At 71.9% G+C, this 105,830-nt stretch carries 91 protein-coding genes (1 of these 91 running past the window's edge); 27 read left to right on the forward strand and 64 right to left on the reverse strand.

What is annotated here, in order from left to right; genetic code table 11:
- Positions 1–369: the 3' portion of an ATP-binding protein gene (locus tag DQ392_RS06205; RefSeq protein WP_114014453.1), read on the forward strand. It extends 39 nt beyond the left edge of the window; only the last 369 of its 408 coding nucleotides appear in the window; its start codon lies off the left edge, out of view; it ends in the stop codon at positions 367–369.
- A gap of 266 nt (positions 370–635) precedes the next feature.
- Here the strand turns inward: DQ392_RS06205 and dapC are convergent, their stop codons facing one another.
- Both dapC and fdxA read right to left on the reverse strand, forming a co-directional pair.
- Positions 636–1,733 carry a succinyldiaminopimelate transaminase gene (gene dapC / locus DQ392_RS06210; RefSeq protein ID WP_114014454.1) on the reverse strand — a complete coding sequence of 366 codons (1,098 nt, stop codon included), beginning with the start codon at positions 1,731–1,733 and terminating at the stop codon, positions 636–638.
- A gap of 169 nt (positions 1,734–1,902) precedes the next feature.
- Entirely contained in the window at positions 1,903–2,229 is a 327-nt protein-coding gene (fdxA, locus tag DQ392_RS06215; RefSeq protein WP_016469573.1) for a ferredoxin, read from the reverse strand.
- Positions 2,230–2,380: 151 nt separating this feature from the next.
- Between fdxA and DQ392_RS06220 the strand changes: the two genes are divergently transcribed.
- On the forward strand, positions 2,381–3,388 hold the full coding sequence (locus DQ392_RS06220) for a GNAT family N-acetyltransferase (protein ID WP_114014455.1): 1,008 nt from the start codon (positions 2,381–2,383) through the stop codon (positions 3,386–3,388).
- 1 nt (position 3,389) lies between these two features.
- The gene (locus DQ392_RS06225) at positions 3,390–4,292 is read left to right on the forward strand and encodes a transglutaminase-like and tetratricopeptide repeat-containing protein (protein WP_114014456.1); all 903 of its coding nucleotides are present in this window, start codon (positions 3,390–3,392) and stop codon (positions 4,290–4,292) included.
- An 82-nt stretch (positions 4,293–4,374) separates the two neighbouring features.
- On the opposite strand, the gene DQ392_RS06230 is transcribed toward DQ392_RS06225, so the two are convergent.
- The 8 genes from DQ392_RS06230 to DQ392_RS06265 all read right to left on the reverse strand — a co-directional run bounded on the left by DQ392_RS06230 (position 4,375) and on the right by DQ392_RS06265 (position 12,539).
- Entirely contained in the window at positions 4,375–4,986 is a 612-nt protein-coding gene (locus tag DQ392_RS06230; RefSeq protein WP_181856296.1) for a response regulator transcription factor, read from the reverse strand.
- Positions 4,986–6,179 (reverse strand): sensor histidine kinase, encoded by a 1,194-nt coding sequence (locus DQ392_RS06235; RefSeq protein ID WP_245981213.1) that lies wholly within the window; start codon positions 6,177–6,179, stop codon positions 4,986–4,988. Before DQ392_RS06235 ends, DQ392_RS06230 begins: the two co-directional genes overlap by 1 nt.
- Positions 6,180–6,281: 102 nt before the next feature.
- Positions 6,282–7,019 carry an ABC transporter permease gene (locus DQ392_RS06240; protein WP_114014457.1) on the reverse strand — a complete coding sequence of 246 codons (738 nt, stop codon included), beginning with the start codon at positions 7,017–7,019 and terminating at the stop codon, positions 6,282–6,284.
- Positions 7,016–8,014, reverse strand: a complete 999-nt coding sequence (locus DQ392_RS06245; RefSeq protein WP_114014458.1) for an ABC transporter ATP-binding protein — start codon at positions 8,012–8,014, stop codon at positions 7,016–7,018. The genes DQ392_RS06240 and DQ392_RS06245 overlap by 4 nt, the downstream gene beginning before the upstream one ends.
- Before the next feature lie 193 nt (positions 8,015–8,207).
- Positions 8,208–10,724, reverse strand: coding sequence for a hypothetical protein (locus DQ392_RS06250; protein ID WP_114014459.1), 2,517 nt, complete (start codon positions 10,722–10,724; stop codon positions 8,208–8,210).
- Between the two features lie 128 nt (positions 10,725–10,852).
- On the reverse strand, positions 10,853–11,263 hold the full coding sequence (locus tag DQ392_RS06255; RefSeq protein ID WP_114014460.1) for a DUF6113 family protein: 411 nt from the start codon (positions 11,261–11,263) through the stop codon (positions 10,853–10,855).
- A complete protein-coding gene (mshB, locus tag DQ392_RS06260; RefSeq protein WP_114014461.1) occupies positions 11,260–12,228 on the reverse strand; it encodes an N-acetyl-1-D-myo-inositol-2-amino-2-deoxy-alpha-D-glucopyranoside deacetylase in 969 nt (322 codons plus the stop codon). Before mshB ends, DQ392_RS06255 begins: the two co-directional genes overlap by 4 nt.
- 116 nt (positions 12,229–12,344) lie before the next feature.
- Positions 12,345–12,539 (reverse strand): DUF2304 family protein, encoded by a 195-nt coding sequence (locus DQ392_RS06265; protein WP_114014462.1) that lies wholly within the window; start codon positions 12,537–12,539, stop codon positions 12,345–12,347.
- A gap of 297 nt (positions 12,540–12,836) precedes the next feature.
- On the opposite strand from DQ392_RS06265, the gene DQ392_RS06270 reads away from it, so the two are divergent.
- On the forward strand, positions 12,837–15,020 hold the full coding sequence (locus DQ392_RS06270; RefSeq protein ID WP_114014463.1) for a S9 family peptidase: 2,184 nt from the start codon (positions 12,837–12,839) through the stop codon (positions 15,018–15,020).
- A 64-nt stretch (positions 15,021–15,084) separates the two neighbouring features.
- On the opposite strand, the gene DQ392_RS06275 is transcribed toward DQ392_RS06270, so the two are convergent.
- The 5 genes from DQ392_RS06275 to DQ392_RS06295 form a co-directional block, all read right to left on the reverse strand.
- Positions 15,085–16,257 carry an ABC transporter ATP-binding protein gene (locus tag DQ392_RS06275; RefSeq protein ID WP_114014464.1) on the reverse strand — a complete coding sequence of 391 codons (1,173 nt, stop codon included), beginning with the start codon at positions 16,255–16,257 and terminating at the stop codon, positions 15,085–15,087.
- A 25-nt stretch (positions 16,258–16,282) separates the two neighbouring features.
- Positions 16,283–17,353 (reverse strand): ABC transporter ATP-binding protein, encoded by a 1,071-nt coding sequence (locus DQ392_RS06280; protein ID WP_114014465.1) that lies wholly within the window; start codon positions 17,351–17,353, stop codon positions 16,283–16,285.
- A 13-nt stretch (positions 17,354–17,366) separates the two neighbouring features.
- The gene (locus tag DQ392_RS06285) at positions 17,367–18,344 is read right to left on the reverse strand and encodes an ABC transporter permease (protein WP_114014466.1); all 978 of its coding nucleotides are present in this window, start codon (positions 18,342–18,344) and stop codon (positions 17,367–17,369) included.
- Between the two features lie 120 nt (positions 18,345–18,464).
- Entirely contained in the window at positions 18,465–20,261 is a 1,797-nt protein-coding gene (locus DQ392_RS06290; RefSeq protein ID WP_114014467.1) for an ABC transporter substrate-binding protein, read from the reverse strand.
- 95 nt (positions 20,262–20,356) lie between these two features.
- Positions 20,357–21,394, reverse strand: coding sequence for an ABC transporter permease (locus DQ392_RS06295; protein WP_114014468.1), 1,038 nt, complete (start codon positions 21,392–21,394; stop codon positions 20,357–20,359).
- A 497-nt stretch (positions 21,395–21,891) separates the two neighbouring features.
- On the opposite strand from DQ392_RS06295, the gene DQ392_RS06300 reads away from it, so the two are divergent.
- Positions 21,892–22,905 carry a hypothetical protein gene (locus DQ392_RS06300; RefSeq protein WP_114014469.1) on the forward strand — a complete coding sequence of 338 codons (1,014 nt, stop codon included), beginning with the start codon at positions 21,892–21,894 and terminating at the stop codon, positions 22,903–22,905.
- Positions 22,906–22,914: 9 nt separating this feature from the next.
- Here the strand turns inward: DQ392_RS06300 and DQ392_RS06305 are convergent, their stop codons facing one another.
- The 12 genes from DQ392_RS06305 to DQ392_RS06360 all read right to left on the reverse strand — a co-directional run bounded on the left by DQ392_RS06305 (position 22,915) and on the right by DQ392_RS06360 (position 39,614).
- Positions 22,915–24,054 (reverse strand): ABC transporter ATP-binding protein, encoded by a 1,140-nt coding sequence (locus DQ392_RS06305; RefSeq protein WP_114014470.1) that lies wholly within the window; start codon positions 24,052–24,054, stop codon positions 22,915–22,917.
- Positions 24,044–25,024, reverse strand: a complete 981-nt coding sequence (locus DQ392_RS06310) for an ABC transporter ATP-binding protein (RefSeq protein WP_114014471.1) — start codon at positions 25,022–25,024, stop codon at positions 24,044–24,046. The genes DQ392_RS06305 and DQ392_RS06310 overlap by 11 nt, the downstream gene beginning before the upstream one ends.
- Before the next feature lie 4 nt (positions 25,025–25,028).
- On the reverse strand, positions 25,029–26,000 hold the full coding sequence (locus DQ392_RS06315) for an ABC transporter permease (protein WP_114014472.1): 972 nt from the start codon (positions 25,998–26,000) through the stop codon (positions 25,029–25,031).
- 60 nt (positions 26,001–26,060) lie between these two features.
- A complete protein-coding gene (locus DQ392_RS06320) occupies positions 26,061–26,984 on the reverse strand; it encodes an ABC transporter permease (protein WP_114014473.1) in 924 nt (307 codons plus the stop codon).
- Between the two features lie 6 nt (positions 26,985–26,990).
- On the reverse strand, positions 26,991–28,640 hold the full coding sequence (locus DQ392_RS06325) for a peptide ABC transporter substrate-binding protein (RefSeq protein ID WP_114014474.1): 1,650 nt from the start codon (positions 28,638–28,640) through the stop codon (positions 26,991–26,993).
- A gap of 151 nt (positions 28,641–28,791) precedes the next feature.
- Complete coding sequence (locus tag DQ392_RS06330) at positions 28,792–29,856, reverse strand: ABC transporter ATP-binding protein (protein WP_114014475.1); 1,065 nt, start codon at positions 29,854–29,856, stop codon at positions 28,792–28,794.
- Entirely contained in the window at positions 29,849–30,880 is a 1,032-nt protein-coding gene (locus tag DQ392_RS06335; protein WP_114014476.1) for an ABC transporter ATP-binding protein, read from the reverse strand. Before DQ392_RS06335 ends, DQ392_RS06330 begins: the two co-directional genes overlap by 8 nt.
- Positions 30,843–31,787, reverse strand: coding sequence for an ABC transporter permease (locus DQ392_RS06340; RefSeq protein ID WP_181856297.1), 945 nt, complete (start codon positions 31,785–31,787; stop codon positions 30,843–30,845). The genes DQ392_RS06335 and DQ392_RS06340 overlap by 38 nt, the downstream gene beginning before the upstream one ends.
- Entirely contained in the window at positions 31,780–32,709 is a 930-nt protein-coding gene (locus DQ392_RS06345) for an ABC transporter permease (protein WP_114014477.1), read from the reverse strand. The genes DQ392_RS06340 and DQ392_RS06345 overlap by 8 nt, the downstream gene beginning before the upstream one ends.
- Positions 32,710–32,795: 86 nt before the next feature.
- Positions 32,796–34,406, reverse strand: coding sequence for a peptide ABC transporter substrate-binding protein (locus DQ392_RS06350; RefSeq protein ID WP_114014478.1), 1,611 nt, complete (start codon positions 34,404–34,406; stop codon positions 32,796–32,798).
- Positions 34,407–34,787: 381 nt separating this feature from the next.
- On the reverse strand, positions 34,788–36,659 hold the full coding sequence (gene typA, locus DQ392_RS06355) for a translational GTPase TypA (protein WP_114014479.1): 1,872 nt from the start codon (positions 36,657–36,659) through the stop codon (positions 34,788–34,790).
- A 693-nt stretch (positions 36,660–37,352) separates the two neighbouring features.
- Entirely contained in the window at positions 37,353–39,614 is a 2,262-nt protein-coding gene (locus DQ392_RS06360; protein WP_245981214.1) for an ABC transporter family substrate-binding protein, read from the reverse strand.
- Positions 39,615–40,203: 589 nt separating this feature from the next.
- On the opposite strand from DQ392_RS06360, the gene DQ392_RS06365 reads away from it, so the two are divergent.
- The 4 genes from DQ392_RS06365 to DQ392_RS06380 all read left to right on the forward strand — a co-directional run bounded on the left by DQ392_RS06365 (position 40,204) and on the right by DQ392_RS06380 (position 44,225).
- Positions 40,204–40,491, forward strand: a complete 288-nt coding sequence (locus tag DQ392_RS06365) for a hypothetical protein (protein WP_114014481.1) — start codon at positions 40,204–40,206, stop codon at positions 40,489–40,491.
- Positions 40,492–40,564: 73 nt separating this feature from the next.
- Positions 40,565–41,416 carry a hypothetical protein gene (locus tag DQ392_RS06370; RefSeq protein WP_425470489.1) on the forward strand — a complete coding sequence of 284 codons (852 nt, stop codon included), beginning with the start codon at positions 40,565–40,567 and terminating at the stop codon, positions 41,414–41,416.
- Positions 41,417–41,442: 26 nt separating this feature from the next.
- A complete protein-coding gene (locus DQ392_RS06375) occupies positions 41,443–43,440 on the forward strand; it encodes a fumarate reductase/succinate dehydrogenase flavoprotein subunit (protein ID WP_114014483.1) in 1,998 nt (665 codons plus the stop codon).
- The gene (locus DQ392_RS06380) at positions 43,437–44,225 is read left to right on the forward strand and encodes a succinate dehydrogenase/fumarate reductase iron-sulfur subunit (protein ID WP_114014484.1); all 789 of its coding nucleotides are present in this window, start codon (positions 43,437–43,439) and stop codon (positions 44,223–44,225) included. The genes DQ392_RS06375 and DQ392_RS06380 overlap by 4 nt, the downstream gene beginning before the upstream one ends.
- A 124-nt stretch (positions 44,226–44,349) precedes the next feature.
- Here the strand turns inward: DQ392_RS06380 and DQ392_RS06385 are convergent, their stop codons facing one another.
- From DQ392_RS06385 to DQ392_RS06410, 6 genes are all read right to left on the reverse strand, one after another.
- Positions 44,350–46,332: an ATP-binding SpoIIE family protein phosphatase gene (locus tag DQ392_RS06385; RefSeq protein WP_114014485.1), complete on the reverse strand. Its 1,983-nt coding sequence runs from the start codon at positions 46,330–46,332 to the stop codon at positions 44,350–44,352.
- A gap of 282 nt (positions 46,333–46,614) precedes the next feature.
- Entirely contained in the window at positions 46,615–49,206 is a 2,592-nt protein-coding gene (locus DQ392_RS06390; RefSeq protein ID WP_245981215.1) for a SpoIIE family protein phosphatase, read from the reverse strand.
- A 114-nt stretch (positions 49,207–49,320) separates the two neighbouring features.
- A complete protein-coding gene (locus DQ392_RS06395; protein ID WP_181856298.1) occupies positions 49,321–49,524 on the reverse strand; it encodes a DUF2188 domain-containing protein in 204 nt (67 codons plus the stop codon).
- 193 nt (positions 49,525–49,717) lie between these two features.
- A complete protein-coding gene (locus DQ392_RS06400) occupies positions 49,718–50,470 on the reverse strand; it encodes a GntR family transcriptional regulator (RefSeq protein ID WP_114014488.1) in 753 nt (250 codons plus the stop codon).
- Between the two features lie 257 nt (positions 50,471–50,727).
- Positions 50,728–51,420 (reverse strand): ArsR/SmtB family transcription factor, encoded by a 693-nt coding sequence (locus DQ392_RS06405; RefSeq protein ID WP_114014489.1) that lies wholly within the window; start codon positions 51,418–51,420, stop codon positions 50,728–50,730.
- Positions 51,421–51,434: 14 nt separating this feature from the next.
- The gene (locus DQ392_RS06410; RefSeq protein WP_245981216.1) at positions 51,435–52,757 is read right to left on the reverse strand and encodes an MFS transporter; all 1,323 of its coding nucleotides are present in this window, start codon (positions 52,755–52,757) and stop codon (positions 51,435–51,437) included.
- A 144-nt stretch (positions 52,758–52,901) separates the two neighbouring features.
- On the opposite strand from DQ392_RS06410, the gene DQ392_RS06415 reads away from it, so the two are divergent.
- Entirely contained in the window at positions 52,902–53,363 is a 462-nt protein-coding gene (locus tag DQ392_RS06415) for a VOC family protein (protein ID WP_114014560.1), read from the forward strand.
- A gap of 188 nt (positions 53,364–53,551) precedes the next feature.
- On the forward strand, positions 53,552–54,307 hold the full coding sequence (locus tag DQ392_RS06420; RefSeq protein WP_114014490.1) for a dienelactone hydrolase family protein: 756 nt from the start codon (positions 53,552–53,554) through the stop codon (positions 54,305–54,307).
- A 63-nt stretch (positions 54,308–54,370) separates the two neighbouring features.
- Here the strand turns inward: DQ392_RS06420 and DQ392_RS06425 are convergent, their stop codons facing one another.
- The 11 genes from DQ392_RS06425 to ychF all read right to left on the reverse strand — a co-directional run bounded on the left by DQ392_RS06425 (position 54,371) and on the right by ychF (position 67,599).
- The gene (locus DQ392_RS06425; protein WP_114014491.1) at positions 54,371–57,670 is read right to left on the reverse strand and encodes a lantibiotic dehydratase; all 3,300 of its coding nucleotides are present in this window, start codon (positions 57,668–57,670) and stop codon (positions 54,371–54,373) included.
- Entirely contained in the window at positions 57,667–59,139 is a 1,473-nt protein-coding gene (locus DQ392_RS06430; RefSeq protein ID WP_181856299.1) for a lanthionine synthetase C family protein, read from the reverse strand. The genes DQ392_RS06425 and DQ392_RS06430 overlap by 4 nt, the downstream gene beginning before the upstream one ends.
- A 241-nt stretch (positions 59,140–59,380) precedes the next feature.
- Positions 59,381–59,533 carry a hypothetical protein gene (locus DQ392_RS34305; protein ID WP_181856300.1) on the reverse strand — a complete coding sequence of 51 codons (153 nt, stop codon included), beginning with the start codon at positions 59,531–59,533 and terminating at the stop codon, positions 59,381–59,383.
- A gap of 168 nt (positions 59,534–59,701) precedes the next feature.
- On the reverse strand, positions 59,702–61,657 hold the full coding sequence (locus DQ392_RS06435; protein WP_114014561.1) for an ATP-binding cassette domain-containing protein: 1,956 nt from the start codon (positions 61,655–61,657) through the stop codon (positions 59,702–59,704).
- 392 nt (positions 61,658–62,049) lie between these two features.
- Complete coding sequence (locus tag DQ392_RS06440; protein ID WP_114014493.1) at positions 62,050–62,364, reverse strand: hypothetical protein; 315 nt, start codon at positions 62,362–62,364, stop codon at positions 62,050–62,052.
- A gap of 400 nt (positions 62,365–62,764) precedes the next feature.
- Entirely contained in the window at positions 62,765–63,430 is a 666-nt protein-coding gene (locus DQ392_RS06445) for a maltokinase N-terminal cap-like domain-containing protein (RefSeq protein WP_114014494.1), read from the reverse strand.
- 215 nt (positions 63,431–63,645) lie between these two features.
- Complete coding sequence (locus tag DQ392_RS06450) at positions 63,646–63,864, reverse strand: hypothetical protein (RefSeq protein WP_114014495.1); 219 nt, start codon at positions 63,862–63,864, stop codon at positions 63,646–63,648.
- 244 nt (positions 63,865–64,108) lie between these two features.
- Complete coding sequence (locus DQ392_RS06455) at positions 64,109–65,260, reverse strand: acyltransferase family protein (protein ID WP_181856301.1); 1,152 nt, start codon at positions 65,258–65,260, stop codon at positions 64,109–64,111.
- Complete coding sequence (locus tag DQ392_RS06460) at positions 65,257–65,898, reverse strand: TetR/AcrR family transcriptional regulator (protein WP_114014497.1); 642 nt, start codon at positions 65,896–65,898, stop codon at positions 65,257–65,259. Before DQ392_RS06460 ends, DQ392_RS06455 begins: the two co-directional genes overlap by 4 nt.
- A 424-nt stretch (positions 65,899–66,322) precedes the next feature.
- Positions 66,323–66,472 (reverse strand): hypothetical protein, encoded by a 150-nt coding sequence (locus DQ392_RS34310; RefSeq protein WP_181856302.1) that lies wholly within the window; start codon positions 66,470–66,472, stop codon positions 66,323–66,325.
- A 38-nt stretch (positions 66,473–66,510) separates the two neighbouring features.
- Complete coding sequence (gene ychF, locus DQ392_RS06470; protein ID WP_114014499.1) at positions 66,511–67,599, reverse strand: redox-regulated ATPase YchF; 1,089 nt, start codon at positions 67,597–67,599, stop codon at positions 66,511–66,513.
- 228 nt (positions 67,600–67,827) lie between these two features.
- On the opposite strand from ychF, the gene DQ392_RS06475 reads away from it, so the two are divergent.
- Positions 67,828–68,577, forward strand: coding sequence for a DUF6542 domain-containing protein (locus tag DQ392_RS06475; protein WP_114014500.1), 750 nt, complete (start codon positions 67,828–67,830; stop codon positions 68,575–68,577).
- Positions 68,578–68,716: 139 nt separating this feature from the next.
- Here DQ392_RS06475 and DQ392_RS06480 read toward each other — a convergent pair whose 3' ends face one another.
- On the reverse strand, positions 68,717–69,754 hold the full coding sequence (locus DQ392_RS06480) for a 4-hydroxy-3-methylbut-2-enyl diphosphate reductase (protein WP_114014501.1): 1,038 nt from the start codon (positions 69,752–69,754) through the stop codon (positions 68,717–68,719).
- Between the two features lie 156 nt (positions 69,755–69,910).
- Between DQ392_RS06480 and DQ392_RS06485 the strand changes: the two genes are divergently transcribed.
- From DQ392_RS06485 to DQ392_RS06500, 4 genes are all read left to right on the forward strand, one after another.
- A complete protein-coding gene (locus tag DQ392_RS06485) occupies positions 69,911–71,401 on the forward strand; it encodes an APC family permease (RefSeq protein WP_114014562.1) in 1,491 nt (496 codons plus the stop codon).
- 97 nt (positions 71,402–71,498) lie between these two features.
- Positions 71,499–72,713 carry an exodeoxyribonuclease VII large subunit gene (gene xseA, locus DQ392_RS06490; RefSeq protein ID WP_114014502.1) on the forward strand — a complete coding sequence of 405 codons (1,215 nt, stop codon included), beginning with the start codon at positions 71,499–71,501 and terminating at the stop codon, positions 72,711–72,713.
- A 9-nt stretch (positions 72,714–72,722) separates the two neighbouring features.
- Positions 72,723–73,055 carry an exodeoxyribonuclease VII small subunit gene (locus DQ392_RS06495; protein WP_114014503.1) on the forward strand — a complete coding sequence of 111 codons (333 nt, stop codon included), beginning with the start codon at positions 72,723–72,725 and terminating at the stop codon, positions 73,053–73,055.
- Positions 73,056–73,157: 102 nt separating this feature from the next.
- Positions 73,158–73,751: a malonic semialdehyde reductase gene (locus tag DQ392_RS06500; protein ID WP_114014504.1), complete on the forward strand. Its 594-nt coding sequence runs from the start codon at positions 73,158–73,160 to the stop codon at positions 73,749–73,751.
- A 199-nt stretch (positions 73,752–73,950) separates the two neighbouring features.
- On the opposite strand, the gene DQ392_RS06505 is transcribed toward DQ392_RS06500, so the two are convergent.
- A complete protein-coding gene (locus tag DQ392_RS06505) occupies positions 73,951–74,517 on the reverse strand; it encodes a DUF4245 domain-containing protein (protein ID WP_281272956.1) in 567 nt (188 codons plus the stop codon).
- A 188-nt stretch (positions 74,518–74,705) separates the two neighbouring features.
- On the opposite strand from DQ392_RS06505, the gene glpX reads away from it, so the two are divergent.
- Positions 74,706–75,740: a class II fructose-bisphosphatase gene (glpX, locus tag DQ392_RS06510; protein ID WP_114014506.1), complete on the forward strand. Its 1,035-nt coding sequence runs from the start codon at positions 74,706–74,708 to the stop codon at positions 75,738–75,740.
- 598 nt (positions 75,741–76,338) lie between these two features.
- On the opposite strand, the gene DQ392_RS06515 is transcribed toward glpX, so the two are convergent.
- Both DQ392_RS06515 and DQ392_RS06520 read right to left on the reverse strand, forming a co-directional pair.
- Positions 76,339–76,710 (reverse strand): WhiB family transcriptional regulator, encoded by a 372-nt coding sequence (locus tag DQ392_RS06515; protein ID WP_114014507.1) that lies wholly within the window; start codon positions 76,708–76,710, stop codon positions 76,339–76,341.
- A 232-nt stretch (positions 76,711–76,942) separates the two neighbouring features.
- Complete coding sequence (locus DQ392_RS06520; protein ID WP_114014508.1) at positions 76,943–77,722, reverse strand: DUF1707 SHOCT-like domain-containing protein; 780 nt, start codon at positions 77,720–77,722, stop codon at positions 76,943–76,945.
- 161 nt (positions 77,723–77,883) lie between these two features.
- On the opposite strand from DQ392_RS06520, the gene DQ392_RS06525 reads away from it, so the two are divergent.
- From DQ392_RS06525 to DQ392_RS06545, 5 genes are all read left to right on the forward strand, one after another.
- Positions 77,884–79,584, forward strand: coding sequence for a fumarate hydratase (locus tag DQ392_RS06525; RefSeq protein WP_114014509.1), 1,701 nt, complete (start codon positions 77,884–77,886; stop codon positions 79,582–79,584).
- Between the two features lie 252 nt (positions 79,585–79,836).
- Positions 79,837–81,258 carry a class II fumarate hydratase gene (locus DQ392_RS06530; protein ID WP_114014510.1) on the forward strand — a complete coding sequence of 474 codons (1,422 nt, stop codon included), beginning with the start codon at positions 79,837–79,839 and terminating at the stop codon, positions 81,256–81,258.
- Positions 81,259–81,376: 118 nt separating this feature from the next.
- The gene (gene fomD / locus DQ392_RS06535) at positions 81,377–82,054 is read left to right on the forward strand and encodes a cytidylyl-2-hydroxypropylphosphonate hydrolase (protein WP_114014511.1); all 678 of its coding nucleotides are present in this window, start codon (positions 81,377–81,379) and stop codon (positions 82,052–82,054) included.
- 118 nt (positions 82,055–82,172) lie between these two features.
- Positions 82,173–82,883: a class I SAM-dependent methyltransferase gene (locus DQ392_RS06540; RefSeq protein ID WP_245981217.1), complete on the forward strand. Its 711-nt coding sequence runs from the start codon at positions 82,173–82,175 to the stop codon at positions 82,881–82,883.
- A 73-nt stretch (positions 82,884–82,956) separates the two neighbouring features.
- Positions 82,957–85,140 carry an ATP-binding SpoIIE family protein phosphatase gene (locus DQ392_RS06545; protein WP_114014513.1) on the forward strand — a complete coding sequence of 728 codons (2,184 nt, stop codon included), beginning with the start codon at positions 82,957–82,959 and terminating at the stop codon, positions 85,138–85,140.
- A 207-nt stretch (positions 85,141–85,347) separates the two neighbouring features.
- Here the strand turns inward: DQ392_RS06545 and DQ392_RS06550 are convergent, their stop codons facing one another.
- Together DQ392_RS06550 and DQ392_RS06555 are read right to left on the reverse strand one after the other, a co-directional pair.
- Positions 85,348–85,881, reverse strand: coding sequence for an alkyl hydroperoxide reductase (locus tag DQ392_RS06550; RefSeq protein ID WP_114014514.1), 534 nt, complete (start codon positions 85,879–85,881; stop codon positions 85,348–85,350).
- A gap of 6 nt (positions 85,882–85,887) precedes the next feature.
- A complete protein-coding gene (locus tag DQ392_RS06555) occupies positions 85,888–86,442 on the reverse strand; it encodes a peroxiredoxin (protein WP_114014563.1) in 555 nt (184 codons plus the stop codon).
- 176 nt (positions 86,443–86,618) lie between these two features.
- Here DQ392_RS06555 and DQ392_RS06560 point away from each other — a divergent pair, with 176 nt between their 5' ends.
- Positions 86,619–87,611, forward strand: a complete 993-nt coding sequence (locus DQ392_RS06560; RefSeq protein ID WP_425470491.1) for a LysR substrate-binding domain-containing protein — start codon at positions 86,619–86,621, stop codon at positions 87,609–87,611.
- Between the two features lie 143 nt (positions 87,612–87,754).
- Here DQ392_RS06560 and DQ392_RS36140 read toward each other — a convergent pair whose 3' ends face one another.
- Positions 87,755–88,075 (reverse strand): type II toxin-antitoxin system antitoxin, encoded by a 321-nt coding sequence (locus DQ392_RS36140; protein WP_114014515.1) that lies wholly within the window; start codon positions 88,073–88,075, stop codon positions 87,755–87,757.
- A complete protein-coding gene (locus DQ392_RS06570; protein WP_114014516.1) occupies positions 88,072–89,007 on the reverse strand; it encodes an SPFH domain-containing protein in 936 nt (311 codons plus the stop codon). Before DQ392_RS06570 ends, DQ392_RS36140 begins: the two co-directional genes overlap by 4 nt.
- Positions 89,008–89,344: 337 nt before the next feature.
- On the opposite strand from DQ392_RS06570, the gene DQ392_RS06575 reads away from it, so the two are divergent.
- Positions 89,345–91,195 (forward strand): alpha/beta hydrolase, encoded by a 1,851-nt coding sequence (locus tag DQ392_RS06575; RefSeq protein ID WP_114014517.1) that lies wholly within the window; start codon positions 89,345–89,347, stop codon positions 91,193–91,195.
- A 34-nt stretch (positions 91,196–91,229) separates the two neighbouring features.
- On the opposite strand, the gene DQ392_RS06580 is transcribed toward DQ392_RS06575, so the two are convergent.
- The 4 genes from DQ392_RS06580 to DQ392_RS06595 all read right to left on the reverse strand — a co-directional run bounded on the left by DQ392_RS06580 (position 91,230) and on the right by DQ392_RS06595 (position 96,746).
- Positions 91,230–92,648, reverse strand: a complete 1,419-nt coding sequence (locus DQ392_RS06580) for an AI-2E family transporter (protein WP_181856303.1) — start codon at positions 92,646–92,648, stop codon at positions 91,230–91,232.
- 239 nt (positions 92,649–92,887) lie between these two features.
- The gene (locus tag DQ392_RS06585) at positions 92,888–93,628 is read right to left on the reverse strand and encodes an aggregation-promoting factor C-terminal-like domain-containing protein (protein ID WP_181856304.1); all 741 of its coding nucleotides are present in this window, start codon (positions 93,626–93,628) and stop codon (positions 92,888–92,890) included.
- Positions 93,629–94,180: 552 nt separating this feature from the next.
- On the reverse strand, positions 94,181–95,521 hold the full coding sequence (gene phoH2 / locus DQ392_RS06590; protein ID WP_114014519.1) for an RNA 5'-3' helicase PhoH2: 1,341 nt from the start codon (positions 95,519–95,521) through the stop codon (positions 94,181–94,183).
- Between the two features lie 463 nt (positions 95,522–95,984).
- Positions 95,985–96,746, reverse strand: coding sequence for an isoprenyl transferase (locus DQ392_RS06595; protein WP_114014520.1), 762 nt, complete (start codon positions 96,744–96,746; stop codon positions 95,985–95,987).
- A 106-nt stretch (positions 96,747–96,852) separates the two neighbouring features.
- Here DQ392_RS06595 and mgrA point away from each other — a divergent pair, with 106 nt between their 5' ends.
- Entirely contained in the window at positions 96,853–97,953 is a 1,101-nt protein-coding gene (mgrA, locus tag DQ392_RS06600) for an L-glyceraldehyde 3-phosphate reductase (protein ID WP_114014521.1), read from the forward strand.
- A 218-nt stretch (positions 97,954–98,171) separates the two neighbouring features.
- Here the strand turns inward: mgrA and DQ392_RS06605 are convergent, their stop codons facing one another.
- Positions 98,172–98,924, reverse strand: a complete 753-nt coding sequence (locus DQ392_RS06605) for a prepilin peptidase (protein ID WP_425470492.1) — start codon at positions 98,922–98,924, stop codon at positions 98,172–98,174.
- Positions 98,925–99,183: 259 nt separating this feature from the next.
- Between DQ392_RS06605 and DQ392_RS06610 the strand changes: the two genes are divergently transcribed.
- The gene (locus tag DQ392_RS06610) at positions 99,184–99,405 is read left to right on the forward strand and encodes a hypothetical protein (RefSeq protein ID WP_114014523.1); all 222 of its coding nucleotides are present in this window, start codon (positions 99,184–99,186) and stop codon (positions 99,403–99,405) included.
- Positions 99,406–99,520: 115 nt separating this feature from the next.
- Positions 99,521–100,489 carry a hypothetical protein gene (locus tag DQ392_RS06615; RefSeq protein WP_114014524.1) on the forward strand — a complete coding sequence of 323 codons (969 nt, stop codon included), beginning with the start codon at positions 99,521–99,523 and terminating at the stop codon, positions 100,487–100,489.
- On the opposite strand, the gene DQ392_RS06620 is transcribed toward DQ392_RS06615, so the two are convergent.
- From DQ392_RS06620 to DQ392_RS06650, 7 genes are all read right to left on the reverse strand, one after another.
- Positions 100,426–101,187: a hypothetical protein gene (locus DQ392_RS06620; protein ID WP_114014525.1), complete on the reverse strand. Its 762-nt coding sequence runs from the start codon at positions 101,185–101,187 to the stop codon at positions 100,426–100,428. The genes DQ392_RS06615 and DQ392_RS06620 overlap by 64 nt on opposite strands.
- Before the next feature lie 114 nt (positions 101,188–101,301).
- Entirely contained in the window at positions 101,302–102,054 is a 753-nt protein-coding gene (locus DQ392_RS06625) for an OmpA family protein (RefSeq protein WP_245981218.1), read from the reverse strand.
- A gap of 2 nt (positions 102,055–102,056) precedes the next feature.
- Positions 102,057–102,650 (reverse strand): hypothetical protein, encoded by a 594-nt coding sequence (locus DQ392_RS06630; RefSeq protein ID WP_114014526.1) that lies wholly within the window; start codon positions 102,648–102,650, stop codon positions 102,057–102,059.
- A 32-nt stretch (positions 102,651–102,682) separates the two neighbouring features.
- The gene (locus DQ392_RS06635; RefSeq protein WP_114014527.1) at positions 102,683–103,222 is read right to left on the reverse strand and encodes a hypothetical protein; all 540 of its coding nucleotides are present in this window, start codon (positions 103,220–103,222) and stop codon (positions 102,683–102,685) included.
- Between the two features lie 50 nt (positions 103,223–103,272).
- On the reverse strand, positions 103,273–103,476 hold the full coding sequence (locus DQ392_RS06640; RefSeq protein ID WP_114014528.1) for a hypothetical protein: 204 nt from the start codon (positions 103,474–103,476) through the stop codon (positions 103,273–103,275).
- A 382-nt stretch (positions 103,477–103,858) separates the two neighbouring features.
- Positions 103,859–104,749, reverse strand: a complete 891-nt coding sequence (locus tag DQ392_RS06645; protein WP_114014529.1) for a DUF5936 domain-containing protein — start codon at positions 104,747–104,749, stop codon at positions 103,859–103,861.
- Between the two features lie 4 nt (positions 104,750–104,753).
- Entirely contained in the window at positions 104,754–105,710 is a 957-nt protein-coding gene (locus tag DQ392_RS06650) for a type II secretion system F family protein (RefSeq protein WP_114014567.1), read from the reverse strand.
- Between the last annotated feature and the right edge of the window lie 120 nt (positions 105,711–105,830).

Consider the following 105,830-nt stretch of genomic DNA (forward strand, 5'->3'; position numbering starts at 1 on the left):
CTGCTGACGGCAGCCGGCGCTGCCACCGTCGTCGGCGCTGCTGGTGCCGCGAGCGCCGTGGAGCTGCCGGCCGCCCCGGTCGGCGGTCTCAGCAACCTGGACGGCGAGGGCGTCGGCAACACGCTGGACAAGACGGCCCGCGACACCACCGAGCTGGCCGGCGAGGCCGGCGGCAGCGCCGTCGAGAAGGCCGTGCCGGCCGCGGGGAAGGCCGTCGGCAGCACCGGCAAGACCGTCGCGCCGGCGGCGCAGTCCCTCGCGGGGAGCACCGCGGGTGAGGCCGGTGACCTGCTCGGCGACACCGCCTCCTCGGCGACGGGCAAGGGCCTGCCCTCCACCGGCAACCTCGGGGGCCTCCCCCTCGGTTGATGCGCGAGGCCGTGCGGACGCGCCCCTCGCCGCGCCGGCTGCTCACCGCTCGGACGAGTGGGTTTCGGCGCCCCCGAAACCCCGCGGGGCTCCTGCCCCCCGCTCCGCGATCCCGCGCCCGCACGCACGACAAGGGCCGCCCGGACATCCATGGCCGGGCGGCCCTTTCGCGTGCTCAGCGCTCGCGCGTGCTCAGCGCTCGCGCGTGCACAGTGGCACGCGTACGCGGCAACGCGCGTGCTCACGCGGTGAGACCGGCGGCCGGCTCAGCCCTTCAGCCTGCTGACCGCCGCGTTCACGCGCTCGTCCGTCGCCGTGAGGGCGACGCGCACATGGCTCTCGCCCGCAGGGCCGTAGAAGTCGCCGGGGGCGACGAGGATGCCCTGGTCCGCGAGGCCGCCCACCGTCTTCCAGCAGGACTCGTCGCGGGTGGCCCACAGGTACAGCGACGCCTCGCTGTGCTCGATGCGGAATCCGGCGGCTTCGAGCGCGCCGCGCAGCGCGGCGCGGCGCGCGCGGTAGCGGTCGCGCTGCGCGGCGACGTGGGTGTCGTCGCCGAGGGCGACGACGGTCGCCGCCTGCACGGGTGCGGGTGTCATCATCCCGCCGTGCTTGCGGATCTGGAGCAGTTCGCCGAGGACGGCGGCGTCGCCGGCGATGAACGCGGCGCGGTATCCGGCGAGGTTGGAGCGCTTGGAGAGGGAGTGGACGGCCACGATGCCCTCATGGCTGCCGCCGCACACGTCGGGGTGGAGGACGGAGACGGGGTCCGCCTCCCAGCCCAGCTCCAGGTAGCACTCGTCGCTGAGGACGAGGACGCCCCTCTCGCGGGCCCAGGCGACGACGGCGCGGAGCTTCTCGGCGGGAAGCACCTGACCCGTGGGGTTGGACGGGGAGTTGAGCCACAGCAGCTTGAGTCCGGCGGGGTCGAGTTCCAGCGGGTCGTCGTAGGCGACGTACTCGGCGCGGGCCAGCCGTGCCCCGACCTCGTAGGTGGGGTAGGCGAGCCGGGGGAAGGCGACCCGGTCGCCGGGGCCGAGGCCGAGCTGGGTGGGCAGCCAGGCCACGAGTTCCTTGGAGCCGACGACGGGCAGGACGTTGCGTTCCGTCATTCCGCGCGCCCCCAGGCGGCGCTCGCACCATCCGGTGAGCGCGTCCCGCAGCTCCCTCGTACCCCACACGGTGGGGTAGCCGGGGGTGTCGGCGGCTTCGGTGAGCGCTTGCCTGATCAGCGGCGGCACCGGGTCGACGGGCGTGCCGACGGACAGATCGACGATGCCGTCGGGGTGCCGGGCGGCGGTGGTCTTGTACGGCTCGAGCCGGTCCCAGGGGAAGGTGGGGAGGCGGTCGGAGACGGAGGGCATGGGGCTCACTTTCTGGGGGGGAACAGCCGCCTGGGGGGAACAGCCGCCTGGAGAGAACAGCCGCAGCAACGCCGCGGTCCCGTACGAGCGGACGCGTGGGACCGACGTACGGGACCGGGGGCCGAGGAGCCGCGGCGGGGCGGCTCGCTCGTCGTTCAGGCGACGTGGCTCACTCGTCGTGTTCCTGCGGCGGGAGCGCGGCGATGAGCGGGTGGTCCTTCTCGATCAGGCCGAGCTTGCTGGCGCCGCCGGGCGAGCCGAGGTCGTCGAAGAACTCGACGTTCGCCTTGTAGTAGTCCTTCCACTCCTCGGGAGTGTCATCCTCGTAGAAGATGGCCTCGACCGGGCAGACAGGCTCGCAGGCACCGCAGTCGACGCACTCGTCCGGATGGATGTACAAGGACCGCTGGCCCTCGTAGATGCAGTCGACGGGGCACTCCTCGATGCAGGCCTTGTCCTTCAGGTCGACGCAAGGCTCCGCGATGACGTACGTCACGCTGTCGTTCCTCCTCTTTAGGGCTGGCGGGCCGGTGCACCGGCTCCGCCGCGGGCGCGCGGGAGCGCTGTTTCGCTTCGGACGGCGGCGATGCCCACACCTAGTATCTCCGTTCCCGGACACAAGACGAACAGGAGGGGCGGATAGAGCTGTGGAATTCACCACTGGCGGACGCCTTGAGGTCCGCATCACCCCTTCCGACGTGGGAGAACGTGTGTCGGTGCGGTCGTTGACGGGCGCCGGCGAGCGCCGCGGGCGGTTCACGGACACCCTCGGTATTCTCACATCGTGGAACGGCGGCGTACTCGGTATCACGCGGCGCGATGGTAAGCACGTGGAGATCCAGGAAGCGTCCATGGTCGCCGGAAAGGTGGTACCCCGCACGCCCGCGCGCCGCCGGGGGATACCGGCGGCCGACGTGGCGGAGGTGGTCGCCGTGGCGGCCCGCGGCTGGCCACCGGCCGAGTCGCGGCGGCTGGGCGGCTGGACGCTCCGTGCCGCCGGCGGCTTCACCGCGCGGGCGAACTCGGTGCTGCCGTCCGCGGATCCCGGGCTGCCGCTGGACGACGCACTGGCCGAGGTCGCCGCCTGGTACGCGGAGCGGGGGCTGCCGGCCCGGATCCAGGTGGCGGCCGAGGAGCACGCGCTGCTGGAGCGGGAGTTGCGCGAGCGCGGCTGGACGGCCGAGCGGCCCGCGGTCGTACGGGTGGGCGCGCTCGCGCCGCTCGCCGACCGGGAGCCCGACACCCGCGTGCTGCTGCACCGCGAGCCGGACGCGCGGTGGATCTCGCTCTACCACCGCGCGGACGGCGGCGGGCTGACGGAAGCGGCGCGCGAGGTGCTGGGGGGCGGCCCTTCCGTGTGGTTCGCGACGGTGCCGGACGACCGGGAGACGAACGGCACACCGGCCGCGATCGGGCGGTGCGTGGTGGACGGCCGCTGGGCGGGGTTCGCGGGCGTCGAGGTCGCCTCCGCGCACCGCCGCCAGGGGCTGGCGCGGGCGGTCATGGCCGAGCTGGCGAGGGCCGCGCTGGCCGAGGGCGCCTCGGCCGCCTACCTCCAGGTGGAGCGGGACAACGCGCCTGCCCGCGCGCTCTACGACACGCTGGGCTTCGCCGACCACCACGCGTACCACTACCTGCGCGCCCCACAGGACTGACATGGCGACCGGAGACGGAACACAGGGGCCGGGCCCGGACGAGGGCGTGCCCGACGTGGTCAGGCAGCGGTTCGCCGAGGCGGCGCGGGAGGAAGGGCCCGATCTGGCGACGCTGTGCCTGCTGGTCGGCGCCGAGGCGGCGCTGCGCCGCGAGGGCGCAGCCCAGGACGCGGCCGCGGCCGAGCGGATCGTGGACCAGGGGCAGGCGGAGCTCGACCGGCTGGCCGGGCTGCTGCCGTACGAGCGCGGCCGCGCCCCCGCGGAGTGGGCGAACGCCCTGCGGCGGCTGCTGGGCGAGGAGCTCGGATTCCGCGGCGCCGCCCCCGACTACCAGCGGCTGGCCTCCTCGCTGCTGCCCGAGGTACTGCGGCGGCGGCGCGGACTGCCGATTCTGCTGTCGGTGGTCTGGACGGAGGTGGCGCGGCGTGCGGGTGCCCCGGTGTACGGGGTGGCGCTGCCGGGGCACTTCGTCGTCGGGTTCGGGGATCCGCGCGGGCACCACGTGCTGGCCGACCCGTTCGCCGGTGGCGGCCGGCTGGGCGAACAGGAGCTGTCCGTGATGGTCGCCGGGGCCACCGGCGGGGCGCCGCTGTCGACCGCCTCCTTCCAGCCCGCGGGGGCGCTGGAGACGGTGCTGCGGGTGCTGAACAACATCCGTGCCTGGGCCGCCCGCCGACCCGAGCAGACGGGCGTGCGGCTGTGGGCGGTCGAACTGTCCCTGCTGCTGCCGCACCATCCGGGCAGACTCCGCTTCGAGCGTGCGCAGTTGCTGGTGGAGCGGGGGGAGTTCGCGCGGGGCGCGGAGGAGATGGAAGGTTACGCCGACGTCGTCGCGGCGATGGAGCCGAACGCGGCGGAGAACATCCGCCGCGCGGCCCGCGCGGCGCGGGCCCGGCTGAACTGACGGTGCGCGGGCGGGCATACGCCGGCGGGCGGACGTCTCCGCACGGCCGGGCGCGCCGGCCCGTGGCCTGCCGCGCGCGCCGCTACAGCCAGCCCCGGTCGCGGGCGATGCGGGCGGCCTCCGTGCGGTTGCGCGCGCCGGTCTTGTGGATGGCCGTGGACAGGTAGTTGCGGACGGTGCCGTGCGTCAGGTGCAGCCTGGCCGCGATCTCGGCGTTGCCCGCGCCCTCGCGTGCCGCGCCGAGCACGTCGCACTCCCGTTCGGTCAGCGGGCTGGCGCCCTGTGCGAGGGCCGCGGCGGCCAGTCCGGGGTCGATGACGCGCTCCCCGGCCAGCACCCGCCTGACGGCGTCGGCGAGTCGGGCCGCGGGCGCGTCCTTGACCAGGAAGGCGTCCGCGCCCGCCTCCATGGCCCTGCGCAGGTATCCCGGCCTGCCGAACGTGGTGAGGATGACGACCTTCAGGTCAGGGTGGTCGAAGCGCAGCCCCTCCAGCGCGTCCAGGCCGCTTCGGCCCGGCATCTCGATGTCGAGCAGGGCGACGTCGGGACGGTGCTCGGCGACCGCGTCCGGCACCTCGTCGCCGCGCCCGACCTCGGCGGCGATCTCGATGTCCGGCTCCAGGCCGAGGAGCGCCGCGAGTGCCTCGCGGACCATGACCTGGTCCTCGGCCAGCAGCAGTCTGATCACGCGCATCAGGGTAGCGAGGGCACCGTGGCCCGCAGTGTGAAGCCCCCGCCGGGCCCCGCTGAGGTCGTCAGGGACCCGTCGACCAGCGCCAGCCGCTCCCGCAGTCCGTTCAGCCCGTTGCCCGCTCCGGCGCCTGAGGGCCCCTTCCCGTCGTCGCTGACGGTCAGGTGCAGCACGGAAGCCTCGCCGGTGCCGAACGCGACCGTGCAGCGCCTGGCGCCGCTGTGCCGTACGACGTTGGTGACGGCCTCGCGCAGCGCCCACGCCAGCGCCCCCTCGGTTTCGGAGGCCAGCGGGCGGGGCGGCGCGCTGTGGGGCAGTGCGGCGGTGATGCCCGCCGTGTCGAGTGCGGTGCGGGCACCGGCCAGTTCGACGGCGAGGGTGGGGCGCCGGTAGCCGCTGACCGCCTCGCGTACGTCGACGAGCGCCTGCCTGCCGACCCGTTCGATGTCGGCGACCTGTTCGGCGGCGCGCTCGGGGTGCGCGGGCAGCATCCGCCCCGCGAGCTCGCTCTTGAGGGTGATGAGGGACAGCGAGTGCCCCAGCAGGTCGTGCAGGTCGCGGGCGAGCCGCAGCCGCTCCTCGCTGGCCGCCAGTTCCGCGACGGCGGCCCGGGCCCGGCGCAGCTCGCGCATCGTGCGCACGGTCTTGCGAGCGGACATCAGCGCGAATCCGCCCAGTACGGCGGGGATCACGAACGAGGTCCACGGCCCCCACCACGGCCGCGTCCCGAAGCCGGTGCCGATCACCGCCATCGCCAGCACGCACGCGCCCACGCTCCAGGCGGCCCACGCCACCGGCAGCACCGCGCCGGAGGCGACCGCGACGTAGACGAACAGGACCAGCCAGTCGTGGCCGACGGTTCCGGACAGTGCGCAGGCGAGCGCGAAGAGGAGCGCCACCAGGGCGCGCACGGCCCGGCTGGGCAGCGGAGAGCTGGTGTGGCGGAAGACGAGCCCCGAGTAGGCGGCGACGAACCCGGCGAGCCCCACGCTCCCCCACACGGTGGCGCCCGTGCCGAGCCGGCCGGACCACAGGTCCGCCAGCGGTCCGCCGAGGAAGACCATCCACGCCAGGATCATGAGCCCCTTGCCGAGCTTCTGGCGCCTGGTGACCGGTGGCTCCGCGACAGCCGCGAACCGGCGTCCGCCCTCGTCGGGCACCGAGCCGCCCTCCTCCCCCACGGTGGCGCCGCTCACGGCTGGGCCCCTGCGGCGGTCTCGGCCATGTCGCGGCTCCTCCTCCGGTGCGGGGGCTACGGGCGGCGCACGCGCGGCCGCCGGTTGTGTGCGGCGTACGGCTCACGCCTTGCGGGTGTCCCTGCGGTAGAGCCAGGCCGCCGCTGAGGCGAAGAGTACGAGATAGCCGGCCAGCAGTCCGACGTCCCCCAGGTGGGGCGCATGGCCTACCTCGACCGCCTGGCCGAGCGCCGTGTAGGCGTGGGTGGGCACCCACGCGCCGATGTCCTGCACCCAGCCGGGGAGGCTGGAGCTGGGCAGCCACAGCCCGCCGAGGAACGCGAGCCCGAAGTAGAAGAGCATGGTCAAAGGCCGCACGGCGTCCCCCGTCGCCAGGTAGCCGATGGCCACGCCCAGCGCGGCGAAGACGAAGCTGCCCGCCCAGGAGCTCAAGCCGACGGCCACCCACTGCCAGGCGTCGAGCCGCACGCCCATCGCGACGGCTCCGGTGAGCAGGACCAGCAGGATGGACGGCAGGCTGACCGTGGCGGCCGAGGCGATCTTCGCCGCCACGTAGCCGCGGCCCGGCAGCGCCGTGAGCCGCAGCTGCCGCACCCACCCGGCCTCCCTCTCCCTGGCGATGCGCTCGCTGTTGCCCATCAGGACCGCGGTCATCGCCCCGAAGGCGGCCATCGCGACCATGTAGTAGAGGCTCAGGTCGATGTCGAGTCCCGGCATCGTGGTGTGGGAGTTGCTGCCGGCGATCAGCACGTAGAGGGCCGGCGGGTAGATCACCGAGAAGAACATGAACTTCTTGTTGCGCAGCGCGCGCGTGATCTCCAGCCGGATGAGGGTCTTCACTTGGCGGCCGCCTTCCGGTGCGGGTGCGGGGAGGAGTGGGTGGTCGCGGGGGCGGGCTCCGCGCCCGGGTGGGGCGCGTCAGCGCGGGCGGTGAGGGCCACGAACGCCTGCTCGAGGCCGAGGGCGGTGACCTCCAGGTCGCGCGGGTAGAGGCCGAGGGCGTAGGCGGCGTGCACGGTGGCGTCCGCGTCGGTCGAACGCAGCCTCACCACGGCACCGGACAGCTCCACTTCGGTGACCCCCGGCAGAGCACGCAGCTGCGCCTCCAGGATGCCGTCGGGCACCGCGTCCAGCGTGAATCCGACCCTGCGCACGCCCGCCATGGCCTTGATCTCGGCCGCGCTGCCGTCGGCGAGCAGCCGCCCCCGGTGCAGCACCAGCACCCGGTCGGCGACCTCGTCGGCCTCCTCCAGGTAGTGGGTGGCGAACAGCACGGTGCGGCCCTGCGCCGCCTGGGCGCGCATCGCGGACCAGAAGGAGCGCCGTGCCGTGACGTCCATGCCGGTGGTGGGCTCGTCCAGGACGAGCAGGTCGCTGTCCCCCGCGGTCGCGAGCGCGAACCGCACCCGCTGCTCCTGGCCGCCGGACAGCTTGCCGACCATCCGCTCGGCGATGCCGGTCAGTCCGGCGTCGGCGAGCACCCGTTCGGTGGGGTGGCCGCGCGGGTGGAGCGCGCAGGCGAGCGCGACGAGTTCGCGGACGCGTACGCCGTCCATCAGCCCGCCTGACTGGAGCATCGCGCCCACCCGTCCGTCGGTGACCGCCTGCCGTGGCGTGGTGCCGAACAGCCGCACCCGGCCGCCCTGGTCGGGGTTGCGCAGCCCGAGGAGCAGGTCGAGGGTGGTGGACTTGCCCGCCCCGTTCGGGCCGAGGAGGGCGACGGTCTGCCCGGGCCGGAGGCTGACGGTCAGCCCGTCGAGGGCGCGGACGCTCCCGTAGGTCTTGCCGGCTGCGGAGAACTCCACGGCGGGTGTGGTGGCCTGCGTCGATGTCATGTTCCCAGCCTCGCGGCGGGGAGGGGGCGGGCGGCAGTGCCGACGGTCGCGTCCTTCGGCTGACAGATGTCACACCCCGCGGATGACACGCGGCCCCCGGCGCACGACCAGGCGCCCCGCCGGTGCGGCGGGGCGCCTGGTCGTGCTCGGGTGCCGCCTCAGCGGCGGCGCGGTGCGGCCTGGGGCGACGGCCTCACTGGGAGACAGACCCCGGCACCTTGGCCACCCGCTGCCCGGGCTGTGGCGGCGCCTTCTCGTTCAGGGCCTTCACCATGGCGGCGGCCGCGTGCTTCGGCGTCATCTTGACCGTGCCGGCGCCTGCCTTTATCACCACGTCGTCGAAGGCCGACCCGTAGGTCGCCGCCAGCTTCTCGGTGTCGATGACCGGCTGGAGCGTTCCGCTGCCGCCGGGGCGCATCGTCAGGAAGGTACCGAGCGTCTTCTGGCTGAAGGGCACCTTCACGTCGCCCGCCTCCAGCCAGACCCAGCCGGACATCGCGGTCCGCCCGAACCCCTTGACCGCCTTGTCCAGATCGGCCTGGGTCACCTTCGGCTCGTGTACCGAACCCGGCAGCTCCACCGGCTCGTTCTTGCCGGTGACGGCCCGCTGCTCGAACGCCTGCTCAAGCGCGTCGGGCGCCTTGGCGATGTCGACGACCTTGTGCGGGGATCCCTTGACCGCGACGGCCTTGCCGCCGGTGAACTTCACCATGCCCTCGGAGGGCGACGCCGCCTCGGCCTTCTCGACGAGGGGCCCCAGCGCCGAACGCACCTTCGCGTCGTCCACCTTCACGGCCGCCTCCGCCTCGCGGGACTGGCCGAACAGGGAGCCGATGACGGAGACCGGGTTGTAGTCGCGGCCCGCGGCGGCGCGCACCGTCGCCTCGTTGTCCAGCGTCACGCCCGCCACGCTCGGCTTGAGCTTCTGGCTGCCGCCGCTCGTCTTGATCGTGAACGGTTTCTTCGTCCGCTCACCGAGCGCGGAGTCCAGCTTGTTGACGGCCTCGTGCTTGCTGAGACCGCCGATCTCCACCCCGAGGACCGTCGTGCCCTTGGGCACGTCCGCGTGGTCCAGGAGCAGCCCCGTGCCGTAGGCCACGCCGAGTACGCCGACGACCGCGACGCCCGCGAGGACCAGCTTCGAACGGCCGCCCTTGCGTGCCGGTTTCGCGGCCTTGGCCGCCTGCGGGGCCGCCGCGCCACCTGTGGGCGCGGGCGAGGGGGACGACGCCCCCTGGCCCGGGGCCGCCGGGCCGCCCGTGCCGCCGTCGGTGCCGACCTGCGGGACGCCGCTGACCATGGTGTCGCTCGAGCGCCGCTCACCGTCGGGACCCGCCGCGGGGCCGGGGCCGCCGGTGCCGGCGTCGTCCGCGCCGCCCGGCGCGAACGTGCCCGGGCCCGTGCCCAGGCCGAGCGTCGAACTGACCGGCGACTCGCCGGCGGGAGCGCCGGGGCTGCCGGGGGACGAGGGCGCGCCAGGGGCCGGGGGGGCGCCGGCGCCGGGAACGGCCGGGATTCCGGCCGGTGGTGTGCCCGAGGGGCCGGAACCGGGGGCGCCGGGACCGGAGTCGGCGCCCTGTCCTGGGGCGCGGTGGGTGCCGGTATCGTCGTGGCCGTGCCCCGCGGTCGTACCCGGGGCCCGCTCACCGAACGGGTCAGGCTTCGAGGTGGCGCCGTCGGGCCGCTCCCCCAGGCCGAAGGCGTCCAGCCCGGAGGCACCGCGCTCCGGGGCGCCGCCCTGACCCGGTCCAAAGGGCCCGTTCGCACCCGGCGGCCGCCCGGCCGCGGGTCCGCTGCCGGCGCCGAAGAACCCGTCCGCGCCGAAGTCCCGGCCGGGTCCTGAGGTCTGTCCGGGCCCCGGGGTCTGGCCCGCCCCGTACGCCTGGCCGGGGTCCGTGTCCGGGGCGGCGAGCGGTCCCGGGCCCGTGCCGGACGGCCCGGGACCCGTCATGTCGCCGGTGACCGGGCCGGTCGTCGGCCCCGCGGGCGCGCCGGAGCCCACCTGCGGGACGCCCTCTGGAGGCGTGTCCGCCGGGCCGGGCAGCCGGTGCGTGCCGGTCGTCTCGGGCGTGGGACCGCCGGGGCCGCCGCCGGAGGCGGACGCGGGCGGCGCACTGCGCGGGGGCTTGCGCGGGGAGAACCAGTCGCTGGTCTGCTGGGTGAAGCTCCCCTCGGGCTCGGCGGCCCCGTCGCCCTGCGCGGAACCGGAGTTCGCACCGGCCGAGGGACGGCCCTCGGCGCCCGCGGGTCCTGTCGCTCCCCCGGACGCGCCCGACCCGCCCGGGGCGGCGGCCGCGCCGCCCGGCGCGGCGGTCCCGGGCGGTGGCGGTCCGGCGGGGCCGGGCGGTGGCGGCGGCGGTCCGCCGCCGGTCGCGCGCTTGCCCGCGCCCAGGTCGGGAGCGGACGCGCCGCCCTTCGTACTGCCCTTGTCGGCGCCGCCGGGCTTGCCGCCCTCGTTCTCGTCGCCGACCGGGGTGCGCATCACCACGGGTGGGATGGGCCGCGACCCGGGGATGTTGATGCGGATGCGGGTGGTGAGCGTCGTCTCGGTCTTCGGCTCGTCCGGCTTCGACCCGGCTGCCGGATCGGTTCCCCGGCCCTCCTGGTCCGCGCCGGAGCCCGAGGTGCCGTACGGCTCCGTCCCCGAGGGGTACGACGAACCGCCGCGCCGCTTGGGCCCGGAGGACGAACTGTCAGTTTCACGACTCAAAGCAGGTACTCCCGGATGGATTCGCCGTCTTCCCGTTGGCCCGAAGGCGGCTCGCCGGCGCGCACCACTGTACTGGGGGCACGCGGCAGGGGCCCCGCGACCACCGAATCGGCCCGCCGGCGCCCCTCTCAGCGGTTCTTGTGCACCGGAACGGGGGGCGCGGGCAGGGCGATGGTGGTACACATCACAGCTGCGAGCATGCCGCCGAACAGGTAGACGTAGCCGGCGAGTCCCGCGGCGAACAGGAAGTCGCCCTCGGACCGTGCGGTCGTCATCAGCAGGACGGCGACCACCCAGCCGGCGCCTGGTGCGGCCGCGCCCGGCTTGGTGCGGCACAGTTTCGCGCCGCCCCAGAAGAGTCCGACGGCGGCGGCCAGCGCGAGCAGCAGGCCGAGGGGGAACCAGGCGCTCTGCACGAGGACTCCGGCGGCGCCGGTCAGCAGGCCGAGTACGGCCAACGCCGCGTACACGGCGAGGCGGGCGTTGCGTCCGCGCGGGTAGGCGCCCTCCGCCTGGGGGGCCGGGGCCGCCGTGCTCACGCGTCCACCCCCGCGAAGAGGTCGTCGAGGCCCGCGGGCGCGGGGTCGCGTTGGGCGCGATCGGCGCGTTGGAAGTACTCGGTGCCGATGAGGGGCTGGCCGAGCCCGTTGGAGAGCGCGAAGAAGGGGCCGCGCGAGGTCTCGCGTACGGAGACCTGGGTCTCGTGGGCCGCCATGGCCGCCGCCTTGTCGGCGAGGTGGGCGCGGGCGTCGATCGTGACGTCGACCTCGTCGGCACTGTCGACCACGCCGGGGACGTCGTCGGGCTGCGCGAGGCCCGTGTCGCCCAGGAAACCGGGGAAGGGGAAGACTTCCCCGTCGGCCGTGGCCGCCCGCAGCCGGGCGAAGCCCTCGTCGAGGACGGGGCGGGGGACGACGTTCCAGTAGACGCGCCGTACCCGGTGCGGCTCGCCGCCGCCGCGGCCGCTCTCGGCGGCGGCGAGCTGGACGGCGCGCATGGCCACGCGGTGGGCCTTGATGTGGTCGGGGTGGCCGTAGCCGCCGTCGGGTCCGTAGGTGACGACCACCTGGGGGCGCACCTCGCGCAGCACAGCGGCGAGCAGGCGGGCGGCCTCGTCGAGGTCGGCCTGCCAGAAGCACCCGGGGCGGTCGTTGGTCGGCGCGCCCATCATGCCGGAGTCCCGGTAGCGCCCCCGGCCGCCGAGGAAGCGGTGGTCGGTGACGCCCAACGCGCGCATGGCGGCGGCGAGTTCGCCGATGCGGTGCGGGCCGAGGGTGTCGTCCTGGTCGGGCGCCAGGTGGGCGAGCCCGTCCGGGATGACCTCGCCCTCCTCACCCAGGGTGCAGGTGACAAGGGTGACGTGCGCGCCCTGAGCCGCGTACTTGGCCATGGTGGCGCCTGTGGTGATCGACTCGTCGTCCGGGTGCGCGTGCACCAGCAGCACACGGCGCCGGGGGGCGGCCGGCGAGCCGGGGGCCGCCCCTGGGGGAAACGCAGCGGTCATGCCCCGAGCCTACGACGGGCACGCCACCGCCCGGCGAAGCGAGGGGGAGGAGGAAGGGGACGGGGGCCGAGGGAGTCGAGACAGGGGTCCGGACGTGGGGCAGGGGCGCGGCGTCCTCAGAATTTGAGCTGGCCGATCATCCCGGCGACGTTGGAGGTCAGGTCGGTGATCGTGGGAGCGACCGAGGAGCTGGCGAGATAGAAGCCCAACAGCATGCAGATCACCGCGTGTCCGGCTTTGAGCCCGGATTTCCTGACGAGCAGGATGACGATGATCGCCAGCAGCACCACCGCCGAAATCGAGAGTGCCACGGCGGCTCACCTCCAAGTACGCACGGTCGGTTCGGGATCTTCTCGGGTCACACGGACACGGCGGCGCGCCTCCGGCACGGAGGAGCCACCGGCTTCATACCCAGCACCCACCATGCGCAACGGATCATAATTATCCGGGCCACCGCACGGCTCGGTGCACGGGTGCAGAGGAGGGGCGCATATTCATATCCAGCCACCCGCCGACGACCTGACCATCGTCCCGGGGGGCCTGCGGACCGGATCACAGCCTGGCGCGGGCGCGGTGCTCTCGGGCGCGTGCGCAGTACGGTCAGCCGCATGGCTACGACTTTCCCGCAGCAGCACGCCCGTACCCACAGATTCACACTTGGTGCCCCGAGGTCCTTCACTGTCGCCCCGGACGGCTCACGAGTTGCCTTCCTTCGCTCCCGCGACGGCTTCGACCTGACCCATCTCCTCTGGGTGCGGGAGGTGGCGAGCGGCGAGGAGCGTATCGCCGCCGATCCCGCGGCTCTCCTGGGCGGGGCGGCGGAGGAGCTCTCGGCCGAGGAGCGGGCCCGGCGCGAGCGGAGCCGGGAGGGCACGGCCGGTGTGGTCGGATATGCCACTGACACCTGCGTGGAGACGGCGGCCTTCGCCCTCTCGGGCCGCCTGTTCACCGCGGACCTGACCACGGGGCAGGCGCGCGAACTTCCCACACCGACCCCGGTCGTCGATCCCCGCCCCTCGCCCGACGGCCGGTACGTCGCCTACGTGACGCGGGGGTCCCTGCGGGTGGTCGCCGCGTCCGGCGGGGACGACAGGGCACTGGCCGAGCCGGAGTCGGAGACGGTCACCTGGGGCCTGGCGGAGTTCGTCGCGGCGGAGGAGATGTCCCGCACCCGCGGCCACTGGTGGTCGCCCGACTCGGACCGGCTGCTGGTCGCGCGCGCCGACGACGCGCCGGTGACCCGCTGGTCCATCGCCGACCCGGCCAACCCGCACGGCGAGCCAGCCCGCGTCGCCTACCCGGCGGCCGGTACGGCGAACGCCGAGGTCACCCTGCATCTGCTGGGGCTCGACGGGACGCGGCGCCAGGTCGGCTGGGACCGCGAGCGCTACCCGTACCTTGCCCGGGTCCACTGGTCCACGGGCGGACCGCCCCTGTTGCTCGTGCACAGCAGGGACCAGCGCCAGGCCGCGTACCTGAGCGTGGACGTCGAGACGGGTGAGACGTCGGTCACACTCACCGAGGAAGATCGAATCTGGCTGGAACTCTTCGGCGGCGTACCGGCGTGGGCGCCGGACGGCGCCCTGGTGCGGATCGTGGACGAGGGCGCCGACGGTGCGGACGGGAAGAGCGCACGGGTGCTCATGGCGGGCGCACGACGGCTCACCGACGCGCGGCTGCACGTACGGGCCGTGCTGGACGTGGGCTCCGAGGACGTCCTGCTGACCGCCTCCGAGGGGGACGGCGGCGATCCCTCCCGCCGCTCGGCACCGGGCGACCTCGGGGTCTACCGGGTACCGCTGGCCGGTGGCGAGGCCGTACGGGTCACCGACCCCGAGGACGACGGCCGGGGCCCCCGGCTGTCCTCCGCCGTGCGGGGCGGCGGGACCCTCGTGCTCTCGACGGCTGGACTCTCGCGGGCCGGAGCGCGGACCGTGCTGCTGCGCCAGGAGGACGGGAAGCGGCTGGGCACCCTCGACTCGCACGCCGAACGGCCCGTGCTGACCACCGCGCCCCACCTGCTGCTCGCCGGCGCACGCCGCATCCCCGCCGCCGTGGTCCTGCCCACCGGCTACCAGGACTCCGACGGGCCGCTGCCCGTGCTGATGGACCCCTACGGCGGTCCGCACGGCCAGCGCGTCGTCGCCGCGCACAACGCGCACCTGACCGCCCAGTGGTTCGCCGACCAGGGCTTCGCCGTGATCACGGCCGACGGGCGCGGCACCCCCGGACACAGCCCCGCCTGGGAGAAGGCCGTCTCGCGCCGGCTCGCCCCGGTCACCCTCGACGACCAGGTCGAGGCCCTGCACGCGCTCGCTGCCGAGTTCCCCCTGGACCTGACACGGGTGGGCATCCGGGGCTGGTCCTACGGCGGTTACCTCGCGGCGCTGGCCGTGCTGCGGCGGCCCGACGTCTTCCACGCCGCCGTCGCCGGCGCCCCGGTGACCGACTGGCGGCTGTACGACACGCACTACACCGAGCGCTACTGCGGCACCCCGCAGGAGAACTCCGAGGTGTACGCGGACTCCTCACTGATCACCGACGAGGGGCTGTCCCACGTGCCGGAGGAGAGCCCCCACAGGCCGATGATGATCATTCACGGGCTCGCCGACGACAACGTGGTCGTGGCGCACGCGCTGCGGCTGTCCTCGGCTCTGCTGGCCGCGGGACGGCAGCACGAGGTGCTGCCGCTGTCCGGGGTGACCCACATGGCGAGCGACGCCACCGTCGCGGAGAACCTGCTCCTGTTGCAGGTCGCCTTCCTGAGGCGGTCGTTGGGCCTGGCGGGCTGAGCCCGTCCGGGGCGCCGCCGCGACAGCCTCCGCGGCGGTGCGCCGGAACCGTGAGTCGAGCGGCTCAGCGCGTCTTCGCCGTTCCGGCCGAGGTCTCACCGGCCCCGCCCTCGTGCTCCCGCAGCGCCTTGTCCAGCACGATGTCCTCCCCGCGGGCCTCGGTCGTCGGCTCCTCGGGGAAGTGGCAGGCCGTCAGGTGGCCCTGCGTGTTCCCGGGGATCTGGACGAGCGGAGGCTCCTCGGTGGCGCACTTGTCCCGGGCCTTCCAGCAGCGGGTGCGGAAGCGGCACCCCGAGGGCGGGTTGATCGGCGAAGGGACGTCGCCCGCCAGGCGGATGCGCTCGCGGGCGCCGCTTGCGGACTGCCCGTCCTCGTGGAGCACGGCCTCGGGGACCGCCGAGAGCAGCGCGTGGGTGTAGGGGTGGCGGGGGCGGTTGTAGATCGCCTCCCGCTCCCCCACCTCGACGATCTTGCCCAGGTACATCACCGCGACCCGCTCCGAGAAGTGGCGCACGATCGCCAGGTCGTGGGCGATGAAGACGAAGGCGATGCCCAGGTCCCGCTGCACCTGCTGGAGCAGGTTGACGACCTGCGCCTGGATGGAGACGTCCAGCGCGGAGACCGGCTCGTCCGCCACGATCAGCTTCGGCTCCAGCGCCAGGGCGCGGGCGACGCCGATGCGCTGGCGCTGGCCGCCGGAGAACTCGTGCGGGAAGCGGTTGTAGTGCTCGGGGTTGAGGCCGACGGTCTCCAGCAGTTCGCGGATCCGCTTCTCGCGCCCGCCGGGCGGGTCGATGCCGTTGACCTCCATCGGGCCGCCGATGATGGAGCCGACCGTGTGCCGCGGGTTGAGCGACGAGTACGGGTCCTGGAAGATCATCTGGATCTCGGAGCGGATCGGCGCCATCTGCTTGCGCGTGGCGTGGGTGATCTCCTGCCCCGCGTAGGTGATCGTGCCGCCGGTGGGCTCCAGCAGCCGGGTCAGCAGACGCCCCGTGGTCGACTTGCCGCAGCCCGACTCGCCGACGAGGCCGAAGCTCTCGCCCGCGTGGACGCCGAGGTCGATACCGGAGACGGCCTGGACCTCGCCCACCTTCCGCTTGAAGGGGAAGCCCCCCATGATCGGAAAGTGTTTGGCCAGGCCCTCCGCCTTCAGCAGCGGCTCGCCCGTGCGGGCGGGGACCGCGTCTCGCGGTGCGCCCGCGCCCGGCTCGGTCAGGGTGAGGTCATCGCTCATTGGTCTGGTGCTCCCTCTGCCTGTCCTAGCCCAGCCTGGGCTTGATCTGCTCGATGAAGAACGTGCGCTTCTGCTCGGCCGTCAGGTGGCAGGCGGAGCCGCGCCCGTGCGGCAGCAGCGGCCGGTCGCCGGTGCAGGACCTGCCGGCGACCTCGTCCTGGTAGCCGCAGCGCGGGTGGAAGGGGCAGCCGGGCGGCGGGGACAGCAGGCTCGGCGGCGTGCCGTGGATGGGCGACAGCTCCTCGTTCACGTCGCCGGTCAGCCGCGGCATCGAGGTCAGCAGGCCCCAGGTGTAGGGGTGCTCGGGGCTGCGCAGCACCTCGCCGACCGTGCCCCGCTCGACGGCGCGGCCGCCGTACATCACCAGGATGTCGTCGGCGACGTTGGCGATGACGCCGAGGTCGTGGGTGATGAAGACGATCGCCGAGCCGAACTCCTGCTGGAGGTCCTTGAGCAGGTCGAGGATCTGTGCCTGGACGGTCACGTCGAGGGCCGTGGTGGGCTCGTCGGCGATCAAGAGGTCCGGGTTGCACACCAGCGCCATCGCGATCATGGCGCGCTGCCGCATACCGCCGGAGAACTGGTGCGGATAGTCGTGGACCCGCGTCTTCGGGTTGGGGATGCCGACCTTGTCGAGCATCTCGACGGCCCGCAGGTGCGCCTCCCGCTTGGAGACCCCCATGTGCTTGCGGTACGGCTCGGCGATCTGCCGCCCGATCGTGTAGTACGGCGACAGCGCGGTCAGCGCGTCCTGGAAGATCATCGCCATCTTGTTGCCGCGCAGCGACTCCAGCGTCTTCTCGCGCGCGCCCGTCAGCTCCTGGCCGTCCAGCAGGATCTTGCCGGAGACGTCGGTCGTGCGCGGGTTGTGCAGGCCCAGGATGGACAGGTTGGTGACCGACTTGCCGGAGCCGGACTCGCCGACGATGCCGAGGGTGCGGCCGCGCTCCACGTCGAAGGAGAGCCCGTCGACGGCCTTGACGGTGCCGTCCTCGGTGTCGAAGTGCACGTACAGGTCGCGCACCGAGAGGAAGGCGCTCGTCTCGTCCGCGTCGCGCGGGGCGGGGACGTCCGCTTCCTTGGTCAGGGAGTTCATGGCGGAGGTTCTCCTAGGACAGCCGCACGCGCGGGTCGATGAACGCGTAGGCGGCGTCCACGATGATGTTGAACAGGATGATGAAGGTCGCCGCGAAGAGCATCACGCCCATCACCATGGGCAGGTCGGTGTTCTGCACCGACTTGACCGCGAGGGTGCCGAGGCCGGGGAGCGAGAACGTCCACTCGGTGATCATCGCGCCGCCGAAGAGGGAGCCGAGGTCGACGCCGAAGATGGTGACGATGGGGATGAGCGAGCCGCGCCAGGCGTAGCGGAAGAAGACGTACCGCCCCGACATGCCCTTGGCCCGCGCCGCTTTGACGTGGTCCTCCTGGAGCTGCTCGATCATCGACGAGCGCGACAGACGGGTGTAGTTCGCGGTGAAGATGATCTGGACGACCAGCCAGGGGATCAGCAGGCCCATGAACCAGCCGGCCGGATCCTCCGTCAGCGGCACGTACTTGGGCTGGTCGAGCAGTTGCAGGTTGTAGACCACCAGCGCCAGGACGAGCGGGCCGATGAAGTAGATCTGCATCGAGGAGAGCACCAGCGACAGCGAGCTGAACGCCTTGTCGACGAGGGTGCCCTTCTTCCAGGCGGCGATCATGCCGGCGCCCAGGCCGATGAACAGGAAGACGGCGGCGCCGCCGACGGTCAGCGAGACGGTGGTCGGGAACCGGTCCAGGATGGTCTGCCAGACGGGGTCCTGGTTGGCGAAGGAGTAGCCGAAGCACGGCGCGGGACACGCGCCCGCGGCGAAGTCGCGGCCGGCGAAGATGCCGACCATGAAGTGCCAGTACTGCACCGGCACGGGTTCGTCGATCCCCATGTTCTTGCGGATGACCGCGAGCGCGTCCGGCGTGCAGTTCTTGCCGCAGGCCAGCATCGCCGGGTCCCGGGGGACGGCGTAGAAGAGGAAGAAGGTGACGGCGCTGATGATCAGCAGGATCACCACGGCGCCGAGCGACCGGCGGATGAGGAATCGCAGCATGACGGAACGCAGCTCTCGTGCGACAGCGGAATCGACGTGCGGAAGGAGGGGCGGGACGGCACCGTGGGGCTCCGCCGCCCGGCCACGAGGGCCGGGCGGCGGAGCCGGCGCCCGGGTGCGTTACTTCTTGACGTACAGCGAGGTGGGCTGGATGTCGTGCAGCTGCTCGTCGAAGTAGGCGCCGCCGATCTTCGATCCGGAGATCTGGATCGTCTTGTAGTAGTGCATGGGCACCGCGGGAACGTCCTCGACGAGGATCTTGTCCGCGAGCTTCATCCACTCGTCGGCGGCCTTGTTCGGATTCTCGATCTTGCGAATCCGGTCCATCTCCTTCTCGAACTTCGGGTTCTTGTGGTGCGAGTAGTTCGCCGCACCGTCCTGGACCTGACGTCCGTCGAACAGGTTCGGGATGACGGTCGAGGCGCTCGGCCAGTCGGCACCCCACGAGTTGTGGTAGATGTCGTAGTCGTTCTTGGCCTTGCCGATCTGGTCGTAGTACGTGTCCGCGATGATGTCCTTCTTCTGGACGTTGAACCCGGCCTTCTCCAGGTTCTGCGTCGCGGCCACGGAGAAGTCCTGCCATTCGGGGGCGTTCTGGAAGGCGAAGGTGAGCTTCATGCCCTTCTTGCCGGACTCCTTGAGGAGTTTGGCGGCCTTCTTCACGTCGCCCTGCGGCTTCTTCAGCTTGTTGAACGGGTCGGTCGGCTTCTGGCCCACCAGCGTCGGGCTGATGTAGTTGCCGGCCATCTCACCGCCGCCGGCGCCGCCGAACGCGGAGACGATGGACTGGTTGGGCATCGCGTAGGCGATGGCCTGGCGGACCTTCTTGTTCTTGATCCGGTCCGTGTTGATGTTCATGTAGCTGACGTACGACTGGTAACCGGAGACGGAGCGCTTCTTGACCTCGGGGTCGCTGCGCACCTTCTGCATGCTGGAGGCGTCGACGCTGTTGGTGAAGCTGGTGGCGTACTGGTTCTCACCCGCGTCCGACGTCAGCCGCTTGGTGGAGTCCTCGAAGGAGACACCGAACTGGATGTTGAAGGCGTCCGGGTACTGGTGCCGCTTCGGGTCGGTCTTGGGGTCCCACTCGGGGTTGCGGACGAGCTTCATGTTCTTGCCCGACTTGAACGACGCGATCTTGTAGGGACCGGTCGACAGCGGGTCCTTGTCGTACTTCTCCTTGGTGTCCTTCTTCTCGGACACCACCGAGTAACCCTGCATGGCCAGCGCGTAGGGCAGCTCGGCCTGCGGCTCCTCGAAGTGGAAGATGACCGTCTTGTCGTCCGGTGTCTCCAGGACGTCGTCCGACAGGTGCTTGCCCTTGAAGGGGCCGTCCTTGAGCAGCTTGCGGTAGTCGGTGCCACCCGTGTTGGCCAGCCACTGCTGGATGAAGGTGGGGCCCTCGGTGATGAAGGGCGCGAACATCCGCTCGATGCTGTGCCGGACGTCCTTGGAGGTGATGGCCGAGCCGTCCTCGAACTTGATGCCGTCCTTGAGCTTGTACGTCCAGGTCTTGCCGCCGTCCGACTTCTTGCCGCTGTCGGTGGCCAGGTCGCCGACGACCTCGTACTTGTCGCCGCTGGTGCGCTTGTAGGTGGTCAGACCGCGGTGGATCAGCGTGGCGAGGGCGCCCTCGTCGCTGACGTAGATCTGCGCGGGGTCCAGGTGCGCGAAGCTGTCGCGCTGGAGGACCTTGATGGTGCCGCCCTTGCGGCCTCCCTCGACCTCGGGGGCCGGGCCCTTGGAGGCGGCCTCGTCGGCGAACGTGTAGGAGACGTCGGCGCCCTGCTTCTTGGCCTTCGCGTCCTTGCCGTCCTCACCGCCGCCCCCACCGCTGCTGCAACCGGTGAGGAACAGCGCGCCGGCGGCGACCGCCGCGAGGGACGCACGCGCTGTGCGTATGCTCACTCTGCTCATGGTGGTGTCTGCACCTGCCTGTCGGTTGTCCGTCGCTGCCTGACTGATGCCGTACGGGGTGGCAGCACCCCCCACCACTCGGTCGCGCCTGGCCCTCATCGGCCCGACTTCGGGTCGAACGCGTCCCTGACCGAGTCTCCGAGCAGGTTGAAGGCGAGGATGAAGATCACCATCGCTCCGCCCGGGAAGAACATGTAGGTGATGTCGCTCTGGTAGATCTCGGCGCCCGTGGCGAACATCCGGCCCCAGTCGGGGGTGGGCTCCAGCAGCCCGACGCCGAGGAAGGAGAGCCCCGCGATGGCGGTGACGTTGTTCGGCAGCATGTAGGTGGCCTGCACCAGCATGGGTGTGACCAGGTTCGGCAGCAGTTCCTTGCGGACGATCCGGCCCGGCGGCGTCCCGGCGACCTTCGCCGCCTCGATGAACTCCCGCTCCCGCAGCGACAGGGTCTGGCCCCGCAGCAGCCGCGCCAGCGTCATCCAGCCGAGCAGCCACATCACGTAGACGATCACGCAGGACCTGAGCCAGGTGGGCATCTCGTCCTGCGGGTCGACGAGCAGAGCGCCGACGACCGGGGTGAAGGCGACGAAGAAGAGCTGGTTGGGGAAGGACATCATCAAGTCGGTGAACCGGCCGAGGAAGTAGTCGGCCTTGCCACCGAAGTAGCCGCCGGCGACGCCGATGACGATGGCGGTGACCACCGAGAGCAGGGTGATCACGACGGCCAGCGAGAGCGAGGTGCGGATTCCGTAGACCAGCTGCATGAACACGTCCCGGCCCAGGTTCGGTTCGAGGCCGAACCAGAACTCGCCGCTGATGCCGCCGTTGGGCTGCACCGGGTAGCCGTTGTCGTTGAGCAGGCCGGGCGTCAGCTGCCCGTAGCGGGTGTAGGGATCCTTGCCGTAGAGCCAGGAGATCACCGGGGCGAGAGCCGCGATCAGGAAGAAGGCGAGCACGACGCACGCCGAGATCACACCCGTGCGGTCGCGCTTGAAGCGCATCCACATCAGCCGTCCTGGTGACCGGCCCGCGAGGTCACCGTCCTTGGCAACTCGCGTAGAACTCGGGCCCGCTTCCTGATCGGGGCCAGGGGTGTCGGCCCCGACCGCAGCGGCCTGGGAAGGACTCGTCATCGCGTGTGTGCTCCCGCGCTCAATTCTCGCCGGAACCCGAATCGTTGGGCGTGATGCGGGTGGGTTGAGCCGGACTTTGGCAAGCGGGTTACGTGCCAGTCAAGGGGTGTTGGCCAGGCTGAACGCCGTCAACGGCTTTCTTGAGCGAACGTTGCGCAGATCGAGGTCGCAACGTGCTTGACATCACAGAAGGCAGGCGGACATGACAGCAAAAAACGCCAGTAATTGCCTTAACAATCTCGCAACGTGGTCGTCGTCTCACCGATATCCGAGGCGGCCACTCTGAACTGCGGAGACCCGTCAACCCCCCTGCGTGCGGGGGCTCGTGGCGTTTTCCTGCATGCGCGATGGACGTCGTGCGAACATGAGTGCGGCTTCACCGCCGCGCACACCGCCCGCGCACACCGCCGGCCCGGCGCTTGTTGCCGGGCGGTGCTCGCGGGTAGACACGTCAGGTCCAGCACGTCGCGACACACGTACACACGGGGGGCCGAGCCATGGGCCAGGACAGGACACTCGCGCGCGGAGCGCGCGTCTTCGGATCGCTGCTGCTGGCCGCGCTCGCGCTGGTCAGCCTCGCCTGGATCATCCGGGACTTCACCAAGGCCGACGACGTCGTCGACGTGTGGTGGAACTGGGCCGGGCTGCCGGCCCGCGCCGAGGACGGGGTGTGGGTCGCCTCCTTCCTCGAACCCACGCTGATGCTGGTCTACGCGGTCGCGGCCGTCACCGCCTACCGCTCCTCCTCGTCCGCCGCGATACTCACCGCCTCCGGAGCGCTGACCGTCGCGCTGCGCACCCCGGGGCTGTGGAACCTGAACGCCGACTGGATGCAGGGCGTCCCCGACGGGCTGCTGAGCAAGGTCCTCTTCACCACCATCGCCACCGTCGTCCTCGGCGGTGTCCTCATCGTCACCGCCATCGCGGGCCGCCGCCCCGCACAGCCCGCCCCCGGCGGCTACGGCGCCCCCGCCCCGCACGACGTGGCCCACTCGGCCCCCGCGGGGCCGACCAGGGGCGGCGCCGTTGCCGCCTTCCTGCTGCTGGGCGCCTCGGCCGCGGTGCTGGTCGCATGGGAGATACGCACCATGCAGCAGTTCGGCTGGGACCGCTACGCGAAGACGCTGACCGGCGAGCGCACCATCGTCCGGCTGCTGGACGCCCCGCCCGGCTGGGCCCTGTGGACCGTCGTGCTCCTCGCTCTGGTCGCCGGCGTCGCCGCGCTGGCGGGCGCGCCCTTCTCCCGCCCCCTCGGCCTGGTCGTCGCCGGGCCGCTGCTCGCCCTCGGCCTGTTCGCCGTCGCCTTCGGCATCAAGACGGACCTGTTCGCGCACTTCGGTGACCTCGGCATCGAGGGTCAGCTGCACGTGCTCACCAACATCTTCGAGGTCGTCGCGGGCGCGGCCGTGCTGCTGGCCCTCTCCCGGGGGCAGCAGCGCTCCGAGCGCCTCGTCCCCTCGTACCCGGCAGGCGGCCCCGCACCGTACGCGCCGCCGCCGCAGACCTGGTAGGTCGGCGCCTCACGTCTCGACGGGCCCCACCACAGCGGCGCGCTCGGCCGCGAAATGGCAGGCCGAGGGGTGGTGGACGGCCTCGCCTGGCAGGGTGTCGGAGAAGGTCTCCGGCACGGCGAGCGGCGGCTCCTCCTCGGCGCAGCGCTGCTGCGCCTTCCAGCAGCGGGTGCGGAAGTGGCAGCCCGACGGCGGGTTGGCCGGCGAGGGCACGTCGCCCTCCAGCACGATCCGCTCCCTGCGCCCCTCGGCCTCGGGGTCGGGCACCGGCACGGCCGACAGCAGCGCCTGCGTGTACGGGTGCGTCGGGTGCTCGTAGATCTCGGTCTCCGTACCGACCTCGACCAGCTTGCCGAGGTACATCACGCCGACGCGGTCGGAGATGTGCCGCACGATGGACAGGTCGTGCGCGATGAAGACGTAGGAGAGGCCGAACTCGTCCTGGAGGCGCTCCATCAGATTGACGACCTGCGCCTGCACCGACACGTCCAGCGCCGAGACCGGCTCGTCCGCCACGATGATCTCCGGACGCAGCGCCAGACCCCGAGCGATCCCGATGCGCTGCCGCTGACCCCCGCTGAACTGGTGCGGATACCGGTTCACGTACTCCGGATTCAGCCCCACCACATCCAGCAGCTCCCGCACCTTGCGCCGCCGGTCCCCCTTCGGCGCCACCTCGGGATGGATGTCGAACGGCTCCCCGATGATGTCGCCCACCGTCATCCGCGGATTCAACGACGTGTACGGATCCTGGAACACCATCTGGATGTTCCGCCGCACCGCCTTCAAAGCACGCCCCGAGGCGCGGGTGATGTCGTTGCCCTTGTAGCGGATCGTGCCCGCCGTCGGCCTCTCCAGGTGGGTGATGAGCTTGGCCACGGTCGACTTGCCGCAGCCCGACTCGCCGACGATGCCCAGCGTCTCCCCCTTCCGCAGGTCGAAGGAGACACCGTCGACGGCCTTGACCGCGCCCACCTGCCGCTTGAAGAGCACACCCTGCGTCAGCGGGAAGTGCTTGACCAGGTCCCGCACCTGGAGGATCGGCTCGCCCGCCGCGTAACTCCGCTCGGCATGCGACTTCGCCAGCAGCTTCCGCGCCTGGATCAGCTCCTCCCTGGCCACCTTGCGGCTCGATCCCTCACCGTGCATCGCACATCTCCTCCCAGAAGTGGCAGGCGCTGGCCCGCAGCGCCGAGACCTCGTACAGCGGAGGCTCGTCCCTGCGGCAGACCGCACGCGCCATGGGGCAGCGGGGGTTGTAGGCGCAGCCCGGGGGGATCTGTTGCAGGTTGGGCGGCATGCCCCGGATGACGTCGAGCTGCCCGCCCTTCTGGTCGAGGCGGGGGATGGAGTCGAGCAGCCCCTTGGTGTACGGGTGCGCCGGAGCCTTGTACAGCTCCTTGACCGGCGCCGTCTCCACGATCCGGCCCGCGTACATCACCGCGATCCTGTCCGCGACGTCCGCCACCACACCCAGATCATGGGTGATCAGGATCAGCCCCATGTTGAACTCACGCTGCAAATCCGCCAGCAGCTCCATCACCTGCGCCTGCACCGTCACATCCAGCGCGGTCGTCGGCTCGTCGGCGATGATCAGATCGGGCTCCAGCGCCAACGCCATCGCGATCATGATGCGCTGCCGCATCCCCCCACTGAACTGGTGCGGATAGTCGCCCACCCGCTGGCGCGCTGCCGGGATGCGGACCCGCTCCATCAGCTCGACGGCCTTGGCCCTGGCCTCCTTGCGGGAGGCGCCCTGGTGGACACGGAACATCTCCGCCAGCTGGTAGCCGACGCTCAGCACCGGGTTCAGAGCGGAGAGCGCGTCCTGGAAGATCATCGCCATCTTCGCACCGCGGATCCGCCGCCGCTCCTGGCCCGGGAGGGTCAGCAGATCCCTGCCCTGGAAGACGATCTCGCCGCCCGTGATGCGTCCGGGCGGCGTGTCGAGGATGCCCATGATCGCCTGCGCGGTCACCGACTTGCCGGAGCCCGACTCGCCGAGCACCGCGAGCGTCTCGCCGGCCTCGACACCGCAGTCGACCCCGTTGACGGCCTTGGCCACGCCGTCCCTGGTGTGGAACTCCACGTGCAGGTCGCGCACCTCAAGGAGGCTCACACGCTCACCTCAGTTTCGGGTCGAGGGCGTCGCGCACCGCGTCGCCGAGCATGATGAACGCCAGCACGGTGAGGCTGAGCGCGGCGGCCGGATACAGCAGGATGTGCGGCGCGTTGCGGAACTGCATGCCCTGGGAGGCGGCGGAGATGTCGGCGCCCCAGGAGACGGTCGGCGGCTGGAGGCCCACGCCCAGGAAGCTGAGCGTGGCCTCCAGCGCGATGTAGGTGCCCAGCGCGATGGTCGCCGTCACGATCACGGGGGCGATGGCGTTCGGCAGGATGTGCCGGGTCATCATCCGGGCGTTGCCCGCGCCCAGCGCACGGGCGGCCAGTACGTAGTCGTTCTGTTTGGCCGTGATGACGGAGCCGCGCGCGATACGCGCGACCTGCGGCCAGCCGAGCAGCACGATGAAGGCGACCACCGTCCACACCGAGCGGCTCCCGGTCATGGAGAGGAAGACCAGACCGCCGAGGATCATGGGGATGCCGAAGAAGATGTCGGTGAGGCGGGAGAGGACGGCGTCCCACACGCCGCCGAAGAACCCGGCGAGTCCGCCGAGCACGCTGCCCAGCACGGCCACCCCGAGCGTGGCGCAGACGCCGACCGTCACGGACGTACGGGCGCCGTAGACCACCCGCGTGTAGACGTCGCATCCCTGGGTGTCGAAGCCGAACCAGTGCCCTGCCGAGGACGCGTCCAGCGAGCGGCCCAGCCGGCAGGAGAGCGGGTCCCGGGAGGCGATGAGGCCCGGCCACACGGAGATGAGCACCAGGAACGCGATGAGCAGGCCCGCGATCAGGAACACCGGGTTGCGCCGCAGGTCGTGCCACGCGTCCGACCACATGCTCCGGGCCCGTTCCGGCGGCTCCCGCCCCGGTGAGGAGGGGCCCTTGCCGCGGGCACGCTCGGCCTCGCTCTCGACCCCGGCGAGCGTCTCCGCCTCGTCGGGGCCCTCGATCGCGGGCGTCCCCGTCATGGGCTCCCCCTGCGGGTGGCGGTGGGCGCGTTGCGCGCTCGCGGGCCTGGCGGGCGTGGGTCACACATAGCGGATCCTCGGGTCGAGCACGGCGTACAACAGGTCGACGAGCAGGTTCGCGAGGAGGAAGACGATGACGAGGACGGTCACGAAGCCGACGACGGTCGGCGAGTTCTGCCGCACGATGCCCTGCCACAGCTGGAAGCCGACGCCGTGGATGTTGAAGATCCGCTCGGTCACCAGGGCCCCCGCCATCAGGGTGCCGACGTCGGTGCCCAGGAAGGTGACGACGGGGATCAGCGAGTTGCGCAGCAGGTGCCGTACGGTCACCCGCCGGCGCGGCAGCCCCTTGGCGACGGCGGTGCGCACGTAGTCGGCGCGGGAGTTCTCGGCGATGGAGGTGCGGGTCAGCCGTGTGACGTAGGCGAGCGAGACCAGTGCGAGCACCAGTCCCGGCAGCAGCAGCTGGCCGAGGGGCGCGGCGGGCGAGACGGCGGGGGCGATCAGCCCCCACCGGACGCCGAGCAGGTACTGGAAGACGGTGCCGGTCACGAACGTCGGTACGGAGATGACGACGAGGGTCAGCATCAGCACCCCGCTGTCGACGGGCCGGCCGCGGCGCAGGCCGGTGAGCACGCCGAGCACCAGGCCGACGATGATCTCGATGACGACGGCGACGAGCGTCAGCCGGATGGTCAGCGGGAACGCGGTCGCCATCAGCTCGGTCACCGGCTGCCCGTTGAAAGCGTTGCCGAAGTCACCGGAGAAGATCTTGCCCATGTAGAGCCCGTACTGCTGCCAGAGGGGCTTGTCGAGGTTGAACTCGGCGCGCAGCTGTGCGGCCGTCGCCGGGTCGGGCGCCCGGTCGCCGAACATGGCGTTCACCGGGTCGCCGACGGCGTAGACCATCACGAAGATCAGGAACGTCGTCCCGATGAAGACCGGGACCATCTGGAGCAGTCGTCGTACGACATAGCGCCCCACGACGGCTCACTTGACCTTGATGTCGGTGAAGACCGGCACGGAGAAGGGGTTGAGTTTCACGTTGCCGACCCGCTCGGAGTATCCGGCGTTCCCGTTCTGGTACCACAGCGGAATGGCGGGGAACGTCTCCAGGACGCGTTTCTCCGCCTGCTGGAAGAGGCCGATCGCGCTCTTCTGGTCGCCGGCCGCGTTCGCCTGGTCGATGAGCTTGTCGACCTTCGGGTCGGAGAACCCGGAGTCGTTGGAGGAGGCGTCCGTGTAGTAGAGGGGCTGGATGAAGTTCTGGATCAGCGGGTAGTCCATCTGCCACCCGGTCCTGAACATACCCTTCATCTTCTTGCCGCTGATGTCGGAGCGGAATTCGCTGAACGTCGGCACCGGATTCACCGTGCAGGCGTTGTTCTTGTCCAGGGTGCGGTTGATGCTGTTGCAGACGGCTTCCATCCACTGCCGGTGTGAGCCCGTGTCCACGTTCGAGATCAGCGTGATCTTTCCGCCGGGGAGGCCGCCGCCCTGCTTGATGAGTTTCCTGGCCGCTTTCGGGTCGTACTCGCACGCGCTGCCGCACAGGCCGGGTTCGTATCCGCCGCCGGCCCCCAGCACGGGAGAGGTCAGGTCGGTCGCGGGCTCCCGCGTGCCGTGGTAGATCTCCTCGGTCACCTCCTTCCTGTTGATCGCACGGGAGAGGCCCTGCCGCACCAGCGCGGCCTTCTTTCCGCGCCACCGCTTGTCGTACATCGGGAAGGAGAGGGTCTGGGTGATGCCCGCCGGCTGGTTGATGTAGCGCCCGTTCAGGTCCCGCTTGGCGTTCTTCAGCTGCCCTGCCGGGAGTTCGTCGACGACGTCCAGGTTTCCGGCTTGCAGGTCGGTGTAGCCGGTGTTCTGGTCGGTGTAGACCCGCAGCTCGACGCCCTTGTTGCGCGGCTTGTCCGCACCGTTGTAGTACGTGTTGCGCGACAGCTTCATCGACTGGCCGCGGGTGTAGGAGTCCACCTTGTACGGACCGTTCCCCACCGGTTTCTTGAGCCAGCCCTCGTGGTCGGTGAAGAACGCTTTCGGCAGGGGCGCGTAAGCGCTGTAGCCGAGCGTCTGCGGCCACATGGAGAACTTCTGGTTGAGCTTCGCCGTGAAGGAGCGGTCACCGGTGACCTTCAGCCCCGACATCTTCTTCGCCTTCGGCTTCCCCTTCTCGGGGTGCACGTCGTCGTAGCCGTCGATGTACTGGAAGAAGTAGGAGTTGACCTGCTTGTTGGTGACCAGCGCACCGTAGTTCCACGCGTCGACGAACGACTTCGCCGTCACCGGCGTGCCGTCGGAGAACTTCCAGCCCTTGCCCAGCTGGATGCGGAAGGTGCGCTGGTCGTCGGTCGTGATGGACTCGGCGACGGCGTTCTTCGCCTCACCCGTGGCGGGGTCGTACTTCTTCAGCCCTCGCATGATCATGTCGAGGACCTTGCCGCCCTGCACCTCGTTGGTGTTCGCCGGCTCGACCGGATGCTGCGGGTCGGTCCAGAAGGCGCGGACCACACCGTCCTGCGCCCCGCCGCCGGTCCCCCCCGAGCTGGAACCGCCACCGCAGGCGGTCGCCGTGAGCGTGAGCACCCCCACGGCGGCGAGCGCCCTCCTGGTCGTGGTCACGCGGGTGGCTCCACGCATGGGTGCCTCCTGGAAGCGCTGTGGGTCCGAGTTCGACTCGGACCCACTTAACACCTTTTGACACCATATGCCTGGATGCCGTGCCCGGGCCCCGGAGGGCCGGAACCCGTATGGACCACACGGGTGGGCACGGCAGCTCCCGCGAGCGGACTCAGGCCGCGACCACGGCCGCCCGCTCCTCGGCGAAGTGGCAGGCCGACGGGTGCGCCACCCCCGACTCCGCCTTCTCGAACGGCGTGGGAATCGCCAGCAGAGGCACCTCTTCGGCGCAGCGCGCCTCCGCCTTCCAGCAGCGGGTACGGAACCGGCAGCCCGACGGCGGGTTGGCCGGTGAGGGCACGTCGCCCTCCAGCACGATCCGCTCCCTGCGCCCCTCGGCCTCGGGGTCGGGCACCGGCACGGCCGACAGCAGCGCCTGCGTGTACGGGTGCGTCGGGTGCTCGTAGATCTCCTCGTCGCTGCCGATCTCCGCCATCTTGCCGAGGTACATCACGCCGACGCGGTCGGAGATGTGCCGCACGATGGACAGGTCGTGCGCGATGAACATGTACGAGAGGCCGAACTCGTCCTGGAGGCGCTCCATCAGATTGACCACCTGCGCCTGCACCGACACGTCCAGCGCCGAGACCGGCTCGTCCGCCACGATGATCTCCGGACGCAGCGCCAGACCCCGAGCGATCCCGATCCGCTGCCGCTGACCCCCGCTGAACTGGTGCGGATACCGGTTCACGTACTCCGGATTCAGCCCCACCACATCCAGCAGCTCCTGCACCTTGCGCCGCCGGTCCCCCTTCGGCGCCACCTCGGGATGGATGTCGAACGGCTCCCCGATGATGTCGCCCACCGTCATCCGCGGATTCAACGACGTGTACGGATCCTGGAACACCATCTGGATGTTCCGCCGCACCGCCTTCAAAGCACGCCCCGACAGCTTGGTGATGTCCTCGCCCTTGTAGCGGATGGTGCCGGACGTGGGCGCCTCCAGGTTCATCAGCAGCTTGGCCACGGTCGACTTGCCGCAGCCCGACTCGCCGACGATGCCCAGCGTCTCGCCCGGGTACAGGTCGAAGGAGATGCCGTCGACGGCCTTGACCGCGCCGACCTGCCGCTTGAAGAGCACACCCTGGGTCAGCGGGAAGTGCTTGACCAGGTCCCGCACCTCGAGGATCGGCTCACGGCGCTCGGTCTGCTCGGTTCGCTGGGACTCTTCACTCACCGAGGGTCTCCTTCCAGAAGTGGCACGCGCTGCCGCGTCCTTCGCCGACCTCGGCGAGCGGGGGCAGTTCACTGCGGCAGACGTCCCGTGCGACGGGGCAGCGCGGGTGGAAGGCGCAGCCGTCGGGAACCTTGGCCATGTTGGGCGGCAGGCCCTGGATCGCGTAGAGCTCCTTGCCCTTCTGGTCGAGGCGGGGGATGGATTCGAGCAGCCCCTTGGTGTACGGGTGCGCCGGAGCCTTGTACAGCTCCTTGACCGGCGCCGTCTCCACGATCCGGCCCGCGTACATCACCGCGATCTTGTCCGCGACGTCCGCCACCACACCCAGGTCATGGGTGATCAGGATCAGCCCCATGTTGAACTCACGCTGCAAATCCGCCAGCAGCTCCATCACCTGCGCCTGCACCGTCACATCCAGCGCGGTCGTCGGCTCGTCGGCGATGATCAGATCGGGCTCCAGCGCCAACGCCATCGCGATCATGATGCGCTGCCGCATCCCCCCACTGAACTGGTGCGGATAGTCGCTCACCCGGGCCTTCGCAGCGGGGATCTTCACGCGGTCCATCAGCTCGACGGCCTTGGCCTTCGCCTCCTTGCGGGAGGCGCCCTGGTGGACACGGAACATCTCCGCCAGCTGGTAGCCGACGCTCAGCACCGGGTTCAGAGAGGAGAGCGCGTCCTGGAAGATCATGGCGATGCGGGCGCCGCGGATCTTGCGGCGCTCCTCCTTGGACATGGTGAGCATGTCCTCGCCGTGGAAGAGGATCTCCCCCTTGGGGATGCGGCCTGGCGGCATGTCGAGAATGCCCATGACCGCCTGGGCGGTCACCGACTTGCCGGAGCCGGACTCGCCGAGCACCGCGAGCGTCTCGCCGGCCTCGACCTGGTAGTTCACGCCGTTGACGGCCTTGACGATGCCGTCCCGGGTGTGGAAATCGACGTGCAGGTCCCGCACTTCGAGCAGGGTCATATGAGGCGCGCCTCCCTCAACGGCTCTTGGGATCGAGGGCGTTGCGGACCGCATCGCCGAGCATGATGAACGCCAGGACGGTCAGGGAGACCATGATGGCGGGGGAAATGAGCATGTGGGGCGCGGTGCGCAGGCCGTCCTTGCCCGAGTCGACGTCCACGCCCCAGGAGACCGTGGGAGCAGCCAGCCCGATGCCCAGGTAGGAGAGGGTCGCCTCGGCCGCGATGTACCCGCCGAGCGCCGTCGTCGCGACGACGATGACGGGCGCGACCGCGTTGGGCACGATGTGCCGGAACATGATCCGCGCCGTGCTCGCGCCCAGCGACTTCGCGGCGTGCACGTAGTCGCTCTGCTTGACGGTGATCACCGAGCCGCGGGCGACACGGGCGATCTGCGTCCAGCCCAGGAAGAGCAGCGCGGCGATGACGACCCACACGTTGGACTTGGTGAAGGTGGTCAGCACCACCATGGCGCCCAGCAGGAAGGGGATGCCCTGGAAGATATCGGTGATCCGGGAGAGCACGCTGTCCAGCCAGCCGCCGAAGTAGCCGGCGACGAGCCCGACGATGCCGCCGAGGATCGTCACGAACAGCGTCACCATGACGCCGACGAGCACGGAGGCACGGGCGCCGTAGACCATGCGCGCCCACACGGAGCGCCCCTGGGTGTCGTACCCGAACCAGTCCTCCGCGAAGAAGTGGCTGTAGCTGGGCTTGCCCTGGTAGTGGTGCGTCAGGTCGCCCACGGTCGGGGAGGCCGAGGTGAACAGGCTGGGGAAGGCCACCATCACCAGCAGCACCACGATGAGCACGGCCGAGATGACGAAGAGCGGGTTGCGCCGCAGGTCGCGCCAGGCGTCGGTCCACAGGCTGCGGCCCTTGGCCGGTGCCGCGTCCTTGCCCGGCGGAGCGGGCTGCGGGTCGGTCGACGCCGACGCGGGCACGTTCAGGGTCTCAGTCATAACGGATCCTCGGGTCCAGGACCGCGTAAAGCAGGTCGACGAGCAGGCTTGCGACGAGGTAGACGATGACGATCAGCGTGGCGATGCCGACGACCGTGGAGCCCTCGCGGCGGTTGAGCGCCTCGAAGATGGTGTTGCCGATGCCGTGCACGTTGAAGATGCCTTCGGTGACGACCGCGCCGGCCATCAGCGAACCGATGTCGGTACCGAGGAAGGTGACGACGGGGATCAGGGAATTGCGCAGCAGGTGCACGCCGACCACCCGGCGCCGGGGCAGGCCCTTGGCGATGGCGGTGCGGATGTAGTCGGCCCGCAGGTTCTCCGCGACGGAGGTGCGGGTGAGCCGTGTGACGTACGCCAACGAGAGTGCCGCCAGCACAATCGCAGGCAACAACAACTGCCCGAGGTCTTGTGAGTCCTGGACGGTCGGGGTGACCCAGCCGAGCTGGAAGGCGAACAGGTACTGGAAGAGGTAGCCCAGAACGAAGCTGGGCACCGAGATCAGCAGCAGGGTGAAGATCAGCACGACCCTGTCGAACACCTTGTCGGCGAAGAGTCCGGAGACCAGGCCGAGCAGCACACCGGCGAGAACGGTGAAGACGAACGCGAAGAGAGTGAGCCGGACGGTCACGGGGAACGCCTGCGAGATCACCTCGGCGACCGGTCTCTGCGTGGCTATCTGGGTACCGAAGTCACCCTGGAACAGGCCGGTGAGGTAGTTCCAGTACTGGTGCCACAGCGGCAGGTCGAGACCGAGCTGGTGCTTGATCGCGGCGATCTGCGCCGGGTCGGGCTTCTTCTCACCGAAGAGCGCCGCCACGGGGTCGCCGGGCAGCGCGAACATCATGCAGAAGATCAGCAGAGTCGACCCGATGAAGACCGGGATCATCTGGAGCAGTCGCCGTGCGACATAGCGCCCCATAGTGCCTCCGTAACGGAAAGGGAGCTCGGGAACGGCCGGGGCCGCCGCTCGTGGCGGCGGGCCCCAGCGCGTCTTCCCGGGTGCTGCTACTTGACGGTGATGTCGGTCAGGAGGACGTTGCCGTCGAAGCCGACCTTGACGTCGTCGATGCTCTCGCCGTGCACGATGTTGGCCGCGTAGTCCCACAGCGGGATGGCGGGCATCTTCTTGAGCAGTTCCTTCTCCGCCGCCTGGTAGTCCTTCACGGCCGCGTCGAGGGAGTCGGCGTGGTCGCCCTTCTCGAAGAGCCCGTCGATCTTCTTGTCGGAGAACCGGCCGTAGTTGGTGGAGGCGCCGGTCTTGTACAGGTCCTGCATGAAGTTGACGTTCAGCGGGTAGTCCGCGAGCCAGCCGCCCCGGTAGGTGCCCTTGACCTTGTTGGCCTGGCGCGCCTCGAGGTCGGTCTGGAAGTCCGGCTTGGAGTCACCCACGCACTGGACGCCGGTGGCCTTGGTGATGCTGTTGCAGACAGCCGTCACCCATTCCTTGTGGCCGCCGTCGGCGTTGTACTGGATCCAGATCTTGTTGCCCGGGACGCCGCCGCCGTCCTTGATGTACTTCTTGGCCTTCTTCGGGTTGTAGGTCAGGACGTCGGTGTCCAGCTTCTGGTAGCCCTTGACCTGCGGCGGGGTGAACGCCTTGGAGGGGATGCGGGTGCCCTGGAGCACCGTCTTGGTGATCGTCTTGCGGTCGATCGCCATCGACAGGCCCTGGACGACCTTCGGGTCGACGTCCTTGAACGGCTTGGAGTAGACGGCCGGGACGATGCTCTGGGTGCCCGCGTACGGGACGTCGAGCGCGCGGTCGCCGAAGTCGGACTTGCGCTTGGGCAGGTCCTTGGGACCGACGCCGTCGACCAGGTCCAGGTTGCCGGACAGCGCGTCCTGGTAGGCCGCCTCCATCTTGGAGTAGGTCTTGAACTGGACACCCTTGTTCTTGGCCTTGTTGGAGCCCTTGTAGCTGTTCACGGCCTTGACCTGGATCAGCTTGTTGTGGGTCCACTTCTGGAACTCGTACGGGCCGTTGCCGACCGGCTTCTGGCCGAACGCCTTGGGGTCCTTGTAGAAGGACTCGGGCAGCGGCGTGAAGGTCTTGTAGCCCAGCTTGTACTCGAAGTACGGGACCGGCTTGGACAGCTCGATGGTGAAGGTGTGGTCGTCGACGACCTTCAGCCCCTCCATCTCGTCCTTCTTGGACTTGCCCTTCTCCGGGTGGACGTCCTCGTAGCCCTTGATGTCGCCGAACCAGTAGCTGTTGGCCTGCTTGTTGTCGACGTTGGCCATCCAGTTCCACGCCTTGACGTACGACTCGGCGGTCACGTCCGTGCCGTCGTGGAACTTCCAGCCCTTCTTGAGCTTGACGGTCCAGGTCTTGTTGTCCTTGGACTTCACCGACTCGGCGTTCTCGTTCTTCAGCTCGCCCTTGCCGTCGTAGCCGACGAGGCCGGTGAACAGCGCGTCGATGACGTAGCCGCCGAACTTCTCGTTCGTGTTGGACGGCATCAGCGGGTGCTGGGGTTCGCCGTTGAACATCGAGACGTACCCGGCGGGCTTGCCCGACGCGTTGCCGTCGTCGCCGGAACCGCCACCGCACGCCGTGGCTGCCAGCGCCACGGCCGCCGCAAGAGCGGACCACTGCATCATCTTCGCACCACGCATGGAGCGACCTCCTAGAGTCGTTCACCAAGGAAGAAGGGGCGGTGCCGTGGCCGGCAGCCTGCCGGTCCGTGCTACACGCCCCCACGCTCGCGGAGTCGCCGCCCACATGACGGTGCGTGACCCATTAACCCGAGCTCGATGCACTCACTATCTGCCCTCACCCCCCGTGTGGACCAGATGTGAAGAGTCTCGGTTTGATTACACCTACATCCGGTTGTCCGTTAAGCGGCAAGAGCAGCGCCGCGAATCTCATCAAACCGGACAAAAACCAAGGTTGCCGAACCGTTATCCGGACACCGCACAGCGGAAGGGGCCACACCCCACAGGGAGTGGCCCCCTCCGCTTCCGAACCGGCCGCTACGGTGCGCAACCGGCCTCCGGCTACCTCTTGGCCCGCGCGGCAGCCCGCGCGCGCTCCTTCATGTCGAGGTTCACCTTGCGGATACGCACCGTCTCCGGAGTCACCTCGATGCACTCGTCCTCGCGGCAGAACTCCAGGGACTGCTCCAGCGACAGCTTGCGCGGCGGCACCAGGTTCTCCGTCGTGTCGGCGGAGGCCGCGCGCATGTTGGTCATCTTCTTTTCCTTGGTGATGTTGACATCCATGTCGTCGGAACGGGAGTTCTCGCCGACCAGCATGCCCTCGTACACCTCGGTGCCGGGCTCGATGAAGATCACACCGCGCTCCTGGAGGTTCATCATCGCGAAGGGCGTCGCCTTGCCCGCCCGGTCCGCGACCAGCGAACCGCTGCGGCGCGTACGCAGCTCCCCGAACCACGGCTCGTGCCCCTCGAAGAGCGAGTGCGCGATGCCGGTGCCCCGGGTCTCGGTCAGGAACTCGGTACGGAAACCGATCAGACCGCGCGCCGGAACCAGCCACTCCATCCGGACCCAGCCGGAGCCGTGGTTGGTCATCGTCTCCATACGCCCCTTGCGGGAGGCCATGAGCTGGGTGATCGCGCCCAGGTACTCCTCGGGGGCGTCGATCGTCATGCGCTCGACCGGCTCGTGGACCTTGCCGTCGATCTCGCGGGTGACGACCTCCGGCTTGCCCACCGTCAGCTCGAAACCCTCACGGCGCATCGTCTCCACCAAGATGGCCAGCGCCAGCTCGCCACGGCCCTGCACCTCCCAGGTGTCGGGACGCTCGGTCGGCAGGACGCGCAGCGAGACGTTGCCGATCAGCTCCCGGTCCAGCCGGTCCTTGACCAGCCGCGCGGTGACCTTGTGCCCCTTGCCGCCCCTGCCCACCAGCGGGGAGTTGTTGGTGCCGATCGTCATGGAGATCGCGGGCTCGTCCACGGTGATCAGCGGGAGCGCGACCGGGTTCTCCGGGTCGGCGAGCGTCTCGCCGATCATGATGTCCGGGATACCGGCGACGGCGCAGATGTCGCCGGGGCCCGCCTTCTCGGCCGGCTTGCGGGTCAGCGCGTCGGTCATCATCAGCTCGGTGATCCGCACGCTCTGCACCGAGCCGTCGCGCTTCATCCAGGCCACGGTCTGGCCCTTCTTCAGCTCGCCCGCCTCCACGCGCAGCAGCGCGATCCGGCCCAGGAAGTTGTCGGCGTCCAGGTTGGTGACGTGCGCCTGAAGCGGCGCCGCCTCCTCGTACGTCGGCGCGGGGACCGTCTCCAGCAGCGTGGTGAAGAACGGCTCCAGACTGGTGCTGTCCGCCGGCACCGCGCCGTCCGCCGGCTGGGTCAGCGAGGCGATGCCGTCCCGCGCGCAGGCGTAGACGATCGGGAACTCGATCTGCTCCTCGTCCGCGTCCAGGTCGAGGAACAGGTCGTAGGTCTCGTCCACGACCTCGGAGATCCGGGCGTCGGGACGGTCGGTCTTGTTGACGCAGAGGATGACCGGGAGCCGGGCCTCCAGCGCCTTGCGCAGCACGAAGCGGGTCTGCGGCAGCGGCCCCTCGGAGGAGTCGACGAGCAGGACGACCGCGTCCACCATCGACAGGCCCCGCTCGACCTCGCCACCGAAGTCGGCGTGGCCCGGAGTGTCGATGATGTTGATGGTGACGGGATCGCCACCGTCCTTGGGGTGGTACCTGACCGCGGTGTTCTTGGCGAGAATGGTGATGCCCTTCTCGCGCTCCAGGTCGTTGGAGTCCATCACCCGGTCGTCGACGGATTCGAGCTGGTGGGCCGCGAAGGCTCCGGCCTGCTTGAGCATGGCGTCGACGAGAGTCGTCTTGCCGTGGTCGACGTGGGCGACGATGGCGACGTTGCGGATGTCGTGGCGCGTGGGCACTGAGGGGTGTCTCCCGGGTTGACGGATGAGGCCGCGCTCCCCCGGCCTCCGGCCGGGGCGCCCCCGGCCCGTGAGGGCCGGGCCGCGGGCCCTGATGCCGGGCTCGGCTCGCCGCGGCCTCACAAACCATGGTACGGGCAGCCACGCGAAGCCCCGGACGGGGCCGCCGCAGCACGCGGCTACTGCCCGCGCCCGGGCCGCGCCCCTCTTCCCGCCGCCCACCGCGCCGGCCGCACGTCCGCCCGGCCCGCGCCCGCACCCGGCCTGCGGCTCCGTCCACCTGGTCCAGTCCCCCCACCCGCCCGCACCCGGACCGCACTGCTGGACCGCGCGCCTGCCCGTCCACCGAGTGCTCGTCGTCACACCCGGCGCCCGCCCAGGCGCCACCGCCCCGTCGGCAGGGGAGGGAGCAGGTGCGGTCCGGCGGCTTCGGGGGGCCGGCAGCTCGACAGCCGTCCGGCGGTGATCGGATGCGAGTGGTGACGGCCCGCCGCACGGTGCGCCCGCCACCCGGCGCCCGCGCGAGGGAGCCCTCGCGCGGGCGCCGGGTGCCACCGGCCGGGTGCCGTGGCCGTCCGCCGGCCGGAGGTCATGGAGGCGGGCCGCCGGGCGGGGGCGCGGAGGCTCACAGGCCGGGGGCGCGGAGGTGGTGGGGCCGGCTCCCGGGATCGGGAGCCGGCGCGGCTCGGGAGGTCAGGTTCGGCGGTAGCCGATGTCCTCGTAGCGGGGTGTGCTGAAGCCGAACGCTCCGACGTTGGCCAGGTCCCGCTTGGCCGCGATCAGCTGCGGGCGCTGGTAGAGGGGCAGTGATCCGGCCACTGCCCAGATCCGCGCGTCCGCCTTCTCCATCAGTTCCTTGCGCGCTCCGTCGTCCAGTTCCCCTGCCGCCTGCTCGAAGAGCTGGTCGATCCGGTCGGTGCCCACCCGTGCGTAGTTCTGCTCGACGAGGAGTGAGCCGTCGGAAGCGGGCTGCGGCTTGGCGAAGATCGGCCGGGCCTCGGTCGCGGGGAACGCGGTCGCTGGCCAGGCGTAGAGCGCCAGGTCGTAGTCGCCCGTGGCGATGTGGTCCTTGAAGTAGCTCTCCCCGGATACTTCCTTGATCTGCGTGCGGATGCCGATCCCGTCGAGCATCTGCGCGATGCGCTCACCCGTGGCCCGCAGCTGGGCCGAGCCCTTGCCTGCGGGCAGGACGAAGCGGAGCGCCAGCGGTTTGCCGCCCTTGCTGCGTACGGCGCCGGCCGGGTCGGCCGCGAGGGTGCGCATCTCGTCGGCCGTGGCCTGTACCTTCTGTGCCGTCTTCAGCGCCGACTCCGCCCGGCTCAGCTTCCGCTGGGAGCCCGATTCCCTGGCCGCGGCGAGGCGCGCGTGTGCGGCCTGGGCGAGGACGGCGCCGCGCTGGGTGGTGGTGGAGACGGTCAGTCCGAGCGGCTTGTCGACGACCTGTGCGATCTGTGCCGCGGTCAGCCGCGGCACGGAGGCCTCGGCTTCGGCGCGGTAGGGCGCGCGGGCGCCCGCCTGCGGGGAGGACGCGTCGGCCGGCGGTTCGGCCGGTCCGCCCTGCGGCTTGTGACGGCCGTCCCGCTCGGCGGACTCGGGGTGTTTCCCGGCGGAGGGCTCGTCGGCGCCTGCTTTGCTCCTGTCCTGGGCGAGCGAGCCGCCGGCCTTCCAGCCCGCATCCGCGAGGAGGGACTGCGCGGAGTCGATGTCCTCGCCGCCGACCGCCTTGCTGTTGTCCTGGTAGCCGTCCTGGTTGGTCATCCGCAGGTGGCTGCCGAGTGGCTTGTCGGGCAGGCCGGTGCCCTCCAGCGCCTGCTTGGCGAGCTCCTCGCGGTCGATGGCGCGGGCGACGGCTCGGCGTACCCGTTCATCGGACAGCGGCCCGCGGGAGCCGTTGAGGGCGAGCTGGGTGTAGGCGGGGTCGAGGGCGCGGCGTACCTCGTAGGAGCCGAGCTGCTCGGCGGTGGCCGCGCCGAACTTCGCCCGGGCCTGGCGCCGGCGCTTCTCGCGCAGCTTGGCCTCTTGCTTCTCGGAGCGCTTCTTCGCCGTGTCGGGACGCTGCGGGCCGCCGAGCCCGTTCGCCACGCCGATCTTCTTCGCGGCGGGGCCGCTGACGTCCGCGACGTCGATCTTCCCCGTGGCCAGCGCCTTGGCGCGCTTGTCGCGGGGTACGGCCGTCAGCACGATGCGGTCGAGTTTCGCGCGCTCGCCCCACCAGTGGGGGTTGCGCCGCAGGACGGTGCGCTCGCGGTCCTTGTCGGCCTTGGTGACCCGGAAGGGTCCTGCCACGGCGGCGAGCTTGGTGCGGGAGCCGTCGTTGAAGGCGTGCGGGCTGCGCATCGCCTGCTTCGGGTAGAGCGGGGTGAACAGCGACCGCCAGTCCGCGTAGGGCTTGGCGAAGACGACCTCGACCTCGCCCGCGTGCTGCCCGGCGGAGATCTTCTTGATGCGGTCGTATCCGGCGTTCCGCGCCGTCCAGTACGCCTTGTCCTTGCCGCGCAGCGCCTTCCACTGGGCGCGGAAGTCGGCCGCCGACAGGCGGCGGCCGTCGCTCCAGCGTGCCTTCGGGTTGAGCTTGTAGACGACGGTCTGCCGCGGTTCGGTCGCGGTGACCTCCGCACCGCGCAGGAAGTCCTTGTTCAGCTGGGGCTTGCCGTGCTTGTCGAGGGTGAACAGCGCGGGCAGGGTCGCTCCGGCGACCCGCTCGGCGGCCTCGGTGGCGTCCGGCTGGAAGACGTTGAAGGTGGTGGGCTTCGCGTCGACCGCCCAGCGCAGGGTGCCGCCGGAGGTGACCTGCGCGCGCTCGGTCCCGTGGATGTCGCCGTCCGCGTCCGCCGAGCCCTTTCCGATGCCGGAGCCGGCCGCGCCGTCCTGGGAGTCTCCCGCCGCGCTGCACGCGGCCAGCGGCAGCGGCAGCAGCACTCCGGCGACCAGTCCGGCGACCCATCGCCGCGCCACGCCGCGGTGCGGGCGGTTGCCCAAGCCGTGGGGCAAGGCCGTGCGACGGGGGGACTCCGTTGGCTGTGGCGGCCACGGGGGCCGTGCTGACTCGGCTGGGACGGCTCGCATGCTGAAACCTCCGGGGCTGACCGCGCGCCCGCAACGTCCTCTTTTGGCGGTTTTTGCGGTTCATCACATCTTTTCGCCCCACTGGAAGCGCACCCAAACCCGGAGTCCGCCAGACGCGACACATCAGCCACGCACGCCACCCGTGCGGAGCACCCCCCGGTTGCACCGGGAGGGTGAACCGGGGCCGAGACCCCGGACGGGGTCCGAACCGGGATCCGGACCGGGCTCAGCGAGAACCGAGGCGACCCGTACGCCCGCCCCGCACCCCCTGCCCGACTCTGTGGCGCAGAACGTCAGCCACCCCCGCACCCCGCCGCTCTCGGGGCCACACCCCGGGTGTGGCAACTTCGCGCCCCGCGCGAGGTGACCCGTACGGGCGGAAAGACGCGTCGCGCTCTTCACAAGAAGGAGTGTGACGCGCAACACTCGCCAGGCGCATGGACCAAGCCGGCCGCCACCCAGCGGAGGTGGGCAACTCATGTCTCTGCACGATGAACTGACGGACGCTCAGCGCTGTCTGGACGATCTCGCACGCTGCGTCAGCCGACTCGAACAGCACGTCGGCAGCGGGCTGGAGATCCGGCGGATGCGCAGCGACACCGAGCACCTGCGGGAGTCGCTCTCCCTGTTGAGAGCCACCGCGCCGCGGGAGCCCGGTGCGCCGCGCGCCGAGATGGTGACGATTTCCGACCAGCCCTACGACCCCGGCCTGTGGACGGACGCCGACGACGAGGGGCTGGGGGCGCGCGACCGGCACGCACCGTGACTCGATGGATACTGCGAGTTCGCACGGCAGGCCCTTGCCGCCCTGATCCCCGTCGTCTCTTCCGGAGATTCCGTTGGCCACTGGCACCGAACCCCGACAGAACACGGGGCCCCGACAGACCGTGGGCCCCCAAGCCACCGGCGTACGCGGGAGCACGCGCGCCGCCATCGCCGCGCCGCACCTGCGCAAGGACCGCTGGTGGCTGGCGCCCGCGGTCACCGTGCTGGGGCTGCTGGCGTTCGTCGTCTACTCCACCTGGCGCGCGTTCGCGGGCGCCGACTACTACCACGCGCCCTACGTCTCGCCGTTCTACTCGCCGTGCCTGGCGGACAACTGCGCGACGATGAAGGGCGGACCCAACTGGGGCCTGTTCGGCCAGTGGTGGGGGCTCTCGCCCGCGCTGCTCATCCTGGTCTTCCCGCTGGGCTTCCGGCTCACCTGCTACTACTACCGCAAGGCCTACTACCGCGGGTTCTGGGCCTCTCCCCCGGCCTGCGCGGTGGCCGAGCCGCACAAGACGTACACCGGCGAGACCCGCTTCCCGCTGATCCTGCAGAACATCCACCGCTACTTCTTCTACGCGGCGCTGCTCGTCGCGGTGGTCCTCACCTGGGACACCCTGCTCGGCTTCCGCGACGCGGAGTACGCGTGGGGGCACATGGGCCTGGGCACCCTGGTCTTCCTCGTCAACATCGTGCTGATCTGGGCGTACACCCTCTCGTGCCACTCCTGCCGTCACATCGTGGGCGGCAGGCTGCGGCACTTCTCCAAGCACCCGGTGCGCTACCGCATGTGGGGCTGGGTCGGAAAGCTCAACGAGCGGCACATGCTGCTCGCCTGGGCCTCGTTGATCAGCGTGGCGCTCGCGGACTTCTACGTCTACCTGCTGGCCACCGGCGCGTTCACCGACCCGCGCTTCTTCTGAAGAGATGTGAGAGGGAATACAGCGACATGGCACACGTCGAACGCCACCAGTGGGACGTCGTCATCATCGGCGCGGGCGGCGCCGGGCTGCGCGCCGCGATCGAGGCGCGCGAGAGGGGGCTGCGCACCGCGGTGATCTGCAAGTCCCTGTTCGGCAAGGCCCACACGGTGATGGCCGAGGGCGGCATCGCCGCCAGCATGGGCAACGTCAACGACGGCGACAACTGGCAGGTCCACTTCCGCGACACGATGCGCGGCGGCAAGTTCCTCAACCAGTGGCGGATGGCCGAGCTGCACGCCCGCGAGGCCCCCGACCGCGTGTGGGAGCTGGAGACCTGGGGGGCGCTGTTCGACCGTACGAAGGACGGGCGGATCTCGCAGCGCAACTTCGGCGGCCACGAGTACCCGCGCCTCGCGCACGTCGGCGACCGTACGGGTCTGGAGCTGATCCGTACGCTCCAGCAGAAGGTCGTCTCCCTCCAGCAGGAGGACTTCAACGAGAGCGGTGACTACGAGGCGCGCATCAAGGTCTTCCAGGAGTGCACCGTCACGCGGATCCTGAAGGAGGACGGCGACGGCGGGGACGACGGCGCGAGAGTGAGCGGCGCCTTCTGCTACGAGCGGGAGAGCGGCCGCTTCTTCGTGCTGGAGGCGCCCGCTGTGGTGCTGGCGACCGGCGGCATCGGCAAGTCGTTCAAGGTGACCTCCAACTCCTGGGAGTACACCGGCGACGGGCACGCGCTGGCGCTGCTGGCCGGCGCCTCGCTGATCAACATGGAGTTCGTGCAGTTCCACCCCACCGGGATGGTCTGGCCGCCGTCGGTGAAGGGCATCCTGGTCACCGAGTCGGTGCGCGGCGACGGCGGGGTGCTGCGCAACTCCGAGGGCAAGCGGTTCATGTTCGACTACGTGCCGGACGTCTTCAAGGAGAAGTACGCCGAGTCCGAGCAGGAGGCCGACGGCTGGTACGAGGACCCGGACACCAACCGCCGGCCGCCCGAGCTGCTGCCGCGCGACGAGGTGGCCCGCGCCATCAACGCCGAGGTCAAGGCCGGGCGCGGCTCCCCGCACGGCGGCGTCTTCCTGGACGTCTCCACCCGGATGCCCGCCGAGACGATCAAGCGGCGGCTGCCCTCGATGCACCACCAGTTCCGCGAGCTCGCCGACGTGGACATCACCGCCGAGCCGATGGAGGTCGGCCCCACCTGCCACTACGTCATGGGCGGCGTGGACGTCGACTCGGACACCGCGGCGGCGCGCGGCGTACCGGGGCTCTTCGCGGCGGGCGAGGTCGCCGGCGGGATGCACGGCTCCAACCGGCTGGGCGGCAACTCGCTGTCCGACCTGCTGGTCTTCGGGCGGCGCGCCGGCCTGCACGCGGCGGAGTACGCCCGCGCGTGCGCTCACGAGCGCCCGGCGGCCGGCGCGGAGCAGGTCGACGCGGCGGCGGCCGAGGCGCTGCGCCCGTTCGGCGAGGCTCAGGAGCCGGGTGCCGCCGGGGCCTCGGGGGCCACAGACGCCTCCGGTGCCTCCCGCGGCGGGGGCCGCCCGGCGGAGAACCCGTACGCCGTCCACCAGGAACTCCAGCAGTCCATGAACGAGCTGGTCGGCATCATCCGGCGCGAGGAGGAGATGTCCGAGGCGCTGGAGCGCCTCGGCGACCTGCGCGAGCGCGCCGGGCGCGCCACGGTGGAGGGCCACCGGCAGTTCAACCCGGGCTGGCACCTCGCCCTCGACCTGCGCAACATGCTGCTGGTCAGCGAGTGCGTGGCCCGCGCCGCGCTCAACCGCACGGAGTCGCGCGGCGGGCACACCCGCGACGACTACCCGGAGATGGACCGCGAGTGGCGCCGCGCCAACCTCGTCTGCGCCCTCAAGGCGGCAGCCGAGGGCAGGGGCGAGCGCGCCGAGCGGATCAGCCTCCGCCGCCGCGAGATGCCCCCGATCCGCAAGGACCTCCTTGAGCTGTTCGAGAAGGAGGAGTTGATCAAGTACCTGACCGACGAGGAGCTGACGAGCGAGTGACTACCGCACCGGACACGACGAGCTACGACGCGCACTTCAAGGTCTGGCGCGGCGATGTGGACGGTGGCGGTCTCGAGGACTTCACCGTCGAGGTCAACGAGGGCGAGGTCGTCCTCGACATCATCCACCGCCTCCAGGCCACCCAGGCACCCGACCTCGCGGTGCGCTGGAACTGCAAGGCGGGCAAGTGCGGCTCGTGCAGCGCCGAGATCAACGGACGGCCGCGGCTGCTGTGCATGACCCGCATGTCGGTCTTCGACCGCGCCGAGACGGTCACCGTGACCCCGCTGCGGGCCTTTCCCGTGGTGCGGGACCTGGTGACCGACGTCGGGTTCAACTACCAGAAGGCGCGCGAGGTCCCCGCGTTCGTGCCGCCGCAGGAGCTGGCGCCCGGTGAGTACCGGATGCAGCAGGAGGACGTCGGGCGCTCGCAGGAGTTCCGCAAGTGCATCGAGTGCTTCCTGTGCCAGGACACCTGCCACGTGGTCCGCGACCACGAGGAGAACAAGACGGCCTTCGCCGGGCCGCGCTTCCTGATGCGGGTCGCCGAACTGGACATGCACCCGCTGGACGCCGCCGACCGGCAGGGCCTGGACCGCAGGTCCACCGCCCAGGACGAGCACGGGCTCGGCTACTGCAACATCACCAAGTGCTGCACCGAGGTGTGCCCGGAGTCCATCCGCATCACCGACAATGCCCTCATCCCGCTCAAGGAGCGGGCCGCCGACCGCAAGTACGATCCGCTGGTCTGGCTCGGCGACAAGATCCGCCGCCGGCGGGGATGACGTCCCGTCCGGCCCCGGGCAGCCGCTCCGGGGCCGGGGCCGTCAGCTCCCCGCGCGCGCCGCGAGGAAGCCGACGGCCGGCCCCGGTGGGCCGCCCTGGGCGGGCACGCCCCCGAAACAGCCCTCAGAAGAGGTTGAGCAGCGCTTCGGTCGGGTCCGGGGCCACGGCGCCCGACTCGGGGCGGGGCAGCTGGAACCAGACGGCCTTGCCCGAGGGCACGCGGCGGCTGCCCCAGCCCGTGCTGAGCAGGTCGACCAGTTGGAGGCCGCGGCCGCCCTCGTCGGTGTCGTGGGCGCGGCGGCGGCGCGGCTGCACCTGCCCGGCGTCCCACACCTCGCACACCAGCGTGCGCTCCAGCAGCAGCCGCAGCCTGATGTTGCCCTCGCCGTACCGCAGCGCGTTGGTGACCAGTTCGCTCACCAGCAGCTCCGTGGTGTCGCCGAGCGCTTCCAGGTCCCAGGCGGTCAGCTGTTCGCGGGCCAGCTCGCGGGCGCGGGCGACCGAGCGCGGCTCGGGCGGCAGCGTCCAGTCGCCCACGCTGCCGCCGTCCAGGCCCTGCACCCGTGCCACCAGCAGCGCGATGTCGTCCTCGCCGTGGTGCACGTTGAGGGTGCGCAGCACTCGGTCCGCGGTGTCCTCCAGCGGCTCGGCCGCGTCGGTGAGGGCCGAGCGGAACCGGTCGAGGCCCTCGTCCAGCGGGTGGTCGCGGGACTCGACCAGACCGTCGGTGTAGAGCGCGAGCATGGCGCCCTCGGGGAGTTCGACCTCGACCTCCTCGAAGGGCTCGCCACCGACCCCCAGCGGCACCCCCTTGGGCACCTCCAGCAGCAGCGCGGACTCGTCGGCGGGCTCCAGCAGAATGGGCGGCAGGTGCCCGGCGTTGGCGAACGTGCAGCGCCGCGAGACCGGATCGTAGACGGCGTAGATGCAGGTGGCCAGGTAGACCTCGGACAGATCGGCGTCGGCGCCACGGTAGGCGCGCTGGGTGTGCTGCTGGCGGCGCGCGTCGCCCAGGCCGCGGGCGATCTCGTCGAGGGCGCCGAGGACCTCGGCGGGCTCCATGTCGGTCAGCGCCAGCGTGCGGACGGCGGTGCGCAGTTCGCCCATGGCGACGGCCGCGCGCAGCCCGCGGCCCATCACGTCGCCGACGACGATGGCGGTGCGGTGGCCCGGCAGTTCGATGACGTCGAACCAGTCGCCGCCGACCTCGGTGGCCGGGTTGCCCGGCAGGTAGCGGCAGGCGATCTCCAGTCCGGCCGCCTCCGGGTCGCCCGGCGGCAGCAGGCTGCGTTGCAGTATGAGGGCGCGTTCGTGCTCCCTGCGGTAGAGGCGCGCGTTGTCGATGCAGACGGCGGCGCGGGCGGCCAGTTCGGCGGCGAGCGCGCCGTCCCGCTCCCCGAAGGGCTCGCTGCCCTTGGCCCGGGAGAACTGCGCCAGCCCCAGCACCCGGTCCCTGGCGACCATGGGCACGGCGAGCGTCGACTGGACGACGGCGCCGAACTGGGCGGGGACGCTGCCGTCCTGGCCCGGGATGTTCTGCACGCGCCCGGTGCGCAGCGCGGTGGCGTAGGGCGAGTGCTCGGCGTAGCAGTGGGTGGAGCCGACCTCGGCGGGCTGTCCCGGCTGCGCGCCGCTCGCGGGTCCGCTGCCGTTGCAGCGGACCGCCGCGCTCTCGCCTCTCCTGGCTTCCTCGTCGGGCAGCGCGAGGGCGTAGGGCGCGTCGGCGACGGCGCTGGCGAAGGCGACTCTGCGCAGTTCGCCGCGGGGTGCGCCGAGGGGCTCCCGGCGCCGCCTGGGCAGCACGGGGCGCGGGGTGTGGCCCGGTGCGGCGCCGATGCCACGGGCCGGTCCCGCGTCGCCGAAACCGTCGGCGTCGTCGGGGCCCGGCGGTCCGACGGGGCGGGGTTCGTCCCCCGCGAGCACGCTCTCGTACAGATCGACGGAGGCCAGGTCGCAGAACTGCGGCACTGCCACGTCCAGCAGTTCGCGGGCCGTGGTCTCCAAGTCCAGTGAGTTGCCGATCCGCGCGCCTGCGGCGTTCAGCAGAGCCAGGGCACGACGTACGTCGTCCTGCTTACCGGCCGCCTCCACCGGGATATCGCTCAATGCCGCCCCTTCCACTGCCGGTGCTCGCCCCAGGTCCGAGCAGTCTGGCAGCCCGGAGAGGAATCCGGAGCCCGCTCTTCCCGATCGCCACAAGTCTCCTTGCCGCGACGAGGCAACATGCGCACACCCCCCGCTGTCCACGGGGGCCACCTCTGTCTCCTAACCAGCGAGCGGGGTCTCGAACCCTGGGATGCCGCACGGTTCGCGAGCCGTCCGCGTACCCGCCCGGCGCCACCCGGCGCCATCGGGCCCCTGGGAGCACACCTCACTCGTCGAGGGCACTCAGTCGAGCGGCAGTTCGAACCAGACCGTCTTGCCCTCCGGCCCGTGCCGGGTGCCCCAGCGGCGGGCCTGCCCGGCCACCAGCTGGATGCCCCTGCCGCCCTCCTGCTCCTCGGTGACGACCCGCTCGCGCGGCGGCTCGGGCATCGGGTCGGAGACCTCCACGACCAGCACACGTCCCTGCGCCCCGGCGGGCTGCCCGGTGTCGCGCACCATCCGGACGCCGATCGGGCCGCGCGCGTACCGCAGCGCGTTGGTCACCAGTTCGCTCACCAGCAGTACGCCGGTGTCCTCCAGCTCCGCCAGGCCCCACTCGTGCAGGGTGCGCCGTACGGCTTCCCTCGCCCGCCGCACCGCGTAGTCGCCGGTGGTGAACGACCACGAGGCGGCGGTGTCGCCGGGCAGTCCGCCGAGCCGCGCCATCAGCAGCGCCACGTCGTCCCTGGTGCTCAGCCGCCCGTCGCCCGGGCCGCCCTGTTCGCGCAGCGCCGAGATGAGGATGTCGCACGCGTTCTCGATGCCGCCGCACCCGGTGTCCTCGACCGGCCCCGGTGAGACGTAGCCGCCCGACCCGTCCCACGAGAAGCCGGGTTCCGGCTCCACGCGGCACCTGGAGGGGCCGGCCAGCAGTCCGCACACCCGGTCGATGCCCGCGGTGATGTCCGCACCCCTGCTCTCGACAAGCCCGTCGGTGTAGAGGACGAGCACGCTGCCCTTCTCGATCTCCACCTCCGTCAGGTCCCAGGAGCCGTCCAGCGCCGGCCCGATTCCCAGGGGCGTGCCCGAGGGGACGTCGACGGGCCGCGCCCGGCAGCCGCCGTCGGGCTCGGGCGTGACGAGCAGTGGCGGCACGTGGCCCGCGCTGGCCAGGGTGAGCACTCCGCACCGCTTGCCCGCCGAGGTGGGCGCCGGCTCGTAGACGGCGTACAGGCAGGTGGCCATCATCGGCTCGTCGGGGCCGTGGGAGAGGTCGTCGCCGACGGTGCTGACCCGGGCGAGCAGTTCGTCGGGCGGCAGGTCGAGCCCGGCCAGGGTACGGACCGCGGTGCGCAGCCGGCCCATGGTGACGGCCGAGTGCAGCCCGTGGCCCATCACGTCGCCCACGACGAAGGCGACCCGCCCGCCCGGCAGCGGAATGACGTCGAACCAGTCGCCGCCCACCTCCGTGCCGCTGCTGCCGGGCACGTAGCGGTAGGCGAGGACCACGCCCGGCGGCTCGGGGATGTGCTGCGGCAGCAGGCTGCGTTGCAGCATCAGCGCGCCCTCGCGCTCGCGCGCGTAGAGCCGGGCGTTGTCGAGGAAGGTGGCGGAGCGGTCGGCCAGCTCGACGGCGAGCGCCCGGTCGTCGTCGACGAAGGGGTCCCGGTTCTCTGCGCGGCTGACGACCAGCAGCCCGAGGCCGGTGCCGCGGGCGCGCAGGGGGACGGCCATCAGCGAGTGCACGTCCAGATCCAAGGTGGCGTCCGTCGTGGGGTCGCCCGCCCTGCTGGCGCGCAGGATCTCCTCGGGCGAGGTCGCCAGCTGCGGCTCGCCGCTGTCCAGCGCCCGCCCGAGCAGGGAGTCGCGCGCGTAGACGATCTCGCTGCCGAGCCGCAGCAGCCGCTCCACGCGCTCGCCCGCGTGCCGGGCGGCGAACCCCAGCATGTGCAACGGGGTGCCCACGGGGATGACCGGCTCGGGCAGGTCGCCCCCGGCCGCGACCTCGCCGCGCAGCAGCACGCCCGCGTAGTCGGCGAAGCGCGGCACGAGCGCCCCGGTGACCGCCTCCGAGATCGCGCGGACGTCGAGCCGGTCGCCCAGCGCCACCCCAAGGTGGTCCAGCAGCGCGAGCCGGCCGCGCGCCGCCTCCGCCTTGTCGAGCGCCTCCAGCCGCTCGGTGACGTCCATGACGGTGCAGCTCACCCCGAACACCTCGCCGCCGCGGTCGCTCAGCCGGGCGTAGGAGACGGAGCGGGCACCGCCGCCGTCGAGCGAGGGGGTCACCACGTCGACGACGGAGCGGCCGGTCTCCAGCACGCCCGTCTGGATCTGCATGACCTCCTCGGCCATCGCGGCGGGCAGCAGCGCCTCGACCGTACGGCCCACCAGGTCGGTGTCCGCGGCGTCCACCAGCCGCAGCAGCGCGTCGTTGTAGCGCACGAGGCGCCGTTCCGTGTCGAAGAGGGCGATGCCCAGGGGTGAGGAGGCGAACAGGGCGTCGAGCGCCGCCAGCTCGTGCTCGACGGTCCGCAGGCGGCTGGTCTCCACGATGTTGACCAGGACGAACGGATGGTGCTCGGTGTCCCGCAGCAGCGAGCCGCGGCCCTCGACCTCGACGACGGAACCGTCCCGGTGGCGCATGCTCAGGTTGCCGCGCCAGGTGTGCGTACGCCGCAGCGCTTCCACGCGGGCCCGGCGTTCCTCCTCGCCGCTGACGATGAGCTCCTCGATGGGGCGGCCGATCGTCTCCTCGGCCGGCCAGCCCAGGATCTCCTGCACCGCGGGGCTCCACACCAGCACGTCTCCCCGCCCGTCGAGCATGACGATCCCGATGCGCAGCGTGTCGAGAAGCGGGGTCGCTCGTCGCGCCCCGCCGGCGGGTTCGGTGCTCACACGGCCCACATCCCCGGTCGGGATCGGATGGCAGGCTCGGCCGGTCGGCCTCCCCCACTCAGGGCCGGGCAGAACCGGTCAAGGTGGGAGAACTACCCACACTCGCGCCGACGACTACCCGCTGACCGCCTGGACCGACCCGTCGGACCGCTGGTGCTCCACCAGATAGCCGTCACCCCGTTCCCCCAGCCGCTCGGCGAGGTGCAGGGCCTCCGCCCGGGTGGCGTAGCTGCCGACGCGGTAGCGATTGCCGTGGCAGTCCTGGCGTATGAGCCGCCAGGGCCGCACCGCCTCACTGTCGCCGCTCACACTTTGCATATGCCGGAGCCTACGCCCGACCCTCACGCACCGCATTCGACTTTGCACAAAGGGCCAGCGTTTTCGGCCACCAGTTCGCCTCGCCGGACGCGCGGGCGACCCCAGCGGAGCGCCGGTGGTGACGGAGGGCGACGCATCACCTCACCGTCCCCCACCCCCACGGGAAGGCGTCACCCCCCGAGCAGGTGACGCGTCACCTCACCGGCAGGTGGTACGCCAGCTTGAAGCGGTCGGCGGGCACCACCACATCCGCCGTCTCCACGGCACGCTTCCCCGCGAAGTACGTCCGCGCCACCACCAGCACCGCGTGCCCCGGAACCCCGCCGAGCGCGGCCATCTCCTCGGCCCTGCCGGGGCGGGAGCCGACCTCCTCGGTGACGTTGTCGACCACCAGGTCGATCGCCGCCATCCGCTCCACCACCCCCCGGCCGCCCAGCGGCCCCTCCTCCGGAAGCATCACAGGCGTCCGCCCCGTGAGCGCCAGTGGCTCCCACGAGGTGGACAGCATCACCGGCTCCCCCTCCACCTGGAAGACGTAGCGCGTGCGCATCACCTTGTCGCCCGGCTCGATGAACAGCCGCTCGGCGGTCTCGTGGGAGGCCTCCTCCCGCTCGCTCCGCGACTCCCAGGTACCCCGCACCCGCTCGTCGGACTGCTCCTGGCGGAAGGGGGTGCACTCCTCCATGGTCCGGTACCCCGTACGCGCGACGCGGCGCGCCGAGGGCAACTCCCGCACATAGGTGCCCGAGCCCGAGCGGCCCTCGACCAGCCCCTCCGCCATCAGGACCTTCCGGGCCTCCAGCGCGACCGTGTCGGAGACGCCGTACTCCTCACGGATCCGGGCCTGCGAGGGGAGCCGGGCGTGCGGCGGCAGGGAGCCGTCGGAGATCTTCTTGCGCAGATCCGAGGCCACCCGCAGATACGCGGGCTGTTCACCGAATGGCACGAGTGCCCTCCCCGTTTCCGGCCTGCCAGCGCGAACGCTGGGTCGTGCGAGTGATGCTGACGGTCAGCAACAGCTTGGCAACAGAGGGTTGTTGGCCGCAACGGTCGGCCAAAGTTTCACCCGATGTGATGAGACCCTGCTCAGGGCCCACACATTCGACGCCACGGGCATATCCGGGGCACATCCGATCGGCATGCACAGCCGGCACACGACAGGCACCCGCCCGCCCGTCCACTCCGGCCCGCCCGGCCCGCCCGTCAGGACTCCGCGCCGTGACCGCCCGCTCCGGACGCCCCCTCCCCCGCGGTCTTCGTCTCCCCGCCCGTCTCCGCCTCCCCGGCGGGCTCCATCGCGAACAGCACCATCGTCGCGCTGACCCGTACCGCCCCCTCCGTGCCCGGCGGGAGGGCCTGGTCGTGGAGGACTCCGCCCAGCGCCCTGGCGCGCTCGCGCACGTCCTCCCACACCTGCCCGGGCAGCCAGACCTCGGCGTCCGTCATCTCGCCCGGCACGGAGGTGTCGCGCTGCGCCGTACGCCGGCGCAACTCCTCGCCGAGGGTGCCGGAGAGCGCCAGATAGGTGCCGACTCCCCCGGCGGCGCCGAGCCGGTCACCGCTGTCGGGGTCGTGGCGGTACCGCTTGGCCGTACCCCCACGGACCTCGACCTCGCCCGCCGCCTCGACGAGCCCCGCCGTGTGCAGCCTGCGCAGGTGGTAGCTGACGTTGGCCTGGGACTGGCCCAGGACCCGCGCCGCCTCGGCGGCGCTGTAGGACTGGCCCGTCAGCAGGGAGAGCAGCCGCAGCCGCAACGGGTGGGCGAGCACCCGCAGATCCGCGACCGCGGCGCCCGCCGGCGCGTGAGAAGCCGGGTCCGCAGCGGGGGCGGCGGCCGGAGGCACCTGGGCGGCCTCGGGGCCGGGCCGCGCACCGCCGCGGGGACGAGAGGACATCGCGCCAGTCTCCCTCAGGCCCGCGTCTCCACCACGGGCGGCCCGGCCGCCGGGCGCGACTGCCCCGTCGTCAGCCCCCGCACCTGGCGGCTGCACAGGGCGCCCACCGTCGCCAGGGTGACGAGCGCGACCCCGCACAGCAACGTGGGCCGCACTCCGAAGCGTTCGGCGAAGGGTCCGGCGGCCATCTCCCCCACGGGAAGGGCGAGGGTCGAGCCGAGCGCGTCGTAGGAGTAGACGCGTGCCAGTCTCTCCTGGGGCACGTTCTCCTGGAGCGAGAGGTCCCAGGCGACGCCGAACTGCTCGATGGCGATGCCGTTGATGAACATCGCCACCACCAGCACGGCCACGTCCGCCGACTGCGCGAGCGCGACGAGCGGCAGCGCGTCCAGCACGACCACCGCCACGCCGAGCCGCAGGGCGTGCCGCGCCCTGGAGCGCGCCACCAGCACCCCGCCGGCCAGCGCCCCGGCCATCTGGGTGGCCAAAACGAAGCCCCACGCCGTGCGCCCGAACGTCGCGTCGGCGACGGTCGGCCCCAGGACCTGGATGCCCCCGGCCGCGACGGCGTTCACCACGAAGAACTGGAGCACCACCACCCACACCCAGGTGCGTGAGACGAACTCCTTCCACCCCTCGCGCAGCTCCCGCCACGGGCGCGCGGGCGCGGCGACCGTACCGGTCTGCTCCCGCACGGACGCGCGTTCCCGTCCGGCCAGGCGGAAGGCGAGGGACGCGCCCGCGAAGGCCGCCCCGTCGAGCACCATTCCCCACCCCGGGCTCGCGACGGCGGCCAGCAGCCCGCCCAGCGAGGTGCCGGCGATCATCCCGGCGTTGACCCCCATCCGGGAGAGCGCGTTGGCGGGCCGCAGTTCGTCGGCGGGGACGGTGAGCGGAATCAGCGCGGCCGAGGCCGGGACGGAGACGGCCGCCACCGCCCCCTGCACCACGCTGAGGACCAGCAGCGCCCCCATGGGCGCCCGGCCCGCCAGCAGGGCCAGCCCCACACCGCTCTGCACCAGCGCGGCGGCGAGTGCGGCGCCCTGGAGGACGAGCGCCCGGGGCAGCCGGTCGGCGAGCAGCCCGCCGAACAGCAGCAGCACGACGTTGCTGACCGAGCGGGCACCGACGACGAGGCCCACGTCGACGGCGGAACCGCCCATGTCCAAGACGGCGAAGGCGAGGACGACGGGCGCCATCGCGTTGCCGAAGTACGTGAGGGCACGCCCCGACGCGAGCCCGCGGAAACCGCGCCGCCGCATCAGGGCGCGCAGCGGGAGGCGTTGCGCGCTGTCGGCGCCCCGGCCACGGGGCCGCGAGGAGGCGGGAGGAGTCACGCGGTGAGTGTGCGGCACGCGACCCTGCACCGTCAAACACTTCTTTTGGGGTCGCGGACGGAGAAGGCCCTCCGCCCCAGGACGGAGACGGGCCCGCCCGGTGGACGGAGGCCCCCGCGCGCCGCGCCTGTCACCGTGGACCCCATGAGCACCCCGACCCCGACCCGCCACAGCTGGCCGGACCATCTGGCCGCCGGCGCGGTCCGTTTCGCCCGCCCGACGGCACGCTTCGACGCCGTACGGGCCTTCTACGTCGACGACCTCGGCCTGCCCGTCCTCGCCGAGTGGCGCGACCACTCCGGCTACGACGGCCTCGTCCTCGGCCTCCCCGGCACCCCCGTCCACATGGAGCTCACCCAGCACGGCGCCCCGCCCCGCATCCCCGAGCCCCACCCCGAGAACCAGCTGGTCCTCTACCTGGAGGACCGCGCGGCCCACGACCGGGCGGCGGCACACCTCGCCTCCCGCGGCCACCGTCCCGTCACCGCCACCAACCCGTACTGGCCCACCCACGGCGCCACCGTCTTCGCGGACCCGGACGGCTGGCAGCTCGTCCTCGCCCCCTGGGTCTTCGGCCGCGACCCGGTACCGGACGCTCGCCGCTGAGCAACGCCCGGGGGCGCGCGCGGCGTTCGGCCGAGGCGAGGAGTGCACCCCCGCCACCCGGGCCGGCCGCGGGCCACGGCGTACCGTACGGCTGCGAGCCCGCTGCGTACCCGCCCGAGGGAACAGCGGCGCACGGAACGGCGCGGGCCCCCGGGGGCTCACGCGTGAGCGAGGAGGAGACAGGGACCATGACCACCGTGAGCGGAAGCACCGTCGACATCCCGACGCGGGACGGCACCGCCGATGCCTACCTCGTGCACCCCCGGGGCGAAGCCCCGCACCCGGCGGTTCTCCTCTACATGGACGCCTTCGGGATCCGCCCGGCTCTGCGGGCGTTCGCCGACCGGCTGGCCGCGGCCGGGTACACGGTGCTGGTCCCGAACGTCTTCTACCGCACCGGGCGCGCTCCCGTCGTCGAGCTGCCCGACTTCATCGACCCGGCGCAGCGCCCCGACCTCTTCAGGGACCTGGGGCCGGCCTTCCAGACGCTGACGCCCCAGAACGCCACGCGGGACGCCGACGCGTACCTGCGGTACCTCGCCGGGCTCGCACAGGCGGCCGAAGGGCCCGTGGGGGTGACGGGCTACTGCATGGGCGCGGCGCTGGCCCTGCGCACGGCCGGCGCCCACCCCGGCCGGGTCGCCGCCGCCGCGGGCTTCCACGCCGCGAACCTGGCCACCGACGCCCCCGACAGCCCGCACCTGTCGGCCGACCGGATCACCGCGGAGCTCTACTTCGGGCACGCGGACCAGGACCCCGGCATGCCGCCCGAGCAGATCGAGCTCCTGGAGCGCACGCTCACCTCCGCGGGCGTCCGCCACCGCGCCGAGGTCTACGAGGGCGCCCCGCACGGCTTCACCCAGTCCGACACCGCCGCCCACGATCCGGCGGCGGAGGAACGCCACTGGGAAGCCCTCCTCGACCTGTTCCGCAGGACCCTGTGACAGCCGTCCGCAGGACTGCGACGGCCGTCCGCGGGTGAGCCCGGAGCCCACCCGCGGACGCGCTCAGCGCGGTGCGTGCGCGGCCCGGTCGAGGAGGCGTCGCCACACCCCGTAGGAGTCCGCCTCCTCCGCGGGACGCAGCCCCATGCGGTTGCAGTGCATGTGCAGCGCGGCCAGCACGATGTCGCCGCGGTCCGCCTGGAGCGCGCCGTCCCGCTCCAGCTCGGTCATCCGGCGGGTGAGCCGCTCCGCGGCCGGGCGCCACGCGGCAGCGGCCCGGTCCAGCAGTGCGCGGGCCGGACCGTCCTCCGTACGGGCGGCCCACAGGCCGCGCCCGGCCCTCCGGTACAGGCCGCCTCCGGCGTTGCGCGACGCCGCGAGCCGGGCGAGTGCGTGGCGCGCCTCGGGCTCGGGGACCAGGAGGGCGCACAGCCCATCGAGGGTGAGGGCGACCAGCGCGGCACGTTCCCGGGACGCGTCAAGACCGAGGTGCGGCAGCCCCGGCAGGCCGGTCGGTGAGGCGCGCAGGTCCGCGAGGAGCTGGACGACGGCCGCACTGTCCTGCCGGAAGAACTCCTCGGCGTCGGCGATCAGTTGGGGGCCGCCGTACCGCTCGACCTCGCGCCGGTAGGTGACGTAGGTGTGGTCCGTGATGTGCCCGCCGCCGGCGAGGTCGTACGCCCAGGCGGTGACCTCGCCCAGGACGTCCGCCCGCGTGTCCTGGTCGGGCACGAAGAACCGTACCCGCAGGTGAGGGGCCGGATCGCCGTAGCGCAGGAAGAACGGCGCCGCCACGCCGTACCGTTCGGACAGCCGCCGGGTGAGACCGGCCAGGCCCACGCCCAGCAGCGTGTCGTGCGCGTCCGGTTCGGCGTAGAGCTTGACGGCCAGCCAGTCGCTGCCGACGCGCTTGACCCGTGCACCGGGCTCCTCGGCGGTGTCCGCGGCCTTACGGGGCCGTATGTGCCGGGCCACCCGGCCCGGGTCCTGGCCGGTCCGCACGAGGGGCACCACGACCTCGGAGGCGTACGGTTCGCCGTCGGCGTCCCGCAAGAAGCCCTCCCCGGGTGCGGGCAGTACCTCCTCCAGGACGAGCCCGTCCTCCGGCGCCCGCTCCAGGCTGTCGCGCAGCTCGCGCAGGCAGGGGGCGCTGGTGAGGTCGAGCAGCAGGGTGTTGTCGCTGCTGGCGATGTTGACCAGCCGGGGCACCATCCACGTCTGCGCCCAGGCGCCGAAGGCGTCGGCGAACGCCGCCAGTCCGTCCCCGTCCCCGTCGCCGCCGGTGGACGGCGGGAACTCTTCCGCCCGCAGCCGCCACCGCGCCCGGCGCAGCACCACATCGCCCCGTTCGACGCGGGGCAGGAACGGCATGGTCCAGCTCAGCGCGTCCCAGCTGAACCACGAGACCGTGCGGGAGAGGGACTGGGAGACCTCCAGCAGGAACCGGCAGGGGTCGGGGGCGCCCGCCCAGTTGAGCATCGTGCGGTCGGTGACGTGCAGACGCCGGCCCAGCATGCGGCTGCGCAGGTAGAGCTTCCCCTCGGCCACGCCGACGAGGACGTCGTCCAGCCGGATCACCCGGTCCTCGTCCCGGCCGGGCGTGACGTTGACCGGCAGCTCCCACGTGTGTGCGGTGGGGCGGATCGAGACGTTGATGGAGCGGGCGTCCTGCGGCAGGGAGGACAGCTCGGCGCAGACGGCGTCGCCCTGCCGCGTCTCCTCGGCGGCGGCCAGCTGACGCAGCGACGCCTGGGCCCCGTCGTCGAGGAGATCGTGGAAGCGGGAGAAGGTCCGGCCGCCCGGCACCACCCCGGCGGTGCCGCAGACGGCACGCCAGTGCTCACGACCCGGGCCCGGTGCCACAAGCGTGAGGTGCAGGTCGATGAGGGGCATCGGCGGCCTGTGGTCGTCCTTCGGCGCCGAGACCTCCGCCAGCTCCTCCAGCAGCCGGTCGTCGAGCTGGACGGCCCGCTCCCGGCGGGCCAGCGCACCGGCGACCAGCCGGTCCAGCACGGCCTTCCGTGTCGGCCCCGCGGGCCGGTCCGACAGGTCGACGGGCTCCGGCACGACACCGGGCAGCGGGTACGCCTGCCCCGGCGAGCGGTACCTGCGCGGCGGGCCGAGACCGGTCTCGGGGGTCAGCGCCTCCAGCAACGGGATCTCGGAGCGGTGGCCGTACCGCTCGGCGAAGGCGTCGGCGTACTCCTTGAGATGCGGCGGGTAACGGTCCTCCGCGCCCACGCGCAGCAGCACGCGGGCGGCCTCTTCGGCCAGGTCCGCCACGGCCCGTGGAAGGACCAGGGACCCGTCGCGGTTCAGCGCCGCGTCGATCTGGAGCGTCGGGCCCATGTGGCCGCCGACGGCCTCGGGCATCGGCGCGCTCGCCGCCCCGAGCAGACCGCGTGCCGGGATCTCACCCCGGTTGAAGGCGTTGACGGCGGCCTCCACCCCGTCGATCGCCCGCGCCACGGCGGGCTCGGTGACGGGCAAAAGCACCGAGCGCAGCAGTGAGTCGTTGCCGGCGGCGTGGGGGACCAGCAGCCGGGGGCGCTCGACGGTGATGAGGATGTCGCTGTCGAAGAGGCCGTCGAGCAGGGCCGCGACGCGCTCGGCACCGGCCCGCGGATAGGTCTCGGTGAGCGCGGCGGTCAGTTCGCCGAGCGTCGTCGGCGTACGGGCGAGGTCGAGTACGGAGCGTATCGGCGCGGTGAGCCGCACGCTGACGGAGCGCCGGCCCCTGGGGGTGGGGCGCTGCTCGTCGCCGTGCGCGGCGGTCCGGGCGGCCCCGGCGTCCTCGTTGAGTCCGTAGCCCTCGGCGGTGGACAGCCACACCCGGCCGCGCGAGACGTGGAGCAGGTCGTTGCGCCGCACCCGCAGGTCGTCGCGGGAGCGCTCCGCACCGAAGGCGAGCCGCTTCACCAGGTGCATGACCCACCCGGAGTCCGCGCGTGCGCGGGCCCTGCCGAGGGCGCCGTGCCCGAGCCGGGTGCGCTGCTCGGCGCCGAACACGCCGGTGGTCACGCCCGCGAACAGGCCGAACGGTGTCGACCTGAAGCTCATCCGGTTCAGATAACGGCCAAGACCGCGCACGGCCTTGCGCCGGCTCTTGCCGGTGAGGGTGTCGAACCGCTCGACGGCGTCCGCCAGGTCGGGCGAGGCGGCCCGCACGGCGTCCCGCACGCCCGGGGCCCACCACAGCTTGAGGAGCTGCTCCGCGTAGTTGTCCTGCCAGGCGCCCGTACGCAGGGTCTCGGCGTCCGCCGGCAGCGACCCGAACACATCCAGCAGCGGGCGTGCGGGCAGGGCAGGCGCCCTGAGCATGAAGAACCCGCAGGTCTCGTAGGTGTCGGCCGCTTCGCTCACGTCTCCCCCATGCCCCGGTCCTGTCTCGTCTCCGCCCCGGCCCCACCCGGTGCGTCTGCGCGCGGTGCGTCTGCGCGCGGGAGCCTGGGGGTCAGGAACAGCAGTTCGTCCCACCCTGCCGCCGCCTCGGACACGGCGCCCAGGAGGGCGAGCAGCACCCCCGCCGCACCGTTCAGCAATCCGGCGCTGTGCTCCTGCTTTCCCCACGGGTCGTAGTCAGGGAAGAGGTAGGGATGGTCCTCGTCCGCGAACGAGCACATCCGCGACAGGAACCGCTCGTGCATGTGGAACAGTTCCGGCACACCGGTCTGTGCGGCGGCACGGCCGTAGACGGTCACCAGCCCCGCCAGCCCGTGGCACAGCGTGGGCGAGTTGACGCGCTGCTGCTCGGCGGGGGTGCGTTCGAGGCCGAGGAGCGTGGCCACCGCGAGGTCGGTCGGCTCCGGGTCACCGCAGGCCGACGAGGCCGACAGCAGGGACGCGGCGACACCGGGCGGTCCGTAGCACCACGCGCTCCTGGCCGGCACCTGCGCAGCACCGGTGTCGGGGCGGCGCGAGTCCGGGTGGGGCAGCAGGAGGTTGGCCCACGCGGGGTAGTCCAGACCGTCGATGCGCAGCGCATCGAGCGTCCGGGCGAGAGCGCGGACCCCCTGCCGCACCCGGTGGGGCCGCGCGGCGGCCGGGTCCGCGGAGCCGCTCTCGGAGTCCGTGGTGCCGGCTGCGGAGCCGGCCACCGGGTCCGCCGTGCTGCCGGGCGCCTCGGCGATGTCGGGGCGGCTCAGGGCGGCGAGAATGCCCGGCGGCCCGTGGGCGAACCCCAGGTTGTAGACGCCGTCGGGAAAGTTCTTCACGTACCCGGGAAGGGGCGTCGGCTCTCCGTCGGGGCCCGGAATGCTGGGAAAGTGGGAGGGCGCGCAGAACCATCTGAGCGGGCCGCCGTCATCCCGGGTCAGCTCCACCAGGTAGTCGACGAGGCGGTCCGTGGCCTGACCGACCGCGTCCGTCGCGCGCCCGCCGAGCACGTCCGCTGCCTTGAGGAGCGCGGCGAGCCAGCCCGCCGCGCCTCCGATGACGTCGTAGTCGTGTGAGGCGACGCTCCCCGCTGCGGTGTGGAGCGTGATCGCCAGCGTCTGCCGGGCGAGCCGGTCGGTCATCGTGGCGAGCGTGGGGAGGTAGCGGGGCTCCATGCGGGCGTACTCGGTCACCGCCCAGACGACGCCCGCGGTGCCGAGGTAGAGACCGGGCGCCTGCAAGGGAGCGGTGGCACTCGCCTCGGCGGTGCGCCGCAAATGGATCCTGCCCGCGGTGAAGTAGCGGCTGTCGTCGAAGACTTCGGCGGCGTACCGGAGAGCGAGCGCGATGCCGGGGGCACCGTCGGCGAGATCGGCTTTCCCCGCGGCGTCGCCGGCCGACTCCAGGAGCCGGTCGGCCACTTCACGCGCCAGCCGCAGAACCTCGTCGTCGGTCACTTTCCCCACGGAACGGGATTCCATGGTTCCGCCGTTCTCTCTTTCGCCCCTCGACAGCGCGCGGCCGCCCCTCGGAAGGGCGCGGTCATACATGCGGGAAGCACGTGCCCATACGCGCGCGAGGCACCTGACCATCGCCGGAAGAACATGACCATACGGAGGGCTCAGAAGCCCCTGTGCGGGGACCGCGGGGCCCTCCGCGTGGCTCCGCACGGGTGTGCGTCACATCAGGTGCGACGTGTCAGCAGCACCCGCTGAGTGTGTCGGTGCACAGCGACGTGCGCGACGTCGCGCAACCGCCGTTGTTCGTGGCGGCGGCGGAACTGGTCGAAACCTCCGCGTGCCCCACACGCAGGTCGAGGGAGAATTCGTCTTCCAGCAGGTCTTCGCTCATCGTGTTCCCTTCGATAAGGGGCCCGTACGGGAATTCCGGAGAAATCCGGCGATGATGAATGCCGGATTTCCCGGAGCTTCCTGGAACCTAGTGGAGCGCCAGGAGAAGCGTCAACACATCGGCCACGGCGGTCACTTGAGCAACCGATGCGCCGCCCGGGGCAAGCTCCTACCGGGGTTGAGCGGCGGTGTCGTCGCGCGGCGCGGGGACACCCTCCGCCGAGGACGCGGTGAGCCCGTACTGTGCGGCCTGCGCGTCGAACATGCCCCGGTACAGACCACCGGGCCTGCCCATGAGTTCCCCGTGGGTGCCGCCTTCGGCGATGTGCCCGCGGTCCAGGACGTAGATGTGGTCGGCGGAGGCGGTGGCGGCGAGCCGGTGGGTGACCAGCACGACCGCGACGCCGCTGTCGGCCAGGGTCCGCAGGCGGTCGAACGCCTCGATCTCGGCGTGCGGGTCCAGCGCCGAGGTCGGCTCGTCGACCAGGAGGAAGGGCGCACCCCGGTAGAGGCTGCGCGCCGTGCCCAGCTTCTGCCACTGTCCGCCCGAGAGCTGGACACCGCGTTCGTACCCCTTGAAGACGATGGAGTCCCAGCCGTGCGGCAGACCTTCGATCAGCTCGTCCACACCGGCGGCGCGCGCCGCCTCCTTCAGGCGGGCCGCGTCCCGGGGGCGGTCCCCTGCGCCGATGGCGATGTTCGCCGCGGCCGTCATCTGCCAGTTGGGAAAGTCCTGCGTCAGCATCCCGACGGACCGGAAGACGTCGGCACGGGCGGCTTCCCGCACCTCCACCCGCTCCCCTTCCCCGCCATCTTCCCCGTCCCCTCCGGCCTTCCCGCCCACCCACCACACCTCACCGCTGTCGGACAGCAGCAGCCCGCCCAGGATCCTGGCCAGCGTGGACTTGCCCGACCCGTTCGCGCCCACGAGCGCCGTCACCTCGCCGCGCCGCACGGACACGTCCACCCGGTGCAGCGCGGGCACCGTCGCCCCCGGATAGGTGAAGGAGACGTCCCGGACCTGGATCTCCCGTACCGGCGCGGGCAGCGGCCTGCCGGTACGCGGAATGGCGTGCCCGGACGCGATCTGGATGGCCTCCTCGGTGTCGCTGAGCCGGAGCATCTCCTCGTACATCCGGTTGACCTGCTGCACCAGCGAGGTGAGCCGCGCGGTCGAGGTGCGGATGGCGACGACGGCGGTGCCCCCCACCGCCATCGGCAGACCACCACTGGTCAGCAGCCACCACAGCACGCCGTAACAGCCCACGGACGCCAGGCCCGAGAACGCGGCGGCGGCCAGGTCGGTCGCGGCCTGTGCCCGGGCCAGACGCCGCTGCTCGGTCTCCATCAGACCGGACATCTCCTCGTACCCGCGCAGCAGCAGCGAGCCCGCCGCGTGCGCCCTGATCTCCCCGGCGGCGTGCGGCATCGTCAGATACTGGAGCAGCGTGGCGACGGCCCTGCGGTGGTCCACCCAGTGCCGACGCGACACGTACTCCCGGCGCGCCGAGCGCACCGCCCCCCACGCCTTCGGCAGTGCGATGGCCAGCAGCATCGGCAGCAGAGCCCAGTGCAGCGAGGCCAGCACGACCGCGGCCGCCACCATGCCGATCACCACGTTGGCGACCCCCACGGACAGGCTGAGCATGCGCCGTGCCGAGTCCGTCCCGAACTTTCCCGCGTCCAGGTGGCGTTGCACCTCGGGCCGCTCCGTGGCCGCGATCTCCACCTCGGTCACCGACCGGTAGTACCGGAGCGAAACAGCCCGCTCGACCTGGGGCTCCAGCCGTCCCGACATCGCTGTCGACCAGGCCGTCAGCAGCGCCATCCCCACGGAGACGAGAGCCAGCAGCGCGAGCGCCGGAAGCGACTCCCGCAGCTTGTCGTCCGTCGGCCCGTTCGCGAACAGACTGCTGAGCACACCGTTGACGGCCACCAGCCCGAACGCCGTCGTCAGGCCCTGGCCCGCCTGCGCGACGACCACGCCTGCCAGCGCACGCGGGTCGGTCTCCCAGCCGGCCCGCAGGACCACGCCCACCATGCGCGGCAGCGCCGCCGCCATGTGCGCGAACCGCAGGCGCGCCACCGCGCCCTCGTGCTCGACGAACGCGTCGTCCCAGCGCAGGCGGCCGCCGAACAGCTCCCGTTCGGCTGCCGAGACCCCGCCATGGGCCGCCGGCTCCGCACGCCGACGCCGCTTCCGTCCCCGGCTGCCCGTCCCGTCGGGTGAGGCGGGCGCCGACTCGGAACCGCCCCCGGGCCACCTCACATCGGCCTCCCCTGCGGCCGGCGCACCGCGTGCCGACACGCGGCGGTGTCCCGCCGGACACGTGCACGTACGACATGACCGATCCCGTCGGCGCGACGTGGGGTCGCGGGGTCTCCAGCGGTCACAGAGCCTCCAGTTCGAGAGCGTCGGGCAGGAAGCATGGGCGTACGCCGAGGTCGGGCACCACGAGCGGAGCGGACAGCGTCCCACGGGTGGAGCCGGGACGGCGGCGCCGGTCCTTGCCTTCGTCAGTCCTCGGTGTCCGCCGAGGGGGACGCGGGCGGGGGCGTACGGCCGGCGACCCCGATGAACTGGACGTCGAGCTCGTCGGCGATCTGCTCCAGGGTGCCGGCGAGGGCATGAACGGTAGTCGGTTCAAGGCGCACGGAGTCGTGGCTTTCGCCGGCGCGGACGGGAGTGCCGTGGCGCGTGCTGTGCGCCCAGGACCGCGCGATGGAGCGCAGGAGGGCCGTGACGTCATGGGCGGGTACGCTCAGCCGCCCGTCCGCGGTGACGTCGACCCGCGGCGCCGCCAGCGGCATGTCGTCGTCGTCCGTGCTCATCCTCAGTCTCCTGGATTCCTGCGTTCGCGGCTCGCGGGTTTCGCCGCTCTCGCCGCGGTGGGCCGTCGGGGCCTTCCGGGGTTCTGTGCGGCTGGTGGCGTCGGATGTCGTGGACCGAGCCGGGTCCCGCGTGCCGCGACACGGCCGGTGAACCGTGTCGCGGCGCGTGCCACCGCGTCCTGGGACATGAGCGGTTCCCCGACAAGCGTGAGCGGTTCCCCGACAGGTGCCGGCGCTCTCCAGCCGTCTCCCGGCAGGTGCCGGCGCTCTCCAGCCGTCTTCCGACGTCGCCGGTGCTTTCCAACCGTGTCTGTCCTGACAGGCGTGCCGATCAACCGGCTCGCGCGGGCCGCCGCGGCGGTGTCACCGGCCGTCCCGGGGAGTGGAGCGGACGCCCTCCTCACTCCCCGGAGTCCACCAACGCACACCACACCCCGCGCTGCGGCCCGCCGTCGAGGTCCGTCCAGGAGACGGTGACGTGACCGAGGGACCCCTCCGTCTCCGGCACGCCGTCCGGCCGGGGCACGCGCAGGAAGCGCAGCCGCCGAAGGCCGTCCACCGGCAGGGCCAGGTCGACGTCGCTGGAACGCGACCCGTGACGCACTTGCCTGATCCCCGCGTCCTCCACCAGGGGCTCGGCCGCCTCGCGCACCGCCACCGTCCGGTCGACGGTGTCGCTCTCGTTCTGTGCCTGCGGGTCGACCCGGCCTGTCACCAGCGCGTACGTCTGTGCGATGGCGACGGGATCGTGAGTGGCGTCGTAGACCCAGCGTTTGCCCAGGACCCCGTGGTCCAACGTCCCTATGAGCCCGTCGTCCGCGCCGGCCAGAGGCGCGGACCGATACGCCATCGGCACCTGGTAGGTGACCGGTTCGCCGCCGGCCTCGTCGATGACCGCCATGAACTCGACGCCCACCTCGCCGGCAGGGTCGTCCAGCCGGAAGCCGCCCACGTTGACGAGGGCGGCCCTGTCCGCGCCGGAGACGTACCACGGCTGGGACGGAAGCCACGCCTCGAGCAGTTCCAGCTTGGTAGGACGCAGAGTGGTGCGGTAGATGATCGACACAGCGGGTCCTTTCCCTCGGCTCGTGCACCACATCCTTGCAGCCGGGGCGCCGCACAGGGCCGCACCGTGGCTGTTCACCCGAGGCCCCGCCACGGCACGCCGGCGACTGTCGCCCCACCGCGGAATGGGCCGGCACGGGAGCCGGCGGCCCGCGGCCCGCATGCCACCGCCGGTTCACCACGTCTCGCTGCCGGGATGCCCACGAGAGACGTCAGCTACCGGGAGCGGGTCAGCTGGTATGAGCCCTCCGAGAGGCATACGCGGTCGTGGCTGTCGATGTGACCGTCCATGTGGGAGGGGACGTTCCGTAGGTAGGCGTAGGCGGACTTGCTGAACCGGACCTTGCCGTTGCCGAGGTGGGTGATGCCTTCCGGTTCGTCGAGACCGGCGAGCCATCTCGCGCTGTCCTCGTCCATGAGGGCGGTGTAAGCCATGGCGGACCTCCAAGCCACCGCAGCCGATGCGGTCACGACGGCGACCACCGATGCCAGGCGGACCCTCTTGTATCTCATCGAGCACTCATCTCCCCTGGCCCCGGCTTCGCGACCACGAAAGCTATGTGTCCGCTCATGAGGTGGTCAACAGGGCGTGACAGCGCGGGCACTTGCGTACTCGAGTGCCCTGCGCCTGACCGCGGGCGCCTCCGCGGCGGCCGGCCCGTCGGCGATGGCCGACTCGTCACGGACGGGGCCGGGTCGTCGTCCCAGGCCGAGGGGGATGCGCGCCGTGCTGCTCCCTGGGGCCGGTCGAGAGGGGGCGCGATGGCCGGCGAGGCGCCCGGAGGCCGAACATGATCCGCAAGCCCGGCGTCCTGCGGACGATCTCGTAGGTGGCGATGCTGAGACAGCACCCCGGAACCATGATGGCGGGGAAGGCGACGGCACCGTGTACGTCCGTCTGTAGAACGTAGTACGCGATCACGATCAAATAGGTTTGATGCAGGATGTAGACAGGAAAGGCCGCCCGGCTGAAATAGTCCATGAAGGCCGACCTGCGATCGAGATACCGTTTCCCGTATCCGAGTACGGCGAGGAGGGTCGCCCAGCAGACTGGATAGTGCCAGGCGGCGGACAGAGGATTCGCCTGACTGCCGATCGTGAATCGCTCGATCAGAATCCCGATCGCACCCGGAACGGCGACGCAAAGAAAGACACGACGATTCCCTTCCAGCGCTTCGATGATCGAGTCGTCGGTGGCGATGAGGAATCCGAGCAGCACGTAGCCGGCGTACACGAAGATGTTCTCCCCGCCGATCTCCGGGAGGAACGACAACAGCGCGAGCCCGGCCGCCGGCGCGAGAGCGAGAACAGGTTTGTCCAGCCAGGTGGGCGTGTACCGGTTCCGGACCACCGTGAGCATGAGGGGGAGCGCGGCGATCGAGATGAGGAACAGGAACAGGATGAACCACAGGTGGGCCGGGGAGATCCCCGTAAGAACCGTCCAGTGGGAGAAGTCCGTGAAGTAAGGACCCAGAAAGTCAGCGTAGCTTCCGCCGTAGCCGTTGTGGAACCGCATCGCGTAGTACGCCTGCGGCGGCACGATGACGAGGCAGCCGAAGAGGAACGGTATGAACAGCCGCAGATACCGCTCCTTCGCATAGCTCCGCGCGGAACGCTTTCGCAGCGCGTAGTAGCTCGACATCCCTGCCAGGAGAAAGAGCAGCGGCATGAACCAGAAGGAGGAGATGTTGACCAGGGCCGAGGAGAGGGTGTTCACCGGCCCTTTGACGTAGAACTCCGGGTTGTCGTTGAAGATCCTGGCCGTATGGAACGGGAACAGGAAGAGGATGGCCAGGTTCCGCAGCCAGTCGATGTAGTCCTTCCGCTTCACTTCCGCGCCCCCTCGGTCAGCCAGCCGAGCACGGCACGCAGCGCCCGCTCCGCGGTGTCGGCGTCGACGCCCTCGCGATCGACGAGGTGTTCCGTCGCCAGGCCGTTGGTCAGGCAGTGCAGGATCGTTCCGGCCAGCTCGGGGTCGACCGGAGGGGTGATCCCGGCGCGTTCGGTGACCGCCCGTACCGCGCGCCCGGCCGACGCACGCTGAGCGCGGCGCATGGGGGCGACCACCGCCCCCGTCCCCTCGTCACGGATGGCGCGGGCGGCGATCTCGAGACCGAGCCGTCCCCGCTCGGTGTCATCGATGATCCGCTGTGCGACGGCACGGGCGGCCTGCTCGATGAGCGCGGGGACGTCCGCGCCCGCGTCGAGACCGGCCATCACGTCGGCCAGTTCCGCTTCGGAGCGCTCACTGAGGATCGCCCCGAAGAGCTCCTGTTTGCTGCCGAAGTTGGAGTAGACGGCGCCCTTGGTGAAGCCGGCGACCCGGGCGATGTCCTCCAGCTTGCTGTCCGCGTACCCGCGCTCGGCGAACACCCGCTCCGCGGCGGCGAGCAGCCGGCGGCGCACCTCGTCGCGAGGGAGGCGCGGCACGGGCCCCGGCGGATGGCTGTGACCTTCTGTATCTGGCATGCACCCATGGTTGCATACCCGGAGGTATTCAGTACCCGCAGGTATCGAACGGATTGGTGAGGCTGCCCCACCGTCGCCCGCCGGCAAGGGGCCGCGGTCCGTGGGACTTCTCCGCGCCGCGTTCAGCCTGATCTCGCACACCAACTCCCGCACCTCGCCGGCATCGCGCCACTCACAGCGGCCAAGCGGTCAGCAAATCGCCAGGGCCTTAGGCGGCATCCAACCCCGGACAGTCGGCTCCGCTGCGCGAGACCGCCACGACCGGCACGGGTTCGCCGGTGAGAGCGGCCCGGTGCCGATGGCAAACGTGGTGCCCGCACGGTGAGTTTGTGGGCACGAAGCCCTGGCGGCCGGCCTCCAACGGGACGGGTGCGACAACTTGCGGACCAGGCCGGACGCGCCGGAGGGGGAGAGCGGCGCCGGCTCAGCGCTCCGGGGTCCATCCGTGGATCAGCTCGTGCTGCGCCAAGTCCTTGAAGTAGCGGTGCCGCGACCAGGCATCGAGGTCGCCGATGACGATGAGGCGCCGACGAAGGGCCCGACCGCGAAGAGTCGGGCCCTCCCTGACCTGCATATTTGCCAGGTCAGGGACGTGGTGGTTACCCGTACCCACTACACGTTGAACCGGAACTCCACCACGTCCCCGTCCTGCATCACGTAGTCCTTGCCCTCCATGCGGGCCTTGCCTGCGGCGCGGGCGTCGGCGGTGGAGCCGGTGGTGAGGAGGTCGTCGTAGGAGATGACCTCGGCCTTGATGAAGCCGCGCTGGAAGTCGGTGTGGATGACGCCGGCGGCCTCGGGGGCTGTGGCGCCCTTCTTGATGGTCCAGGCGCGGGCTTCCTTCGGGCCGGCCGTCAGGTAGGTCTGGAGGCCGAGGGTGCGGAAGCCGACGTGGGCGAGGGTGGCCAGGCCGGGCTCTTCCTGGCCGACGGTCTGGAGGAGTTCGAGGGCTTCGTCCTCGTCGAGCTCGGCGAGGTCGGCCTCCAGCTTGGCGTTGAGGAAGACGGCCTCGGCGGGGGCCACCAGGGCGCGCTGCTCGTCCTTGAAGGACTCGTCCGTCAGCTCATCCTCGTCGACGTTGAAGACGTAGATGAACGGCTTGGTCGTCAGCAGGTGCAGCTCGTGCAGCGGCTCGGCGCGGTCGGTGCCCTGGGCGATGCCGGCGGAGAAGAGGGTACGGCCCTCCTCCAGGATGTCCTTCGCCTCCTGGACGGCCTTGACCTGCGGCTGCTTGTCCTTCTTGACCCGCGCTTCCTTCTCCAGGCGGGGCAGGACCTTCTCGATGGTCTGGAGGTCGGCGAGGATCAGCTCGGTGTTGATGGTCTCGATGTCGTTCTTGGGCGAGATCTTGCCGTCGACGTGGACGACGTTCTCGTCCTTGAAGGCGCGGATGACCTGGCAGATGGCGTCGGACTCACGGATGTTCGCCAGGAACTTGTTGCCCAGGCCCTCGCCCTCGCTGGCGCCGCGCACGATGCCCGCGATGTCGACGAAGTCGACGGTGGCGGGCAGTACCTTCTGCGACTGGAAGAGCTCGGCGAGCTTGCCGAGGCGGGGGTCGGGGACGCCCACGACGCCGACGTTCGGCTCGATGGTGGCGAACGGGTAGTTGGCCGCCAGCACCTCGTTCTTGGTCAGGGCGTTGAACAGGGTCGACTTGCCGACATTCGGCAGGCCGACGATTCCGATCGTGAGCGACACGTGGCGACTACTTCCCGTGGCCCCTCGCGGGGTTCTCCATAGTGGGGTCTCTTGGCGGACAGGCGGCCCTCGAAGGCCGACCACCCAGTCTACGGAAGGCCCCGCGGCGCCCTCCCCCGACCGTGCTTGCTCCTCCCGGTGGATCGCGGGCGTGCCGGTCCGGTGGCGGTGGCGGATATCGCGTGTCCATGACCGCCGGGCCGGGCACGTACGACCTACCGTGGCCCGGTGGAGCAACGCAGCGCGCACCCGACCCAGCACGGCCCGTACGAGCTGTACGGGGACCCCGAGCCGTACGAGCCCTCCCACCGTTACGCCGACGAGCCGCGTCAGGGGCACGCGCCGGCCGACCTCGCCGCGGGCGTGGCCGGCGGCGAGGTCGCAGCCGGAAGCGTCCGCATCCGGCGCAGGCCGCGCCTGCCCCGTCCGGCCGCCGCGCCCTCGTCCTCTCCGCCCCCGCCTCCGCCGGCCTCCGGGCGCGGTGGGGTGCAGGGGGACCGCCGGCCCCCGCACCGTCCGGCGCCCTCCGGGGAGGGTGCGCCCCCCGGGGCGCGCGGAGCCGCGCCTGGCAGGCTGCCCGCACCCCGGCTGACGGGGCTGGGCGTCGGAGTGTTCGCCATGCTGCTGATGGCGGCCTTCGGCGCGCTCGCCCGGCTGCTGTCGAGCGGGGTCCCCGTGGCCTACGGCAGCGCTTTCGTGCTCGTCTGCGTCGCCTTGGCGCTGTGGGTGCGGCCCGCCGAGCTGTTCGCGGCACCGGTCGCGATGCCGCTCGCCTACACGGTCGGGCTGTTCCTGGTGGGCGGCTCGGGGAAGGGCGTCGCGGGGGTACTCCAGGACGTCTTCACGGGGCTGGCGCTGCACGCCGTCTGGCTGTACGCGGGCACGCTGCTCGCCGGGCTGATCGTGCTCGTACGGAAGACGAAGCTCGTCCTGGAGCGCCGCAGGAGGCGGCGCTCCAAGGCGCCCCAGGGCGCCTGAGGAAACCACGGCCGGCCCGGCGCGGCACCCGCACAGCAGTGTGACCGTCCCCCGCGCCGCAGTGACCGCCCCCGCCGTGGTGGCGGCACCACGGCGCGATGGCCGCCGCGGCGGCACGGTGGCGGTGCCGCCGCCGCTCTCAGGCCCGCAGCTTGCCGGACGCCTCGGACCGCAGGTCGCGCCGCAGCTCCTTGGGGAGCGAGAACTGCATGTGCTCGTCGACCGGCTTGACGATCTCCACCTCGTCCCAGCCACGCTGTGCCAGCCACTCCAGCACGCCGTCGACCAGCACCTCGGGCACGGAGGCTCCGGAGGACAGGCCGATGGTCTCCACGCCCTCCAGCCAGGTCTCGTCCAGCTCTTCGGCGTTGTCGACGAGGTGGCCGTCCTTGGCGCCGTGCGTCAGCGCCGTCTCGACCAGGCGGACGGAGTTGGAGGAGTTCTTGGAGCCGACGACCAGCACCAGGTCGGCCTCGGCCGCGACCTGCTTGATGGCGGTCTGGCGGTTCTGCGTGGCGTAGCAGATGTCGTCGCTGGGCGGCGAGAGCAGGTTGGGGTAACGGCCCTGGAGGGCGTCGACCGTCTCCATCGTCTCGTCGACCGACAGGGTGGTCTGGGAGAGCCACACGACCTTCTCCGGGTCGCGGACCTCGACGTTCTTCACGTCTTCCGGACCGTCGACCAGCGTGATGTGGTCGGGGGCCTCACCGCTGGTGCCGATGACCTCTTCGTGGCCCTCGTGGCCGATCAGGAGAATGTCGTAGTCCTCCTTGGCGTAGCGCACGGCCTCCTTGTGCACCTTGGTCACCAGAGGGCAGGTCGCGTCGATGGTGGCCAACTTGCCGCGCTGGGCCTCCTCGTGGACGGTCGGCGCCACGCCGTGTGCGGAGAAGATGACGATCTCGCCCTCGGGCACCTCCTCCGTCTCCTCGACGAAGACCGCGCCCTTCTTCTCCAGTGTCTGGACGACGTACTTGTTGTGCACGATCTCGTGCCGCACGTAGATCGGAGCGCCGTACTGCTCCAGCGCCTTCTCCACGGCGATCACCGCGCGGTCGACGCCGGCGCAGTAGCCGCGGGGCGCGGCGAGCAGGACGCGGCGGCGCCCCGCAGCGGCGGGTTCGGCTGTCGTGGCTTCCGATGTGTCGGCGGCCCTGCGGTCGGGCGTTCCAGTCATGGCTCCATCGTAAGGGCGGGGCGGAAATCGTAAGAGGGGAGGAAAGTCCATCGGGGCGTGCGGGGATTCACTCGGGGGGCGTGCGAGGAGCACGCCGGGAGCCGGTCGGTGGCGCGCTCCGCTGCCGCGGCGGGCGTTCTGCGGCAAGCTGGCCCCATGCCTTCAGCTCGCACACGCACCGCTGGGATCCTGGGGGGTCGTCCGGACGGCGCCCTGCGGCGCAGCCTGACCCTCCGCGACCTGATCGTCTACGGGCTGCTGTTCATCGCGCCGATGGCGCCGGTGGGCATCTACGGGGCGCTGGACGCCCGCAGCCATGGAGTCGTGCCCCTGGTGTACGTGGTCGCCACGGTGGCCATGTCGTTCACCGCCTACTCGTACGCACGGATGATCCACACGGCGCCGCAGGCAGGATCGGTGTACGCGTACGCGCGTGTCGGCCTGGGGGACGGCGCGGGCTTCGTCACCGGCTGGATGATGATGCTCGACTACCTGCTCATCCCGGCCGTCGCCTACCTCTTCTCGGGCATCGCCATGGCGCAGCTGGTCCCTGAGGTGGACCAGTGGATCTGGACGGCGATCGCCGTGGTGGTCACCACCGCGCTCAACCTCTCGGGCGTACGCCGCGCGGCGCTCGTGGGGTTCCTGGTGCTCGCCATGGAGATCCTGGTGCTGCTGGTGTTCGTGGCCGCCGCGCTGGTCGTACTGGTCCAGGACGGCCCGCAGCGCGGCTGGCTCTCCCCGCTCACCGGGGACCGGGCGTTCTCGCTGACGGCCCTGCTGGGCGCGGTCTCGGTGGCGGTGCTCTCCTTCCTGGGGTTCGACGCCATCGCCAACTTCGCCGAGGAGGCCGCCGGCGGCAAGGGCCGCACCGCGCCGACCGTGGCCAGGGCGCTGGTGTGGTGCCTGCTGCTGACGGGGGTGCTCTTCGTCGCCCAGACGTACCTGGCCGCGCTGCTGTCCGAGGACTCCTCCCGGCAGCTGGCCGAGGACCCGGCGAAACAGGGCTCGGCCTTCTACGACGCGACCGAGGCGGCCGTCGGCGGCTGGCTGGAGACGACGGTGGCGGCGAGCAAGGCGCTGGGCGCGGCCTTCGCCGCGCTGGCCGGGCAGGCGGCCGCCTCCCGGCTGCTGTACGCCATGGCCAGGGACCGCAGGCTGCCGCACGTCCTGGGGAGCGTCAGCTCGCGCACCGGTGTGCCGGGGCGGGCGCTGCTGGTGAGCGCGGTGCTGACGATGTGCGCCGCCGTGTGGGCGGCACGCGCCCCCGACGGCCTGGACCGGCTGGTCTCCATCGTCGACATCGGCGCCCTGTTCGCCTTCGGCATGCTGCACCTGTCGGTGATGGGCTACTACGGGCTCGGACGCCGGGCCGGGAGCGCTTCCGGGTCGGCCGCCGAGGATCCCCGATCGCGCGGCGTGTGGGACTGGGTGGTTCCCCTGGTGGGGCTCGCCGTCGTCATCGCCGTGATCGTCACCGCCAACCGCGAGGCCCACTGGGTGGGGCTGGGCTGGTTCGTCCTGGCCCTGATCGCACTGCTCGTCCTCCGCACCCGGGACCGCCGGGAGGGCCGGCACGGCCGGGAGAACCGGCACGGCCGCGAGAGCCGGAGCGGGGGCGGTCCCGGAAACGGGAGCGCGGGCTGACAGGGCGCGCGGAAGGCGCGGGGCCGACCCGGGCACCGACGGGTCGGCCGGATACCGGCGTGGCGGGACTGTCGGTGGCAGGGCCTAGCCTTCTCGCATGGCTCTCACCACGTCCGCCGAGTCCCCGGTCCCCGTCAGCGAGGTCTCCCGGCTGATCCGCGGCTGGATCGACCGGCTGGGGGCCGTGTGGGTGGAGGGCCAGATCATCCAGCTCTCGCCCAGACCGGGCGCCGGCATGGTCTTCCTGACGCTGCGCGACCCCTCCCGCGAGGTCTCGCTGAGCGTCACCTGCTTCCGCCAGGTCTACGAGCAGGTCAAGGACGTCATCAGCGAGGGCACCCGCGTCGTCGTCCACGCGAAGCCGGAGTGGTACGAGAAGGCGGGGCGGCTGTCGCTGCGCGCGGCAGAGATCCGTCCGGTCGGCGTCGGCGAGCTGCTGGCCCGCCTGGAGCGGCTGCGCAAGGCGCTGGCGGCCGAGGGCCTGTTCGCGGCCGAACGCAAGAAGGGGCTGCCGTTCCTGCCGCAGCGGATAGGGCTGATCACCGGCCGGGCCTCCGACGCCGAGCGGGACGTGCTGCACACGGCGCGGGAGCGCTGGCCGGCCGTCCGCTTCGAGGTGCGCAACACGGCGGTGCAGGGCGCCTACGCGGTGCCGCAGATCATCGAGGCGCTGCGCGAGCTGGACGCCCGGCAGGACGTGGACGTGATCATCGTGACGCGGGGCGGCGGCGGCATGGAGGATCTGCTGCCGTTCTCCGACGAGCGGCTGGTCCGCGCGGTGGCGGCGGCGCGTACGCCGGTGGTCTCGGCGATCGGCCACGAGGCGGACGCGCCGCTTCTCGACCTGGTGGCCGACCTGCGCTCGCGGACGCCCACGCACGCGGCGAAGGACACCGTGCCGGATGTCGGGGAGGAGCACGAGCGGGTGCGGGCGCTGCGAGAGCGCGGCCTGCGGGTGATGAGCGGCAGGCTGGAGCGGGAGGAGCGTGGTCTGGCGGACGTGATGAGCCGCCCGGCGATGGCCGATCCGCACGCGATGGTGGGGTCCCGCGAGGACGAGGTGGCGGCGCTGCTCGACCGCTCCCGCCGCTGTCTGGATCACCGGCTGGCCCGCGCGGAGGACGAGCTGGCGCACACCCGTGCCCGTGTCGTGGCCCTCTCCCCGGCGGCGACGCTGAACCGCGGTTACGCGGTGCTCCAGCGTGCGGACGGGGCCGTCGTGCGGGACGCCGCCGAGGTGGCCGAGGGAGAGCCGCTGCGGGCCCGGGTCGCCGAGGGGGAGTTCGGCGTCGCTGTCACAGGGCCCGCATAGGCTGGCGGTATGACGACGGAAGCGGAAGGCGCCGCGGCTGCCGCGGCTGCCGGGGACGGAGCCTCCCGGGGCGACGGGGCGGCCTCCCAGGCCGAGCTGGCCACGGCGGACGCGCTCAGCTACGAGCAGGCGCGGGCGGAACTGGTCGAGGTCGTGCAGCGCCTGGAGTCGGGCGGCTCGACGCTGGAGGAGTCGCTGGCGCTGTGGGAGCGCGGCGAGGAGCTCGCGGGCGTCTGCCGCGCCTGGCTGGACGGTGCGCGGGCCCGGCTGGACGCGGTGCTGGAGGAGGAAGAGGACGAGGCGGAGGAGGACGACGCGGACGAGTCCGACGGGCCGGGCTGACCCGCGGGTGCCGTGACCAGCACTGATTCAAGATTGAACAAGTGCTCGTTACACTCATCTGTGCACCCCCAACCCCGCACGCAAAGGCAAGGCAACGCCCCCATGGCTCTCGCGCTCGACCCCGCAGCCCAGGATCTCCTCTTCCGTGAGGCCCGCACGGCCAACACCTTCACGGACGAGCCGATCACCGAGGAGCAGACCCAGGCGATCTACGACCTGGTCAAGTACGGCCCCACCGCGTTCAACCAGTCGCCCCTGCGGGTGACGCTGCTGCGTTCGGCCGAGAGCCGCGAGCGCCTGCTGGCCCACATGGCCGAGGGCAACGTGCCCAAGACCCGCAAGGCGCCGCTGACCGCGGTCCTCTCCTACGACCTCGACTTCCACGAGCGGCTGCCGGAGCTGTTCCCGCACGCCCCGCACATCAAGGACGCGGTCTTCGCCGAGGAGACCTCGCGCGAGACCGCCGGCGCCCTCAACGCCACCCTCCAGGCCGGCTACTTCATCGTCGGCGTGCGCGCCGCGGGCCTCGCCGCGGGTCCGATGACCGGCTTCGACCCCGAGGGCGTCAACAAGGAGTTCTTCGGCGACGGGCGCCAGCGCGTGCTCATGGTCGTCAACATCGGCAGGCCGGGCCCCGACGCCTTCCGCCCGCGCTCGCCCCGCCTCACCTACGACGACGTGGTCACCGTCCTGTGAACCGCTGAGCCACTGAACCGCTGAGCCACTGAACCGCTGAGCCACTGGGTCGCCGAGCCGCTGGGTCGCCGGCCCGCTGAGCCGCCTCGAGAGACCGCCCCCGCGCGTACCCCCCTCGCGCGGGGGCTTCCGCATACCCGGGCGCGACACGGTCGGGCGGGAAGCGGTCTGGCTGGAGCCGGCTGCGGGGCCGAGCGGATCAGCCCTTCACGGGCTTGGCCTCCAGGGACTTGGCCTCCAGCGCCCCGGCGAGCCGGCCCAACTGCTGGAAGTTCGCCGTACCGGTGACGACGGTCACCGACTTGCCGTCCTGCGCCGTGCGCACCAGAGCGTCGTACTTCGTGCCGGAGTAGCGCGTCCACTCCTCGCCCGCGAGCCGCTGCTTCTTCGCGGTCTTCTTCGCGCCCTGGGTCACCTCGTCGACGAACCGCCCGGGCTGCTCGCCGTCGCTCTGTTCGACGGCGGCGTACTCCTCGTTCGGCGTCATGAAGCCCAGATGCCAGGCGGCCCCCGTCGGGGCGTCGGCGGAGTAGCGCACGGAGGTCGCGCGCCACTCCTTCGGCAGCCCCTGCGGCGCGGCGACGGGATAGGGCGCCGCACGCCGTGCGGACGCCAGCTCCACCCGGTAGCTGACCGTCTTGACCGGGTCCTTGGACTCGTCGTGGGGAACGAACAGGTAGATCACCCACGCGGCGAGGATGATCACCGCCAGCGAGATCACCATGTCGCGGGCCGTCTGCGTCCCGCGCTTCTTGTCTGCTGCCACGCCCCCATCGTCCCTTATGCCGGTCGGCGGCCCGCGACAGGGGCGGGCGCCACCCCGGACGCTCATCCGTGGGCACCCCTGCTCACTTAGATGACGACCGGTAAAATCCTGTTCACCCTCGCCGAATCGGCACAGCTCACGTCGGTGCGATGGCCGTCCAGAGTCGCCGTACAGAAAGGTGTGTTCCGATGACCGAACACCACCACCTGCCCTCGCAGCTCGAAGTCAGCCCGGAGGCACCGGACCGCAACCTCGCGCTCGAGCTGGTACGGGTCACCGAGGCGGGGGCCATGGCCTCGGGCCGCTGGGTGGGCAAGGGGGACAAGAACGGCGCCGACGGTGCCGCCGTCAAGGCCATGCGCGCCCTCGTCTCGACGGTCTCCATGAACGGCGTCGTGGTGATCGGCGAAGGCGAGAAGGACGAGGCGCCGATGCTCTACAACGGGGAGCGCGTCGGCGACGGAACCGGCGCCGAGTGCGACGTGGCCGTCGACCCCGTCGACGGCACGACTCTCACCGCCAAGGGCATGGGCAACGCCGTCTCGGTGCTGGCCGTGGCCGAGCGCGGCGCGATGTTCGACCCGAGCGCGGTCTTCTACATGGACAAGCTGGTGACCGGGCCCGAGGCCGCCGAGTTCGTCGACATCACCGCGCCGCCCGCCGTCAACATCCGGCGGATCGCCAAGGCCAAGGGCTGCGGCGTCGAGGACGTCACCGTCGTCGTGCTCGACCGCCCTCGCCACGAGAACCTGGTCCAGCAGATCCGCGAGGCCGGCGCACGGATCAAGTTCATCGCCGACGGCGACGTCGCCGGCGCCGTGATGACCGTACGCGAGGAGACCGGCGTCGACCTGCTGCTCGGCGTGGGCGGCACCCCCGAGGGCATCATCGCCGCCTGCGCGATCAAGTGCCTCGGCGGGACCATACAGGGCAAGCTGTGGCCCAAGGACGACGACGAGAGGCAGCGCGCCCTCGACGCCGGGCACGACCTCGACAAGGTGCTGCTGACCGAGGACCTGGTCCAGGGCGAGAACGTCTTCTTCGTCGCCACCGGCATCACCGACGGCGATCTGCTGCGCGGCGTCCACTACCGGGCAGAGCGCGCCTACACCCAGTCCCTGGTGATGCGGTCCAAGTCGGGCACCATCCGCCAGATCGAATCCGTGCACCGGCTCTCGAAGTTGCGCGCCTACAGCGCCATCGACTTCGACCGCGCCCGCTGAGCGCTGCGCTGCGCCGAGTTCGCTCGGTGGGTGACCCGCGCCTGCCAAGTGCTCAGCGTCGAGCGCCGAGCACTGAGTGCCGAGCGCGGGGCGCCCGCCGCCTAGCCCCGGGTAGTGGGCAGACGCGGCGGACTTCCGTCCGGTACGGGCCGACCCGGACCCGGGTGGCTCCTCCTCCAAGAGAGCGCGCCCGTGCCCGGCCGGCTCCCCCGGCGGGGCTCGGGCCGCGCCGACCGCGGCCGCCGGCGCTCGTCCGGCCGTACGGATCAGCGTCCCGGAGCAGACCGCCTTCGAGGCCGCCGGACCACGCCGCCGTGGCCGGTCACCGTCGCGGCGGAAAGAGAGCCGCTCCCACACCGCGAGGCAGATCGCCGCAGCACAGCCGGCCCCACGCCGTCACGTCCGTCCACCGCCACGGGACCGAGCGGACCTCCACGCGTCCGGCCACCCGCCACGGCGGAGCCAGAGGGCGACCCTCATCCGCGCGGCCGGCCCAACCCCCTCCCGCGACGGAGAGAGTCCGTCCGCCGGTCGGGCAGTTCCTCAGGCGGCCCCTCCCCGGCGGAGGTGCCGAGGGTGAGGCAGGGGCGGGGGAGGGTTACGCGATGCGGGAGACCTCGGCGGGGGTCTCGGCCGCGGCGGCGGTCTTGGCGCGGCGGCGGCGCGAGAGGACGACGCGCCGCTCAGCCGCCGTCAGACCTCCCCATACGCCGTACGGCTCAGGCATCACGAGTGCGTGCTCGCGGCACTCGACCAGGACGGGACAGCGGGCGCAGACGCGCTTGGCGGCCTGTTCCCTGGAGAGCCTGGCGGCGGTGGGTTCCTTGGACGGAGCGAAGAAGAGCCCTGCCTCGTCCCGGCGGCAGACGGCGTCGCCGTGCCAGGGGCCCGCCTGGTCATCTCGCTCAGGCGTTCGCTGGACGGGGACGGTGGCGGCGGCCTGCAGGGACTGATGCGGCGTGTGCAGCACGGTCTGCTCCTGACGCGACGACGGAGGTTCGGTCTCCTTCACCCGTCTTGCAGCGCACGGCAGCCCACAGGTCCCCCACCGGCTCATCGGAGCCGGTCCGCGGTCAGACCGTACGAAAGACGATGCCCGAGCCCTACCCGCTGTACGCGCCAGTATGCATTGCGTGGCCTCCCACACGCGCCCTGGCGCACGCTCCCCGGCGCGCGCCGTCCACAGCGTGCGCCGGGGGCTGTCACGGTTCCTTGCTGAACCGGTCCCGCAGATTCTGGATGACCGAACCGCGCTTCGGCTTGGCCTCCACGCCCCCGAAAATCGCGGCTCCCTCGACCAGGATCGTGGGGGCTCCCGGATCAGACGAGTCGGTGACATGGACGTCGAAGCCGCCGAAGATGCCGGCGCCCTTCTGCTGGAGCGAGACGTTCTCCGGGACGCGGATCTCGATTCCACCGAAAATCGCACTGACGTTGATCTGCACGTGCGGATGCTCGAACAGCGCCTCGGTCAGATCGATCTCGATGCCGCCGAAGAGAGCGAACGCGTTGATCTTGTGGGGGACCCGCCAGCGCCCCTTGCGCCCGGAGCCGCTGAAGATCGCGACGAGGTTCTCCTTGGGCCCCCATCCGTGGGCGCCCGGCGCGCTGGTGTGCGAAGCGGCGAAGTTGGCGAACGCCGAGGCGTACGGGCGCTGCCCGTCCTGGTCGCCCTGCCCGGCTCCGTGTGCCGCGCCCGCGGCACCACCGCGGCCCGCAGGCAGGTCGCCGACCAGCGGCTCCAGTTCGCCCATCGTCTTGGCCGCGTAGACGGACTCGATCCGCTCGCCGTGCTCCTGCGCGTCCAGCCGGCCCTCGGCGAGGGCCTCGCGGAGGATGTCGGCGACGCGGTCGCGGTCCGCGTCCGAGGCGCGCACGTCGGCGTCCCGCACCGCGGGCGCGGGGACCCGTGCGGCGGGGGTCTGCGGACGTCCGTCAGCCGGCTGCTTTTCGAGCGAGGGACGCGAGGAGTCTTCAGTCACACGGGCAGCGTACCCAAACGCGATAGATCGCGACTACCCCCGGACGGCCTCCTTGCGTCCGCGTTCTACGCTGTGAGACGCGCTCCCATCGCCGAGAGCCGTGGCCTTCTTCCGCGACGATCACGCGGGAGGCCGTGAGTGTGAGAGGAAGAGTCCCCCGTATGTCTGCCAGCTCCCAACCGGCCAGCCCGGAGTTCTCCTACACGGACCTGCTCCCCACCGGTGCGGACCCCACGCCCTACCGCATGATCACCAGCGAGGGCGTCAGCACCTTCGAGGCGGACGGGCGCACCTTCCTCAAGGTGGATCCTGAGGCGCTGCGCGAGCTGGCGGCCGCGGCCGTCCACGACATCCAGCACTACCTGCGCCCCGAGCACCTCGCGCAGCTGCGCCGCATCCTCGACGACCCGCAGGCCAGCGCCAACGACCGCTTCGTCGCCCTCGACCTGCTCAAGAACGCCAACATCGCGGCGGCCGGCGTGCTGCCCATGTGCCAGGACACCGGCACCGCCATCGTGATGGGCAAGCGCGGCCAGCAGGTGCTGACGGCGGGCGGCGACGAGGAGGCGCTCTCGCGCGGCATCCACGACGCCTACACCCAGCTGAACCTGCGTTACTCCCAGATGGCCCCGCTGACCATGTGGGAGGAGAAGAACACCGGCACCAACCTGCCCGCGCAGATCGAGCTGTACGCGAGTGACGGTGACGCCTACAAGTTCCTGTTCATGGCCAAGGGCGGCGGCAGCGCGAACAAGTCCTTCCTCTACCAGGAGACGAAGGCGGTGCTGAACGAGTCCTCCATGATGCGGTTCCTGGAGGAGAAGATCCGGTCGCTGGGCACCGCGGCCTGTCCGCCGTACCACCTGGCGATCGTCGTCGGCGGCACCAGCGCCGAGTACGCGCTCAAGACCGCCAAGTACGCCTCAGCGCACTACCTGGACGAGCTGCCCACCGAGGGCTCCCCCTCGGGACACGGCTTCCGGGACACCGAGCTGGAGGAGAAGGTCTTCGAGCTGACGCAGAAGATCGGCATCGGCGCCCAGTTCGGCGGCAAGTACTTCTGCCACGACGTGCGCGTGGTGCGGCTGCCGCGGCACGGCGCCTCCTGCCCCGTCGCCATCGCCGTCTCCTGCTCGGCCGACCGGCAGGCCAAGGCGAAGATCACCGCCGAGGGCGTCTTCCTTGAGCAGTTGGAGACCGACCCGGCGCGCTTCTTGCCGGACACCACTCAGGCCCAGCTGACCGAGGGCGCGGGCCCCGACCTGGACGCGGTGCGGATCGACCTGACGCGCCCCATGGACGAGATCCTGGCCGAGCTGACCAAGCACCCGGTCAAGACGCGGCTGTCGCTGACGGGCACGCTCGTCGTCGCCCGCGACATCGCGCACGCGAAGATCAAGGAGCGGCTGGACGCGGGCGAGGAGATCCCGCGGTACCTCAAGGACCACCCCGTCTACTACGCGGGTCCCGCCAAGACCCCCGAGGGCTACGCCTCCGGCTCCTTCGGCCCGACCACGGCCGGACGCATGGACGCCTACGTGGAGCAGTTCCAGGCGGCGGGCGGCTCGAAGGTGATGCTCGCCAAGGGCAACCGCAGCAAGCAGGTCACCGACGCGTGCGCGTCGCACGGCGGCTTCTACCTCGGCTCCATCGGCGGCCCCGCGGCCCGGCTCGCCCAGGACTGCATCAAGAAGGTCGAGGTCCTGGAGTACGAGGAGCTGGGCATGGAGGCGGTCTGGCGGATCGAGGTCGAGGACTTCCCCGCGTTCATCGTCGTGGACGACAAGGGCAACGACTTCTTCGCCGACCCGGCCCCCGCACAGCCCTTCGTCACCTCGATCCCGGTCCGCCAGGACTCCTGACCCCAGGGGCGGCCCGCCATCCAGGGCCGCCCCTCACCCCTCCCCCGCCGTTCGGCGACCCGACGCGAGGCATCGTCTCGTGTACGGACAGCGAGCCGCTGGACCGCTGGTTCGTTCGCGCGGTGACGCCGAGCGCGCCGAAGAGCTGTTCGAGGCGGCCGAGGGCGAGGGGCCCGCGGGGGGCTGAGCCCGCATGGGCTGCCGGGAATGCGGGGACCCGTGCGGGACGCTGTGCGAGAGGGAGGTGCGGGAATGACCGACAGCGCGGAGTACCGGATCGAGCACGACTCGATGGGTGAGGTGCGGGTTCCGGCGCACGCCAAGTGGCGGGCGCAGACGCAGCGGGCCGTGGAGAACTTTCCCGTCAGCGGGCAGCGGCTTGAGCGGGCGCACATCGAGGCGCTGGCCAGGATCAAGGCGGCGGCGGCCGTCGTGAACGCCCGGCTCGGGGTGCTGGACGAGGAGCGGGCCGAGGCGATCCGCGCGGCGGCGGAGGAGGTCGCGCGGGGCGACTGGGACGAGCACTTTCCGGTCGACGTCTTCCAGACCGGCTCGGGCACCTCCTCGAACATGAACATGAACGAGGTGGTGGCGACGCTGGCCACCGAGCGCCTGGGAGGGGCACGCGGCGCCTCCGGCGAGCCGGTGACCGTCCACCCGAACGACCACGTCAACGCCAGCCAGTCCTCGAACGACGTGTTCCCCTCCTCGCTGCACATCGCCGCCACGGCGGCGGTCGCGGCTGACCTGGTTCCGGCGCTGGAGCACCTGGCCGGCTCGCTGGAGACGAAGGCGAGCGAGTTCGCCGAGGTCGTGAAGTCGGGGCGGACGCACCTGATGGACGCGACGCCCGTCACGCTGGGCCAGGAGTTCGGGGGTTACGCGGCGCAGATGCGGTACGGCGTGGAGCGGCTGCGCGCCTCCCTGCCCCGGCTGGCGGAACTGCCCCTGGGCGGTACGGCGGTGGGTACCGGCATCAACACCCCGCCCGGTTTCGCCGCCGCCGTCATCGAGGAGGTCGCCCGCACCACGGGGCTGCCGCTCACCGAGGCGCGGGACCACTTCGAGGCGCAGGGCGCGCGGGACGCGCTGGTGGAGACCTCGGGGCAGCTGCGTACCGTCGCGGTGGGGCTCACGAAGGTCTCCAACGACCTGCGCTGGATGGCCTCCGGCCCCCGCACGGGGCTCGCGGAGATCGCGCTGCCCGACCTCCAGCCGGGTTCGTCGATCATGCCGGGGAAGGTCAATCCGGTGATCCCGGAGGCGGTGCTGATGGTCGCGGCGCAGGTCACCGGGAACGACGCGACGGTCGCCACGGCGGGGGCCGCGGGCAACTTCGAGCTGAACGTGATGCTGCCCGTCATGGCGAAGAACCTGCTGGAGTCGGTGCGGCTGCTGACGAACGCCTCGCGGCTGCTGGCCGACCGCACGGTCGACGGGATCACGGCGAACGCGGAGCGGGCGCGCACGTACGCGGAGTCGTCGCCGTCCGTCGTCACGCCGCTGAACAAGTACATCGGGTACGAGAACGCGGCGGCGGTCGCGAAGAAGGCGCTGGCCGAGGAGCTGACCATCCGTGAGGCGGTGCTGCGCAGCGGGTACGTCGAGCGGGGCGAGCTGACGCGGGAGCAGCTGGACGAGGCGCTGGACGTGCTGAGGATGACTCACCCCTGACGGACGGACACGGCCGGGACGGTGCCCGCCGTACGCGCGGCGGGCACCGTACGCGGCCCCGCCGCGCTTGCGGCACAGCTCACGGCGGGCCGGCGCGGCGGGCGCCTAAGATCTCGTCATGACAGCGGAACAGGCGGCGGCGACGCAGCGCTGGCCCACGGGCACCCCGATCCTGTGGCGCTACCGCGCCAACGGCGCCGCGCACCCCCACATCTGCCGTCCCGTCACCGTGGTCCGGGACACCGCCGAGCTGCTGGCGGTGTGGATGGCGCCCGGCACGCTGTGCGTGCGCCCCGAGCTGGCGGACGGTACCCCGCTGCACCGCGAACCGCTGGCCACCCGGTACACCAAGCCCCGCAGGGCCGCTTTCACCCCCTGGTTCGGCATGGGCGTGCTCAAGCTGGCGCGGCCTGCCGAGCCGTGGTCGGTGTGGCTGTTCTGGGAGCGCGGCTGGCGGTTCAAGAACTTCTACGTGAATCTGGAGGAGCCGCGGCTGCGCTGGCCGGGCGGTGTCGACTCCGAGGACCATTTCCTGGACCTCGAGGTGTGGCCGGACGGAAGCTGGGAGTGGCGGGACGAGGACGAGTTCGCCGAGGCCCAGCGTGCGGGGCTGATGTCCGCCGCGCAGGCCGGGCAGGTGCGTGAGGCGGGGCGGCGGGCCGTCGAGGCGGTACAGGCCTGGGGCTCCCCGTTCGCGGACGGCTGGGAGGGGTGGCGGCCGGAACCGGCGTGGCCGGTGCCCGCGTTGCCACAGGACTGGGACAGACCGCCGTCCGGTGTGTGCGCACCGGGCTGACGGTGCCCCTTGATACGCCCCCATACTGCAAACGTAGGATCAACCTCCGTACGAAATGCGCCGCACAACTCCCCGCACCCCCCGGGGATTTGACCGGCAGCCAGGAAGGAGCCCAGCCGTGAGCAGTTCTGCGGGTCTTGGGGCTAGCGGGATAGCCGGGTCAGGTGCCGGGGCATATAACGGTTTTGACCGTCGGAGTATCGACAGAACGGGTCAGTCCGAGGCTTTCGACGCCATTGGGGACCGGTACGACGAGGCGTTTCCGCACAAGGAGGGCCAGATCGCCGGTACGGCGTGGCTGTCGGAGCAGCTGGCACCCGGCTCCAGGGTTCTCGACGTGGGCTGTGGCACGGGGTTGCCCACCGCGCGCCGGCTGGCCGACGCGGGGCACAAGGTCGTCGGCATCGACCTGTCGTCGTCGATGCTGAAGCTGTGCCGCGACAACGTTCCCGAGAGCGAGTGCCGCAGCCTGGACGTCGCCGACCTGGAGTCGGCCGGTCTGGGCCCGTTCGACGGTGTGGCCGCCTTCTTCTCGCTGCTGATGCTGCCCCGCGCCGAGATCCCCTTCGCACTCCGGGCCCTGCACGGACAGCTGCGCGGCGAGGGGCCGCTGGTCCTGGGAATGGTGGAAGCGGACGTGACCGATTTCGCCATTCCGTTCCTGGGTCACGCGATCCGGGTATCCGGCTACCTGCGAGACGAATTGCGCGGGGTGGTCCAGGACGCGGGATTCGACATCGTGGAGGAGGACGCACGCGCGTACGCTCCTGCGAGCACGGATATACCGCCTGAGATTCAGCTCTTCCTGCACTGCCGACGACGCCCATAGACCGTTAGCCCGCCAGCCCGCAAACCCGCGAGCGCCTGGCGCTGGGCGTGCGCCGACGCGCAGCCCCGGATGGATGGAAACCGAACGCGTGACGGAGCACGAGAAGCCTGCGGCGAGCAGCACCGCCGAGTCGACGCCGCCCGAGCCGCCCGGCTCGCCGGGCCGGGACGCCGCCGGCTCGGCCGGCGAGCCCCCGGACGGCACGGGTGACGCCCGCACCACCGGCGGCACGGGCCGCGGTGACGAGGCGGCCGCCCCGCGCGGACGCGACGCCGTCCCCTCGCAACCCCAGCCGCACCCCTCGCAACCCCCGCAGCACGCCCGGCCGCACGCCCCGCAGCCTGCGACCGGGGCGGGGCAGGCGGCCGGAGCCCGGCCAGGAGACGCCCCCGCCCCGGCGCCGGGCGACTCCACGGACGGCAGCGAGCGCTCCGAGCGGGAGCGCCGGGGCGGGGACCGGCTGCGGTTCGTCGGCGCGGCGACGCGGCGCATCGCGCGCGGCGTCGACCTGGACGAGACGGTACTGGGACTGTGCCGCGCCAGCGTGCCCGCGTACTCGGACGCCATCCTCGTCTACCTGCGCGACCCGCTCCCGGTGGGCGACGAGCGCCCCACAGGCCCCTTCGTCCTGCGGCTGCGGCGCAGCGACCGCATCCCCGACGACCCGCTGACCGCGCGGGCGCTGCAAGCCGCCCAGTCGGTCGCCCCCGTCACCGGCACCGGCACCGCCGGGGAGGCGACCGAGCATGCCGGAGCGCACGCGGGCGGCCCGGGCCTCGCCTTCGGCATGGTCTCCGGCATGGCGGCCGGCGTGGCCGGCACCACCGCCGCCCAACTGGCCGAGGTCCGCGCGGGCGGGCCCCTCGCCGAGGTGCTGCGCGGCGTACGCCCCGTCTTCGCCGACTCCGCCGCGGCCAGCGCCGCACTGCCCGAACTCCTCGGCCCGGACCGCGACGTGCCCGCGGGCAACCGCGCCATCCTCGCTCCGCTGCGCGGCCGGCGCAGAGTCATCGGGGCCGCGGTCTTCCTCCGCCGCCCCGACCGGCCCGCGTTCGAGCCGGACGACCTGCTGATCGCGGCCCAGTTGGCCACGCACACGGCGCTGGGCGTCGACAAGGCCGTCCTCTACGGGCGCGAGGCCTACATCGCCGACGAGCTCCAGCGCACGATGCTCCCCGACGAGTTGCCGCAGCCCACCGGGGTGCAGTTGGCCAGCCGCTACCTGCCGGCGGCCGAGACCGCGCGGGTCGGCGGCGACTGGTACGACGCCATTCCGCTGCCGGGTTCCCGCGTGGCGCTGGTCGTCGGCGACGTGATGGGCCACTCGATGACCTCCGCCGCGATCATGGGTCAGCTGCGCACCACCGCGCAGACCCTGGCGGGACTCGACCTGCCGCCGCAGGAGGTGCTGCACCACCTGGACGAGCAGGCCCAACGGCTGGGCAGCGACCGCATGGCCACCTGCCTGTACGCCGTCTACGACCCGGTGGCGCACCGCATCGTCATCGCCAACGCGGGCCATCCGCCGCCGGTGATGCTGCACCGGGGCGGGCGCGCCGAGGTGCTGCGGATACCGGCCGGGGCGCCGATCGGTGTGGGCGGCGTCGACTTCGAGGCCGTCGAACTGGACGCCCCCGCGGGGGCGACGCTGCTGCTGTACACCGACGGGCTCGTCGAGTCGCGGCAGCGCGACGTGTGGACGGGGATCGAGCACCTGCGCGAGAAGCTGGCCGCCACCGCGCGGCTCACCAGGCCCGGCGCGGCCGCCCCGCTGGAGCCGCTGTGCGACGAGGTGCTGGACATCGTCGGACCCGGCGACCGGGACGACGACATCGCGCTGCTGGCCGCCCGGTTCGACGGGATCGCGCCCAGCGACGTGGCGTACTGGTTCCTCGACCCGCGCGCCCAGACCGCGCGGCAGGCCAGGCGGCTCGCCCGGCGCGCGCTCGCCCGCTGGGGCCTGGAGGAGCTGTCCGACGCGGTAGAGCTGCTGGTCAGCGAGATCGTCACCAACGCCGTGCGGTACGCCGAGCGGCCCATCACGCTGCGGCTGCTGCGGACGGACATGCTGCGCTGCGAGGTCGGCGACGACGTGCCGCAGTTGCCGAGGCTCCGTCAGGCGCGCGCCACCGACGAGGGCGGGCGCGGCCTTTACCTGGTCAACCGGCTGGCACGGCGCTGGGGTGCCACCCGCCTGTCGACCGGCAAGGTCGTCTGGTTCGAACTCCCCTGCCCGGAGCCCACGCCGGAGCCCTGACGGGCTCCCCCGTGCCCCGCCGTGCCGGGGAGGTCCGCACCCTGAGGGCGGCTCCCGCCCGGACGCCGGGGCGCGGGTGGGCAAGCGCCCTCGCGGACAGCGACGAAACCGGCCCGCACCCGGCGACGGCCGCCGCTTTGCGAGGGCCGGCGCATCGTTGCCGGGTGCGGGCCGGTTCCCCGCACGACGCTGCGCGCGGGGCGAGGGTCAGGCGCTGAGGTCGGTCTCGGCGTCCAGGGTGACGCCGACCGCCTGCACGACGGCGGCGATCTTGAACGCCTCCTGGATCGTCTCCCGGTCCACACCGGCCTTGCGCAGCACCTGCTCGTGCGAGTCGAGGCACTGCCCGCAGCCGTTGATCGCGGAGACGGCGAGCGACCACAGCTCGAAGTCGGTCTTCTCGACGCCGGGGTTGCCGATGACGTTCATCCGCAGCCCGGCGCGGAGCGTGCCGTACTCCGGGTCCGACAGCAGGTGCCGGGTGCGGTAGAAGACGTTGTTCATCGCCATGACGGCGGCGGCCGACTTCGCGGCGGTGTAGGCCTCCGCGCTCAGGTTCTCCTTGGCCTCCGGCTCCAGCGCGCGCAGCACGATGCCGGAGCGGGAGGCGATGGCGCAGGCCAGCACGGTGCCCCAGAGCTGCTGCCCCGGCAGGTCCGAGTTGCCTATGACGGAGCCGAGGTTGAGCTTGAGGTCCTTCGCGTAGTCCGGAAGGGCCTGCTTCAGGTCATCGAGAGCCATGGTCGGTCACTCACCTGCCAGCAGCTTGACCGGGTCGAGGGTCTCCTCGCCCTGGGTCCAGTTGCAGGGGCACAGCTCGTCGGTCTGGAGCGCGTCGAGGACCCGCAGGACCTCCTTGGGGTTACGGCCGACCGAGCCCGCGGTCACCATCGTGAACTGGATCTCGTTGTTCTGGTCGACGATGAAGACGGCGCGCTGCGCGAAGCCGTCCTCGCCCTCGATGCCGAGCGCGCGCATCAGCTCGTGCTTGGAGTCGGCCATCATCGGGAAGGGCAGGTCGGTCAGGTCCGGGTGGTCCTTGCGCCAGGCGTGGTGCACGAACTCCGAGTCACCGGAGAAGCCGAGGATCTGGGCGTCGCGGTCGGCGAACTCGTCGTTCAGCTTGCCGAAGGCGGAGATCTCCGTCGGGCAGACGAAAGTGAAGTCCTTGGGCCACGCGAAGACGATTTTCCACTTGCCCTCGTAGGTCTTGTGGTTGATCGTCTCGAACTCGCTGCCCTTCTCCAGAGAGACGCAGGCAGTCAGTTCGAACTCGGGGAACTTGTCACCGACGGTGAGCACGTACACACTCCTTGCACTTGCGGCCAGGATGCCCAGTTTCTGTGCATTCCTGGAGGTTGGTCGAAACCACCTAACCACATGCGGCATTGATCGCGGAAATAGCTACAGTTGGTGTGGTTGATTGGAGTGACTTATCAGTGACCGCACCGACCGCGCAGTCCGTGCCCGCGCAGCCCGTGCACCCGGCCCCGGATTCCCCGTCCGCCTCCCCGCCCGCTCGGCCGCAGCGCGCCGTCCGCCACCGGCAGCCCAGCGTCTCCCAGCTGCGGGCTTTCGTCGCCGTGGCCGAGCATCTGCACTTCAGGGAAGCCGCAGCGGCCATCGGCATGAGCCAGCCCGCGCTCTCGGGCGCCGTCGCCGCGCTGGAGGAGACGCTGGGGGTGCAACTGCTGGAGAGGACCACCCGAAAGGTGCTGCTCTCCCCCGCCGGTGAGCGGATGGCGGTCCGCGCACGCGCCGTGCTGCACGCCATGGGCCAGCTCATGGAGGAGGCGGAGGCGGCGCAGGCCCCGTTCACCGGCGTGCTGCGCCTGGGGGTGATCCCCACGGTCGCCCCGTATCTGCTGCCGACCGTGCTCGGGCTCGTCCACAAGCGCTACCCCGACCTGGATCTCCAGGTCCACGAGGAGCAGACCGACTCGCTGCTGGAGGGGCTCGGGCAGGGGCGGCTCGACCTGCTGCTGTGCGCGGTGCCGCTGGCGGCGCCGTGGGTGCGGGAGATACCCCTGTTCGACGAGGACTTCGTGCTCGTCACCCCGCAGGACCACCCGGCGGCCGGGCGGGGCGATCTGCCGCGCTCGATGCTGCGCGAACTGGACCTGCTGCTGCTCGACGAGGGGCACTGCCTGCGCGACCAGGCGCTCGACATCTGCCGCGAGGCGGGCCGCACCGAGTCGACCGGTGTGACCACCAGCGCGGCGGGGCTCTCCACCCTGGTGCAGCTGGTGGCCGGTGGCATGGGCGTCACCCTGCTGCCGCAGACCGCCGTCCGCGTGGAGACCGGGCGCAACGCCTCGCTACAGACGGCCCGCTTCGCCGACCCGGCACCCTCGCGGCGCATCGCGCTGGCGACCCGGGAGGGCGCGGCGCGGGAGGAGGAGTTCCACTCGTTCGGGGACGCCCTGCGGGCCGCGCTGGCGACGCTTCCCGTGCGCCCCGCGCTGCCGTGAAACCGACCACCCCGCACCGCCGGTACCCGCACGCCCCGCACCGCCGCGGCCCGCGTGCCGCACGCGATGCGCCGCCGTAGCCGCACGCCGCACGCCGCACGCCGCCGTGGCCGTACGCCCCGCACCGCCGTGATCCGGAGTGCTCAGTCCTCGCGGGGCGGCCGGCCCCTGCGGGGGTGGGGCCTGGTCCGACTGGGCAGCCGGCCGGCCTCCTTGAGGGCCTGGCGCAGGAGGTAGTCGATCTGCGCGTTGGTGGAGCGCAGTTCGTCGGCGGCCCAGCGGGCGAGCGCGTCGTGCATCGCGGGGTCGAGCCGCAGCAGCACCTGCTTGCGCTGCCGCGGCCTCCCCTTCGCGGGCTGCGGGCCCTCGGGCTCCGCCGCCGCCTCGGCCCCCTCCTCCGAGGCGGCGTTCCCGCCCGAGGTGGCGTTCCCGCCCGAGGCGGCGTTCTCGCCGTCGTCCGTCACTGGTAGAGCGACCCGGTGTTCATCACCGGCTGCGGGGAGCGGTCGCCGCAGAGCACGACCAGCAGGTTGCTGACCATGCTGGCCTTGCGCTCCTCGTCCAGTTCCACGAAGTCCTGGGCGGTGATCCTGGCCAGGGCGTCCTCGACCATGCCGCAGGCGCCTTCCACGATCTTCTGCCGGGCGGCGACGACGGCGCCCGCCTGCTGCCGCTGGAGCATGGCCGAGGCGATCTCGGGCGCGTAGGCGAGGTGGGTGAAGCGGGACTCGACGATGGTCACGCCGGCCGCGCTGACGCGTGCGGTCAGCTCGGCTGCCAGCTTCTCGGTGATCTCCTCGGCGTTGCCGCGCAGCGAGAGTCCGGCCTCGTCGTGGGCGTCGTACGGGTACTCGATGGCGATGTGCCGGACCGCCGCCTCGGTCTGCGTGGAGACGAACTCGACGTAGTCGTCCACCGAGAAGGTGGCCTGCGCGGTGTCCCGCACCTGCCAGACGACGACCGCGGCGAGCTCGATCGGGTTGCCGTAGGCGTCGTTGACCTTCAAGACCGCCGTCTCGTGGTTGCGCACCCGGGTGGAGATCTTGGTGCGGCTGGTGAGCGGGTTGACCCAGCGCAGGCCGTCCGCGCGGATGGTGCCGGTGTAGCGGCCGAACAGCTGGACGACGCGGGCCTCACCCGGCGCCACCATGTTCAGCCCCGCCATTCCGAACACGGAGCCGATCACCACCACGATGCCGACGACGAGCAGCGTGATGCCCGCGGCTCCCTGACCGTCGGAGGCCATTCCGCCGCCCAGGACGGTGGCGCCGACGCCGATCAGGAAGCCGATCAGCCCCAGGAGCAGGGCGAGCCCGCCCGGGATGCTGTGGGCGCTCGTCTCCCGCACTTCGGGTGCGGGCATCTCGGGTGCGTCAGTCGGCTGGTCGGTGGTCATCGCTCTCCCCGTCTCTCCGGTCTCCGGCGCGCGTCCGGTCGAGACGGTGCGCCCTATCAATGTGCTATCACTTTAGCGGCTGGGTCCGTTCTCCGCCAGTACGAGACCGGTCCCAGGCCAGGACGGAGCCGCGACGGAGCCATGACGAGCGGAGGCGAGGACCGCCCCCCGGCGGCACCGGCGGCCCGCTGAGCAACCCCTTCGACCCCCACTGCGTCCGCTGACGGGGACGGCCGATACTGGACGGTCGGGCACTGTGCAGCGTGGCGCCCGCACCCGACGGGAAGAGGGCGCACGCACCGGGCGGGAAAAGACGGGAAAGACGGGAAAGAGGACGATGGGGCAGGTCGCGGACAGACAGCTCGCGCCGCCCCGTCGCATACCCCCGCCGCGCCGTCCCCTGCCCCCGCGCGCCAGGCGGCGCCTGCGCAGGATCCGCGTGCTGGCCAGGGCACTGCTCCGGCGCCCCTACTGGGACCCGCCCGCGCCCTCCTACGTCGTACGGCGCTGGCCAGGGCTGACGGCGATCTGCTGCGCCACCCTCTTCTTCTGGCTCTCGCTGACACCCTCGCTCGTGCCCCGGCCGTGGCTGCTGCAAGGGGTGATCGGCGGGATAACGGCCGCCATCGGATACGCCATCGGCGCGCTCGCGGAGTGGCTGGTTCGGCTGACCGTGCGCCCCGCGTGGCGCCGCCTGCGCGCTCGCGCACGCCGACGCGGGGCCCTGCGGCCCCATCCGCGCCTCAGAGCCCGCGCCTGGCTGACGTACTACGCGCTCAGCACCGCGGCGACCATCGCCGCGCTGTCCTGGAGCGCCGACGCGCAGCGGGAGCTGCGCAGACTCCAGGAGATGCCGGAGACCCTCACCTGGCACTCCCTGATGATCGCCGCGGTGGCCCTGGCGATCTGCGGCGCGCTGGTGGCGCTGGGCCGCGCCGTGCGGCTCGGGACGCGCGTACTGATCCGGCTGCTGGGACGGTTCGTACCGCGCCCGGTGGCCATCGGTGTGAGCCTGCTGGTCAGCGCGATGGTCGTGGTCTTCGGCACCCGGGACGTCGTCTTCGACCGCGGCGTCATCGACGTCGCCGCGTATCTGGCGCAGAACACCGACAAGAGCACCAAGGACGGCATCACCCGGCCCCGCACGCCGCTGGTCTCGGGAAGCGCCGCATCCTACGTCGACTGGGACGAGTTGGGCTACGAGGGCCGCAACTTCACGGGCTCCTCCCTGACCTCGCGGCAGATCACCTCCGTGACCGGCAGGTGGGCGGTCCAGCCGATCCGCGTCTACGTCGGCCAGGAGTCGGCGTCCACCTTCACCGCACGCGCCCGGCTGGCGGTACGCGAGCTGGAGCGCACCGGCGCGTTCGACCGGAGCGTGCTCGCCATCGCCGGCACGACGGGGCGCGGCTGGGTCAACTCGACGGACGCCGAACCGCTGGAGTACATCCACGGCGGCGACACCGCCATCGTGGCCGTGCAGTACTCGTACCTGCCCAGCTGGGCGTCCTTCCTCGTGGACAAGGAGGAGGCGGGGCGCGCCACCCGGGCCCTGGTCGACGCGGTCCGCGCCCGCCTGCGCGAACAGCCCGCCGACCGGCGCCCCGAACTCGTCGTCTTCGGCGAGTCGCTGGGCGCCTACGGCATCGAGGCCGCGTTCGACGGCCCCGACGACATGCTCTCCAAGGTCGACGGCGCGGTGCTGGCGGGATCGCCCAACTTCTCCCCGCTCCGCAGGGAGCTGACCGCGCACCGGGACCCGGACAGCCCCATCTGGCGGCCCGAGTACGAGGACGGGCGCCACTTCCGCTTCGCACAGTGGCCCGAGGAGGACCTCGCGCGCCCCGGACCCGCCTCTACCTGGCAGCGGCCGCGCGTCGTCTACCTGCAAAACGCCTCGGACGCGATCGTGTGGTGGTCCCCGGGACTGGCCCTCGACCCGCCCCGCTGGCTGCGCGAACCCCTCGGCCCCGACATCACCGACGAGGTCAACTGGTTCCCGCTGGTCACCTTCTGGCAGACGACGGTGGACATGGCCGTCTCGTACGGTGTCGGCGCACCGCACGGCCACCGGTACGGCAACGGATCGGTGGAGGCGTGGGCCGCCGTCGCGCCCTCCGAGGGATGGACGGACACGGACACGGAGCGGCTGCGCCGGTTCATGGACCGGCGGGAAGCTCCCTACTGACGGTGGCGGGAGCGGTTCCCCGCCGGCCGTGCCGCTACTTGCCGCCGTCTCCCGGCAGCTGTCCCTGACCGGGGCCCGGAGCAGGGGCAGGGCCCTCGTCGCCCTGGGCACCGGTCGCGGCAGGCCGCACCGTGGCCTCCCTCAGCTGGCGGAGCGTCTGCTCCTGCGCGTACCCCTTCAGATAGCCGACGACCGTGTTGCTGACGGCGACCAGGGGTACCGCCACGACCGCGCCGGGGATACCCGCGATGAGGCTGCCCCCCGTCACGCCGAGGACGACGGCGAGCGGGTGGACACGCACCAGCCGGCCCAGGATGAACGGCTGGAGGATGTGGCTCTCGATCTGCTGGACTGCCAGCACCACGGCCAGCGCCAGCGCGGCGGAGACCGGACCGTTGGTGACGAGTGCGACGACGACGGCCAGCGCGCCGGAGATCACCGCACCGACGATCGGGATGAAGGCGAACAGGAAGATGAAGACGGCGAGCGGGACGGCCATCGGCACGTTGAGGAAGTAGAGCCCGATGCCGATGAAGATGGCGTCGATCAACGCGACGATCACCGTGCCGCGCACGTACCCGGTGAGCGTCGCCCAGGCCCGCGGCCCCGCGCCGGCGACACCCTCGCGGGCGGCCGAGGGCACGAACTTGAGGGTCCACTCCCAGATGCGGCGGCCGTCGTAGAGCAGGAAGAGCGTCACGAACATCGTCAGCAGCGCGCCCGAGAGGAACTCGACGATGACGGTGACGCCCTCGATGCCCGCCGAGGTCAGCTCCTTGCTGTTGTCACCCACCCAGTCGCTGAGGTTCTGGGCGATGTCGTTGATCTGGTCCTCGGAGACGTGGAACGGGCCGTTGAGCGCCCAGTCGCGCAGCTCCTGGATACCGGCCTGCACCTTGTCGGTGAGGGTGTCCAGGTTCTCCATCACCTGCCACACCACGAACCAGCCGACCAGGCCCATGATGACGAACCCGCCGATGAAGGTGATGGCCGTGGCCAGGCCGCGCCCGAGCCCGATCCGCCGCAGCCGGGCGACCGTGGGCTGCAACAGCGCGGTGATGAGCAGACCGGCCGAGAACGCGATGATCACCAGGCTGATGGTGCTGACGACCTTCATCAGCACCCAGATGACACCGGCGAGCACCAGCAGGCGCCACCCCGCCTCGGCGGCGACCCGCACGCCCCACGGCACGGCGGCGGCCGGTTCCGGTTTGGCGGCTATGGCGGGCGCGTACTTGGGAGGCGGCGGCACGTAGCCACTGCCCGCCTCGGCACCCCCCGCCTCCGCCTCGGCCTGGGCACGTCCGGCCTCGACGTGGTTCAGCCGGTGGTCGATCCCGTCGTCGCCGCCGGGGTCGGAGTCGGCGCCGGCCCCCACTTCGGCGCGCCGCTCAGCGGCCTTCGCGGCCCATCGGCCCACGGCCGCCCTGAGCCTGTCCGTTCTGCTCGTCATTCCGCTTCCTCCGCCCCCGCTCGCCTGTGGCCTCGCCGTGTGAGGGACGACGTTACCCGGGCGGATGGTTGCTTTCCGCACCGGACGCCGGTCGGCCGGGGCCGGTCCGTAGCCCGCACGCGGCGACGGCGGTCGCGGACCGCGCACACGGATGCCCCCCGCGGCGATCCTTGCGGGTCGCCGCGGGGGGCATCAGGTCCGGACGCGCGGTCCGGCGAAGCCGTGCGAGGCCGGTCGGCTCAGTACCAGTTGTTGGCCTGCCAGAAGTCCCACGCACCGCAGGGGCTTCCGTACCGGTCGTTCATGTAGTTGAGGCCCCACTTGATCTGGGTGGCCGGGTTGGTCCGCCAGTCGGCACCCGCCGAGGCCATCTTCGAGCCCGGCAGCGCCTGGACGAGGCCGTAGGCACCGGAGGAGGCGTTGGTCGCCTGGTAGTTCCAGCCCGACTCGCGCGAGACGATCTCGGAGAAGCACTGGTACTGGCCGCCGCCGACGATCTGCTTGGCCATCGACTGGACCTCGGCCGTGGAGTAGGAGGACTTCTGCGCGAAGTCACCCGCGTCGGCGCGGTCCGAGGAACGGCTCGAAGCGGACTGGATCTTGTCCCGCTCCTTGGCCTTCTCGGCGGCCTTCTTCGCGGCGGCCTCCTTCTCGGCCTTCTCCCTCTTGGCCGCAGCGTCCTTCGCGGCCTGCTTGCGGGCGGCTTCCTCGGCCGACTTCTTCGCCTTCGCGTCCGAGGCCGCCGACGCGGCGTCGACCTGCTGCGTGAGGGAAGCGGTCTGCGCCTGGGCCTGCGACCCGGCCGGTATGTCCTCTAGGAGCGTCGCCTGCGCTGCGGTGGCCTCGGCGTCGGACGCCTGACCCTGGTCGGCGCCTGCGGCGACCCCGACGACGGCGCCGACAGTGGTGACCGCGGTGGCGGACGCCACGGCGAATCCCCGGACCGAAATCCGAGCAGTCACACGGTTTCCTTCCAACATGCCCGCTCGGGTGACCTCGCGGACGCAATCGTGCCCCTGGCACTGGCCTCCCTTGTATGGGCGGGGAGACACGGGCCCGGTGGGCCTCCCCTCGGGGAGAGCCCGCGTGGTTCTTCGGGCGGCATACGGCGCGACTGCTGTTCAGTTCTGTACTGCTGTGCGGTGTCGCACCGTTGGTGGTGCGGATGTGCCGTATGCGGGGCCTGACAGGACCCACACCTTGCCGGAACCGGACGCGTGGAAGCAATTCGGCGTTGAGTGGGAAAGCTCACACGGCGTTTGGGGCAAAGAGATCTCGGAAATCAGCGCGCCATCAGGCCCCGTGCCGCTAGGGTGTTTCGCCCTTGCGGCACGGGGCCCGTTCCGGCGGGCGCCGCAGCGCCCGGCGCTGACGTCCCGTCAGCGGCGAAGCGCCAGGCCGACCGGTACGAGGGGTGTCCGGTCGGCCGTACTGACGGGTGGCGGACGGCGGATGACGGTCTGATCGCCCTGGCGGATGTCCGGTTGACCGTCCCGGGGAAGTCCGGGTGATCGGACGATCCGGTGGACGGATCAGACGCGGCCCTCCTCCAGCATCTCGGTCACCAGCGCGGCGATCGGCGAACGCTCCGAGCGCGTCAGAGTCACGTGGGAGAAGAGGGGATGCCCCTTCAGCCGCTCGACGACGGCCACGACGCCGTCGTACCGCCCCACCCGCAGATTGTCCCGCTGCGCCACGTCGTGGGTGAGCACCACCCGCGAGTCGGTACCGATCCGGGACAACACCGTCAGCAGTACGTTCCGCTCCAGCGACTGCGCCTCGTCGACGATGACGAACGCGTCGTGCAGCGACCTGCCGCGGATGTGCGTGAGCGGCAGCACCTCCAACATGCCGCGCGCCACCACCTCCTCGATGACCTCGCGGCTGGTGACCGCCGACAGCGTGTCGAAGACGGCCTGCGCCCACGGGCTCATCTTCTCCGCCTCGGTGCCCGGCAGATAGCCCAGTTCCTGGCCCCCCACCGCGTACAGCGGCCGGAAGACCATCACCTTGCTGTGCTGCCTGCGCTCCAGCACCGCCTCCAGGCCGGCGCACAGGGCCAGCGCGCTCTTGCCCGTGCCCGCGCGGCCGCCCATCGAGATGATGCCCACCTCGGGGTCGAGCAGCAGATCCAGTGCCACCCGCTGCTCGGCGCTGCGGCCCTTGAGGCCGAACGCCTCCCGGTCCCCGCGCACCAGCCGGATGCGGCCGTCCGCTGTCACCCTGCCGAGCGCCTTGCCCTTCTCCGACTGGAGTACCAGCCCGGTGTGGACGGGAAGCTCCGGCGCGTCGTAGGGCAGAGCCACGCTCTCCTGCGCGAACAGCTCGTCGACGTCCTCACCCGGAAGGGTGAGTTCGGCCATGCCCGTCCAGCCGGAGTCGGTGATGGCCAACTCGGCGCGGTACTCCTCCGCCAGCAGCCCGACGGAGGACGCCTTGATACGCAAGGGCAGGTCCTTCGAGACGACCGTCACGTCGTACCCCTCCGCCTGGAGGTTCCGCGCGACCGCGAGGATGCGCGAATCGTTGTCGCCGAGCCGGCCCTGCCTGTTCAAGAAGGCCGCCGGCAGCACCGACGGATCGGAGTGGTTCAGCTCGACCCGGAGCGTTCCGCCCAGGTCGCTGAGGGGGATCGGCGCGTCGAGCCGGCCGTACCTGACCCGGTACTCGTCGAGCCGGCGGAGGGCCTGCCGGGCGAAGTAGCCCAGCTCTGGGTGGTTGCGCTTGGCCTCCAACTCGGTGACGACTACCACGGGGAGCACCACTTCGTGCTCGTCGAACCGGTCCATGGCGGCCGGGTCCGCCAGCAGCACGCTGGTGTCGATGACGTACGTGCGCCGGTCGGACTCGCTGCGCTTCTTGCTGATCACCACGGTGGGACGTACCCCCTCGGATGAGGTCGGGGAGCGACGGCGTCGCGGGGGAAGAGACCGGAGAGCGCCCGCACCACGCGGGCCGGCCTCCGGCCCGCCGCGTCCTGCACCCGCGCCGACCGCTCGGCCTGGAGCCTCACGCGGCCCGGGGGCTTCCGTGGTGTCCAATCGGGCCTCCCGGCGACCGTGGCCCCTGCGAGGGCACGGTCGTGAGGGATATTCCCTCCCGAGTGGTCAAGCATGCAATGACACGGGGCACGCCTGGGGCGGGAGAGGGTGCAGCGCCGTGCGAATCCCCGGCGGGGGAGCTTCAGAAAGGGGGAGGGACCGCCTGCGGGGAAGAGCTCCGGTAGGGGGAACACCGTTGGGCCGGGTGGACGCGGGCGGTGCGGGCCGGCGCGCGGGCGGAACGGGGTGGGCCGGTGGGACGAGGCGCGGTCTCAGCCGCGGCGCACGGGCCGCCTCAGCCGCCGTACCGGCGGTGCCGGGCGGCGTAGTCGCGGAGGGCCCGGAGGAAGTCGACCTTGCGGAAGCCGGGCCACAGGACCTCGGCGAAGTAGTACTCCGAATGGGCGCTCTGCCAGAGCATGAAACCGGAGAGCCGGGTTTCGCCGCTGGTGCGGATGATGAGGTCCGGGTCGGGCTGGCCCCGGGTGTAGAGGTGCTCGGAGATGTCCTCCACGGTGAGGTCGTCGGCGCACTCGTCGAGGCTTATTCCGCGCGCGGCGCGGTCGGCCAGGAGGGAGCGGACGGCGTCGGTGATCTCCTGCCGCCCGCCGTATCCGACGGCCACGTTGACCAGTATCCCGTCGACCTCGCCCGCCTGCTCCTCGGCTTCCTTGAGCACCCGCTGGGTCCTCGCGGGCAGCAGGTCGAGCTGGCCCACGTGGTGCACGCGCCAGCGCCCGTCGGCGGCCAGGTCACGCACGGTGTCCTCGATGATGCCCACGAGCGGGAGCAGTTCGTCCTCGGGACGGTTGAGGTTGTCGGTGGACAGCAGCCACAGGGTGACGACCTCGACGTCAGTCTCGTCGCACCACCCGAGCAGTTCCTGGATCTTGCTGGCTCCGGCCTTGTGGCCCTGCTCCGTCGTTCCCCCGGAGGCGCGCGCCCACCTACGGTTGCCGTCCAGGATGACGCCGATGTGCTTGGGCACCTGTGCGTGGTCGAGACGGTCCTCCACCCGGCGCGCATAGAGCTTGTACACCAGGTCGCGCAACTTCATGGGAACGGCCAGCCTCTCCGTGCCGAATGGGGATTCCAGCACCTTACTGCCGTTCGCCCTTACGTACGAACCGAGCCGGTCAGGTGGCGGTGATAAGAAATGGCATATGACGCACCACACGCACCTGACCACATCCCCCTTTTCCGCACCCACTCCCACCGCCGTGCCTTCCGACACCCTGTACCGGGCCGACCCCGCCAGGTACGACGCGATGGAGTACCGCCGTACCGGCCGTTCGGGGCTGAAACTGCCGGCGATCTCGCTCGGCCTGTGGCACAACTTCGGCGACGACCGTCCGCTGGCGACCCAGCGGGCGATCCTGCGCCGTGCGTTCGACCTGGGTGTCACCCATTTCGACCTGGCGAACAACTACGGCCCGCCGGCCGGCTCCGCCGAGCTGAACTTCGGCCGCGTCTTCGCCCAGGACTTCCGCCCGTACCGTGACGAGCTGGTCATTTCCACCAAGGCGGGCTACCTCATGCACCCGGGCCCCTACGGCGAGTGGGGCTCGCGCAAGTACCTGCTCTCCTCCCTGGACGCCTCGCTGGGCCGCATGGGGCTCGACCACGTCGACATCTTCTACTCGCACCGCTACGACCCCGACACCCCGCTCGAGGAGACGATGGGGGCGCTCGCCTCCGCCGTCCAGCAGGGCAAGGCCCTGTACGCGGGCGTCTCCTCCTACAGCGCCGCCCGCACCCGCGAGGCGGCACGGCTGCTGCGCGAGATGGGCGTCCCCGCGCTGATCCACCAGCCGTCCTACTCGATGATCAACCGCTGGACGGAGGAGGACGGGCTGCTCGACACCCTGGAGGCCGAGGGGATGGGCTGCATCTCCTTCGCACCGCTCGCCCAGGGCATGCTCACCGACAAGTACCTCGACGGCATCCCCGAGGGCTCCCGCGCCTCCCAGGGCAAGTCCCTGGACCCGGGGCTGCTGACCCAGGAGGTCGTGCGGCGGCTGCGCGGCCTCAACGCCGTCGCCGAGCGGCGCGGCCAGTCGCTGGCGCAGCTGGCGCTCCGCTGGGTCCTGCGCGATCCGCGGATGACCTCCGCGCTGATCGGAGCCAGCTCCGTGACCCAGCTGGAGGCCAACGTGGCAGCGCTGCGGGGAGCCCCCCTCAGCGACGAGGAGCTGCGCGAGATCGACGACCTGGCGGTCTCCGAGCCGGGCACCAACATCTGGGCGGCCAGCAGCAACTCCTGATCCGGCACGGCCGTCCGGGCGCGTGCGGCGGTCCGGGCGGGGGTGACAGAAAGCGGGCCGGTCCGTGGGGGGATACGGACCGGCCCGAGGGGGGGTTCCCACCTTAGCCCCTCGGACGCGATGTTCCGCACACCAACGACCGTGTCGCACAGGCCAGTAGGCCGTTTCCGTGTCGCCCTGGTTTCGCCCTGTCCCCCCTCGTGCCGTCCGGCCCGGCGTCAGGCCGCGAGTCCCCCCAGTGCGACGCCCGCCGCCGCGCCGAGCACCATGAAGGGCCCGAAGGCCAGGGCGCTGCCGCGGCGGGCGCGGCCCGTCACCATCAGCGCGACACCGTATCCGGCGGCCGACAGGAAGCCGAGGAACGCGCCCGCGAAGAGCACCGCCCAGCCGTACCACCCAAGGGCGACCCCCACCGACAGCGCCAGCTTGACGTCGCCGAAGGCCACCGCGCGCGGGCTGATGACGAACAGCACGAAGAACGCGCCGGCCAGCACCAGGCCGCCCAGCAGCGCCCGCCGCCAGCTGCCGCCCGCACCCGGCAGCAGGGCCGCGAGCCCGAGCAGCGCGGCGGTGCCGGCCGCCAAGGGCAGGGTGAGCAGGTCGGGGAGGCGCATCACCGCCAGGTCGACGGCCGCGAGCAGCAGGGCGAAGGGCGCGCACAGGAGCCACACCGCGAGCTCGGGCCGCACGCCGACGGCCGCCGCCAGCCCGGCGCACACCACGGCGCCGACCAGCGCGAGGGCCTCGCGCCCACCCCGGTAGGGCCTCTGCGGTTCTTCCGCCCTTGCGCAGGCGCCGCAGACGGCGGGGCCGAGCACCGCGCGCACGCCGCCCCCCAGCGGGTGTCCTCGCGGGCAGCTGTCGCGCCAGGGCGCTCCGGGCTCGACGGAGAGACGGTAGGCCGCGCGTGGCAGCACGGCACCGGCCGCGGCACCGTAGACGGCGGCGGCCACGATCGCTATCCACTCCAGCGGCACACGGCGAGCTTACGACGACGGTGGCGCCTTCTTCGCCGGGTCTGCCCCTCCCCGCCGCCGGGCCCGTGGGGAAGGCCGCCGAACCGCCCGCCGATCCGCCGTAGGGAGGTTCCCGGGAGCGATTCATCTCACACCCGGTCGGAGCATCTCGGAGCGGGACAGCGCCGACACCTGCGACGCAGCGCCAATCGGCCGCCCCGGGCGCCTCGTTAACCAACTGCCGTTGTCAGTGGGGGGCCGTACTGTAGTCCGCATGACATCGACTTCCACCGGGCCCGGAGAGCCCGGAAGGTTCCGGGAGACCGACGCGGGCCAGGTGCCCGCCTCGGAGCTCACCGTCACGGCGGCCAACGACGCGATCCGGAGCTTCGTCGCCGGCCGCACCCTCTGGTCGAAGGAAGCTCTCGCCGAACTGGACAGGCTGCGCGGCCAGTGGCAGCGCGCCGTCCATGCCGAGATGGTCGAGGCGGCGTGAGGGCCGCCGCCTCGGCCATCTCTTCTCTCCGGCTCCGCGCCGCGTAGCGCGTGATTCCGCACCCCGTTCCCAACGGGGTCTCGCCACCCACCCGTTGATCCGCAAGCATGGGCGCATGAGCGGTGCACAGCGGCGGGCCGGCAGCGGCACGGGGCAGCAGCCCGACGACGGCGGAACGGACCCCGGCGGCGGGCGCGAGCAGCGGCCGCCCGCGCCGCGGGGCGCGTCGGCCGAGGTGCGGGAGGGCGCCCGCCGTGGGCGGCGCCGTCTCCTGCTCGCCACGGCGCTGTTCGCGACGCTGGTCCTGCCCAAGGTCGTCAGCCCGCCCGGTTCCGCCGACGGCGCCGCGGCCCGCCCCTCCCCCAGCGCCAGCAGCGTCCCCGCGTACCCCACGCCGCGCCCCGACGACAGCACGACGGCCGCCCCGTCACCGTCCCGGCTCGGCCCCACGCCCGGCAGCAGCGCACTGCCGACCCCGCCCGGCTCCACGCCCGGCGCCACAGGACCCGCGGCGGGTCCCGGCGGCGACTCCGACTCCCTGGCCGCTGACTTCCGTTCGGTGCGGGCCGGGCAGTGCCTGACCGTGCACGGCAACGGGTCGGGCTGGAGCCGTCCGGCCCCCACCGAGGCCACGCGTGTGCCGTGCGGCGACGACCGGGCGTTCACCCGGGTGACCGCCGTCCACGCGGCGGGGCGCGGCGGCGACACCGAGACGTCCTGCCCCACCGGCAACGGGCGCGCCTCCTGGACGCACGGCGGCACCACGCTGTGCGTCACCCGTCAGTTCCGCACCGACCAGTGCCTGCTGGCCGAGTCGGACGGCGGCCGGCTGCGGGCCGCGCTGATGTCGGCGCCGGCCTGCTCCACCCGGCCACCCTCCGGCGGGGACGGCGGGGACGGCGGGGACGGCGGGGACGGCGGAAAGGGTGGGCCGGGCCGCTACGACCGGCTGCTGGCCATCACCGGCGTCTACGACCGGCCCACCCCGTGCCGGAAAGGCGACAGCGGTACGCACTCGCGCTACTGGTCCTGGAAGGTCGACGGCGGCAGCCGGACGCTGTGCGCCGCCGACGCCACGGAGTGACCCGTCGGGCCCCCGTACGGGCCCGCGTCGGGTTCCGGCCGCCCGCCTTCGCCGCCCCTCGCCCGGCGCCACCAGCCCGGGGCCGCCACCGCCAGCGCAACCGCACCGGTGACCAGCGCGAACGGGAGAGCGGGGCCGGCCAGCGCCAGGTACGGGAGCCCTGCCACGGCCGCCACCACGCAGTAGAAGGCGCCCACCAGGGACAGCAGGCCCTGGACGAGGGGCGGCCCTTGCGGATTCCAGCGGACGACGAGCGCCGCACAGACGGCCGCCCACAGCGCGGCACGCGGCTCACCGAAGGCGACGGCGTCCCGCACCTCTTCCGCCGCCCTGAACCACCACTGGCCGTCCAGGATGTCGACGAGGTGGCGGAAGTCCGCGGCGTAACCCGGCAGTTCGGCGCCTGGCGGTACCTTCTCGCCGAGGCCCGCCACGTCCTGGCGTACGAACTCCGTGACCATCAACAGGGCCGCGCCGAGCGTGTGGGCGGCGCCCGCCGTCCAGCCGACGGACCAGGCGCGCAGCCGCGCACGTGCGCTCTTCCCTCCGCCGCCCCCGGCGCGCCCTTCCGCGCCACCGCCGCTGCGCGCCCCCACGCCACCGGTCACCGGGCCGGCGCCCGCGACCGGGTCGACGCGAGCCACCGGATCGGACTCCGCCACCGGGCCGGCGCCCGTCGCCGCACTGCCGCCTTCCACGCCGCACCGTCCCCTCGTCGCTGCCGGTGCCGTTCATCGTCGGGCCGCGCGGACCGGGCCGCAAGGGCGTACCCGCGAGCGCTCCTTGGGCCCGCCGCTCCTTCCTCCGGCCCGTCAGTCCTTCTTCGGGAAGGAGACCTCCACGCGGCGGTTCTTCTTCCGCCCGTCCTCCGTGCGGTTGTCGGCGACGGGATAGTCCTCGCTGTAGCCGCGCACGTGGAAGCTGACGTCGGGCCCCAGCCGGGCCGCCAACTCCGTCTGTACGGCGGTGGCCCGCTTCTTGGACAGCTTCTTGCCGTGCTCGTAGGAGCCGAGGTCGTCGGTGAAGCCGAAGACGTTCACCTCGGCGCTGCCCTGTTTCTCGATCTCCTCGGCGATCGCCTTGATCCGGTCCTGCGCCCCGCTGTTCGGCTTCGCACTGTCCTTGGGGAACAGCACTTCGGCCTGGAGGGTGAACTTCGTCTTTACCGTGCTGTCCTCGCGGCGTTCCTCACCGCCCAGGTCCTCGGTCACGAACTTGATGTCCAGCACCCTGGGCTCCGCCAGCTTCGCGCCGTCGGCCAGCCGCAGCCCCTCCGCCTTCGGGTCCACCTCCACCGGCGCCTCGGCCTCCCCGATGTTGTCCGGCGGCTCGCTGAACCCCGGATCCCCCGGCCCCTTCTCCCCGGGGAGGGACGGCGCCTGCCCGGTGGGAATGGTCGTCGGGTCGTCGGTGGGGTACCGCGTGGCGATGTCCGGGACGGAGGGCGTCGGGTGCGGGGTGGGATCGTCGGCCCCCGCCCGTGGGGCGTGCAGACCCAGCACGAGTGCCGCCGTGACGGACGAACACGCCAGCGCCCCGGTCAGCCGCGGCCCGCGCGCACCCATCCTCACCCCTCCCCACCGAGGGTCACGCCTGCGGGAGGCATGTCGGCGATCTGGAACTCGACCTTGTCGTTGCCCTCGGGAGGCGCGGGGAACTGGGCGTACCAGGTCTTCGACTTCCCGGCCTGGACCGGCTGCCCGAAGGACGAGCACAGGCACCGGCCCTCGGTGTCCCTGAGCACGAGATAGCGCTTCTTGCCCTTCTTGTCGACGAGCTTCGCGCCGGCGACGGAGAGCTTGTTGCGCAGGGCGAGTTCGGATTCCTTGCCCTCCCACCCGGGTGCGACCCAGACCTTCCCGCCTCCGTTGGTGACCTTGCCTGCCACCGTCACGAAACCGCCCGACTCGCGGCGGGCCGACTCGATGGTGAGCGTGATGTCGTCCCCGCCCCTCACCTCGGCGAGCGGCTCGCCGCCCCCTGTCCCGCCCGGCCGGTCACCGCCGCCCCCGTCCTCGTCCGTCCGGGAGGCCCGCGGCTCCTTGGTGTCGTCGCCGCCGTCGCCTCCCCCGCCGCAGCCCGCCGCCGGCAGCACAAGACCGGCCGACAGGGCCACCGCGGTGAGGCCCCGGCGAAGCCCCGTGATGCGTCGAAGATTCATCAAGTGCCCGGCTCTCATTCCTCGTCCGCTCGTCATTCGACCAGCACCACCGAGAAGAGGTCCGACGGTTCCACGTCGAGATCCTCGTCGTCGGGGTCGATCGTGAGGTTCTCGTCGTCGCAGGTGAGCTCGATCTCCTCGCCACCGGTCCCGTTCTCGGCCGTGCAGCGGGGCCTGACGACCGCGGTGGCGGTGGCGTGCGCCTTCTTGTGGTCCGCGCCGGGAACGATGGTGTCGCCCGTGTCGAAGCGCGTCTCCACCCCGACGGTGTAGCCGCTGTCCCCCTCACGCGTCGTGGGGTCGCAGGCGACCAGTTCCGAGCGGTTGCGGTCGGCGAAGCGTGCGGCTTGGCCGCAGCCGTCGCCGGGCAGCGGGGCCAGGGCTTCCAGCCAGTCCTGCCACTCCCCCTCTTCGGGCAGCGCGTCCACGAACCCGTCGAAGAGGAGGTCCCGGTCGTCCCGTGCGGCTCCCAACGCGGCGGCGTCGGCGGCTGTCTGGCCGCCGCCTCGGACCGTGGCGGCCTGGGCGACGGCGAAGAAGGCGAAGGCGAGGAAGAGCAGCCCCGCGATCACGGCGCCGTACAGGATGACCGTCTGGCCGCAGTCCGCCGCCCCGGGTGCTGTCAGCCTCCGAGTACGGCGCTCACGGCGTTGGCGATCGCTCCGGAGATCATCGAGTCCAGCCCCAGCGCCCGGATGGCGAGGATGATGCCGGCGACCAGGATGACGATGCCGGCGTACTCGATCGAGTTGGCGCCCCGGTCCGCTGCGGGCCCGCGGAGGCGGGCGATGCGGGTCCGGATACGCCTGCGGATGGCGTTCGACATCGGGATCTCCTCCGTTGGTGGTCGACTCGCTGTCCCCGCAGGGACACGCCCCCGCGTCCGGCCGGCTCGCCCACCGCGTGTGGCGGCCCCGGTGGGGGCCGCAGCGGCTCGGTGACGTCACGTCGCGCGCCCCTCCCTCACCCCCGCGCGGTGTAGCTAACAGTCGCTGCCCGAATGCAGACTGTGCCACATCTGGTTGCGGTGGCGAAGAGGTGGTGAGAAACCCGTTGGCCTCCGCATCGGCGCGGGGGCGGTGACGTGCGGGAAGGCCAAGAAGCGCGGCGGCGGCTGCCGCGCGGCTCCGGCCGTGGGAGGGGCCGTGGGCGGCCCGCCCGCAGGGCCGCGGGCGGCAACGCCTCCGAAGAGCGGGGAAGGTGATGGTTCAGCCCCCCAGCACGGAGCCGAAGTCCGTGTCCGAGCCGAGGATGAAGGTCGCCACGATGAGGATGAGGGTGCCGGGGAGCAGGAAGGCGATGGTGGACATCGTCGCCTTGGGAACGGTTTTCGCCGCCTTGCGGCGCGCGTTCTGGGCGTCGGTGCGGCGCATGTCGGTGGCGATCTGAATGAGCGTCTCGGCGATGGGGGCGCCCAGTTCCTCGCCTTGCTGGAGGGCGGTGACGAACTGGTCGACCTGGTCGCTGGCGTTGCGTCGGCGCAGCTCGTCGAAGGCCTGACGGCGGCTGACGCCCATGTCCATCTGGCGCAGGGTGATGCGCAGTTCGTCCGCCCAGGGCCCGGCGTAGCGGTCGGCGACGCGTTCCAGTGCCTGCCGGAAGCCGAGCCCCGCGGAGACGACGACGGCGAGGACGTCGAGGAAGTCGGGCAGGGTCCGCTCGATGACGCGCCGGCGGTCCTTGATGGCCTGGCGGATGACCAGGTCGGCCGCGAACCAGCCGAACGCCAGCACGAGCACGGTGAACAAGAGGCTGCCGGCCGCCAGGCCGACCAGCGCCATGAGAAGCCCGAAGAGGCCCCAGACGGCGCGGCGCGCCGCGTACCGCTCCAGGGTGAGTCCGCCGGGGTTGCCCGCCTGGTCGATTCTCCGGCGCTTCCTGGCGACCTGCCCAGGACCCATCAGCCGCAGCACCAGCGGTGCCAGCCGCATGCCGAGGCGGTCGACGGCGGCCTCGCCCTTGGTGGTGCGGGTGGCGCCGACCTCCAGCGCGACGGCCAGGTCGGCGGGCAGCTTCGTCTCGGCGCGGTACATCCGCCAGCCGGCGAAGGCGCCGTAGACCGCGAGGGCTGCGAGGGCGGCGAGTCCGAGTGCGATCACGGCCTCACACCTCGATCCGGCCGAGCCGGCGGATCACCCAGAACCCGGCCGCGAACAGGCCGACGGCGATGACCATGGCGATCTGCCCCACGGGGCTGCCGGTGACGCGGGCGAGCGCGCCGGGCATCATCGAGTTCATCATCAGCATCGCGCCGAGTCCCAGCAGTGGAATGGTGAAGGCGGTCGCGTTGACCTCGGCGAGCATGGTGCGGACCTCGCGCCTGGTCTCCTTGCGCTCTTCGAGTGTGGTGGTCAGGTTGCGCAGGGAGGCGACGATGGTGCCGCCCGCGCGGTTGGAGAGCACGAGCGTGGTGACGAGGACGACGAGTTCCCTGGAGGGCAGCCGCTCGGCCAACTCGCCCAGCGCGTCGTCGATGGAGCGGCCAACCGCGAGTTGGTCGGTCACCAGCCGCAGTTCGTCGCCCGCCGGTGCCTCCAGTTCGTCGGCGGCCATGCCGAGGGCGGTGCGCAGCGCGAGCCCCGCCGAGGTGGCGTTGGCGAGGATGCGCGCGAGTTCGGGCAGCTGGCTGATGAACTGTTCGGTGCGGCGCTGCCGCTGGTGGCCGAGGAAGGCGTTGCCGGCCAGTACGCCGACCAGTCCCGCCAGCGGCCCGAAGAACGGCGCCAGCGCCCAGGAGGCCAGTACCCACAGGACGGCGACGAGTGCGGCCATGGCGACGACGTACTCGCCGGGCGTCACCTCGAGCCCGGTGGCGGTCAGCTTGGCCTGGAGGCGGCGTCCAGGGCCGGTGGCGCGCACGCGGCGGTCGACCCCGGCGAAGCGGCGCCGTCTGCCGCCGGGCCCGGGGGGCAGGGTCCCGGCGGTGTGCTCGCTGTCGGCCAGCCGTGCGAGCAGTGCCCGCCTGCGTGCCCGTCCGGAGAGGTAGGTGAGCACGCCCGCGACGGCCAGCGCGCAGGCGACCAGCGCGGCCGAGAGCGCGAACTGCGCCGCGGCGTCCAGCGCCAGGACCGCCGCCGAGCCCTGAGGTGACGGCGCGGGGGACGGGGCCGGCGGCGCGGGGGACGGGAGCCCGGACGGTGCCGCGTGCGCGTACGGAGGGATCACACGGCCTCCCGGGTG

The organism is Streptomyces reniochalinae (assembly GCF_003323735.1).
In the GTDB taxonomy this organism is placed as follows: Bacteria; Actinomycetota; Actinomycetes; order Streptomycetales; family Streptomycetaceae; genus Streptomyces; species Streptomyces reniochalinae.

Bases quoted from the DNA above. Each gene is read 5' to 3' on its own strand.
- dapC (WP_114014454.1), bottom strand. From the start codon at position 1,733: ATGCCCTCCGTCTCCGACCGCCTCCCCACCTTCCCCTGGGACCGGCTC.
- DQ392_RS06225 (WP_114014456.1), top strand. From the start codon at position 3,390: ATGGCGACCGGAGACGGAACACAGGGGCCGGGCCCGGACGAGGGCGTG.
- DQ392_RS06230 (WP_181856296.1), bottom strand. From the start codon at position 4,986: ATGCGCGTGATCAGACTGCTGCTGGCCGAGGACCAGGTCATGGTCCGC.
- DQ392_RS06245 (WP_114014458.1), bottom strand. From the start codon at position 8,014: ATGACATCGACGCAGGCCACCACACCCGCCGTGGAGTTCTCCGCAGCC.
- mshB (WP_114014461.1), bottom strand. From the start codon at position 12,228: ATGACCGCTGCGTTTCCCCCAGGGGCGGCCCCCGGCTCGCCGGCCGCC.
- DQ392_RS06270 (WP_114014463.1), top strand. From the start codon at position 12,837: ATGGCTACGACTTTCCCGCAGCAGCACGCCCGTACCCACAGATTCACA.
- DQ392_RS06275 (WP_114014464.1), bottom strand. From the start codon at position 16,257: ATGAGCGATGACCTCACCCTGACCGAGCCGGGCGCGGGCGCACCGCGA.
- DQ392_RS06280 (WP_114014465.1), bottom strand. From the start codon at position 17,353: ATGAACTCCCTGACCAAGGAAGCGGACGTCCCCGCCCCGCGCGACGCG.
- DQ392_RS06285 (WP_114014466.1), bottom strand. From the start codon at position 18,344: ATGCTGCGATTCCTCATCCGCCGGTCGCTCGGCGCCGTGGTGATCCTG.
- DQ392_RS06290 (WP_114014467.1), bottom strand. From the start codon at position 20,261: ATGAGCAGAGTGAGCATACGCACAGCGCGTGCGTCCCTCGCGGCGGTC.
- DQ392_RS06295 (WP_114014468.1), bottom strand. From the start codon at position 21,394: ATGACGAGTCCTTCCCAGGCCGCTGCGGTCGGGGCCGACACCCCTGGC.
- DQ392_RS06300 (WP_114014469.1), top strand. From the start codon at position 21,892: ATGGGCCAGGACAGGACACTCGCGCGCGGAGCGCGCGTCTTCGGATCG.
- DQ392_RS06305 (WP_114014470.1), bottom strand. From the start codon at position 24,054: ATGCACGGTGAGGGATCGAGCCGCAAGGTGGCCAGGGAGGAGCTGATC.
- DQ392_RS06315 (WP_114014472.1), bottom strand. From the start codon at position 26,000: ATGACGGGGACGCCCGCGATCGAGGGCCCCGACGAGGCGGAGACGCTC.
- DQ392_RS06325 (WP_114014474.1), bottom strand. From the start codon at position 28,640: ATGCGTGGAGCCACCCGCGTGACCACGACCAGGAGGGCGCTCGCCGCC.
- DQ392_RS06335 (WP_114014476.1), bottom strand. From the start codon at position 30,880: ATGCGGTCCGCAACGCCCTCGATCCCAAGAGCCGTTGAGGGAGGCGCG.
- DQ392_RS06340 (WP_181856297.1), bottom strand. From the start codon at position 31,787: ATGACTGAGACCCTGAACGTGCCCGCGTCGGCGTCGACCGACCCGCAG.
- DQ392_RS06345 (WP_114014477.1), bottom strand. From the start codon at position 32,709: ATGGGGCGCTATGTCGCACGGCGACTGCTCCAGATGATCCCGGTCTTC.
- DQ392_RS06350 (WP_114014478.1), bottom strand. From the start codon at position 34,406: ATGCGTGGTGCGAAGATGATGCAGTGGTCCGCTCTTGCGGCGGCCGTG.
- DQ392_RS06365 (WP_114014481.1), top strand. From the start codon at position 40,204: ATGTCTCTGCACGATGAACTGACGGACGCTCAGCGCTGTCTGGACGAT.
- DQ392_RS06375 (WP_114014483.1), top strand. From the start codon at position 41,443: ATGGCACACGTCGAACGCCACCAGTGGGACGTCGTCATCATCGGCGCG.
- DQ392_RS06395 (WP_181856298.1), bottom strand. From the start codon at position 49,524: ATGCAAAGTGTGAGCGGCGACAGTGAGGCGGTGCGGCCCTGGCGGCTC.
- DQ392_RS06405 (WP_114014489.1), bottom strand. From the start codon at position 51,420: ATGTCCTCTCGTCCCCGCGGCGGTGCGCGGCCCGGCCCCGAGGCCGCC.
- DQ392_RS06415 (WP_114014560.1), top strand. From the start codon at position 52,902: ATGAGCACCCCGACCCCGACCCGCCACAGCTGGCCGGACCATCTGGCC.
- DQ392_RS06420 (WP_114014490.1), top strand. From the start codon at position 53,552: ATGACCACCGTGAGCGGAAGCACCGTCGACATCCCGACGCGGGACGGC.
- DQ392_RS34305 (WP_181856300.1), bottom strand. From the start codon at position 59,533: ATGAGCGAAGACCTGCTGGAAGACGAATTCTCCCTCGACCTGCGTGTG.
- DQ392_RS06440 (WP_114014493.1), bottom strand. From the start codon at position 62,364: ATGAGCACGGACGACGACGACATGCCGCTGGCGGCGCCGCGGGTCGAC.
- DQ392_RS06450 (WP_114014495.1), bottom strand. From the start codon at position 63,864: ATGGCTTACACCGCCCTCATGGACGAGGACAGCGCGAGATGGCTCGCC.
- DQ392_RS06460 (WP_114014497.1), bottom strand. From the start codon at position 65,898: ATGCCAGATACAGAAGGTCACAGCCATCCGCCGGGGCCCGTGCCGCGC.
- DQ392_RS34310 (WP_181856302.1), bottom strand. From the start codon at position 66,472: ATGCAGGTCAGGGAGGGCCCGACTCTTCGCGGTCGGGCCCTTCGTCGG.
- DQ392_RS06480 (WP_114014501.1), bottom strand. From the start codon at position 69,754: ATGACTGGAACGCCCGACCGCAGGGCCGCCGACACATCGGAAGCCACG.
- DQ392_RS06485 (WP_114014562.1), top strand. From the start codon at position 69,911: ATGCCTTCAGCTCGCACACGCACCGCTGGGATCCTGGGGGGTCGTCCG.
- xseA (WP_114014502.1), top strand. From the start codon at position 71,499: ATGGCTCTCACCACGTCCGCCGAGTCCCCGGTCCCCGTCAGCGAGGTC.
- DQ392_RS06495 (WP_114014503.1), top strand. From the start codon at position 72,723: ATGACGACGGAAGCGGAAGGCGCCGCGGCTGCCGCGGCTGCCGGGGAC.
- DQ392_RS06500 (WP_114014504.1), top strand. From the start codon at position 73,158: ATGGCTCTCGCGCTCGACCCCGCAGCCCAGGATCTCCTCTTCCGTGAG.
- glpX (WP_114014506.1), top strand. From the start codon at position 74,706: ATGACCGAACACCACCACCTGCCCTCGCAGCTCGAAGTCAGCCCGGAG.
- DQ392_RS06525 (WP_114014509.1), top strand. From the start codon at position 77,884: ATGTCTGCCAGCTCCCAACCGGCCAGCCCGGAGTTCTCCTACACGGAC.
- DQ392_RS06530 (WP_114014510.1), top strand. From the start codon at position 79,837: ATGACCGACAGCGCGGAGTACCGGATCGAGCACGACTCGATGGGTGAG.
- fomD (WP_114014511.1), top strand. From the start codon at position 81,377: ATGACAGCGGAACAGGCGGCGGCGACGCAGCGCTGGCCCACGGGCACC.
- DQ392_RS06545 (WP_114014513.1), top strand. From the start codon at position 82,957: ATGGAAACCGAACGCGTGACGGAGCACGAGAAGCCTGCGGCGAGCAGC.
- DQ392_RS06550 (WP_114014514.1), bottom strand. From the start codon at position 85,881: ATGGCTCTCGATGACCTGAAGCAGGCCCTTCCGGACTACGCGAAGGAC.
- DQ392_RS06570 (WP_114014516.1), bottom strand. From the start codon at position 89,007: ATGACCACCGACCAGCCGACTGACGCACCCGAGATGCCCGCACCCGAA.
- DQ392_RS06575 (WP_114014517.1), top strand. From the start codon at position 89,345: ATGGGGCAGGTCGCGGACAGACAGCTCGCGCCGCCCCGTCGCATACCC.
- DQ392_RS06580 (WP_181856303.1), bottom strand. From the start codon at position 92,648: ATGACGAGCAGAACGGACAGGCTCAGGGCGGCCGTGGGCCGATGGGCC.
- DQ392_RS06585 (WP_181856304.1), bottom strand. From the start codon at position 93,628: ATGTTGGAAGGAAACCGTGTGACTGCTCGGATTTCGGTCCGGGGATTC.
- DQ392_RS06595 (WP_114014520.1), bottom strand. From the start codon at position 96,746: ATGAAGTTGCGCGACCTGGTGTACAAGCTCTATGCGCGCCGGGTGGAG.
- mgrA (WP_114014521.1), top strand. From the start codon at position 96,853: ATGACGCACCACACGCACCTGACCACATCCCCCTTTTCCGCACCCACT.
- DQ392_RS06610 (WP_114014523.1), top strand. From the start codon at position 99,184: ATGACATCGACTTCCACCGGGCCCGGAGAGCCCGGAAGGTTCCGGGAG.
- DQ392_RS06615 (WP_114014524.1), top strand. From the start codon at position 99,521: ATGAGCGGTGCACAGCGGCGGGCCGGCAGCGGCACGGGGCAGCAGCCC.
- DQ392_RS06625 (WP_245981218.1), bottom strand. From the start codon at position 102,054: ATGGGTGCGCGCGGGCCGCGGCTGACCGGGGCGCTGGCGTGTTCGTCC.
- DQ392_RS06630 (WP_114014526.1), bottom strand. From the start codon at position 102,650: ATGAATCTTCGACGCATCACGGGGCTTCGCCGGGGCCTCACCGCGGTG.
- DQ392_RS06640 (WP_114014528.1), bottom strand. From the start codon at position 103,476: ATGTCGAACGCCATCCGCAGGCGTATCCGGACCCGCATCGCCCGCCTC.